We start from the raw sequence: 112,562 nt of genomic DNA, 5'->3' as shown, positions 1-112,562 counted from the left end.
CTACCTCGATGAAGGCGGCGAGTTTCCCGAGAGCCTGAAGGCGGAAGTCGCCGAGGCGATCGGGCACATCGAGCGCGCCGTCGGCAAGTCGTTCGGCAATGCCGCCGATCCTCTGCTGGTCTCGGTCCGCTCCGGCGCGCGGGTGTCGATGCCAGGCATGATGGACACCGTCCTCAACCTCGGCCTCAACGACGCGACGGTCGAGGGGCTGGCGCAGGCCAGCGGCGATGCCCGCTTCGCGTGGGACAGCTACCGCCGCTTCATCCAGATGTACTCCGACGTCGTGCTCGGCCTCGACCATGGGCTGTTCGAGGAAGCGCTCGAGATCGCCAAGGAAGACAAGGGTTACTTCGCCGACACCGAGATGGAGGCGGCCGACTGGCAGGCGCTCGTCGCGGACTATCGGCGCATCGCCGAGGGCGAGCTCGGCCGGCCGTTCCCGCAGGACGTCCACGAGCAGCTGTGGGGCGCGATCCGCGCGGTATTCGATTCGTGGGATTCGGACCGGGCCAAGGTCTATCGCCGCCTCAACGACATCCCCGCCGGTTGGGGCACCGCGGTTAACGTGCAGGCGATGGTGTTCGGCAACATGGGCGATACCAGCGCCACCGGCGTTGCCTTCACCCGCGATCCCGCGACCGGCGAGCGTGCCTACTATGGCGAATGGCTGGTCAATGCCCAGGGCGAGGACGTCGTCGCCGGCATCCGGACGCCGCAGTACCTGACCCTCGCCGCGCGGGAACGGGCGGGGGCGAAGCCGCTGTCGATGGAAGAGGCGATGCCCGAGGCCTACGGCGAACTGGCGCGCGTGTTCGACCTCCTCGAAGCGCATTACCGCGACATGCAGGACATCGAGTTCACGGTGGAACGCGGCAAGCTGTGGATGCTCCAGACCCGCAGCGGCAAGCGGACGGCGAAGGCCGCGCTCAAGATGGCGGTCGACATGGCAAACGAAGGCCTGATCGACGAGAAGACCGCGATCCTGCGGGTCGATCCGATGGCGCTCGACCAGCTGCTCCATCCGACGCTCGATCCCAAGGCGCACCGCGACGTGCTGACCACCGGCTTGCCAGCTTCCCCCGGCGCGGCATCGGGCAGGATCGTGCTCGACGCCGACACCGCCGAAACCTGGGCGGAGCGGGGCGAAAAAGTGATCCTCGTCCGCGTCGAGACCAGCCCCGAGGACATCCATGGGATGCACGCGGCGCAGGGCATCCTGACCGCGCGTGGGGGCATGACCAGTCACGCCGCCGTGGTCGCGCGCGGAATGGGGCGCTGCTGCGTCTCGGGCGCGAGTGCGGTGTCGATCGACGCCAAGGGGCGCACGCTCCGCATCGGCAGCCGTGAGCTGGCCGAGGGCGACGTGCTGACGCTCGACGGATCGACCGGGCAGGTCATGGCGGGCGAGGTCGCGACGATCGAGCCCGAACTCGTCGGCGATTTCGGCGTTCTCATGGAATGGGCCGATCGTCACCGGCGGATGAAGGTGCGCACCAACGCGGAAACGCCCGCCGACTGCCGCATGGCGGTCAGCTTCGGCGCGGAAGGCATCGGCCTGTGCCGCACCGAGCACATGTTCTTCGACGCAAACCGCATCAGCGCGGTGCGCCAGATGATCCTGGCCGAGGACGAGCGCGGGCGGCGCAAGGCGCTCGCCCTGCTGCTGCCCGAGCAGCGCGCCGACTTCGCCGAGATCTTCCGCGTGATGGCTGGGCGGCCGTGCACGATCCGTCTGCTCGACCCGCCGCTCCACGAGTTCCTGCCCCACGGCGACGCCGAGTTCGAGGAACTGGCGGATGCCACCGGATACGGCGTCGATCACCTCAAGCGCAGGGCGGGCGAGTTGCACGAATTCAACCCGATGCTCGGCCACCGCGGGTGCCGCCTCGGCATCACCTATCCCGAGATCTACGAGATGCAGGCCCGCGCGATCTTCGAGGCGGCTTGCGACGTCGCCTCCGAAGGTGAAGCGCCGGTGCCCGAGGTGATGATTCCGCTCGTGGCAACGAAACGCGAACTCGAGATTCTCCGCGCGCTGGTCGATCGCACCGCGCAGGAGGTGTTCGCCGAAAAAGGTCGCAGTGTCGATTACCTCGTCGGCACGATGATCGAACTGCCGCGCGCCGCGTTGATGGCGGGAGAGATCGCCGAGGAAGCGCGGTTCTTCTCGTTCGGAACCAACGACTTGACGCAGACTACTCTCGGCGTTTCGAGGGACGATGCGGGTCGATTCCTGGCGGCCTATGTCGAGAAGGGCGTGTTCGCGCGCGACCCTTTCGTCAGCCTCGACATCGACGGCGTCGGCCAACTCGTCAGCCTTGCGGCGGAGCGCGGGCGGGGCACGCGCCCGGACATCAAGCTCGGTATCTGCGGCGAACACGGCGGCGACCCGGCAAGCATTGCGTTCTGCGAGCGGGTAGGTCTCGATTACGTCTCGGCCAGTCCCTACCGGGTGCCGATCGCCCGTCTCGCCGCCGCGCAGGCCGCGCTGCGCGACTAGTCGTGCCAGCCGGTCAAGGTGAGCATTTCCAGCGTCTCGACCACGCGCCCGTGGCGATCGGCTTCGGCAAGGAACGCCTCGCGAGCGCGGTCCAGACCACTTCGGGTGAGAGGCGGGGCGGTGTCGCTAAGCGCACTCGTCAACCCTTGCGCGCGCAAGTCCGCGATCAAGGAGTCGAGGCTGCCGTAGCGCAGCCGCAGTGGCCAGCCATCCGCCACCTGGCGCGCAAACCCCGCGCGTTGGAGCAGTCCGGCGCCCGAGCGCGGATCGACCGCGGGATGCAGCCGCGCGGCGGGCCGCTCGCCGTCGGCGGCGAGAAGGGCGGCGCGCAGGCGCGGCAGGCTGCCCGCGCCGACCATGCTGGCGATCATCACCCCGCCTGCGCCAAGGGCGTTGCGCTGGTGGATCAGCGCACCCGGCAGGTCGTTGACCGTGTCCAGGACACCGAGGCTGACGATCAGTCCGAACCCACCCACGGCGTAGGGCGCCTCGAGATCGATCGATGCGGGTTCCGCTACAGTGATGCGGATGCCCTTGCGCTCGAGCACGCGGCCGAGTTCGACAGCGCCGGCGCCCAGCACCAGTGCGCGATCGGGCTGAAGGCGCATGAACTCGATCCGGTCGAGCGCGTCCTCGACCAGCGACTCGGCGAGCCACGCGGCGGCTCCTGCGTGTCGCTGCAACCTGCTTGCCCGTTCGAGGTGCGCGGTGCGGCGGCGTTTGCTGAATATCTGCGGGGGTGTGGCCGGGGACATCGCGGTTCCCCTGCGCCGCTCGCGCGACGGTGGCAAGCATGAGCATCGCGACCGCTTTGCGAGAGGGCCTCGCGCCATTGGTCGACCTCATCTACCCACCGCGCTGTCCGCTGTGCGGGACCGGAATAGGAGCGCAAACCGGGCTGTGCTCCGAATGCTGGAGCGAGTTGGTCATCCCCGGAGAGCCGTCGTGTGCGCTGTGCCAGCGCCCGTTCGGTTCTGCCGCCGTGGATCACGAAGCGGTCTGCGCGCCGTGCCTTGCCGATCCGCCGCGTCATGACGGGATCGCGGCGGGCACGCTCTATGGAGAGGGCTCGCGCAAGCTCGTGCTCGCGTTCAAGCACGGGCGCCGAATTGCCCTCGCGCCGATGCTGGCGCGGCTTATCGGTGCGCGGCTTCCGGCGCTCGAAGGTGAATGGCTGGTCGTGCCTGTGCCGCTCCACCGCTGGCGCCTGTGGTCGCGCGGCTTCAACCAGGCGGCGCTGCTCGCGGGCGAGGTCGCGCGCGCGACCGGCAAGACGCTGGCGGTCGACGCTTTGGCGAGGTCGAAGCGCACTCCCGCTCTCGGTGGATTGGGGCGAAAGGCGCGGGCGCGGGCGCTGTCGGGCGCAATCGCGGTCGATCCGCGTCGCGCGGCGTCGATAAAGGGCGCGCAGGTGATCCTCGTCGACGACGTGTTGACCAGCGGCGCTACGAGCAATGCCTGTGTGTGTGCGCTGAAGCGCGCTGGTGCCAGCAAGGTGATCGTGGCCTGCTTCGCGCGGGTGCTCGACGATGTGCCGGGCACGGGGCCTACAAACGAAACGCCCGGGGCGTTAACCCCGGGCGCACCGTGACGAAATACTTTGGACCTTCGACAGCCAACCCCCTAGAGGCCGTCGGGATCCGATCCCTCATCGTCTGCTTCCGGAGTCGCGACCGATCCTCGTTAGAGGGGCGCGGTACTTCCTTCGGCGGTCCCTGAACCTGGCGCTCTGTCGGCACCGGCGTTCCGGTTCGCTGCCCGTGGGCTGCGGGGGGGTGTGTCTCATTGAACCCGGATTCGACAAAGCCGCATCTTGCGCGAAGCCCGATTTTCAAGGAGAGCTGTTGTTATAGTGCAACAAACTTTCAACAGCCCATCAGAGCAGCCAGACCGGCCGTTCGAACCGAGGTTCGCCGCGGACGGTTTGCTGACCGCAGTCGTGACCGACGCCGACTCTCGCGAAGTCCTGATGGTCGCCCACATGGACGCTGAAGCCCTGCAAATGACGCGCGAAACAGGCTTCGCGCACTTCCATTCACGCTCGCGGCAGCGGCTGTGGAAGAAGGGCGAGAGTTCGGGCCACGTCCTCGCGGTGGAGCGTATCCTCGTCGATTGCGACCAGGACGCCCTCGTGCTGGAATGCCGCCCCGCAGGCCCCGTTTGCCACACCGGCGCGACAAGTTGCTTCTACCGAGAACTGGAAGATGACTCCCTTCGCGAGACAACTTGACGCTAACGTAAGCTAGGCGCTATTTCCGCAATCCATGGCCGCCACCGCACCCCGATCCGACACGCCGCACCAGGGCGCCCACATCGACCGCCCCGACGTGCACTCGCGCGAACAGTTCTCGATCTCCGATCTGACCGAGGAGTTCGGCTGTACTGCGCGCGCGCTGCGTTTTTACGAGGACGAAGGGCTGATCGCCCCGCAACGGGTGGGTCTGGCGCGCCTCTATTCCAAGCGCGACCGTGCCCGCCTTGCGTGGATCATGCGCGCGAAGAACGTCGGCTTCAGCCTTGGCGAGATCCGCGAGATGATCGATCTCTACGACCTCGGGGACGGTCGTGTCGAACAGCGCCGCGTGACGATCGAGAAGTGCCGCGCCCACGTCGCCAAGCTGAAACAGCAGCGCGACGACATCGATTCGGCGATCGCCGAGCTGTCGCATTTCGTCGAGCTGGTCGAACGCGCCGCCGACGAGCAGTAAGAGAGGACCGACAATGCCGATCTACACGGCCCCCGTGCGGGACACGAAGTTCGTCGTCAACGAAGTGCTGGACCTTGCTTCGCATGGCAACCGCCCCGGCTTCGAGAGCGCAACGCTTGATCTGATCGACACGGTCATCGAAGAGTGCGGCAAGTTCTGCGCCGAGGTGCTCGCACCGCTCAATCAGATTGGCGACCGCGAAGGCTGCACGCGGCATCCCGACGGCTCGGTCACTACGCCGACCGGCTTCAAGGCTGCGTTCGACCAGTACGTCGAGGCGGGCTGGTCGACCCTGTCGCAGCCCGAGGCGTTCGGCGGTCAGGACATGCCGCACGTCCTCGGCTTCGTGCTGGAGGAATTCGCCTCGACCGCCAACCATTCGTTCGGGATGTACCCCGGGCTCACCAACGGCGCGGTCAGCGCCCTGCTGGCGTTCGGCAGCGACGAGCTCAAGGCAATGTACGTGCCCAACATGATCGCCAACAAGTGGCTCGGCACGATGAACCTTACCGAACCGCAGTGCGGCACCGATCTCGGCCTCATCCGCACCAAGGCCGAGCCGCAGGCCGACGGCAGCTACACCATCACCGGCACCAAGATCTTCATCTCGGCAGGCGAGCACGACCTGACCGAGAACATCATCCATCTCGTCCTCGCCAAGACCCCCGGCGCCCCCGAGAGCAGCAAGGGTATCAGCCTGTTCGTGGTGCCGAAGTTCCTCGTGAACGACGATGGCTCTCTGGGCGAGCGGAACGCGGTCATGTGCGGTTCGATCGAGCACAAGATGGGTATCCACGGCAATTCGACCTGCGTGATGAACTACGACGGGGCGACGGGGTGGCTCGTGGGCGAGGAGATGAAGGGTCTCGCCGCGATGTTCGTGATGATGAACGCCGCGCGCCTCGGCGTCGGCATCCAGGGCCTCGCGCAGGCCGAGGTCGCGTACCAGAACGCCGTCGCCTACGCCCGCGATCGCCGTCAGGGCCGCGCGCTGACCGGTCCGGCCGAACCCGACCAGAAGGCCGACAGCATCATGGTTCACCCCGACGTGCGCAGGATGCTGATGGACGCCAAGGCATTCACCGAGGGAATGCGCGCACTGTATCTCTACGGGGCGCTACAGGTCGACCTCGCGCACAAGGCCGAAACCGAGGAGGAGCGAACGAGGGCGGATGACCTGCTCGGCCTGCTGACTCCGGTCATCAAGGGCTACGGTACCGACAAGGGCTATGCCGTGGCGACGGATATGCAGCAGGTCTTCGGCGGGCATGGCTATATCGCCGAATGGGGCATGGAGCAGTTCGTTCGCGATGCGCGGATCGCGATGATATATGAAGGCACCAACGGCGTTCAGGCGATGGACCTGTGCGGCCGCAAGCTCGCCACCAAGGGCGGGGCGGCGATCCAGGCCTTCTTCAAGCTCGTCGACGACGAGGCTGCGGCGGCCGAGGGCGATCTCGCGCCGCTCGGCCAGGCGCTTGCTAAGGCGGTGGGTGAGCAGAAGGCCGCGACCATGTGGTTCATGCAGAACGCCATGGCCAATCCGAACAACCTTGGCGCTGGCGCGCACCACTACATGACGATCATGGGGATCGTGTCGCTGGGCTGGATGTGGCTCAAGATGGCAAGAGTCGCCGCGGTGCGGATTGCGGCCGGCGAAGACACTCCGTTCTACCGGGCCAAACTGACCACCGCGCGGTACTTCTTCGAGCGCTACGGCCCCGATTGCGGAGCGCTGCGGCGCAAACTCGAAGCGGGGTCGGACGCGATGATGGCGCTCGACGAGGACGCCTTCCTCACCGCCGCCTGACATGGCTCGGCCGGCGATCCGCCCCGTCGCATCTGCCGACGCGGTGGGGATCGCCGAAATCTACGCCCACCACGTCCTGCACGGTACCGCGAGCTTCGACACCGATCCGCCGACGGTGGATTTCTGGCGCGACAAGATTATCGCCATAATCGCGAAAGGCTGGCCCTTTGTCGTCGCCGAAGTCGACGGAGCGGTCGCCGGCTATGCCTATGCCAGCCAGTTCCGCGACCGACCCGCCTACGCCAGGACCTGCGAGGACAGCATCTACGTCGCGCCGAGCCACATTGGGCAGGGCGTGGGAACCACCCTGCTGGCATCGCTCGTGCGCGAGGCGAGGGCGTTCGGGTTCGAGCAGATGATCGCAGTGATCGGCGGCGCTGAACCAGCGAGCGTCGCAGTTCATACCAAGGCAGGCTTTGTCGAGGCCGGGCGAATGCGCAACGTCGGCCGCAAGTTCGGGCGAGTGCTCGATACCCTTTACATGCAACTCGACCTGACGGCGGGGTGATTCCCTGTCCGCGCACCATCAAGCGGAAACGACTCGCCGCAGGCAAACCTCCAGATAACCATCAAACACCGCCGTTAAGCGCATGCGTTCATCTGAACGACAGGTTCTGCCCAACATCCGCCACATTCCGGGCATGGTGAGCGGGTTCTCCGCTCATACCTCCGAACACATTTTCCGGGGGCTTTCCGGCCGATCCGCTTCCCATTGGGGACGATCGGGGAGATCGTGGTTTCGCGGTCGGCCGAAGAATATCGAAGGAGATTCTTATGCGTGCGATTTCCACCAAGCGGGCACTGCCGCTGGTTCTTGCCGGCCTCGCGCTGCCTGCGGCAACCCTCATGGCGCAAGATGCCCAGGCGCCCGCCAACGACCAGTATGCGGTCACCGTTTATGGCGAGGTCCCTGCCGATCTCCAAGGCCTGCCCGATGGACCAGATGTCGAGGGCTTCATTTCGGCTCGCAAGGGCGACCGGATGCAGGTGACCGGGGATGACGGCACCCGCACCCCGGTCGGCATCAGTTCGTCGACCGAAGTCCGCTCGAGCAAGGGCCTCCTGGGCCTTGGCCGCGGCAAGTTGACCTCCGATGCGCTGCTCAACGGGTTGCCGGTGACGGTGAAGACGGCCCAGTGGAACGGCGGCCTCGTTGCCCGTTCGGTCAAGTTCAAGAACGGCGACTTCAAGACCGCCGCGATGATCAACCGTGGCACTGCGCAGGGCTTCGCCGAACAGACCGCCGCGACCGAAGCGCTGCGCAGCCGCGTCGCCGATATCGACCAGTACAACGTCAAGGGCACCACGAACGTGTTCTTCGACACCGGCAAGTACAACCTGTCCGGTCAGGCGCAGGGCGACCTGTGCTCCGCCGCCCAGCAGGCCGAAGGCATGGACAACGCGCTGCTGCTGATCGTCGGCTACACCGATTCCACGGGCGACTACGAGTTCAACCAGGAACTCAGCGAGAAGCGGGCGGCGCGGGTGAAGAACTACCTGCAGCAGCAGTGTGGCTGGAAGCCGTACCGCATGCTGACGCCGACCGGCATGGCCGAAGCTGATCCGCTGGCGGACAACACCACCGCGGAAGGCAAGGCGCAGAACCGCCGCGTCGCGGTCAACATCCTCGTCAGCAAGGGCCTCGACGGGATGTAATCGATACGGGGCGGGCTTCGGTCCGCCCCGCATTCGTTTCAAAGCAGGCGCATCTGGCCCCCGGTTTCGGGCGGTCGGAACTTCGTGCAATCGAGCTCGAACCGCTCCTTGCCGATTCCCGCGCGCTTGCAGGCCAGCGTGAAGCGGGCACGGAACAGATCCGCCCACACGCCGCTCGGTTTCATCCGGGTGAAGAAGTCGGGATCGTTGTCCCGCCCGCCCCGGATCGAGCGGACGATCGACATGACCTTGTCCCCACGCTCGGGGAAATGGACCGACAGCCATTCGCGAAACAAGGGCGCCACCTCATGCGGAAGGCGCATGGGTATCCAACCGGCGGACTTGACGCCCAAGGCGGCGGCGCGAGCGACGATCTCCTCCATGAAGCCATCGGTGATTGCCGGGATAATCGGTGCGACCGAGCAGTGGACAGGGACACCCGCTTCGACAAGTTTTCCCAATGCCGCGAGCCGCTTGGCGGGCGCGGCTGCGCGCGGCTCGAGCTTGCCGGACAACTTCGGATCGAGCGTTGTCACCGACACGCAAACCGCTGCGAGCCGTCGCTTCGCGAGTTCCGCCAGCAGGTCGATGTCGTCGCACACCCGGTCGGACTTTGTCGTGATGGTCACCGGATGGCGTGCGTCGAGGCAAACTTCGAGCACCTGCCGGGTGATGCGATAGGTCCGCTCGATCGGTTGGTAGGGATCGGTGTTGGTCCCCATCGCGATGGGACGCGGCTTGTAGCGCGGTTTTGCGAGGGTCTCGCGGAGGAGTCTCGCCGCGTCGGGCTTGGCAAACAGCTTCGTCTCGAAGTCGAGGCCCGGCGACAGGTCGTGATAGGCGTGGGTTGGGCGCGCGAAACAATAGACGCAGCCGTGCTCGCACCCGCGATAGGCGTTTACCGAACGGTCGAATGGGATGTCGGGTGAAGTATTGAAGCTGAGGATCGTTTTGGGATGCTCCTCGGTCACCGTGGTCCGCAGCTTCACCGGGGGTCCGTCCAGCGCCTCCATGTGATCGCGCCAGTCGCCGTCTATCTCGCGCTCGGCGAGGCCGAAGCGCGTAGGCACCTTCGCGCCTTGCGCGCCGCGACCGGTGATTTCTGGTTCGAGGCGGCGTTCCATGCGCGAGAACATACACGGAACAGAGGCGAGTCGGAAGGGCCTACTTTTCGCGCAGTCGCGGCATGAGTTCGACGAAGTTGCAGGGGCGGTTGCGGCTGTCGAGTTGCTCGGCAAGGATGCCGTCCCACCCGTCTTTCACCGCGCCGTTCGAACCGGGCAAAGCGAAGACGTAGGTTCCACGCGAGACGATCGCCAATGCGCGGCTCTGCACAGTGCTGGTCCCGATCGAATTGTAGCTGAGCATTCGGAACAGCTCGCCGAAGCCGGGGATGTCCTTTTCCTTCACCCGGTCGAGCGCTTCGGGCGTGACGTCGCGGCCCGTCAGGCCGGTGCCGCCAGTCGATACGATCGCATCGATCTGCGGATCGTCGATCCAGATGGTGAGCCGGTCCGTAAGGACGCTCGCATCGTCCTTCTCGATCGCTCGCGCCACCAGATGGTGTCCGGCCGATGCGATCCGTTCGGCGAGGATATCGCCGCTGGTGTCGTCAGCCGCCGTGCGGGTGTCGGAAACGGTGAGGAGGGCGATGTTGATCGGCTTGAACAGCCGGTCGGGATCGATGGCCATTACTTGGCCGACATACGGACCGCGCCGCCGCCAGCGAGTTCGGGGAAGGTCGGCCACATGCCTTGCGCCAGTGCCTTGCGGCTGTCGCTGGCGCCGCCCGCCTGCCGCTCGTACATCCAGTAGTTGCGCATCACGATCCCGACATAGCCGCGCGTTTCCCAGTACGGGATGCTCTCCATGTAGAGCAGCGGGTCGCCCTGATCCTTCACCTCGTAGTTCCAGCGCGACAGCGGGGTGAGGCCCGCGTTGTAGGCCGCCATGATCTTGGGCAGCAGTCCTCCGGTCGCCGAGCTGTCGCGCAGCATGGCGAGGTGGCGCTGGCCGAATGCGAGGTTCACTTCAGGCCGGTTCAGATCGCTTGGGCTGCCGCTGTAGCCGAGGCTGCCCGAATGGTCCTTCGCCGCCGCCGGCATGATCTGCATCAGGCCGCGAGCGCCCGCCGGGCTGACAGCGCCCGCCTGGAAGCGCGATTCCTGCAAAGTGTGCGCGAAGGCGAGCGCGGGATCGACCTTCCAGCCATTGGTCGGCTGCCAGCGCGGCGCAGGATAGCGCAGCGACGGCTCTGCGCGCGCTCCGCGCGGCGCGTTGGCCGACATCCACAGTTGGGTTGAGGGCAGGCCAAGTTCGCGCGCGAGGCGGCTAAGCGCATCGTATTCGCTGGCCGGGCCGATCTTCGCCTCGTGACGAAGCACCTCGTCCGCCAGCGTGTCGCGGTCGATCTCGGCGAGCGCCACCGCAGCGCGCACATTGGGTGCATCGCGCAGTCGCTGCCAGTCGGCAAGATTGAAGTCGGCGCTCTGCTTGCCGCCCGGCAGGTCCTGTCCCAAGGCTTCGCGCGCGAGCATTCCGTAAAGCGTCTCGTCCATCCGCGCCGCACCGCGCAGGAATTCGGCCGAGCGTTCGGGCTGGCGGCACCGGATCGAGGCCCGGCTTGCCCAGTAATAGGCTGCGGCGTTGAGTTCGGGGTTCTGCGCCGATCCGGCGGCGCGCTGGAATGCGTCCGCCGCGGCGGCGCAATCGTTCAGGCGCCAAGCGGCAAGTCCTGCCGCCCAATCGCCTTCGCCGACCCACGCACCACTGCCGCCGTCGCGCACGGTGTTCGCCATCGCGAGCGCCGCGGCGTCCTGGTTTTCGATATAATAGCTCCACGCGACACGCTGGCGCCATTCGGCCCGGGTGGCGGATGACAGCGAGGCATCGACCCCGTCGAGCAGGATGCGGGCGCCCTCAGGGTCATCGTTCTTGATTCGCTCCAAGATAGCAGCCTTGACCGTGGCGGGCATCGTGCCGTCCTCGACTGCCGAGGGCATGGTGCGGCGCGACTGATAGCCTTGCGGAACGAGGCGCTGTTCGGTCGGCAGGCCCGGTATCGTGGTGAGGCCGCGTTTCAGGCCCAGATTGGCGACCCGTGTCGCCTGCGGCAGGCTTGTGCCCTGCGACAGCCACGCCTCGATCGCCGGGAGTTCGACTTTGGGGCTGGCGGAATCGAGAAAGTATTCAGCCCGGGCGACCTGGTGCAGGGGACCGTCGGGTCGCTCCACGAACATTGCATCGACGCGAGTCCAGTCCTTTACGTCGATCGCCGCAAACAGCGCGCGGTACCAGTCGCGATCCGCCTTGTTCAGCAGTTCAGGGACATTGGTGGAATTTGCGCGGTTGCGGAAGTATTCGGCGGCGCTGGAATTGGCGAGGGCAGGCGTACTGACGGCGCAGGCCATCAGGCCCGCAATTGCAACAGCTATCCGTCCTTTTCGCGCCATGCGTCGCTTTCCGTCCAATCCAGCCAGCTGCCCCAGAATTTGGCCCGGAGCTGCCCCTTGTCGCGCAGCCGCTCGAGCCCGAGCGTGAACAGCGCGGGTACCCTGCCGCCTTCATGGTTAAACGAACGTAAGTTTTGAGTGACTTGCGCTGGATCGTGCCCACAGAGCGGCAGGATGTTCCTGCCGAACACGATTAGCCGCCGCGGGCGGACCAGCAATACATGGTGGGCGAGCACCGCGCCCATTCCCTTGGCCTCCAGCTCGGGCCAGTCGGCAACCGGCGTATGGCGCGGGAGGACGGCGGCGCGATAGACTCGCTCGCTTGCCACGCCGGCTGCCGTCAGAAAACCGTCGAGTAGCTTGCCTTGCGGGCCGGACAGCAATGTCTCGGCGTCGCTTTCCTCGGGCATCGAGACCAGCACCATCAGGTCGGCACCCGTTTCGCCCGATGGCGCGATGCGGGGCGCAAGGCCGCCTTCGTCGAGTGTCGGCTCTGCCAGCCACCACTGCCTGAACGCGCCGAGTTCTTGTGGCCAGCCCTCGCGAGTGCCGCCAATCTTGGGCTCTGGCCGTGTCGGTGCGGCTACTGCGACAGGGCGGCGAACCTGCTCGACCGGCACTTCCGCGACCTTGGTCGCATCGAGCCAGGCGTGCGGTTCGTCCGCATAGTCCGCATCGACCCCGGCTTCTCGCCACCAGTCGAGCGCGGCTGCGATATCGGCTTCGAGCGAAGAGGATGCTGGGCGGGACATAGGCGACAGGGTCTTGACCTGCCCCGCCGCTGCAATCAAGCGGTTCAACATTGCTGGAACGGGGAGCCGGAATGTTATGATCGAACGCGAATCGATGCCGTGCGACGTGGTGATCGTCGGTGGGGGCCCCGCTGGCCTCGCCGCGGCGATCCGTTTGAAGCAGGTCAATTCCGAGCTTGAGGTCGTCGTTCTGGAAAAGGGCAGCGAGATCGGCGCGCACATCCTGTCAGGCGCGGTGGTCGATCCCAAGGCGCTCGACGAGTTGCTGCCTGAGTGGCGCGACAGTTGCCCGATGGCGCAGGTCCCGGTCACGGACAACTGGCACTGGGTCCTGTCGAAGAAGGGCAAGACCAGCCTGCCGCACATCATGATGCCGCCGTTCATGTCGAACGACGGGTGTTACACCGGTTCGCTCGGCAACATGTGCCGCTGGCTCGCCGAGCAGGCCGAGGGGCTGGGGGTCATGGTGTTCCCCGGCTTTCCTGCTGCCGAAGTGATCGTAGATGGCGAAGGCAAGGTCGGCGGCGTCATCACTCAGGACATGGGCGTGGCGGCGGACGGAAGCCACAAGGGCGATTTCCAGCCCGGAATGGAGATCCACGCCAAGTATACGCTCTTCGCCGAAGGGGCGCGCGGCAACCTCACCAAGCAGATGAAGGCGCGCTTCGATCTCGAGGCGGAGTGCCAGCCGCAGGTTTACGGCCTCGGCATCAAGGAAATCTGGGACATCGATCCCGAAAAACATGTGCCCGGCCGGGTGATCCACACCCAGGGCTGGCCGCTGTCGGAGAGCGAGAGCTGGGGCGGCGGGTTCCTCTATCACCAGGCGAACGGGCAGGTCGCGATCGGCTTCGTCACCGCGCTCGACTACCGCAATCCGTGGGTCAGCCCGTTCCAGGAATTCCAGCGCTGGAAGCAGCACCCGGCAATCCGCGAATACCTCGAAGGCGGCAAGCGGGTGGCCTATGGCGCGCGAGCGATCAACGAGGGCGGCTGGCAGTCTGTGCCGAAGCTCGCGTTCCCCGGCGGCGCGTTGATCGGCTGCGCCGCGGGCTTTGTGAACGTGCCGCGGATCAAGGGCAGCCACACCGCGATGAAGAGCGGAATGCTCGCCGCCGAGGCCATCGCCGCGGCGATCGGCCGAGGCGAGGAAAAGACCGCGCTGATGGACTACGACGCGGCCGTCCGCTCGAGCTGGATCGCGAAGGAGCTGAAGCTCGTCCAGAACGCGCAGCCGGCGGTCGCCAAGTTCGGCGGCGACATCGGCACCGTGGTCGCCGGGCTCGACATGTGGCTGCGCTATCTCAAGATGCCGATCCTCCCCGCGTTCAAGCATGAACCGGACTACGAACTGACCGGCCGCGCCGACCTGTTCCCGAAAATCGCTTATCCCAAGCCCGACGGGGTGATCAGTTTCGACCGCCTGACCAGCGTCAGCTACAGCTACACCAACCATGCCGAGGACCAGCCGGTCCACCTCAAGGTCAAGGACATGGAGCTGCAGAAGCGCAGCGAGCTCGGCGTCTATGGCGGCCCCTCGCAGTTCTACTGCCCGGCGGGCGTCTACGAATGGCTGGTAGACGAGGCCACCGGCGCGCCGAAGTACCAGATCAACTCGCAGAACTGCGTCCACTGCAAGACCTGCGATATCAAGGACCCCAACCAGAACATCACTTGGGTCACGCCCGAGGGTGGCGGCGGGCCGAACTATCCGAATATGTGATCGGATTTTGGATAGTGCGAGATCGCAAATCTTATATCGGGGGTTCTTGTCGAAGGATCGGGAGTCGCACGAATGTTATCGCTAGTTTTTTTTACTGCAGCGACGAGCGCGAGCATAGTCAATCCCGTCGATGTGATGGCCAACATCCGGGCTGAGCATCAGCTTTGCTCGAATCCAGATGTTGAGAACAAGACTTGTTCGGCGCTGGCGACCTATACTCTGCGGGAGGATGGGGCAGTGGTGGAACGAGTTGAGATGTTACTCGCCCCTACTGCGCCGATCAGCATGGAGTTGACGGGACCCTTGTTTGTGAGGGGTCAGAAAACGTGCGGGGCACTTAGCGCCGACGCATTGAGCGCGGTAACCTATCGAGTAAATGGAGAGCCAGCGTCAGCGGAGCAACTCGCTGCCATCAAACCTCGCGTAGAAGCTGCAATGGAGCCGATGATCGGTCGAAGAGCTTGCGATGAGTTCTTGTTGATCGAGGGTGTCTTGAACAAGCAGGGTTCGGTTGAAGGGATAGATGTGGTTGTTCCCGCCAAACCGATCGCTTGGGTGAAGCCAAGCGAGGGCTATTCGGTCGCTCCGAAAGGTTGATGCGGTCGCTCGGTGCACGAAACCGCCTACGCCAAGATCAACCTCGCGCTGCATGTCCGGCGGCGGCGGCGGGATGGGTATCACGAGCTCGAGACGCTGTTCGCGTTCGTCGATGCGGGGGATGGGCTGACCGCGCGCGCGGCCGAGCGGGACGAGCTGACAGTCTCCGGCGAGTTTGCCCCGCAACTAACTGATCCGTTTTGTAATATCGTGGCCAAGGCGCTCGGCAAGCTGCCGCGCTCCGGTGGGCTGGCAATCGCGCTCGAGAAGAACCTGCCGGTCGCCGCTGGGCTCGGCGGCGGGTCGGCGGATGCGGGGGCGGTGTTCCGGATTGTCGAGGCGATGCACGGTCTGCCTGACGACTGGCGTGAGCGGGCCGCGTCCCTTGGTGCCGACGTGCTCGCGTGCGTCGAAAGCAAGATGTGCATCGGCCATGGCACTGGAACAGAATTGTCGAGCGTGGTCAATGATCTGGAGAGCACTCCTGTGCTCCTCGTAAACCCTAGAGTGTCGCTGGCAACCGGGCCGGTGTTCGCCGGGTGGGGCGGCGAGGACCGCGGGTCGCTGCCCGACGGGCCAGCCTCCATGATCGCCGCCGAAGGCCGCAACGACCTCGAGGCGCCCGCGATCGCGCTGGTGCCGCAAATCGCAGACGTCCTCGACGCCTTGCGCGACCGGGCGACACTCGCCCGGATGTCCGGCTCGGGCGCCACATGCTTCGCGCTCTACGCCAGCGAGGCCGATCGCGATGCGGCCGCCGCAGCCCTTCCGCCGGACTGGTGGCAGATGAGTGGAAAGCTGCGCGCATGACCAGCGACTGGATGCCCTGGCGCCGCATCGGGCCTTCCCCGCGCAAGGGCGGGATCCTCCTCGCCGCCGATCACGCGTCCAACTTCGTGCCGCCCGACATCGATCTCGGCATCGAACCGGCGCTGATGCACGATCACATCGCGATCGACATAGGTGTTGCGTGCGTAGCCGAGCGCAGCGGGCTGCCATCGCACCTCGCCACGGTCAGCCGCCTTGTATGCGATCTCAATCGCGACGAAAGCGATCCCCGCGTCGTTCCGATCAGTAGCGACGGTTACACAATACCCGGCAACGTGGGAGCGGACCTCGAGGCGCGGCTGGGCCGCTTCCACCGCCCCTACCACGATGCGCTTGCGAACTGGATCGACGAGGTCGAACCAGTTCTGCTCGTATCGCTCCACAGCTTCACCCCGGCGATGAAAAGCGCGTCCGACAGCCGGCCGTGGGAGGTCGGAATCCTCTACAACACCGACGATCGCGCTGCCCGCCTCGGTATAGGATTGTTCGAAGAAGCCGGCCTAAACGTTGGAGATAATGAACCTTATTCGGGCAAATTGCTCAACGCGACGATGAACCGCCACGCCGAGGCGTGGGGCCTTCCCTACCTCGGCATCGAGGTGCGACAGGACCAGATCGACACCGAAGCCGGCCAGGCCCGCTGGGCGGCGCTGATCGCGGACGTAGCAGGGCGGGTGGCACTCGCGCTTGAGGCGGCGTAAGGAAAAGCCGTTGGGGTTGGCGTGGCGCTTGGCCTAGGCCCGCTTCGACAACCAAGGACTTATCCGATGCCCGATCTCCGTTCCAAGACTTCCACCCACGGCCGCAACATGGCCGGTGCCCGCGGCCTCTGGCGCGCGACGGGGATGAAGGATGGCGATTTCGGCAAGCCGATCGTGGCAGTGGTCAACAGCTTCACCCAGTTCGTGCCGGGACACGTGCACCTCAAGGATCTCGGCCAACTGGTTGCGCGCCAGATCGAGGCTGCGGGCGGGGTTGCCAAAGAATTCAACACGATAGCCGTCGATGATGGCATCGCGATGGGGCACGACGGGATGCTCTATTCGCTCCCGAGCCGCGAGCTGATCGCCGACAGCGTCGAATACATGGTCAACGCCCATTGTGCGGATGCGATGGTCTGCATCTCCAACTGCGACAAGATCACGCCGGGGATGCTGATGGCCGCGATGCGGATCAACATCCCGGTCGTGTTCGTCAGCGGCGGACCGATGGAAGCGGGCAAGGTCGTGGTGAAGGGCAAGACGGTCGCGCTCGACCTCGTCGATGCGATGGTCGCCGCCGCCGACGGCAAATACACCGACGAGGAAGTGGCCGAGATCGAGAAGGCCGCGTGCCCCACCTGCGGATCATGCTCTGGGATGTTCACCGCCAACTCGATGAACTGCCTGACCGAGGCGCTGGGCCTATCGCTGCCCGGCAATGGCTCCGTACTCGCCACCCACGCCGACCGTCAGGGTCTGTTCGAGCGCGCGGGTCGTCTCGTGGTCGCGCTGTGCAACCGGTATTACGGCGAGGGGGACGAAAGCGTTCTGCCGCGCAACGTCGCCACTTTCGAGGCGTTCGAAAACGCCATGAGCCTCGACATTGCGATGGGCGGGTCGACCAACACCGTGCTCCACCTGCTCGCCGCCGCGCACGAGGCGGGGGTCGACTTCACGATGCAGGACATCGATCGCCTCAGCCGCGAAGTGCCGTGTCTGTGCAAGGTCGCCCCGGCCAAGAGCGACGTCCACATGGAAGACGTCCACCGGGCAGGCGGGATCATGGCCATCCTCGGTGAGCTCGACCGGGCGGGGCTGCTGCACACCGCGCTCCCGACCGTGCACTCGCCGACCATGGGGGATGCGCTCGCCGACTGGGACGTGCGGCTGACCAACAATCCGACTGTGCAGGACTTCTACCGCGCCGCCCCGGGCGGTGTGCCGACGCAGACCGCGTTCAGCCAGGCCAAGCGCTGGGACGAACTCGATACCGATCGCGCCAATGGGGTGATCCGCGCGAAGGAGCATGCCTTCAGCCAGGACGGCGGTCTCGCAGTGCTGTTCGGCAACCTCGCCAAGGACGGATGCATCGTGAAAACCGCGGGCGTGGACGAGAGCATTCTCAGCTTCGGCGGGCCGGCCAAGGTCTATGAGAGCCAGGAGGCCGCGGTGGCGGCGATCCTGACCGACCATGTGGTTTCGGGCGATGTGGTCGTGATCCGCTATGAAGGGCCGCGCGGCGGGCCGGGAATGCAGGAAATGCTCTATCCGACGAGCTACCTCAAATCGAAAGGCCTCGGGGCGGCCTGCGCGCTCGTCACCGACGGGCGCTTTTCTGGCGGCACTAGCGGGCTTTCGATCGGTCACGCGAGTCCCGAGGCGGCCGAGGGTGGTACGATCGGGCTCGTGCAGGACGGCGACTGGATCGAGATCGACATTCCGAACCGCACGATCCAGCTTGTGGTGCCCGACGACGAACTTGCCCGCCGCCGCGCCGCGCAGGACGAGAAGGGCTGGTTCCCGGCGAAGCCGCGCCCCCGCGCGGTGTCCTCGGCGCTGCAGGCCTATGCCGCGATGACGACGAGCGCCGCGCGCGGAGCGGTGCGCGACGTGAGCCGGCTGCGCCGTTGAGGGTTGCCGCGCTCGTCCTGCCGGTGCTCGCTCTTTCCGCTTGCGGACGGGGGGAGGAACAGCCGCAGGCATCGGCCGGAGCGACCCGTATCGACTGTGCGCTCGGCGAAGGATCGGATTTCGGCCCCGATTGCCTCGTTGAGAAGGTCGCTGGCGAGCAGGGCAGCGAATATGTCGTGCGGCACCCCGACGGAGGTTTTCGCCGCCTGCGCATTGCCGAAGACCGGGCCGGCATGATGGCCGTCGACGGGGCAGAGGACGCGGTCAACGAACTGGTGGGTTCGCCGCAGGTGCTGCAGGTGACAGTTGGCGGCGATCGCTATCGCTTCCCGGCTGATCTCGATGCCGCAAAGTGACCAGGTCCTGACCGCCGCGCAGATGCGCGCGGCGGAAGCTGCGCTCATCGCCCAGGGCGTTTCGGTCAACGAACTGATGCAGCGCGCGGGACGGAGTGCCGCCGAGTGGGTGTGGCGAATGGCCGCTGGGCGTTCGGTCACCGTCCTGTGTGGACCGGGCAACAACGGCGGTGACGGCTATGTCATTGCTGAAGTGCTGCGGGAGCGAGGGCTGGCGGTGACCGTCGTCGCTCCGAGCGAACCGGCGACCGATGCGGCCAGAAGCGCGCGCGGGGCGTGGCGCAGGCACACGAAAGCAGAACCGACCGACGTGCATGGCGGCATTCTGGTCGATTGCCTGTTCGGCTCGGGCCTGAGCAGGACACTCTCGCCCGAACACGAGGCGCTACTTGCCGCACTGGCTTTCAGCCATACGCATGCAATCGCGATCGACCTGCCGAGCGGTGTCGCGACCGACGACGGAGCCTTGCTCAGCGCGGTGCCGCAATTCGACCTGACCCTCGCGCTCAGTGCGTGGAAGCCGGCGCATTTCCTGATGCCGGCGATGAACCGGACGGGCACCGTGAAGCTGGTCGACATCGGCATCCCGCCGGTGGACGGGGCCGCCTCGATCTTCCCGCGGCCTCGCTTCGCGCCTCCGTCGCGAACCGACCACAAGTACACGCGCGGTCTCGTCGGCGTGGTCGCCGGGGCCATGCCGGGCGCCAGCGTGCTCGCGGCGAAGGCGGCGATGCGTGGCGGCGCTGGCTATGTGAAACTGTTGTCGGACGATACACGACCTCGAAACGTACCCGGAGCGCTCGTGGTTGATGGCAGGTCGCTCCCCGAGGCGCTCACTGACGAGCGGTGGTCGGCCATGCTGGTCGGGCCGGGGCTAGGCCGCGATGAATCAGCGCGCGTACGACTGGGTGAGGTATTCGAGGCGGGCCTGCCGACCGTGCTGGACGCCGATGCGCTTCACCTGATCGACGACGATCTGGTCGAGGGCGTGGACGCGTCACGGGTATTGCTCACGCCCCATGAGGGTGAGTTGTCGCGGCTATGTTCGTCGTTCGGCGTCACCGCAACTGGGAAACTCGACCGGGTGAAGGGACTCGCGGACCTCACCGGCTTCACAGTGCTCGCCAAGGGCGCGGATACGGTCCTCGCCGCAGCCGATGGTCGAACGGCCTTCTTCCCACCTGCGCCGACCTGGCTTGCCAGTGCCGGGACGGGGGATGTCCTCGCCGGCTTGGTGGCGAGCCGCCTCGGGACCGGTGCTGATCCGTTCCAAGCGGCAGGCGAGGCGGTCTGGCTCCATCGCGAGGCCGCGCTGATAGCCGGATCGATACTGATCGCGGATGACCTTGTCGACGTGCTTTCAGTGGCTTACGCGCGCTTCCTGTGATGGAACCGGAAGAAATCGTTCGTGTCGCGGCCAAGGGCGATGGCGTCACGGCGAGCGGGAGGCATGTCGCCTTAGCCGCCCCGGGTGACGTCGTGCTGCCGAACGGTACCGTGGAGCGGGGACCGCACCGTGCCGACCCGCCGTGCCGCCACTTCGGTCAATGCGGTGGGTGCCAGCTCCAGCACCTCGACGACGAAGCGCTCGCCGAATTCGTGCGCGACCGGGTGCTTTTCGCCGCGCGCGGTCAAGGCATCGAGCCCGAAGTACTCGGCGACACGCATCTGTCGCCGCCGCGCAGCCGACGCCGCGCGACCCTCCACGCTCAGGAAGCAGGCGGAAAGACCATCATCGGCTTTCGCGAGGCCGGATCGCACCGGATCGTCGACCTTGCGGAATGTCACGTCATTCGTCCCGAACTGTTCGATCTCGTCGCACCACTGCGCGGGCTATTGGGTATCCAGCGCGGGAAGTGGTCGGTCGATGTCGAACTTACACTGGCCGACCAGGGCATCGATTGCAGCCTGAAGGGCTATGCGATGGAAGGACTCGAAGCGACCGAGGCCGCGCTGACCTTCGCGCAGGCACACAGGCTTGCGCGGCTTTCGGTCGACCTCGGCTATGGCTCGGAAGCGATCTGGGAACCCGAGCCCGTGACGATCACGCTGGGAACGGTTCCGGTCGGAATGCCCGCCGGCGCGTTCCTCCAGGCGACGGTCGACGGCGAAGCTGAACTCGTCGCAGCAGCCAAACGGTGGCTGAGCGGACGCGAACATGTCGCCGACTTGTTCGCCGGATTGGGGACGTTCGCGTTCGCACTCGGAGGCAGGGTCTCGGCCTACGAGGCAGCCCGCGACGCGCACCTCGCGTGCCGTGCTGCAGCCACCCGGTTTGGGGTTGACCTGACCACGCATCACCGCGACCTCTTTCGCGATCCGCTGCGCCCGAACGAGCTCGATACGTTCGAAGGTGTACTCATCGATCCGCCGCGAGCGGGCGCGCGCGAACAGGTCGCACAGATCGCCGCCAGCGGCGTGAAGCGGGTCGTTTACGTCAGCTGCAACCCGGCCAGCTGGGCCAAGGATGCCCGGACCCTGGTCGATGCGGGCTTCCGGCTCGCGGAATTGCGCCCCGTCGGTCAATTCCGCTGGTCGACCCACGTCGAACTGGCGAGCCTGTTCGTCCGATGATCAGGCGCGCAGGAGCGCCAGCAGGTGACCATCCAGGAATTCGCGCGCGTGCGGCTCGATCCACGAATGGGTTGCCCCTTCGCAGCGCGAAACGCGCACGTCGGCGGGATCCCACACGGCATCGAAGGCCTGGGCGGTGCGATCGGAGGCGGCCAGCACGATCCGCACATCGCCTCCGAACAGCGCAAGGCTGCTCGTCATCTCCGATGCCAGCGTCGTTGGCTTCGCGCGCGGCCGCGCTGCCTGCGCGATGCCTTTGGCCAGCTTGCCGAGATTGACGCCCCCACTCAGCAGCCGCAGGATTTCCTTCGGGTCCTTGAGCTTGGCACCGTAGCGGGCCCGGATCGCGGCCGGGGGCGGGACGTCCGCATCGCCCTCGATGGTCCAGGGATTGGCGAGCACCAAGGCGTCGCACTCCGCGCCGCCTGCCAGCATCAGGGCACTGGCGGCGTCGCAGTTACCGAATCCCACCACGCGGTCGATGGCGGGAGCGATTGCGCGAAAGGCGGCGAGAGCGGCTTCGATGTCGCGGGCGCTCTTGCGGAAACCCTTGTTCTGGCCGCCACTGTCACCGACCCCGCGGCGGTCGAACCGAAAGACGGGAAAGCCCTTGCGGGCTATGCGCGCGGCAAGCTGGGTCTGGCCGGAGAAAGCTCCGCTGCGGACCTCGTTGCCACCGGTGACGATCAGCAGGCCGCTGGTGCCAGGGGCCGTGTCGAGCGTCCCCGCCAGCGTGGCGTCTCCGCAGCCGAAGGGAAGGTGCAACCGGCTCACGCCTCGGTCATCCCGATGGCAAGGATCGCGGCCAGCGCATCGGCCTGCTCCGGGCTTTCGTCAGGCTCGGCGCGAAGCCACAGGCCGGGGCCACTTAGCGCGTCCTGATCGATCAGCGTGAGCGCCTCGGAAGGCTCGGCGGATTCGAGAGCGGCGAACATCTCGGGGCCGATGTGCCACCCGGCAAGCTCGATCCCTTCGGTACGACCCTGTTCCTGCAAGTCCTCGGTTCGTTCGGGCTTGCCCGCTTCCTTCGCGGCGATGATCCGGGCCCGCATCATTCCTCGCAGGGTCTGGCGGCCGCCGGTCGGGGCATAGCGCCAGCCGGAGACACCAGGTGGTGCGAGCAGGGCACCTGCGCGAACGGTCAGAACATGCGTCGCCCGGAAATGATGCGCGGCCTCCGAAGCTGCATCCTGCCAGCCATCCAGCGTCTGGTGAACGAGCTTTGCGCCACTCTCGTTGCAACCCGGAAGGTCAGGAAGGAAGCTGTCGATCCCCGACAGGTCCAATCGGCGCATCACCTCGACGGTCTGGCGGCGCAGCTTGTTCGCCTCGTCGAACCACGCGGGCAGGACGAGCAGCCGCATCGCCCGGCCACGGTCGAACACGAGCGCAAGCTCGTCGCGCGTGCCGCCGCCGGGGCCGGGGCACGGCCAGTCGGTCAGGTCGAAAGGAGTCACGCCGAAGCGGCTTTGCCCTCGGCAAAGGCCAGCAGGCCGCCGTAGGTTTCCAGCATCTCGCCGTCGACATCGTCATCGTCGATCACGATGTCGAGGCGGTCTTCCATCTCGGTGAGGAGGCCCGCGACCGCCATCGAATCGAGTTCGGGAAGATGGCCGAACAGGCCGGTCTCGCCGTCGAACCCGGCAACCCGGTCGGCGTCGAGGCCAAGCACGTCGGCCAGAATCGAACGCAGTTTGGCGTCGATAGCCGCGCGGCTGGGCGCCAGGTGATGGCCGTCAGTCATTCGGGTAAGGTCCCCTAACGAAACGCGTGCGCCCCTAAACGTCGCTTGAGGCGCGCGCAAGCGTGCGCTTGGCGATGGCAGGCCAGGCACGGAGCTGGCGCGGATCGAGGCAGTCGATGCGATAGCGTGGGCGGTCGAGCTCCATCCAGTCGCGTTTGTAGGCGTCGTCGCCGGTTCCGAAGTCGACGAGGGCAACTTTGTCGCCGTCGATCACCCGCTCGAAAAGCGCCGCGCTCAGCGTCGTTCCCGCCGATAGCGGCTTGGCGCTCTCGCGGTGGGCGAGCTTGTGGATGTAGGCGACCCCGTTCTCCACGGTCCAGAATTGCGCTGCGACCGCCTCACCGGCTGCGCGTGCGATGCCGAGGCGAGTGCGGCCCGCCGCGCCTTCCGCCTCGGCGAACCGGCGCAGGAGGGCGGGGTCGCCCTCTTCGGGTTTCCAGCTTTCGGCATAGATTGCCTCGTACTCGGCCCACGCGCCCGCGTCGAAGCGATCGTAGATCTCCACGTCGACCTTCCGAGCCTTGCGCTTGAGCGTCGTGCGCATCGAGCCGGGCCGACTGTCCCAGAATTCCGCGAAGGACCGTCCACGAATTGGGAGGACGTGGTTGTGGTCGCAGCGCTCGCTTCGCACCTGCCACCCGGCCTCGCGAAAGGCCTGGGCCAAGGTGGTGGCGCTGCCGTCTTCGTCGGGAACGGGCCAGACTGTCACGCGGTGGGTGCGTCCCTTGAGGTGGCCCGCCATCCCGGCCAGTGCCGTATGCGTGCCCAGCGGCCGCCAGGTGAATGAGTACCAGTTGCGCAGCGGCTCGATCCGCCCGTTCGCTTCGGTCAGCACCAGTGCTGCCGTCCCGGCACCGTTCGCGCCAAGTGCCACCAGCGGCTTCTGCCCACTTTCGGCGAGCAGTTCGAACCACTCGGCGCGGTCGAACGGCCCTTGCGGAGCGGCATCGACGGCTTGCAAGACGTTAACCGTGTCGTGATAGCTGACCGCGACCAAAACGAGTGTGCCCTTTCGGAGTAACCATGTCCTCTGCGCCCGATCCAATGCCCCGGCCGCTCGATCACCTCGCCGAAATGGGCGAGGCGAGCGCACCGGCGCTGGTCTTGCGCGGACGCACGCTTAACCACGAGGGCTTAAGAACCCGTGTCGGGCAACTGGCAGCCTGGCTTCAATCGCGTGTCGCCAAGGGAGACCGCGTCGCGAGTTGGGCCGCCAAGGGCGAGGCGACATGCCTGCTGCCGCTGGCCTGCGCGCGGGCGGGCGTAGTGCATGTGCCCATAAATCCGCTGCTGAAGCGGATGCAGATTGCGCACATCCTCGCAGACAGCGGTGCCGTGCTCCTGATCGCGACGGCCGCGCGGCTTGCCAGCGTCGAGAACGGCGACGTGCCCGCAGAGTGTGTTTCTGTCAGCGAGGATGCGCTGTGGCCGGACGTCGAGATGTGCGCAGGTATCGGCCCCTCGGACCACGATCCGGCCGATGTTGCGGCGATCCTTTATACCAGCGGGTCGACGGGTAAGCCCAAGGGTGTGGTCCTGAGTCATGCCAACATGTGGCTCGGCGCGGTCAGCGTAGCGCACTATCTCGGGTTGGCTCCGGACGACGTAACGCTCGCGGTTCTCCCCCTCAGCTTCGACTATGGCCAGAACCAGCTCCTGAGCACCTGGTACGCCGGCGGATGCGTGGTGCCGCTCGATTATCTCGTGGCGCGCGACGTCGTGAAAGCCTGTGCCCGGCATGGCGTCACCACGCTCGCTGCGGTCCCTCCGCTGTGGGTCCAACTGACCGAGAGCGACTGGCCCGAAGAAGCGACCGCATCCATGCGGCGGCTGACCAACAGCGGCGGGGCGTTGACCGAACCGCTCGTACGCTCCCTGCGCAACCTCTTTCCGGCGGCCCGACTATTCCCGATGTACGGGCTGACCGAGGCGTTCCGCTCGACCTATCTCGATCCCTCCCGCGTCGACAGCCACCCGACTTCGATGGGCTCCGCGATTCCGTTCGCAGAAATCCTGGTGATCGACGACATGGGCATTATCGCCGGGGACGGGGAGGAGGGCGAGCTGGTCCATGCCGGGCCGCTCGTTGCGCAAGGCTACTGGCAGGATGCGGAGCGGACCGCCGAGCGCTTCAAACCCGCACCGACGGCGTCCGCATACGGCGGGATGGCGGTGTGGTCCGGTGACCGGGTCCGCCGAGCGGCCGATGGCCTGCTCTACTTCGTCGGACGCCGGGACGCGATGATCAAGAGCGCTGGGAACCGCATCAGTCCGCAGGAGGTCGAGGACGCCGCGGTCGCGACTGGGCTTGCGCTTGAAGCGGTGGCGATCGGTGTGCCTGACACAAGGCTGGGGCAGGCCGTCTGCCTCGCCGTGCGCCCCGTTGGCGCATTCGACGAAGTGTCCCTGCGCAAGGCCCTCGCCGCGATCCTGCCCAACTTCATGCTGCCGCGAACGATCCGCGCGTATGCCGAGATGCCGCGCAACCCGAACGGCAAGCTCGATCGCAATGCCCTCGCTCAGGAACTGGCCGCATGAAGCCGCTTGGACCTACTCCACAAGGCTACGCCGCCCGCGACGGCCAGCTTGTCATCGGCGGCCGGACCGCGCGCGAACTGGTAGATGAGGCCGGCGGCACACCGCTCTTCGTCTATTCGCGCGATCATCTCGAAGCCCGGATGGCGCAACTACGCGCGGCAATGCCCGCCAGGCTGGCGATCCACTATGCGGTGAAGGCAAATTCGTGGGGTCCGGTGCTCAAGCACATGGGCGGACTGGCAGACGGGTTCGACATCGCGTCGGGCGGCGAATTGGAAATGGTCCTGGGGGCGGGTATCGACCCGGCGCTGGTCAGCTTTGCCGGGCCGGGCAAGCGCGACCGCGAGCTCGAGGCGGCGATCGCGGCGGGCGTGACACTCAATTGCGAAAGCGAGAACGAAGCGCGCCGGGCGCTCGCCATTGCAGATCGTCTTGGGAAAACACCCCGACTCGCAATCCGCGTCAATCCGGACTTCGAACTGCGCGGATCGGGCATGAAGATGGGCGGGGGCGCCAAGCCCTTCGGGATCGATGCGGAGCGCGTGCCCCCATTGGCGCGCGAAATCATCGATGCAGGGGCCGATTGGCGCGGGCTTCACATCTTCACCGGCAGCCAGGCGCTGGACGCCGAGGCGATTGTCGAAGCGCAAGGCAACGTCCTCGACGTCGCCGACCGGCTGACGCGCGAGATCGACCGGGGTCCGCTCCCCAAGCTCAACATGGGCGGCGGACTCGGCATACCTTATTTCGCGGGTGACACGCCGGTCGACCTGACACTGGTCGGTGCACTTCTCGGCACGCGCTTCGCCGCCTTGCCCGAAACGCTTGCAGACACGCATCTGTGCATCGAACTCGGTCGCTATCTCGTCGGGGAGGCCGGGGTCTATCTGTGCGAAATTGTCGATCGCAAGGTCAGCCACGGCGAGACCTACCTCGTCACCGACGGCGGCCTGCATCACCAGCTCGCCGCTTCGGGCAATTTCGGCACGGTGGTGCGGCGTAACTACCCGGTCGCGATTGCCACCCGGTTCGGCGCCGAGGCTGACGAGGAAGCTAACGTGGTCGGTTGCCTCTGCACTCCGCTCGACAGGTTGGCGGACAAGGCCCTGCTGCCCCGTGCCGACGTCGGCGATCTCGTCTCGGTTTTCTGCGCTGGAGCTTATGGAGCGAGCGCTTCCCCGGCGATGTTCCTGGGGCAGGGACCGGCGCGCGAAATCCTGGTTTAACCTTTTCCAAGCCGATGTCCCGCAGCGGGACTGGGCAGGTTATGGCCATTCAAACCTAACAGTATGTTCACCAATTTCGGCGAGACAGCCCTCCGGTACCCGCGCCTGTGCGGTGCGCCGGGTCGCTCCCGGGTCACGCATCGCATCGACGCACGACACGCAAGGATGCATCGATGCCCGACCGCCGCCACTTCCGTCCCTTCGCGATCCTCGCGCTTGCAGCGCTGGCTCTCGGCGGCTGCGCGACCAGCGGCGGCGAGCAGCTTGCGCCCGCCTCATTCGTCGCGATGCAGGAAGGGCCGGGCGAAGACTACGTCATCGGCCCGCTCGACGAACTGACCATCAGCGTCTGGCGCAATCCCGAACTTTCGGCCGAAAAGATCCAGGTCCGTCCCGACGGCCGCATCACCACGCCGCTTGTCAGCGACATGCCTGCGGTCGGCAAGACGCCCGCCATGCTGTCTGAAGACATCCGGCTTCAGCTTTCGCAATATATCGAGGAGCCGCTGGTCAGCGTGATCGTGACCAACTTCGCGGGCACCTTCAGCCAGCAGGTGCGGATCATCGGCGCGACCGAGAAGCCCGCCAGCATTCCCTATCGCGCGAACATGACCGTGCTGGATGCGATGATCGCAGTTGGCGGACTCAGCGAATTCGCGGCCGGCAACAAGGCAAAGCTTATCCGCTTCGAGAAGCAGGCCGGGCGCCAACGCGAATACGGCCTGCGGCTCGGCGACCTGCTCAAGCGTGGCGAGAGCGAAGCCAACGTCATGCTCCAGCCGGGCGACGTGATCATCATTCCTGAAAGCATGTTCTGAGGACCATCCGGCGATGAACGAGGTCTTCGACGAATTGCGCTCAGCCGCCTATTCGGCATGGGCCCGACGCTGGCTTGTGCTCGGAGTCGCGTGGGGCATCTGTCTTGTCGGTTGGATCGCCGTGGCGATGATCCCCAACGCCTACGAATCGAAGGCGCGCATCTACGTCGAACTCGACGACGTTCTGTCGGACCAGCTCAAGATCGCCAACGGCGGCGAGGACGAGATCCAGCGGGTCAAGAAGACGCTGGCGGGTGCGGTAAACCTCGAAAAGGTCGTGCGCAGCACCGACCTCGGCAAGGGCATCGCGAGCCAGCGCGAGATGGAAAAGGCCGTCGCGACCCTGATGGAGGACGTCAAGGTCGAGAGCCTCGAGGACAACATCTTCACGATCACCGCGAAGATCGGCAACCGCAGGCTGGCGGATTCTGAAAACGCCAGGCTGTCGCAGGACGTCGTCCAGAAACTGATCGACATCTTCCGCGAAGAGAACATCGCCGGGAATCGCGGCGAGGTTGCGGAAACGGTGGTGTTCCTCGACCAGCAGCTCGACCAGCGTAAGGCCGAGCTGGAGGCGGCGGAAGGCAAGCTCTCGCAGTTCGAGGCCGAGCATCCCGAACTGGTTGGCGGCTCCCTTGCCATCGCCGGGCGACTGTCCGGTACGCGGCAGGAACTACGCGGGGTCGAAGCTGATCTCGCGGCAGCGCAGAGCGCGCTCGCGGCGATAAGCGGCCAGCTTGCCGGTACGCCGCGAAGCATTGCAGGCAGTGGCGACGGAAGTGCGCTGGGACAGGCGCAGGCGCAGCTCGCAGGGATGCAATCTCGGGGACTGACCGACAGTCACCCAGATGTCGCTGCGATCAAGCGCCAGATCGCACTGCTACAGCGCAGTGGCGGCGGCGCGGTGGCGGGCACGCCCAACCCGGCCTACAGTTCGCTCGTATCGATCAAGGCCGAGCGCGAAGCCAACGTGTCGGCGCTGATGGCGCGCAAGGCGGCGCTTCAGTCCGAGATCAGCGGTGCGATGGCGGACCAGGCCAGCGAGCCTACGGTGTCGGCCGAGGCGAACCGGATCAGCCGCGACTACGAAGTGCTGAAGAAGAAATACGACGAGCTCCTGCAGAACCGCGAAGAGATGCGCCTTCGCGGGCAGGTCGAAAGCGAGCGGTCGAGCTTCAAGTTCGATGTGGTCGATCCGCCGACCACGCCGCGCCAGCCCGCGTCGCCCAACCGGCCGCTGCTTCTGTTCGGCGTCCTGGTCGCAGGCATCGCGGCGGGAGTGGGCGCGGCATTCGGTGTCACCCAGCTGCGTTCGACCTTTGCGACCGCTTCTGGCCTCGAAAAGGCACTCGAGCTGCCGGTTTTGGGCACGATTTCGGAAACGCTGAGCGAAAGCGCCAAGGCCGTTCGCGCCAAGCGCATGCAGCTGTTCTACGCCGGCGGCGCATCGCTCGCCGGGCTGTTCGTCGTGCTGCTAGGGATCGAGTTCGTCCAGCGCGGAATGGTTGCGTGAAGGGGCTGGAGCGATGACCGAGCACACCAAGATCCCGCTGCCCGACGAAGGTGAGAACGAACCGACCGAACGGTCGTTGCTCGAACGCGCCAGCGGCACCTTCGCGCTCGATCCGTTTCGTCCCGCCCGGATGCCCGCGCGCCTAGATGATCCGCCGATGAAGCGCGCCAAACCCGCGCCGCGCCCCGAAGCTTCATCCGAATCGGCGCCGGTTCCATCGTCGCAGCCGAGCGAAGCGGCGGTTCCTACCGTACAGTCACCTCGCGTTGTCGTGCGCGCGGAGACCATCGACGCGCCCGTCCGGTTCAACGGGGTGCGCCGCTCGATCGATCGCGAGCACCTGCAGGCGCGCGGCATGATCGTCCCTGAGGCGGGCGCGACCGCGCTGCTCGAGGAATTCCGTATCGTGAAGCGCCAGGTCATTGCGGCGGCACAAGATGCTGGCGTCGCGGCCGCGCGGCGCGTGCTGGTCTGCTCGCCGCATCCGGGCGAGGGCAAAACGTTCTGCGCCACCAACCTGGCCATCGCGATGGCAGGGGAACGGGACGGCGAAGTGCTGCTCGTCGACGCGGACATCGCCAAACCATCGGTCCTCTCGACGCTGGGCCTCCCCAAGTCGGCCGGCCTGATGGACGCGCTGGCCGACCCGTCGATCAAGGTCGAGGACCTCGTGGTCGCGACCGACATTCCCGGCCTGTTCGTGCTTCCCGCCGGCAGCCAGAGCGCTTCGGACAGTGAATTCCTGTCGAGCGCGCGCACTGCCGAACTGTTCGAAAGGCTGACACGGGGTGCGCCGTCGCGGATGATCGTGTTCGACAGCCCGCCCGTGTTGGCCGCCTCTCCCGCCGCGGAACTCGCCAAGCACGTGGGCCAGGCGCTTCTCGTTGCGCGGGCCGACAAGACCGGTCGCAGCGCGCTGGAGGATGCCGTGCACCTGCTGGGTGCCTGCCCGGACATCAAGCTGCTGCTCAACGCAGCCAACTTCAGTCCGAGCGGTCGCCGCTTCGGCTCGTACTACGGATACGAAAGCTGATCGCATGACTCGCCATTCGATCCTCTTGCTGTGTTCGATCGCGGCAATCGCCGTTCCGGTGCAGGCGCGGGACGAGGATCGCGCCGACTCGCGCAAGGTCGTGCGCGTGGCCCCGTACATTGAGGCCAGCCAGGTCTTGGCTGCCGAGATTGCACCGGGCGACGACACGGTCACCTACAGCCAGGTCGCCGCCGGCGTGGACGTCGGCGTGCAGGGCCGCAACAACGGCGCCTCGGCATCGATCCGCTACGAGCGAACCATCGGCTACGACGACACGGTTATCGACATCTCGACCGTCAGCGGCATTGCGCGCGGCTATGCGACGGTCGTCCCGCAGGCCCTGACCGTCGAGGCAGGGGCGCTGGCAACCCGCAGTCGGGTGGAAAGCAACGGCGGCGCGAGCGGGACCGCTCCCCGTCCGACCGACAACGAAAGCCGTATCTATTCCGCCTACGCGGGGCCCAGTGTGCATACGAGCGTTGGGGACGCAGAGGTCAACGCAAACTATCGCATCGGCTACACCCGGTTCGACGCTCCCGATGCCGTAGTGGCAGCGCCGGGGGGAAGCCCGGTCGACCTGTTCGACGAAAGCGTGGTCCAGCGCGCAGGCGCACATGTTGGTCTGCGCCCCGGCGCACCTTTGCCGATCGGCGTGGGAGCGGGCGGCGGCTTCTACCAGGAAGACACGACCAACCTCGATTCGCGGGTCCGCGACATGCACGTTCGCGCCGATGTGACGGTGCCGCTCGGACCGAGCCTTGCCGCCGTCGCCGGAGTGGGCTGGGAAGACGTCGAGGTCTCGAACCGCGACGCCGTGCGCGATGCGGCGGGCAATCCCGCGATCGGGAGCGATGGCCGCTTCGCCACCGACACCTCCTCGCCGCGCCAGATCTCCTACGACGCCTCGGGCCTGATCTGGGATGTCGGCGTGGTCTGGCGCCCGTCGACCCGCACGGCCGCTGAGGCGCATGTCGGCAAGCGATACGATTCGACGACCTATTACGGCAGCTTCGCCTGGGCACCCGACAGCCGCAGTTCGGTAAACCTGTCAGTCTATGACGGGATCAGCGGGTTCGGCGGTCAATTGACCAACGCGCTCATCGCGCTGCCGACCGATTTTGCCGCGATCCGAAATCCGGTGACAGGCGATCTCGACGGCTGCGTCTCGAGCGAGCAGGGTGGCAACTGCCTGACCGGCGTGCTCGGCTCGGTGCGATCGGCGGTGTTCCGCGGCCGGGGCGTGTCGCTCAGCTATTCCAAGACGCTTGGCCGCCTCTCCGGCGGCGTTGGCGTGGGGTACGACCGGCGCAAGTTCATCGGGGGCCCCGGAACCGTGCTCACGGCGGCGAACGGGGTGATCGACGAGAACTACTGGCTTGCCAGCTACGTGTCCGGGCAGCTCAGCGCGCGCGATTCCTTCACGGTGAACTCTAGGGTGCAGTGGCTGACGAGCGGATTTCCCGGGGCCGGCGATGCGACCGTCCTCGGCGCAGCGGCTGCCTATCGCCGCTACCTCATCGAAGGGTTGTCCGCAAATGCAGCGGTCAGCCTCGACAAACTCGACGGCGAAGCGGGCCAGGATGTCGCCTCCGCCGCGGCGCTGCTCGGCTTGCGCTACGACTTCTGACGAACGGAACGAGAGACCCACGATGTTCGACGATTTCTACGGTCTGACCGGACGCCCCTTCCAGCTGACGCCGGACCCCAGCTTCTATTTCGAGAGCGCGACGCACCGCAAGGCGTTGAGCTATCTCGGCTATGGCCTGGCGCAGGGCGAGGGCTTCATCGTCATCACCGGAGAGGTGGGGGCGGGTAAATCGACCCTCGTGGCGCACCTGATGCGCAAGATCGACCCGAGCCAGCTCACGGTCGGCCAGATCGTGACCAGCAGCCTCGACGGCGAGGAGATGGTCCACGTCGCGGCGCAATGCTTCGGCATCGAAGTCGACGGCCACGACAAGGCGGCCGCGCTGGGCGCGATCGAGGCGTTCCTGCAGGACGAGGCCCGCGCCGGTCGCCGCTGCCTGCTGGTGGTCGACGAATCGCAGAACCTCAGCGTCGCGGCGCTCGAGGAACTGCGGATGCTCTCGAACTTCCAACTCGGCGCGCACCCGCTGCTCCAGACGCTGCTGCTCGGCCAGCCCGAGTTCAAGCAGGTGCTCGCCGAACACGACCAGCTCGAACAACTCCGCCAGCGCGTGATCGCGGCGCACCACCTCGAGGCGATGGAGCGCGATGAAGTGGAGCCATACGTGACTCACCGCCTGCGCTGCGTGGGCTGGCAGGGAAATCCCGGCTTCGACCAACGCGTCTTCGCCGAACTGTACGAGGCGACCGGCGGCATCCCCCGCCGTGTCAACCAGATGATGAGCCGCCTGCTCCTTCTAGGCGCGGTCGAACAGCGCACCCGGCTCGATGCCGAGATGCTCTCGTCCATCCGCAAGGAGATGGCGAGCGAGAACACTTTCCCGATCGCCGCGCCGAAGCCGCTTCCGCGTATCGATGTCGCTCCTGCACCGGGTCCGATCAAGCACGCCTTCGTCGCTCCTCATGGGCCTCGCGCCGAAATCGAGGACCTGCTTGCCGAACGCGACGCCCAGATCGCAGATCTGCGCAGTGCAATTGCCGACCTGACGGCAGCCGCTCCGCCGTCGATGGAAATGGCCCGCGACTGGCAGGACCGCGTCGCATTGCTCGAAGCGCGGGTCAGCGAACAGGACGAGGCGGTGCGCACCGTGCTGACATTGCTAATCGACTGGTTCGAAGCCGACGAACCACGCGCGGCGGCCTGAGGGAAAGAATGCCGCGATGGCAGTGCATCCTGCCTCTTCCTGCAAGAGGGTCGTCAACGGCCTCTCGGTCGACGTCGAAGACTGGTTTCAGGTCGGCGCGTTCGAAAAGGTGATCGCGCGCGACGCGTGGGACGGCTTGCCGCTGCGGGTAGCGGACAACGTCCTGCGCATCCTCGACCTGTTCGCCGAAGCCGACGTCAAAGCAACGTTCTTCACGCTTGGCTGGGTTGCCCAACGCAACGGCACGCTGATCCGACGGATCGCGGACGCAGGTCATGAGATCGCCAGCCACGGGTGGGACCATGCGCGCGTCCACACGCTCGATCGGGCGAGCTTCGGCGCGGACATCGCGCGGGCGCAGCGCGTACTGGAGGATGTGTCGGGCGTGCAAGTGACCGGTTACCGCGCGCCGAGCTTCTCCATCGACCAGCGCACGCCGTGGGCTTACTTGGAACTCGCCGAGCAAGGCTATTCCTACAGCTCGTCGGTCGCGCCGGTCGCGCACGATCATTACGGATGGCGCGAAGCACCGCGGTTCGCGTTCAATCCGCTGCCAGACCACCCTCTCGTCGAGGTCCCCGTGACCACCGCCATCCTCGGCGGGCGACGCGTGGCGGCGGGCGGAGGCGGGTTCTTCCGGGTGCTGCCCTATGCCTTCAGCCGCTGGGCTATCCGCCAGGTCAACCGGCAGGACCTTCGACCCGCGGTGTTCTATTTCCACCCTTGGGAAATCGACCCCGAGCAGCCGCGGGTCGCCGACGCTCCGGTCCGCTCCAAGCTGCGCCATTACACCAATCTCGACCGCATGGCCGACAAGCTGCGCGCGCTGGTCCGCGAATTCGCGTGGGACCGGATGGACGTGATTGTGCAGCGTGAGGCGGCCCTGGCGACGGACTTGGCGGCGTGAATGCTCCGTTCCGTCTTTCTGCCGAAACAATCGCGCTTGCCGATCTGCGTGATCCCAACGAGTTCGCGCGGATCGGGGCGTTCGTAGATGAACAGTGCGGGACGCCGTTTCATCGCCCCGCATGGTTACTGGCGGTGCAGGCGGGAACCGGGCAAGTCGCGACAGGACTGATCGCAGAGCGCGCCGGGTCGATTACAGGTTGGCTGCCGCTGACCGAAGTGCATTCACCCCTGTTCCCCCGCACGCTGGTATCGAGCGGATTCGCGGTGGGCGGAGGGGTGCTTGCCGAGCGAGAAAACACTGCGGAACGGCTTTGCGATGCAGCGGCTGAACTCGCCGCCCGCCGATCGTGCGCCTCGGTCGAATTGCGCGGCGGCGCTCATCCGACCGGATGGCCCGTACGCACCGACAGCCACGCCAACTTTTCGGCCCCTTTGTGCGGTGACGATGAAGCCCAATTGCTTGCCATCCCGCGCAAGCAACGGGCGGAGGTGCGCAAGGGCCTCGAGCGGGACTTCACCGTCGAGGTTGGCAACTCGGTGGTAGACCGCGCTGCGCATTACACGGTCTATTCCGAGAGCGTCCGCAACCTGGGCACGCCGGTCTTCCCGCGAGCGCTGTTCGACGCGGTGCTCGACACTTTCGATGCAGACATTCTCACATTGCGGCTCGGCGGCGAGCCGATCGCGTCGGTGCTGAGCCTGTATCACGCAGGCGCGGCCATGCCGTATTGGGGTGGCGGCACCTTCGCGGCGCGGTCCACGCGCGCGAACGAGCGGATGTATTTCGAACTCATGCGCCATGCGCGGGAGCGTGGCTGTACCACTTTCGATTTCGGACGTTCGAAAGTCGGCAGCGGCGCATTCAGCTACAAGAAGAACTGGGGTTTCGAGCCGACCGCGCTGGCGTACGCAACATGGACTGCGCCCGGAGCGAAAGGCCGCAACGTCGATCCTACGAGCGACGAACACTCAGCCCGGATCGATGCCTGGAAGCGTCTACCGCTAACCATCGCCAATCGGCTCGGTCCGGTTATCGCGCGCGGTCTCGCCTGATGGGCGAGACGCTGTTCATCGCGCACCGGATCCCATTTCCGCCTGACCGCGGCGACAAGATCCGCTCGCACAATCTCCTGAGGGCGCTTGCTGCGCTCGGTCCGGTCCACGTTGCGACGCTCGCAGAGACCGATGCGGACCGCGCAGCAGAGTCCGCGTTGGGAGCAATGTGCCAGAGCCATTGCCTGGCTACGCGACCGCTAGGTCTTGCGCGCCCGGGTATTCGAGCCCTTTCAAGCGGGAAGCCGGTCAGCCTCACGGCTTTCAGCGTGGGCGAACTGCACGAATGGATCGCGCGCCTGATCGCCGAACGTCCGATCGATACGATCTTCGTGTTCTCGGGCCAGATGGGCCAATATGTGCCTGCCTCCTTCGAGGGGCGGGTTGTGATCGACCTGTGCGACGTCGATTCGGCGAAGTTCGAATCCTATGCGCAGGAATCACTGGGCCCTCGAAGCTGTCTCTACGCCCGTGAGGCCCGCCTCCTTGCCAGCGAAGAGGCAAGACTGGTCGCACGCGCCAATACGACTTTACTCGTCAGCGAGACCGAGGCCGATCTGCTGCGCTCGCGCCAATTCTCTAATGGCGAAGACATTCGCGCTCTCGGCAATGGCATCGACACGCGAACGTTCGATCCGCAGGCCATCGATCCGCATCCGGCGCTTCTTGCCGAGCCGGGGCCGCACATCGTGTTCACCGGCCAGATGGACTATCCTCCCAACGTCGCGGCGGTGAAGCGGGCGGCCACCGCGATCATGCCGGGCTTGCGCGAACGCTTTCCCACAGCACGATTCCATGTCGTGGGGCGCGCGCCGACGGCGGAGGTACTGGCGCTCGAAGACCGCAACGGTACGCGGGTGTGGGGGGAAGTGCCCGATGTGCGGCCGTTCCTTGCCGTGGCCGACCTCGTCCTTGCTCCGTTGGCCATCGCGCGCGGGGTCCAGAACAAGGTGCTCGAAGCCATGGCGATGGCACGCCCGGTGGTCCTTTCGCCCGAAGCGGCAACGGGTATCGAGGGCATCGATGGTGTCCATTTTGCGATCGGGGCCGACGATGCCTCCCTAACCACCGCAGCGCTTGAACTCCTGTCGGATGGCGCCCGGGCGATGAACATGGGCGCTGCGGCGCGGCGCTTCGTGATAGCGCATAAGGGTTGGGATGCTGCACTCGCTCCGCTCGCCGCCATCATGGGACGGGGCGAGAAGACGCGCGATGCTGCCTGACGCGCTGTCGCCCGCAGTTCGCCAAGCGGGTTCGGCCTGGTCCACGGCGATTATCCGCCTCGTCGCAGCGGGGCTTGCTCTGGCTGCGCTGACTTTCGCCGAATGGCGCGAGATGGCCCATCAGTGGTGGGATATCGATACCTACAATCACGTGCTTCTCGTTCCCGTCATCGTCGCCTGGCTGGTCTGGTTGCGCCAGGGCGAGCTTGCGAAGACGACGCCCAGGGCGTGGATTCCCGGGCATCTTTTCGTGCTGTTTGGCCTCTCCCTTTGGCTCGTCGGACGTGGCACCGAGATCAACCTGTTCGCGCAGGCGGGGGTAATCCTCGCGTTCCAAGGCGCGTTCCTGGCCGTTCTCGGCATCCGCATCGCGCTCATTGTCGCGTTTCCGCTGGCCTATCTCTGTTTCCTTGTCCCCTTCGGCGACGAGCTCATCCCGGCCCTGCAACAGGTGACGGCGAGCCTGACGATCGCTCTCACACACGCGAGCGGAGTGCCGGCAGTGATCGACGGCCTCTTCATCGACACCCCGGCGGGCCGGTTCGTCGTGGCCGAGGAGTGCTCGGGCGTGAAATTCTTGATCGCCATGGTGGCGTTCACCGTCCTACTCGGATGGACCGGCTTCACACGCTGGCGGCCGCGCATCGCGCTGGTAGCAGCGGCTGCCATCCTTTCGATCCTGGCCAACGGTGTGCGCGCGTGGGGAACAATCTATGTGGCGCAGTTAATCGGCATCGAGCGCGCGGGCGGCTTCGACCACATCGTATATGGCTGGGTCTTCTTCGCGATCGTGATCGCGGTGGTGATCGCGGCATCGTGGCGTTGGCTCGATCGCGAACCGGCGGAGGCGGGCCTTACGGCGGAGGAAGCGTCGGTCCATCCGATAACCGCCCTCGAGCGGTATTCGACCACGCCCGATCGAGCGCTACTCGCGATCGCGGGGTTGGTAATCGCCTTTGCCGCGCTCGCCGCGCTCGTCTAGGCACGCTGCAGATGTGCGGGATCGCCGGAATATTCCATTGTGGCACGCCCAAACCGGTCGATCCCGCGCGGATCGCCGCGATGGGCGACGCCATGGTGCATCGGGGACCCGACGGTAGCGGTGTCTGGACCGCGCCGGGCGTGGGCCTTGGCCATCGCCGCCTGTCGATCATCGACCTCGCCGGGTCGCCGCAGCCGATGGCGGCGGCCGACGGGCGGGCGATGCTCGTGTTCAACGGCGAGATCTACAACTTCCGCGAATTGCGCCGCGAGCTCGAAGGTCAAGGCGTTACCTTCCTCACCGACGGCGACAGCGAGACCATTCTCGCCGCATGGCAGAAATGGGGGCCGGACTGCCTTTCGCGACTGCACGGCATGTTTGCCTTCGCACTATACGACCTCAATCAGCGCACCCTGTTCCTCGCCCGCGACCGTCTCGGCGTGAAGCCTTTGTTCACTGCCATGCTGAGTGACGGAAGCCTGGCCTTCGCGTCCGAATTGAAAGGCCTGCTCGCGCATCCGCTGCTGCGCCGCGAGGTCGATCCGCTGGCGATCGAGGATTACCTTGCCTGGGGCTATGTGCCCGATCACCGGTCGATCCTGCGCGGGGTCGAGAAGCTTCCCGCGGGACACTATCGGCTGCTCAGGCACGATGCCTCTCCCGCCGCGCCGATCCGATGGTGGGACGTCAGCTTTGCAGAGCGCCGCCAGGAAAAACCTGCCGACCTTGAGGCCGAGCTTCTGTTCCGCCTGCGGGAAGCGGTGACGAGCCGAATGGTCGCGGACGTGCCGCTCGGCGCCTTTCTCTCGGGCGGCGTCGACAGTTCCAGCGTGGTGGCGATGATGGCCGAAGCGAGCCGCGAACCCGTGCGAACCTGCTCGATCGGGTTCGACGAGGCAGCCCTCGACGAAACGAGCTACGCCCGCGATGTCGCTGAGCGGTTCGCCACCGACCATCGCGAACGGATCGTCGCCAGCGACGATTTTGCGCACATCGACAATTTGGCCGCGATGTTCGACGAGCCATTCGCCGATGCCTCCGCCTTGCCCACGTGGCGGGTTTGCCAGCTCGCTCGCGAGACGGTCACCGTGGCGCTCTCGGGCGATGGGGCGGACGAGGCGTTCGCCGGGTATCGGAGGCACAAATTCCATTCGGCCGAGGAGCGGGCGAGAGGGATCCTCCCCTCAGGATTGCGAAAGCCAGCCTTCGGCGCTCTCGGCTGGCTTTGGCCCAAGGCCGACTGGGCCCCGCAGGCGTTCCGCGCCAAGACGACGTTCCAGTCGCTCGCGGCCAGCGGCGAGGAGGGCTATACCCGCGCGCTGTCGGTGACAGCACCCGAGCTCCGCGCGGCGCTCTATTCGCCCGCCCTGACGCGCGAGCTGGGCGAATACCGGGCCGAGCAGCCTTTGATAGACCTCATGCGTGCCGCCCCGGCCCGGTCTGGTCTCGATCGTGCGCAGTATGCCGACCTCAAGTTCTGGCTACCGGGCGACATTCTGACGAAGGTCGACCGCACGAGCATGGCCGTGAGCCTGGAAGCGCGCGAGCCGCTGCTCGACCATCGCCTGATCGAGTTCGCCGCGAGCCTGCCGGAGCGGTTGCGGATCAAGGGCGGGCAGGGCAAGTGGCTGCTCAAACACGCGATGGAGCGCCATCTGCCCAAAGACGTGCTCTATCGGCCAAAGCAGGGTTTCGTCACGCCCATCGCGCAGTGGTTGCGCGGGCCACTGGCGGTCGAGGCACGCGCGATCGCCCGCGGTGCGACGCTGGCGCGGACCGGGTGGTTCGATGCGAACAAGGTCGCCGCGATGGCCGAAGCGCACATTTCAGGGCGCTCCGACCATTCACGGTTCTTGTGGCAATTGCTGATGCTCGACCGCTCGCTAACGGCCTTGCGGATCGCCTAGCGGCTATCGACCAGCACGAGTTCGGCGTCGTCGATCGCCTCCACATCGATGCTGGTCTCGCCGGTGATGGCGACCCCGTCTCGCGCCGATGCGTCCTGCCCGTTCACCCGGTAGCGACCGTCGACCGCCACGAGGTACTGGTGGCGTGACGGATCGACGGGATAGCTGACCCGGTCGCCCGCCTTGAGGGTCGCGGCGAGGACTTTCGCATCGGCCCGGATCGACAGCGCTGCATCGCCTTCCGGGTCGCCGCTCGCGAGTACGACCCAGTCCCCGGCGCGGCTGTCGCGTGGGAATTCCCGCGTGCCCCAGCTCGGTTGCTCGCCGGTGCGGTCGGGAATGATCCACAGCTGGAACAGCGTCGTCGCCTCGTCCTCGAGATTGTATTCGGCGTGAGTGATGCCGGTCCCGGCGCTCATCACCTGGACGTCGCCCGCCACGGTGCGGCCCCGATTGCCGAGCGAATCCTGATGGCTGATCGCACCCGAATGCACGAAGGTGACGATCTCCATGTCGCGGTGGGGGTGCGGCGGAAAGCCGCTCTTGGCGTCGATATGGTCGTCGTTCCACACGCGCAACGCGCCCCAGCCCATACGGTCGGGGTCGTGATAGTCGGCAAAGCTGAAATGGAAGCGGGTGTCGAGCCAGCCGTGATTGCGGTGCGCAAGGCTGCCCTGCGGTCGGATATCGATCATCGGGGTAGTCCACCTCGGCGGGGAGTTGCCGCCGGAATGATCGCTATGTGGTGAGAGCCCGGCGGGCGTTCAACCCTCCACTCCGTGCCCGTGGGCCATGTAGTCGGCGCTGCGCATTTCCTCCAGCCGGCTGACGGTACGGGCGAATTCGAAGCTGCCCTCGCCGCTCGGATAGAGCGCGTCGGGTTCGGCCGCGGCGGTCACGAACAGCTTGACGCTATGTTCGTAGAGCGCGTCGATCAGCTTGGTGAAGCGGAGTGCCTCGTTGCGGTTTTCCGGCCCCATGATGGGCACGCCGACGACGATTACCGTGTGATAGGTCTGCGCGATGGCGAGGTAATCGGCCGCGCCGCGATTTTCGCCGCAAAGCCGCTTGAAACTGAATACGGCGACGCCTTTGAGGCTTTTCGGGACATGGAGGGTGCGTCCACCGCCAAGGTCGAGTTCGGCACTTGGGACGTGCGCCGCATCTTCGGGCTTGTAATCGGTGAGGCGGAAGAACGCCTCGCGGACTTGCGCCGTGGCAGCGTCGCCAAGCGGGCTGTGCCAGGTTGCGATCCCGGCCAGTCGGTCGAGCCGGTAATCGACCGGGCCATCGAGCGTGAGGACATCGAGCCGCGTCTCGATCAGGTCGAGGAAGGGCAGAAACAGCGAGCGGTTGAGGCCGTCCTTGTAAAGGTCGCGGGGCGGGCGGTTGCTGGTGGTGACGACTGTCACGCCCTCATCAACGATGAGCGCGGTAAAGAGCCGGGCCATGATGGCCGCATCGGCGGTGTTCGTGACCACCATCTCGTCGAAGGCGAGGCAGCGCGCACCCTCGGCGATCCGTGCGGCGACCGGTTTGATCGGATCCCCCGCCTCCTTGGCCCGCTCTTCGCGGATCATCCCATCGACGCTGAGCATGAATGCATGAAAATGCGTGCGAGTCTTCTCGGGGATGGCGAGGGTGTCGACGAACAGGTCCATGAGCATCGACTTGCCGCGACCGACGCCGCCCCACAGATAGATGCCGCGGGGTGTCTCGCGCTTGCGATTGAAAATGCGGCCGAGCAGCCCATTATCGGGTTCCTGCTGGAGTATTTGCTGCAATCGGGCGAGCGCTTCCGCAGCGCTTCGCTGGTCCGGGTCGGGCCTGAGTTCGCCCGCCTCCACCAGCGCGTCGTAACGCGCGAGCAAGCCGCTCATCGGCGATTGGCTTTGCGGATCAGTCCGGAGAATGCTGCCACCAGATGGTCCTGCTGAACGATCTCGCCGCGCATGAAGATCATGCGGCCTGTTTCCCGCAGGACCTCGACCACGGCGTCGAGCGGCTCCTCGGGTTTTCCCGCGCCGATGAACTGTGTCGACAATTCGAGCGTGACAGCAGGTCCCGCATCGCCGCCCGTCAGGGTGCGCATGGCAGCGAACATCGATACGTCGATCAAGGACAGGGTGATCGCTCCGTGGATCATGTCCTGCAGGTTGGTGTGCTTGCGCTCGGGAAACATGCGCAGGCGACATTTGTCGCCTTCGACGCGAACCATCATCTCGCCCAGCACGACCGCGTTGAAGCGCGTCTTGTCACGCAGCTGCCACGTGCTCCAACCGGGATGGTCGGGCAGTTCGCGGTATTCGAAGGCCGGGCTTTCGCCGTCCACGATCAGCCGTGCTTTTCGACCTGCAGTTTCTTGATCTCGGCAATCGCGCGCGCCGGGCTCAGTCCCTTGGGGCACACGTTCGAGCAGTTCATGATCGTGTGGCAACGATAGAGCCGGAACGGGTCCTCGAGCGCGTCTAGCCGCTCACCGGTCATCTCGTCGCGACTGTCGGCGAGCCAGCGATAGGCTTGCAGAAGGATTGCCGGGCCGAGGAACTTGTCGCTGTTCCACCAATAGCTCGGGCAGGCGGTCGAGCAGCATGCGCACAGGATGCACTCGTACAATCCGTCGAGTTTCTCGCGCTGCTCTGGGCTCTGCAGCCGCTCCTTGCCACTCGGTGTCGGGCTGACCGTCTGCAACCACGGGCGAATGCTGGCGTATTGCGCGTAGAAATGCGTGAAGTCGGGCACGAGGTCCTTGATGACCTGCATCGCGGGGAGGGGGGTGATGCGCACCTCGCCCTTCAGGTCCTCGATCGCGGTCGTGCAGGCAAGGCCGTTCTTGCCGTCCATGTTCATGGCGCAACTGCCGCAGATGCCTTCGCGGCACGAGCGGCGGAAGGTCAATGTGGGATCGATCTCGTTCTTGATCTTGATCAGCGCGTCGAGAACCATCGGCCCGCAGTCGTCGAGATCTATCTCGAACGTGTCGTAACGCGGGTTCTCTCCGCTGTCGGGATCGAAGCGATAGATCTTGAACGCCTTCTTGCGCGCAGCCCCGCTCGCCGGATGGCTACGGCCCTTTCCGCTGATTTTCGAATTCTTCGGCAGGGTGAAGGTGGCCATCTGTGCGCTATCCTCAGGCAAGCGAATGGCGCTTCTCTAGCGCCTGGCCGCCCGAGGGCAAGGGCGCGACCATGAAAGATTTGCAACGCCTGTTACCAATACTTTCATTCGTGCTCGTTTCGCTTTACGGCGCGCGAGCCAATGAGCGCCGCCACCGATCCCCCCGACATCATCGACAATCGCCGGGTCGCCAAAGACCTCGGCACGTCGACGCTTGCGCGCTTCGCCGGGGTGATCGAAGTGGTCGCGCAGCCGCTGTACGTCTGGATGTACGGGCTGGCATCATTCGGCCTCTATGCGGTGCTGTGGAGCATCGTGAACATGGTCGAGAACTTCGCCGACCTCGGCATGACGAGCGCGATGCAGCGAACCGTGCCGCAGGCCGCAAGCCGGCGCGAGCAGGCCCACGCGTTTCGCGCGGCGCTTATCCTCGGTGTCCTGCCATGCCTGGCAATCGCAATCGTCGCTGTGATCTTCTCTCACCAGGTCGCGCACCTTTTCAACGCCGCCCCCGAAGACGAAGAGCGACTGTCGACCGCGATCCAGATTTTCGCCTGGGCGCTGCCGCTGTGGGCCTTCGTCGAGATCGCCACCTCGGCATTGCGAGCGCAACGGCTGTTCGGCCCGGAAATTCGTCTGCGGGTGTTCTGGGAGCAGCTTATCCGCCTGTTGTTCGCCTGCATTTTCTGGTTGCTCGGATGGGGTTTCATTGGGCTGCTGGCAGCCCACCTGCTTTCGCTGACAATGACGGCGATCCTTGCGGGGCGCCTCGTCGTTCGCTTCTTCAGCATGGAAGACCTGCTCAAGGGCAAGGCCGAAGGACCGATCTTCTGGGAGACCGCACGGGCCGGCCTCGCGATCATGCCGGCGAACCTGTCGCAGCGTTTCTACAGCGACGGCGGGGTGATCGCACTGAACTGGATCCTCCCGGGCACTTCGGGAGCAGTCGCCGCGGGCCTGTTCACGATCGCCCGCAAGGTGTCGAGCCTCATCCAGGCGATCCGGCTCGCATTTGCCTACGTTCTTTCGCCGCTGACCTCGGCACTCGCGCGCGGGGAGCGAAGCGAAGTGCAATCGATCTATGGCTTCGCGACCGGCGTTCTGTTCGCACTGGCGCTGCCATCCGGCCTGGTCCTTGTTGCGGCATCTCCCGCGGTCATGTCGCTGTTCGGGAAGGAGGCCAACCCGGCCATCCCGGCGGTCATGATCCTCGTCGGCTCACGCATCGTCGAGGCGCTGGCCGGAGCTGCGCAGCCGATCCAGCAAGTGATCTCGAGCTACCGCGCACAATTGGTGGCAGCAATCCTCGGCATGGTCGTCGCGGTGATCGTCGGCCGCCTGCTGCTGCCCGAATGGGGCCTAACCGGGATGGCCATCGCAGTTACCTCGGGCCTGTGTACGGGCGCGGTCCTGCCGGTCTTCCAGATGTGGTTCGATGAGGGACTGACCCCGCTCAACGATCATTTCGGCAGGACGTTCGTCGTGACGGTGACTGTGTCTACGGTGTTCGCGGCGATCGCTTTCGCCAGCAACCTCTTGCCCGACCTCGTTTCGGTCCCGCTGACCCTCGTGCTGATGCTGGCGGCGACGTGGACTGCGTGCCGATTTGCGTTGCCGCTCCACGACCGCGAGGCCCTCGGGAAAACCGGACGCGCGCTCAAGCTGGTTTAACGAGACTTTCCTAACCGGCGAAATAGTCTAGTGGGCGACCGCACACGGGGCGCCAGCGCCTGCCACTCATACGGAACCTTCAATGTATCAGCACGAACTGGCGCGCAGCGGAAAGTCCCTCTTCGTCATCCGTGGCATCTACATCTATGCGACGATCGCCGGTGCGATCGCCATCATGTGGTTCAATCGCGACTTCGGCCCATTCGCTTCGGACGTGGCAGATCGCACCTGGTTCGCGGCCGGCTTCGCGGTCGCTTGCCTCGGTGCCGCCATCCGTATCTTCACGAGTGGCTGGGCCGCCCTCGGCACTTCGGGCCGCGTGAAGGCTGCGGCCGAAGCGGCCGAGCTCAACACCACGGGTCCATATTCGCTGGTGCGCAACCCGCTCTATGTCGGCCGGATCGTAAACTACACAGGCATGGCGATGCTCAGCGGAAGCTGGGCATTCGCGGCGGTCGTGTTCCTGCTTTCGGTGCTGATCTACGAACGCGTTTCGATCTACGAGGAAGAGTTTCTGCGCGGCAAGTTTGGGGAGGCGCACGCCGACTGGGCGAAGGACGTCCCCGCGCTGTTCCCGCGCTTTCGCGGATGGGTCGCACCGAAGTACAACTTCTGGTGGAAGCGCATGATCTGGCGCGAGCGGCAGAAGGTGTTCCTGCTAACGACATCGCTCGCGGGGACGCTGTTCGCTTATTACGGGTTCGACCTCGGCTCGATCCCGGCGAGCAGGATGTGGGTGTTCTATGGCTGGGCAGTGATTGCCGTCCTGTTCGCACTGACCGAGATCGGTTCGTGGGTGGGATACTACAAGGATATGCGGTGACCTCCCTCGCGCCGTTGATCGCGATCATCGGTGCGGACGGTTCGGGCAAGTCGACTTTGGCGGCGGACCTCGCCGCGGAGTTTGCAACGGAGCATCCGACCGAGCACGTGTACCTCGGGCTGGGCTCGGGTGTGATCGGCCACCGGATCGCGCGCCTGCCTCTTATCGGAAAGCTTGTCGCCGCGCGGATCGAGAAGAAGGCAGGCCGTACTCGCGATCCCAGGGACAAGATCCCCGGTCCGGTCACCGCACTCGTGGTCTTCTGGTTTTCTACCCGCCGCAAGAAGCGCTTCGATGCGATGATGGCGCTGCGCCGGCGCGGCGTGATGGTCATCACCGATCGCTATCCCCAGACCGAGCTGGCGGGCTTCTACGACGGTCCAGGTTTGTCGATGGCTCGTGCGGAGAGCGGCTTCGTCCGTTGGCTCGCGGCGCGCGAGGCGCGTCTCTATTCGGAGATGGTCGCGCATCGCCCCACGCTGATCCTGCGGCTCAACATCGATGCAGACACCGCGCTCGCGCGCAAGCCTGAGCATGGTCGTGAGCTGGTCGAGGCCAAGATCGCGATAACGCCGCAACTCACGTTCGAAGGAGCGCCGATTGCCGAAATCGATGCGACGATGCCCTATCCGGAAGAAAAAACGCTCGCTCGGCAGCTGATCGATCAGGCGATCGACGAGCTCGCCTGACGCGCGGCGAGGATCGCCTCGATCACCGGGATGTCCGACGGCTTGTCGGCATCGATGCAGGCCTCGGCCGCTTCCATCGGCACGACCTTCGCGGTGAGACCGAAACGATCGGCAACGCGTGCAGCGAAAGTGTGAATGTCGATCAGGCGTAGCGCCGCTCCGAGCAGCAAACCGGGCCCGAACGCTCCGATCAGCTTCATGCCCTTCTTGCGGTCCTGTTCGAGGGCTCGCCAGAATTCGACCAGGGGCAGCACTTGCGGCCCGCCGAGCCGAAACAGGTTCGCACCCGACCATTGCCCTCCGCGAAACTTGAGCCAGGTCCGCTCCGTCGAATGGCCCGCTGAAGCCACCGCGCTGCGCTCGACGAGGCCCACAGCGACGTCGGCCGTGCCCGCATCGGCGAGAAACTGGTCGACCATCGCCGCGGTCAGCAGCACGTTGTCGGCAGTGGTGACGAACACCGGCCCTTCGGCCTCCCCCAGCGTGCGCTGGATGGCATCGGCGATAGACCCCGGCGAATCTCGCCACTCGATATTGCGGCCCGCCTCGCTAATTGCGGGATCGGTTTGCAATGGCGCAGTGTCCTGCGCGATGACGATCGTCTTCCCAGTGTCGGAGGCGCCACCGAGTGCGGCGAGAACATGCGCAAGCATGGGCTTTCCGCCCACCGGCAAGAGTGCCTTGCTAGGGAGTTCGGTCCCAGCCAGCAAAGGATCGGAACCGGGCCGTGAGCCCGCGAGGACGACCGTCGTGATCGGCATCAGCGCCATGATCAGACCCCGTGTACGCTGCCGATCGGAATCGTGCAGAGAGGATTGCGATAGCCGCCGCCGGGGCGGTGACGCGCCGGTGAACCGGCGACGGCTTCGCGTTTCGTCACTCGCCGAAGGTGCGCTGCCACCACCCGCCGCGCTTGGACTTTGACTCCGCGGATTCGTCGGTCCCGTTCGCGTCGTTGTCCGCCACCGAGTCGGTTGCGGGCGCGGGGTCGGCAGTCACGACTTCGGCATCGACCTTCTTCTTGCGTGTCCGCTTCGGCTTCTCTGCAGGAGCGGCTTCCTCGGCGACCGGCTCGGGGGCGACTTCGACAACCGGCTCGGCTTCGACCTTTTTCTTGCGCGTCCGCTTGGGCCTCTCCGCGACCGGCTCGGCAGTCGTTTCGGGCTCGGGAGTGGCTACCGCCTCGACTTCAACGGGCTGCTCCGCGACTTCGGCCTTCTTGCGTCGGGTGCGTTTCTTGGGCGCTTCCTCGGAGGGAACCTCTGCCGCTTCGACCGGCTCGGCCACGACTGCGATGCTCTCGGCGATCTGCTCGCCGACAGCCTCTTCGACCACTTCGCCTTCCTCGCCCATTACCGCTTCGTCGCCTTCGTCGCGACCGCGACCTCGCCTGCGACGCCCGCCACGGCGGCGACGCTTTTTCGGACGATCCTCATCGTTTCCATCGACAGGCGCACCTTCGCGCTCCTCACCGACGGCGTCTTCGTCGCCGCCATCGTTTGCATCTTCGCCAGGCGCAGCTTCGCCTTCTTCACGATCGCGACGATTACGACCGCCGCGTCGACGGCGCCGCTTGCGGCCGCCGCGGTCGTCTTCGCCGTCGCGGCGTTCGCGCGGCGCGCGCTCGTCGGCTTCCTCTTCCTCGAAGTCGTCGTATTCGTCCTCGATCGGCTCGTCGTCGATCTCTTCGACAATCGGGGCGAACTTGGGCGTCGTGGTGGGGCGGGGGCCACTGCTCGCGACGCGCATCTTGGCGCCCTCTTCCTCGCCTTCCGGCAGGACTTCGACGTTCACGCCATAGCGATCCTCGATCTCGGCAAGGTCCCCGCGCTTGGCGTTGAGTAGGTAGATAGCCGCCTCGGTCGAGGCATAGAGGTTGATCTGCGTTCCCCTGCCCTTGGCCGCTTCGTCCTCGATCAGGCGCAGTGCCGAGAGGCCTGCCGATGAGGCGGTGCGGACGAGGCCGGTGCCGTCGCAGTGCGGACATTCGCGAGTAGTCGCCTCGAGCACACCGGTGCGCAGGCGCTGGCGGCTCATTTCCATCAGGCCGAAGCCCGAAATGCGGCCGACCTGGATGCGGGCGCGATCGTTCTTCAGCGCCTCCTTCATCGCCTTCTCGACCTTCCGGATATTCGACGAATATTCCATGTCGATGAAATCGATGACGACGAGGCCGGCCATATCGCGCAGGCGCAACTGGCGGGCGATCTCGCGCGCCGCTTCGAGGTTCGTGCTGACTGCGGTCGCCTCGATCCCATGTTCCTTGGTGGAGCGGCCCGAGTTGATGTCGATCGAGACGAGCGCCTCGGTCGGGTTGATCACGAGGTAGCCGCCGCTCTTCAGCTGAACGACCGGGTCGTACATCGCACGCAGCTGGTCTTCAGCGCCGTAGCGCTGAAACAGCGGCACCGGATCGCTGTAGGCTTTCACGCGGCGAGCGTGGCTGGGCATCAGGAGCTTCATGAACTCCTTTGCCGATTTGTAGCCGACTTCGCCCTCGACGATGACCTCTTCGATGTCCTTGTTGTAGATGTCGCGGATGGCGCGCTTGATGAGGTCGCTATCCGAATGGATCAGGGCGGGGGCGACCGATTTCAGCGTATTCTCGCGAATCTCGTCCCACAGGCGGGCGAGGTAGTCGAAGTCGCGCTTGATCTCCGGCTTGGTACGCTGGAGGCCAGCGGTCCGGACGATCATGCCCATCGAGCGCGGCAGCGACAGATCGCTGACGATTTCCTTGAGGCGCTTGCGATCCGACGCCGAGCTGATCTTGCGGCTGATGCCGCCGCCATGGCTCGAGTTCGGCATGAGCACGCAGTAACGGCCCGCAAGGCTGAGATAGGTGGTCAGCGCGGCACCTTTGTTGCCGCGCTCTTCCTTCACGACCTGGACGAGCAGGACCTGTCGACGCTGGATGACGTCCTGAATCTTGTAACGACGGCGGAGCGCGAGGCGCTTGGCGCGGACCTCGTCGACTTCCTTGGCGCGGCTGCCGCGACCACCCTTGCCGCCTTTGCCCTGGCGACGCCCACGACCGCGACCGCGGGCGCGGGAATCGTCGCCGTCTTCGCCATGCTCGCCATCTTCGTCGGCGTGATCTTCGTCGTCCTCGCCGTTGTCGACCTGGCCGCCCTCGATCGTGGCGACTTCATCCTTTTCTGATGTGTCGATTTCCTCGACGCCGTCTTCGGCGATTTCCTCGACGAAGGATTCGCCAGTTTCGTCCTCGGCGTCGTATTCGTCGCCGGGGGCGTGGCCGTCTTCTTCCTCTTCGGCGCGGAGCTTGGCCTCCTCCTCGGCGGCCTCGGCCTCCTCGGCGAGCAGGCGCTCACGGTCTTCCTTGGGAATCTGGTAGTAGTCTGGGTGGATCTCGCTGAAGGCGAGGAAACCGTGCCGGTTGCCGCCGAAATCGACGAACGCCGCCTGCAGGGACGGTTCGACCCGCGTCACTTTCGCCAGATAGATATTGCCCTTGATCTGCTTGTGTTCGGCAGATTCGAAGTCGAATTCCTCGATCCGGTTACCCTGTAGTACCGCAACCCGGGTTTCTTCCGGGTGGCGCGCGTCGATGAGCATGCGCGTTGCCATTGGTAATTCTCCGTGCGCGCGCCGATGCGATCCGGTCTCGACCGGACGAAGCGCTGGGCGCGCGAGCTGTAGGTGAAGCGCTGTCGGATGAATGATGCCCGACAGCGGATGCGGACCGGCCCACGCGCTGGTTTGCGCAGGGCCGGGGTGATGTGTCTGCAAGAGTGAGCGTGCGCAACGGGTGCGCGATCCGGCCAGCAAGCTCCGCCGGGCCGCGCAATGGCGTCCACGGGAACTGCAGGGAGGGGGAGCTCATCGCTTGCGTCAACCTGGTCGTAGCCGGGAAAAGCCCGGAAAAACAAATCCGGACCGGCCCTGACGAATAGGCACGCGATCGGTGCGGTCTTCGAAAAAAGGGCCACTGGCCCGGCTGCCGGGTTAGCTAGCACCGGGGGTTTCATGTCGCAACCATATTGCGCTCGCGCGACATGTCCCTAACCAGCGGTAACGATGTCGCTACGCGTATCCCTCTGGTCGATCTTCCTAGCACCGGTCGCACTGCTCGGGGGGCTTTACCTGTTCGGTCGGACGCTCCCGGTTCCGGTGCTGGGACGCGACTACGTCGTTCGCTTCGAACTTCCACCGGCTGGAGAGCCGGTGGGTCTGCCGCCAGTCGAGGGTCCGCAGGATGTGTCACGGCCGCTGATCGTCATCGATGCAGGGCACGGCGGGCACGACCCCGGCGCGAGCGCGGGTGGGCGGAAGGAAAAAGACCTCGTCCTCGCGCTGGCCAAGTCGTTGCGCGACGAGATCGTGCGCGAAGGTGGCATCCGGGTCGCGCTGACTCGCAGCGACGATCGGTTCCTGGTCTTGGGAGAGCGTTTCGCGATCGCCCGCGCGCTCGGGGCGGACCTGTTCCTGTCGATCCACGCCGATTCGTCGGGCGATGTCGGGGGAGTCACCGGCGCGAGCATCTACACTTTGTCCGACGACGCATCGAGCCAGGCGGCCGAGCGGTTCGCTGCCCGCGAGAACCAGGCGGACCGGATCAACGGCGTCCGGATCGACGACAAGAGCGATTCCGTCGGCGCGATCCTGGTCGACCTTTCCCAGCGGCGATCACAATCCGCCGGTTCCCAGTTTGCGAACCTCATCGTGCGGGAAGGGCAGGGCACCCTGCGTTTCCACCCGCAGACGCGCCGGTCGGCCGCACTTGCCGTTTTGCGCGCGCCCGATGTGCCGAGCGTGCTCTACGAAGCGGGCTTCATCACTGATCCCGAGGAAGCCGAGCGCATGTCGTCGGCCGAAGGGCGCCGCCAGTTCGCCGAGGTGCTTGCGCGGGCCGTACGCATCTACTTCGCACGGACCGCGACAACCGGCTAACGCAAGCCACTGGCGCCGCGCGGAATCGCCGTGCTAAGGCGCGGCCGGATCATGGCTGACACTACGACGCTCGAGCATTTCCGCTACCGCATTCGCCGCGATGCCCACGGTGTAGCCGCGTGGTTTCGCGAGAACTGGCGCGAAAAACGCTGGTTCCGTTGGGTTTCGGGCCTTGGCGGAGTCGGACTTCTCGCGTTCATCCTGATGTGGACCATCCTGTCCGCTGGACTGCCCGACGCTGAAACTCTCGTCGATTACGAACCGCCGCTGCCCACCATCGTGCGCGGGCGTGACGGAGAGATCGTCCACTCATACGCCCGCGAACGCCGGGTCCAGCTGCAGTATGCCGATTTCCCGCGCGAGCTGATCGAATCGTACCTCGCCGCCGAGGACAAGACCTTCTTCACCCACGGCGGGGTCGATATCTTCGGCACACTTGGTGCCGTAATCGACTATGCGACCAAGTTCGGCTCGGGCGAACGCGCGGTCGGCGGCTCGACCATCACGCAGCAGGTCGCCAAGAACATCCTTCTCGGCGACGAATACTCGGTCACCCGCAAGCTCAAGGAAATGATTCTCGCGCGGCGGATCGAAGGGGTGCTCACGAAGCAGCAGATCCTCGAGCTCTATCTCAACGAGATTCCGCTGGGTCGGCGCAGCTTCGGCGTGCAAGCCGCGAGCCGGGCCTACTTCAACAAGGACGTGAAGGACCTGGAGCTCAACGAGATGGCTTTCCTTGCCATCCTGCCCAAGGCGCCCGAGCGCTACGGACGCAAGAAGAACGAGGAACTGGCGATCGCTCGCCGGAACTTCGTTCTGGACCAGATGGCGGCGAACGATTTCATCACCCCCGCCGAAAGCGCGGCGGCCAAGGCCAAGCCGCTCGGTCTCAAGCCGTCTCGGTCCGCAGTCCCCTCAGTCGATGCCGGCTACTTCCTCGAGGAGACCCGGCGCGAGTTGATGGCCAAGTTCGGCGAGACCGCGGAGGACGGCAAGAACAGCGTCTATTCGGGCGGCCTGTGGGTGCGGACTTCGCTCGACCCCGAATTGCAGGATGCGGCGCGCGACGCGCTTCGTGGCGGCATATTGCGCTACAGCGCCGGAAAGGCATGGCCGGGAGCGCTGGCGACGATCGACGTCTCGAACGACACCTGGCAGTCGCAACTGGCCGCCTCTCCGCTGGGGATCAATTACAAGGACTGGCGCGTCGGCGTGGTGACCGCGCGCAGCGGTTCGAGCGCGACGATCGGGTTTTCCGACGGCGACACCGCTCCGCTCACCGGGTTGCCCGACAGCCTGCGCGCCGGTGATGTGATCGCCGCTGCGCCGAACGGGAACTCCTACGCGGTGCGCACGGTACCGGAAGTATCCGGCGGTTTCCTCGTGCAGGAGCCGGCGTCGGGCCGGGTCGTCGCAATGCAGGGCGGGTTCGACAGCCGCTTGTCGGACTTCAACCGAGCAACGCAGGCGCTCCGCCAGCCCGGCTCGACGATCAAGCCGTTCGTTTATGCCACCGGGCTCGACCAGGGCATGACTCCGGCGAGCGAAGTGCCCGACCAGGCGTACTGCTTCTACCAGGGCGCGGCGCTCGGCGAGAAATGCTTCCGCAACTTCGGCGGCGGCGGCGGCGGCGTGCACACGATGCGTTGGGGGCTCGAGCAGAGCCGCAACCTGATGACCGTCCACATCGCGATGGAAGCCGGGATGCCGAACGTTACCCGCACGTTCGAGCGGATGGGCATCGGCAAGTACGAGAACTATCCCTCTTTCGCGCTAGGTGCAGGCGACACGACCGTCCTCAAGATGGTCAACGCCTACTCCGCGCTGGCGAACTTCGGGCGCATGCACGCGCCGACGCTGATCGACTACGTGCAGGATCGCCGGGGCAAGGTGATCTGGCGCTCCGACCGCCGCGAATGCAAGGGCTGCCGGATGGCCGAATGGGACGGCAAGGCGATGCCGCGCCTGCCCGCAACCGGGCGGCAGGTGATGGACGCGCGCACCGCATATCAGGTGGTCCACATGCTCGAAGGCGTGGTCCAACGGGGCACCGCGGTGCGTATGCGCGCGCTCGGCCTCCCGTTGTTCGGCAAGACGGGAACGACGTCCGGCCCGACCAATGCCTGGTTCGTGGGCGGCAGCCCGGACCTTATCGCGGGAATGTACATCGGATTCGACAAGCCGCGTAACCTTGGGGGTTGGGTCCAGGGTGGCAATACGGCGGGACCGATGATGATCGATTTCGTCAAAGCCACGCGCGAACGCTGGTCCGACGATCCCTTCGTCGCGCCGGCGGGCGTTCGGATGGTCCGCATCGACAGAAAGAGCGGCAAGCGCGTGTTCGATGCGTGGCCCACGTCCGATCCCATGGCGTCGGTCATCTGGGAGGCTTTCAAGCCCGACACCGAACCTCCGCGGGCGACCCGGCAGGACGAGATTGCGGCGAAGCGCAATGAAATCCTCGAAATGATCAGGCGGGGCCGGCAGGCGTCAGTCCAAGCGACAAGCGCTCGGGCAAGCGAAGACCGACCGGGGGATTTCGTCGAGGAGCAGGGCGGCATCTACTGAGCCGCAGGGAGAGGACGAACGATATGATCCGAATGCTGTCCATTGCGGCTGCCTTGAGCCTTCTCGCGGTGCCGGCCTATGCCAGCCTGCCGACGGGCGCAAAGGCGCCGATGTTCGTGGCGAAGGCGGCGAAGGGCGGAAAGGAGTTCGACTTCAACCTGCGCCGCTCGCTCGCGAAGGGGCCCGTGGTGCTCTATTTCTACCCGAAGGCATTCACGCAGGGATGTACGCTCGAAGCCCACGCATTCGCCGAGGCTTCGGACGATTTCGCTCGCTACGGTGCGACCATCGTAGGGATGTCGAATGATTCGATCGCGACGCTGAAAAAGTTCTCGACCGAGGCTTGCCGCGACAAATTTGCCGTCGGGTCGGCCACGCCAAAGATCGTCGCCGCGTACGACGCCGACCTGGTGCGCGAAGGCAAGAAGACAGGCGTCACCGAGCGGACGAGCTACGTGATCGATCGGAGTGGGCGGATCGTTTTCGTCCACTCGGATCTCGACTACAAGGATCACGTTCGGCTGACGCTTGATGCCGTCCGGAAGCTCAAGGGCAAGCGCAAGGGCTGATCCTCCCACTTCCGTATGTCTGCACCGTCCGCTAAGCGGCGGGCCCATCCTGCTGGAGAATTGAAATCATGCGTGCCGAAGGGCAGGCCCATATCGACCGCATCGAGGCTGCACTGGCGCTGGTTCGCCAGTCGCTCGACTGGGACCGCGCACTCCGCCGCCTCGACGAGCTCAATGCGCGCGTCGAAGATCCGAACTTGTGGAACGATCCCAAGGAGGCAGAAGCGGTGATGCGCGAGCGGCGCCGTCTCGATGCCGCCATCGGCACGGTCAAGGAAATCGGTTCGGAAATGGCCGACGCGGTCGAGTTCGTCGAAATGGGAGAGGCAGAAGGCGACACCGAAGTGGAGGCCGAGGGCCTTGCGACGCTCGCCGGGCTTGCCGAGCGGGCCGACGCGGACAAGGTCCAGGCGCTGCTTTCGGGCGAGGCCGACAGCAACGACACCTATCTTGAAATCCACGCCGGTGCGGGCGGGACGGAAAGCCAGGATTGGGCCGAGATGCTGCAGCGGATGTACACGCGCTGGGCCGAACGGCGCGGATACAAGGTCGACCTGGTCGATTATCACGCGGGCGAAGCGGCCGGGATCAAGAGCGCCACGCTGATGATCAAGGGCGAGAACGCCTATGGCTACGCCAAGACCGAAAGCGGCGTGCACCGCCTCGTGCGGATCAGCCCCTACGACAGCTCTGCGCGGCGGCATACGAGCTTCAGCTCGGTGTGGGTCTATCCGGTGATCGACGACAGTTTCGAGATCGACATCAATCCGGCGGACCTCAGGATCGACACTTATCGCGCGTCGGGCGCGGGTGGCCAGCACGTCAACACAACCGACTCGGCGGTGCGCATCACCCACGTACCCAGCGGGATCATCGTCGCCAGTCAACAGGACCGCAGCCAGCACAAGAACCGCGACATCGCGATGAACATGCTCAAGGCTCGCCTGTACGAGGCCGAGATGCGGGCGCGCGAGGAGGCCGCTTCGGCCGAGCACGCCAGCAAGACCGAAATCGGGTGGGGCCACCAGATCCGCAGTTACGTCCTTCAGCCGTACCAGATGGTGAAGGACCTGCGGACGGGCCACACTTCTCCAACGCCCGACGACGTGCTCGACGGCGCGCTCGATCCGTTCATTTCCGCAGCGCTCGCGCAGCGCGTGACCGGCGAGGCGGTCGAGGTGGAAGACGCCGATTGATGCGAGGCGCAGGGGCCCTTTTCGCTTTTGGCCTGCTGTCGGCCTGCAACCTCGCGGTGCCCGATGACAGCGATCGCCCGGAAAGTGTCCGCGATTTCCCCCGGGCCGAACGCGAAGTTTCGGCCGCGAGCGGGCAGTTCTCGAACGAAACGCAGCGTGACAGTGTCGGTGAGGCGCAGAACGTCATGGATCTTGCCGATATCCGCCCCGGCATGACGGTCGCCGACATCGGAGCGGGCGAGGGGTATTACACGGTTCGTCTGGCCGAGAAGGTGGGGCGCAGGGGCCGTGTTCTGGCAGAGGATATCGACGGCGATGCGCTCAGCCGCCTCGCCCAGCGGGTGGAGCGCGAACGGCTCGAAAACGTCTCGCTGCGTCTCGGCACTCCGGATGACGCCAAGCTGCCGGAAAACAGTTTCGACCGCGTCTTCATGGTTCACATGTATCACGAGGTGGCCGAGCCCTATGCCTTTCTCTGGCGGCTATGGCCGAGTCTTCGGAAGGACGGCAGGGTGATCGTCGTCGACGTCGACCGTCCCACCGATCAGCACGGGATCGATCCGCTGCTGCTCAGTTGCGAATTCGAACGGGTCGGTTTCCAGCTCGAAGCATTCAAGGATGCCCCCGAACTGGCGGGGTACTATGCACAGTTCAAGCGAGCCGCTACGAGGCCCGAGCCGGCGGCGATCAAGCCGTGCCGACGCGATACTCCCGCCGCTCCCGGCGCCAGCCACTGATTACCGCTAAGAAAGCGACTGAAAGTAAATGACATTCAAGGGTTTGCAGCCGATTGTTTACGGCGGACGAGAAGTCTGGCCACTGGTCGAGGGTGGCAAGGGAGTCTCGGCCACCAACCACGCGAGTTCGGGTGCCTGGGCGGCAGCAGGAGGCATCGGCACCGTGAGCGCGGTCAATGCCGACAGCTACGACGACGATGGCAATCCGATTCCGCAGGTTTACCCGCAGGCGACCCGCCGCGAACGGTTCGACCAGCTCGTCCGCTACGCCATCGATGGTGCAACCGAGCAGGTTCGCCGCGCGCACGAGATCGCGGGTGGCCAAGGCGCGATCAATATCAACGTCCTGTGGGAAATGGGCGGCGCGCAGCAGGTCCTCGAAGGCGTCCTCGAGAATTGCCCCGGCCTGGTGACCGGCGTCACATGCGGCGCGGGGATGCCCTACAAGCTCGCCGAAATCGCGGCGCGCCATAACGTTTATTACCTGCCGATCATCAGCTCTGCCCGTGCCTTTCGCGCGCTATGGAAGCGCAGCTATTCCAAGGTGCCCGAACTGATGGCCGCGGTGGTCTACGAAGACCCGTGGCTCGCGGGAGGGCACAACGGACTCTCGAATGCCGAAGACCCGCGCAAGCCCGAGGACCCCTATCCGCGCGTCGCGGCGCTGCGCGCGACGATGCGCGAATTGGGCGTGTCCGAAGAGACCGGAATCGTGATGGCCGGCGGCGTATGGTTCCTGCGCGAATGGAACGACTGGATCGACAATCCCGAACTCGGCAAGGTCATATTCCAGTTCGGCACCCGGCCGCTCCTGACAGAGGAAAGCCCGATCCCGCAGGTATGGAAGGACATGCTCCGCACTGTCGAGCCGGGCGACGTTCTCCTTCACCAGTTCAGCCCGACCGGCTTCTATTCGAGCGCGGTGAAGACGCCCTTTCTCTACGACCTGATGCACCGGTCCGATCGGCAGATCCCGATCTTCAAGCGCGACCAGGAAGAGGGCACGATCCCGCTGTCCGACCATGGCAAGGCCAAGTATTTCTGGGTCCATCCGGGCGACCAGCGCAAGGCGCTCGCCTGGATGCACGAGGGCTTCACCGAGGCGCTCAAGACGCCCGATGACACGGTGGTGTTCGTCACCCCCGACAGCGCCGACCAGATCCGCGCGGACCAGCAGGGCTGCATGGGCTGCCTGAGCCACTGCCAGTTCTCGAGCTGGAAGGATCATGACGATTACACGACCGGTCGCCTCGCCGATCCGCGCAGCTTCTGCATCCAGAAGACGCTGCAGGATATCGCCCACGGCGGCGATCCGGATGACAATCTCGCGTTTGCCGGTCACGCCGCTTACCGTTTCAAGCAGGACCCGTTCTATTCGAACAATTTCACCCCAACGGTGAAGCAACTGGTCGAGCGCATCCTTACCGGCGACTGACGCCCCGGCTCAGCGCCAGAGCTGCATCGAGCGTATCGCGCCGTGCAGTTCGGCGCCTTCCGCGATCCCGGCAAACACGCGCTCGACCGAGAGCCAGCGGCGGCGCACCGCCGTCTTTTGCCACAGCGAAGTGACGAACGCCTTGCCGAGTACCGGCTCGCGGTCGATCGTGAGGTCTAGTTCGACCGGCGCGGTAAACATGGCGGTCTTGCCGTGGCGCCGGACGTAGACCGGACCGAAGCGGTACGACGTGCAGCGCATCCGGCTTTCGGTCGCGTCGAGCCAGCTCGCACGGTCGAGAATGACGGGCTTTTCGGTACCGAACAGCACCACGAGATCGCGCGAGGCAAGTGCCTTCATCTCGGACCGCTCGCGCGCGATCCATCCGCGCATCCAGCGATGCTCGAGCGCTTCGATGGTAGAGGAGAATTCGTTCATTTGGCGGTGCCTACATCAACGCCTGTCGCTTTCAAGCGGCTCAGACCAGCCCTTCCAGGACTTGGTCGGGCGGGCGATGGCCATCGGCCCAGAAGCGGATGTTGGCGATGACCTTCTCGCCAGCTTGCTCGCGCCCTTCAATGGTGGCGCTGCCGATATGGGGCTGGGCGATGACGTTGGGCAGGGTGACGATCCGCTCGTCTACGCGCGGTTCGTCGGGGAATACGTCGAGCCCCGCGCCGCCGAGGTGCCCGCTTTCGAGGGCCGCGATCATGGCATCGTAATCCACGAGGTCGGCGCGGGCGGTATTGATGAGGATCGAACCGGGCTTCATCGCGGCAATCCGCGCGGCGTCGATCAGCTGGTGGTTCTGGCTCGACGATGGGCAGTGCAGCGACAGGATATCCGCCTGAGCCAGCAGATCGTCCACGCTGTCGACCCAGGTCGCGCCGAACATCGCCTCGACCGCCTCGGGCAAGCGGCGGCGGTTGTGGTACCGGATATCGAGCCCGAAGGCGCGGGCGCGGAAGGCCACCGCCTGTCCGATCCGGCCCATGCCGACGATGCCGAGCACCTTGCCCGATAGCTTGCGGCCCAGCATCGCGCCCGGGGCCCAACCGGTCCATTCGCCGCGCCGGATCAGCGCCGTACCCTCGCGCAGGCGGCGCGGCACACCGATGATCAGCGCCAGCGTGAGGTCGGCGGTGTCGTCGGTGAATACACTGGGGGTGTTGGTCACGATGATTTTGCGCGCGCGTGCAGCGGCCAGATCTATGTGGTCGACACCCGCCCCGAAGCTGGCGATCAGGCCGAGGTTCGGCCCGGCGGCCGCGATCAGTTCCGCATCGATCCGGTCGGTCACCGTCGGGACGAGGACATCCGCCTCGCGCATTGCGGCGACGAGGTCATCGCGACCCATCGGCGTGTCGTCGAGGTTGAGCGTCGTGTCGAACAACTCGCTCAGCCGCGCTTCGACCGATGGAAGGAGGTGGCGGGTGACGACCACCTTAGGCTTTGCGGTACGGCGGGGGGCAGGGCGCTCGCTCATCGATTTGCGGGCTATCGGGAACTGGGCGGCAAGGTCAAGCGATCGCTGGCTTGATGGAGCGACGCATTACGGGCTAACGCGAGGTTCGATATGCGAATTCCTGTTACCCTCCTTGCACTGATCATCGCCGTTGCCGCCGCCGCGCAGGACCGCGAGGTGCCGTACTGGGCGACGATCAAGGCCGAGACACTCAATATGCGCGCAGGGCCGGGCCGCGATTTCCCGGTCCGCTGGGTCTATCGGCGCGAGGGGCTGCCGCTCAAGGTCGTGCGTGTGCACGAAGGATGGCGCCTCGTCCGCGATCCTGCGGGTGACGAGGGATGGGTGACGGCGAACCTCCTTAGTGCCGATCGCGGTGCGCTCGTTACTGGTGAGGATTTGGCGGCGATCCGCGACAAGCCGATCAGTAGTTCGCGGCTCAAGTGGAACGTCGAACCCGGCGTGGTAGTGGCGCTCGGCAAGTGCGAGGCCGGATGGTGCGCGATCGACGCGCAGGGGCATCGCGGGTTCATGCAGGCTGCGCGCCTGTGGGGTGCGGGCGAGCCCTGATGCGCTAGGGGCGACCGTTACCGGCCGCCCCTCGCAGTTCGGTTCAGGTCGCGGCGGGTGCAGGCGTGGCGGCAGCAGCGGCTGCGCGCGACACCGTGACGGTTGTCTTGCCGTCGACCGTCGTAGCCGTGAAGCTGCCGTCGGCGCCCGGAGGCGAAACCGTCCAGCACACCGCTTCACCGCTTTCGGGGGCAAAGCAATCCTGTCCGTTTGCCCGCGTGAAGGTGCCCTTCGTTTCCTTGCCGTCGGGTCCGACATCGATGTACGTGCCGTCGGCATTGATGGTAGTTTTGCCCATCGAGCCGTCCGCCATCTTCACGTCGTATTCGCCGGTCACGTCCTCGGCCGCCGCGGGGGTGGCCGTCTCCGTCTCGGAAGGAGCCGGGGCTTCTTCGGCGGGCTGCGAGCAGGCGGACAGAGCGGCGACTGCCGCGACGAGCATGAGCTTCTTCATGGTTTTCCTCTCCCCTCTGAGTGGGAAGGGAAAGATACGCCCGTCGCTTTCCAGCCGCAATCGAGTCGGTGGATAACTTAGACCAGTTCGACCGCGATCGCCGTCGCTTCGCCGCCGCCGATGCAGAGCGAAGCGACTCCCCGCTTGAGGCCCTTCTGCTTCAGGGCATTGAGCAGCGTGACGACGATGCGCGTGCCGCTCGCGCCGATCGGGTGACCCAGCGCGGTCGCGCCGCCGTTCACATTGACCTTCTCGTGCGGGATGCCGAGGTCCTTCATCGCAAACATCGCGACGCAGGCGAACGCCTCGTTCACTTCGAACAGGTCGACGTCGCCGACCGACCAGCCCGCCTTGTCGAGCACCTTGGTGATCGCGCCGACCGGAGCGATGGTGAAATCCTTCGGCTCCTGCGCGTGTGCGGCCATCGCGACGATCCGGGCCACCGGCGTCGCGCCCTTGGCCGAGGCCACGCTTTCACGCGCGAGGACGACTGCGGCCGCACCGTCGCTGATCGAGCTGGACGAGGCTGCGGTGATCGTGCCGTCCTTGGCGAAGGCGGCGCGAAGCTGGCGCAGCTTTTCGGGATTGCCCTTGGGCGGTTGCTCGTCGGTATCGACCGAAACCTCGCCCTTGCGGCTGACGACCGTCACCGGAACGATCTCGTCGGTGAAGGCGCCGGTCTGGATCGCCTCGTTCGCGCGGCGGAGCGATTCGACCGAATAGTCATCCATGTTCTCGCGGGTGAGCTGGTACTCGTTTGCCGTGTCCTGCGCGAAGGTGCCCATCGCACGGCCCGCTTCGTAAGCGTCTTCCAATCCGTCGAGGAACATGTGGTCGTAGGCGGTGTCGTGTCCGATGCGGGCGCCGGAGCGGTGCTTCTTGAGGATGTAAGGCGCGTTGGTCATGCTCTCCATGCCGCCCGCGATGGCGACATCGAGCGAGCCTGCTGCGAGCGCTTCGGAGGCCATGATGATCGTCTGCATGCCGCTGCCGCAGACCTTGTTGACCGTGGTCGCCTGGACCGACTTGGGTAGGCCGGCCTTGAGCGCCGCTTGGCGGGCCGGGGCCTGGCCGAGGCCAGCGGGCAGCACGCAGCCCATGTAGATCCGCTCGATATCCTCGCCCGGGACGCCCGCGCGCTCGACCGCGGCCTTCACCGCGGTGGCGCCAAGGTCGGTCGCCGAAACGTCGGCCAGAACGCCCTGCATCCCGCCCATCGGCGTGCGCGCGTAGCTGAGGATGACGACCGGATCGGCGGCGGAGAAAGCGGACATGGCTGGCCTTTCAGGATTGAAGCTAGGCGCGATCTAATGGTGCACTGCGGCAATGGCAAACAAGGGAGACTTTTGGCCTAGAAAGCGGTCTGTCCGCAGCGAAAGGTGACACGAAGTATACACCAGCAGAGCACTTGCAGAATACCGCCGGGTAAACTGGTCGAGCTCACTCGGTTGAACGGTTGCACATATCGCATATCCACCACTGTGTAGGACAGTGAATTCCGCTCCGCGCACTTGCCAATTGGACGGCGATCCCCGAAGCCGGTGGCAAGATAAAACCCATTGGAGAGCGACATGGCCCAGCCCGATCTCGATGAATTGCTGAAGACGCAACGCGATGCGTTCACGATGAGCCGTCCAGAACCGTTGGAGGCCCGGCGCGACCGTATCGAGCGGGCGATTGCTCTGCTCAGAGACAACGCCGACGAGCTTTGCCGCGCGATGAGCGCCGATTTCGGCAACCGCAGCATCCAGCAATCGATGATCACCGACATTGCGGGCACGATCGGCTTCGGCAAGTACTGCCTCAAGCGCCTGAAGGGCTGGGCGAAGCCCGAAAAACGCAAGGCGCAGTTCCCGCTTGGACTGCTCGGCGCGAAGGCCGAATTGCGGTTCGAGCCCAAGGGCGTGATCGGCATACTCAGTCCGTGGAATTTCCCGGTGAACCTGAGCTTCGGCCCGCTGATGCAGGTGTTCGCCGCCGGGAACCGCGCGATGATCAAGCCGAGCGAGTTCACCGAACGCACCAGCGCATTGATGGCCGAACTGGTTGCGGCACGCTTCGCCGAGGACGAATGCGCTGTGGTGACCGGCGGCCCGGAGGTCGCCCATGCCTTCAGCGAATTGCCGTTCGATCACCTCGTCTTTACCGGATCGACCGCGACCGGTCGCAAGGTGATGGAGGCTGCGGCAAAGAACCTTGTTCCCGTCACGCTGGAACTCGGCGGAAAGTCCCCGGTGTTCCTTGGCAAGGATGCCGACCTCAAAAAGGCCGGAGAACGCATCGCGATGGGCAAGATGCTGAACGCGGGGCAGATATGCCTTGCCCCTGATTACCTCTACGTGCCCGAGGAAGCGGAGGAGGGCGCGGTCGCCGCCGTACGGGAAGCCGCAGCCGCGATGTATCCCACGCTGCTCGCCAACGACGACTACGCCAGCGTCGTGTCCGACCGACACTTCGACCGGCTCAAGGGCCTCGTCACGGATGCGCGCGACAAGGGCGCCGAGGTGGTCGAGGTCAACCCGGCGGGGGAGGACTTCGCCAGCGCCAACACGCGCAAGATGCCCCTGACGATCCTGCGCAACGTCACCGACGACATGACCGCGATGCAGGAAGAAATCTTCGGCCCGGTCCTGCCGGTGAAGACCTACAAGGCGGTCGACGAGGCGATCGACTACGTCAATGCGCACGACCGGCCGCTGGGCCTCTATTACTTCGGCGACGACGGCGGAGAGCGCGAGCGGGTGCTGACCCGCACCATCAGCGGCGGCGTGACGGTCAACGACGTGGTGTTCCACGTTTCGATGGAGGACCTGCCATTCGGCGGGGTTGGCCCGTCGGGGATGGGCAGCTATCATGGGCCCGAAGGCTTCCGCGAGTTCAGCCACGCGCGCAGCGTCTACTCCCAGTCCAGGCTCGACGTGGCGAAGCTCGGCGGGATCAAGCCGCCCTATGGCGCGGCAACCCTCCGCGCGATCAAGGGCATGATGAAATAGGACGGTAGAATCCGCCGGTTTTTGGCGAGTCCCGGCCTTGCGCCGCATTGCAGCGCGGCCTAGAGGCGCGGCTCGAACCCGAATGCAATCGAGTACGGACGCTTGGTCGACCTGTCGCAATACCTGCCGATCCTGATCTTCCTCGGGATAGCCCTGGGGCTGTCGGCGCTGTTCGTGTTCCTGCCGATGGGCGTCGCGCGCCTGACGGGGGCGCACAATCCGAACGCCGAGAAGCTCAGCGAGTACGAATGCGGCTTTCCCGCGTTCGAGGACCCGCGCGAACCGTTCGACGTGCGGTTCTACCTCGTCGCGATCCTGTTCATCATCTTCGACCTCGAGGCCGCGTTCCTGTTTCCGTGGGCCGTCAGCCTCGACATGACGGGCTGGCCGGGCTGGATCACCATGATGGTGTTCCTCGGTGAACTCGCGATCGGCCTGATTTACGCCTGGAAGAAAGGGGCGCTGGAATGGGAGTGATCCAACCGGCTCCTGCGGGCGGTATCGTGCCGCCCGATGCCGATTTCCACCGTTCGCTGACCAGCGAGATCGACGACAAGGGTTTCCTCGTCACGTCGACCGAGGAGCTGTTCCAGTGGGCCCGTACCGGCTCGCTGTGGTGGATGACATTCGGCCTCGCCTGCTGCGCGGTCGAGATGATCCACGTCAACATGCCGCGCTACGACATGGAGCGTTTCGGCGTCGCCCCGCGCGCATCGCCGCGCCAGTCGGACGTGATGATCGTCGCCGGAACGCTCTGCAACAAGATGGCCCCGGCGCTGCGCAAGGTCTACGACCAGATGTCGGACCCCAAGTACGTCATCAGCATGGGATCGTGCGCCAACGGCGGCGGGTACTATCACTACAGCTACAGCGTGGTGCGCGGGTGCGACCGGATCGTGCCGGTGGATATCTATGTGCCCGGCTGCCCGCCTACCGCCGAGGCGCTGCTCTATGGCGTGATGCAGCTCCAGCGGAAGATTCGCCGCAGCGGGACAATCGAGCGCTGAAATGGCCGCCGTCCTTCACTCTGCACCGAAGATTGCCTCGAACGAGGGCGTGCGCGAGACGCTGTCGGGCGCGCTCGGCGCGATGCTGCTCGACGGGCGCGAGGAGCACGGCGAGATCGTGCTCACTGTCGCACGCGCGGAGATCGAGACTGCGCTCCGCACTCTGCGCGACGAGCACGATTACCAGCAGTTGATGGAAATCGCCGGGGTCGACTATCCGAGCCGCACCGAGCGGTTCGAAGTCGTCTACATGCTCCTAAGCCTGACGAAGAACCACCGCATCCTCGTCAAGTGCACCGCCAGCGAAGGCACGCCGGTTCCCACGGTCACGACACTGTGGCCGAACGCCGGATGGCTCGAGCGCGAGGTGTTCGACATGTACGGCGTGCTGTTCGCCGGCAACACCGACCTGCGCCGCATCCTCACCGACTACGGGTTCGAGGGGCACCCGCAGCGCAAGGATTTCCCGCTCACCGGCTATACCGAGCTGCGGTATTCCGAGGACGAGAAGCGCGTCGTGTACGAGCCGGTCGACCTGCCGCAGGACCTGCGCCAGTTCGATTTCATGAGCCCTTGGGAAGGCGCGGACTACGTGCTGCCGGGTGACGAGAAAGCGGCCGAAAAGCCCGCCACTCCGCCCGTCGCCGAGCCGAAGACGACCGAGACGCCAGCGCAGACCGGCGCGGACGCCAAGACCGACGCCAAGGCTGCCGAGAAGAAGACCGACGGATCGCCGACGCAGAAGAAGACCCGCGCCAAGGCGCCGGACGCTCCTGAACCGACCGAAGCGCGTCCCGCGAAGAAGCCGCGCGCAGCCAAGTCGCCCGAGACCAAGGGTGCGACGGAACCCCAAAAGACGAAGCCGCAGCGTGCTCCGCGCAAGAAGAAAGACGCGGGCGAATGAAGCGCTTCATTGCCCTGTCTGCGATAGTGTTGCTCGCCGCCTGTTCGCAGTCGGATGAGCCTGCGGGCGAAAGCGCCGAGGATTTCGCGTCGCGCACCGGCGTTGGCGCGTCCACCGGCGGGGCCGTGCCCAATGTGGCCGAGATCAACGCGCAGCCCGTCGTCGCTCCGACCGGGGCGGCGCAGCTTACGCCGCTCACGGCAGAGGCACCGCGCGCTCTGGGCAAGATCCGGGGCGGTTGCTCGTTCATCTACCAGGGCCGCTCGCTGCTCGTGGTCGGCGCGCCCGACGACATGGGCGCCAAGGGGCAGGGCGTGCTGGTGATCGACGGCCAGCAGGTCGTCCTTCCCGGCGGCATGGCGGGCGGACCGCAGGTGGTCGAGAGCGGACCGACGCTGTCGGGCGCGGGCTACACCGTCAGCGTCATGCGCGCCGACGGGCCGCCGCGGGTCAACGCCGGACGCAACGAATGGACCGCGGGCCTCAAGGTCGCCGGTCCCCAGGGCGAGACGGTGTTCACGCCCGGTACGTGGAATTGCACCCCATGAGCATGCAGCTGGAAACCTCGCCCACCACCGGCGACGAGGTCATCACCAACTACACGATCAACTTCGGGCCCCAGCACCCCGCGGCGCACGGCGTGTTGCGCATGGTGATGGAGCTCGACGGCGAGATCATCGAGCGGATCGATCCGCACATCGGCCTGCTTCACCGCGGCACCGAGAAGCTGATCGAGCACAAGACCTACCTCCAGGCGCTGCCGTACTTCGACCGGCTCGACTACTGCAGCCCGCTGGGGATGGAGCACAGCTACGTCCTCGCGATCGAGAAGCTGCTCAACCTCGAGGTGCCGATCCGCGCGCAGTACCTGCGGGTGCTGTTCGCCGAGCTGACGCGCATCTGCAATCACATGCTCAACCTCGGCAGCCACGTGATGGACGTCGGCGCGATGACGCCGAACCTGTGGCTGTTCGAGATTCGCGAGGACTGCCTCAACTTCTTCGAACGGGCATCGGGCGCGCGGATGCACATGGCGTGGTTCCGCCCCGGCGGGGTCCACCAGGACGTGCCGCTGAAGCTGCTGACCGACATCGCCGATTGGCTCGACACCCGCCTGCCGCGCCTGTTCGAGGATGCGATGAGCCTGGTGGTCGACAATCGCATCTTCAAGCAGCGCAACGTCGACATCGCGGTAGTGAGCAAGGACGACGCGGTCGCCTGGGGCTTTTCCGGCCCGATGATCCGCGCCGCGGGCATCCCGTGGGACCTGCGCAAGAGCCAGCCCTACGACGTCTACGACCGGATGGATTTTGAGATACCCGTCGGCACCAACTCCGACTGCTACGACCGGTTCATGGTCCGGGTCGAGGAAGTGCGCCAGTCCGCGCGCATCATGAAGCAGTGCCTTGCCGAAATGCCCGACGGCCCGATCGCCAGCGACGACCGCAAGGTGGTGCCGCCCAAGCGGGCGGAGATGAAGCAGTCGATGGAAGCGCTGATCCACCACTTCAAGCTCTACACCGAGGGCTTCCACGTCCCCGCGGGCGAAGTCTACGTCGCCACCGAAAGCCCCAAGGGCGAATTCGGCGTCTATCTGGTGTCGGACGGCAGCAACAAACCCTACCGCTGCAAGATCCGCCCGACCGCGTTCAGCCACCTGCAGGCGATGGACTTCATGTCCAAGGGCCACATGCTGCCCGACGCGACCGCCATCCTCGGCGCGATCGACGTGGTGTTCGGGGAGTGCGACCGGTGAGGCTCTCTTTGATACTCGCTCTCTGCGTTGCGCCGGCTACAGCCGCAGCCGCTTCCGACCTCGGTCCTAGCTCTCTGGCTGGCCGCTTCGCGATTGCCGTTGCAAACGGGGCGGCGCTCGAGGAAATTCTTGCCGAAGGTGCGGTAACACCTGCCGAGGCGACGGAGCTTGCAGCATTGAAGGGCTGCGCTCCCGTTCAACCCGAATTGATCTCCAAGAATGAGTTCGGGCTGCAGTGGAAATGTCCGGCGAAGCCTCGACACGTAGGGCGCACTGCCGCGGTTGTTCGTGTGAAAGACGGCATGGTTGTTAAGGTGCTGATGTCGAAGGTCGAACGGCAGGAGGGCATCTTTTAATGGCTGACCGCGCCCCCCATCCCGATACCCCCGAACTGCGCGCGCAGTGGGGTTCGTTCGCTTGGACCGCCGAGAACGCGGACAAGGCGAAGGAGATCGTCTCGCGCTATCCCGAGGGACGCCAGCGTTCGGCGGTGATGCCGCTGCTCGACCTCGCCCAGCGGCAGGTCGGCGTGGAGACGAATACGCAGGGCTGGCTGCCGCTGCCGGTGATGGAATTCGTCGCTGCCCAACTCGCCATGCCGGTGATCCGCGTGCTCGAGGTCGCGACGTTCTACACGATGTACAACATCGCGCCGGTCGGCCGCTTCCACGTGCAGGTCTGCGGCACCACGCCGTGCATGCTGCGCGGATCGGACGACATCATCGCCTCGTGCAAGAAGCGCGGGATGGCCAAGGGCCACACCACCGCCGACGGGCTGTGGACGCTGACCGAAGTCGAATGCATGGGCAATTGCGCCAGCGCCCCAATGGTCCAGATCAACGACGCCAACTACGAGGACCTGACCCCCGAACGCCTCGATGCGGTGCTCGACGCGCTCGAACGCGGCGAGACCCCCAAGGAAGGCACGCAGGACCCCGAGCGGCACACCGTCGAGCCGGTCGGCGCGCTCAGCAGCCTGACCGCGATGGTGGGCGAGAACCACGATTACCGGGGGGAATGGTGATGGACGATCGCTCTGCAAAGACTACCAGTGCGCTGCTGGTACTCATTCCCGTTCTCGGCATTATCCTGTTCGCCTTGGGAATTTACTTTGTCGCCACAGACAAGGCGGCGCTTGGCGCGTCCATGTTTGCGATAGGGGCGTCGCAGTTCGCCATCTTCGCAGCGCTCAAGGCGGCTGCCGCCAAGAAAGCGCAGCAACCCGAAGACCGGCCATGAGCATCGTCACCATCATCGTCGCGCTCGTGCTCGCCTTCATCGCCTGGAAGGTAGTGAAGGGCGTGATCAAGTTCGGCCTGATCGCGCTGATCGCGGTCGCCGCGATCTGGTTCATCTCGCAGGGAGGAATGGGCTGATGGGACTTCGCAAGGAACACGCGTTCTTCGCCGTTGCCATCGCCTTCATGGCATTGGGCGTCGTCTTCGCGACCGACGACAACAAAGGCGGTGCGGCAGTGTGGATTGCGCTCGGCGCAGCGTTCATGGCGATCGGCGCGGCCAAGCGCGCGAGCGACAAGGCAGGCAAGAAATGAGCCTGCTCGATAAAGATCGCATCTTCACCAACCTCTACGGCTATCAGGACTGGGGCCTGAAGGCGGCGCAGGCACGCGGCGACTGGGACAACACCAGGGCACTGATGGCCAGGGGCCAGGACGCGATCATCGACGAGATCAAGGCCTCGGGCCTGCGCGGTCGCGGCGGGGCAGGCTTCCCAACCGGCATGAAGTGGTCTTTCATGCCCAAGGAATCGAAGGACGGCCGGCCGAGCTTCCTCGTCATCAACGCTGACGAATCCGAGCCCGGCTCGTGCAAGGACCGCGAGATCATCCGCCACGATCCGCACAAGCTGCTCGAAGGCGCGCTGGTTGCGGGCTTCGCGATGCGCGCGCGGGCGGCCTACATCTACATCCGCGGCGAGTTCATCCGCGAGGCCGAGACGCTGTTCAAGGCCCGCGACGAGGCCTACGCCGCCGGGTTGCTGGGCAAGAACGCCGCCGGCTCGGGCTACGACTTCGACGTGTTCGTCCACCGCGGTGCGGGCGCCTACATCTGCGGTGAAGAGACCGCGATGATCGAAAGCCTCGAGGGGAAGAAGGGTCAGCCGCGCCTCAAGCCGCCGTTCCCCGCGGGCGCGGGTCTCTATGGTTGCCCGACCACGGTCAACAACGTCGAGAGCATCGCGGTCGCCCCGACGATCATGCGGCGCGGCGCGAGCTGGTTCAGCTCTTTTGGGCGCGAGAACAACAAGGGCACCAAGCTGTTCCAGATCAGCGGCCATGTGAACAAGCCGTGCGTCGTGGAAGAAGCGATGAGCATCCCCTTCGGCGAGCTGATCGAAAAGCACTGCGGCGGCATCATCGGCGGGCGTGACAACCTGCTGGCGGTGATTCCCGGCGGTTCCTCGGTCCCGCTGGTCCCGGCGGACCAGATCTGGGACTGCCCGATGGACTTCGACGGTCTGAAGGAAGTCGGCAGCGGCCTCGGCACCGCGGCGGCAATCGTGATGGACAAGTCGACCGACATCGTCCGCGCGATTAGTCGCATCAGCTATTTCTACAAGCACGAGAGCTGCGGCCAGTGCACCCCGTGCCGCGAAGGCGTGGGCTGGATGTGGCGCGTGATGGAGCGCCTGCGCACCGGCGACGCGCACGTCGAGGAAATCGACATGCTCCAGCAGGTGACCAAACAGGTCGAAGGCCACACCATCTGCGCGCTCGGCGACGCGGCGGCATGGCCGATCCAGGGCCTGATCAAGCACTTCCGCCCCGAGATCGAGCGGCGGATCGCCGAGGCAGGCAACATGGCGGAGGCGGCGGAGTGAGAGTCCTTTCGCTCATCCTCGCTGCCGCGCTGGCAGGCATGGGCTCAGCGGCAGTCGCACAGACGGCAGGCGAGTCCCCGATCGACAACCTTCCGGCGCGTGACGACGCATCGACCGAGAAGATGCTGGAGAACGCCGAGCGCGACCGGATAGCGGCGCGGGCGAACGACGATGAATCGCGCACTGTGTTGGCCGACTGGGCCGGGTGCCTGGCTCGCGCCAACCCGGGCGAGGCGGGACGGGTCCTGTCGATGGATTTCACTTCGTCGGGCTACCAGCGCGCTTTCGTGATGCTGACCGACGAGGACAAGCAGTGCCGCAAGTTCCGCGGCAGTCTGCGCACCTCGCGCCTGTTGCTGGCGGGTGAACTGGCCGAAGCTCTGATCGAGCGCGGCGGCACGCCGATCGGCAATGCGCTGGCCAAAGCGGCGGCGATGCCGGCCACTCCCGCGTTCAGCTTTACCGACCGTGTGGCGATCTGCGTGGTCCGCTCCGCCCCCGGCGACGTGGCGACGCTGTTTTCCACGGCACGCAACTCCGCCGAAGAGAATACGGCGGTCCAAGCGCTGGCGGTTCCGATGGGGCTCTGCGCCAAGGCGGCCGAGGCCCGCAAGCCGCTCTCGATCAATCCAGCCGGCCTGCGCGCGATGCTCGCCACGGCCGCATACCGGTCTGTCAAGGACGTCTGATGCCCAAGGTTACCGTAGACGGCGAAGCGATCGAGGTGCCCGAAGGCGCGACGGTGCTGCAGGCGTGCGAGCTTGCGGGGAAGGAAATCCCGCGCTTCTGCTATCACGAGCGGCTCAGCATCGCGGGCAACTGCCGGATGTGCCTCGTCGAGGTGAAGCCCGGGCCGCCCAAGCCGCAGGCGAGCTGCGCTCTCCCGGCGACCGAGGGGCAGGAAATCCGCACCGACACGCCGATGGTGAAGTCGGCGCGCGAGGGGGTGATGGAGTTCCTTCTCATCAACCACCCGCTCGACTGCCCGATCTGCGACCAGGGCGGCGAGTGCGACCTGCAGGACCAGTCGGTCGCCTATGGCCGGGGCGGATCGCGCTATCACGAGAACAAGCGCGCGGTGACCGAGAAGTACATGGGTCCGCTCATCAAGACGGTGATGACGCGCTGCATCCACTGCACCCGCTGCGTGCGCTTCTCCGAGGAGATCGCCGGCGTGGACGAGATCGGCGCGCTCTATCGCGGCGAGCAGATGCAGATCACCACCTACCTCGAGCAGGCGGCGAAGCACGAGCTGTCGGCCAACGTGATCGACTTGTGCCCGGTCGGCGCGCTGACCTCGCGCCCTTATGCGTTCGAGGCGCGGCCGTGGGAGCTCAAGAAGACGCTCTCGATCGACGTTTCCGACGCGGTCGGTGCGAACATCCGCCTCGACAGCCGTGGGCGCGAGGTGCTCCGCGCGCTTCCGCGGATCAATGACGACGTTAACGAGGAATGGCTCAGCGACAAGGGCCGTTATATGGTCGACGGGCTGACCCGCCGCCGGCTCGACAAGGTGTGGATCCGCAAGGCCGGAAAGCTCCAGGCGGCCAACTGGAACGAGGCGTTCAAGACGATCGCCAAGGCCAAGCCAGGCGCTTCCATTGCCGCGATCGCGGGCGACCTCGTCGATTGCGAGACGATGTTCGCGGCCAAGAAGCTAGTCGGCGCGCTGGGCTCGACGATGCTCGAAGGGCGCCAGACCGGGATGAGCTATCCCACCGGCAACCTCGCAGCGGTGAACTTCAACTCGACCCTTGCCGGGATCGAAACCGCCGATGCGATCCTGATCGTCGGCAGCCACGTCCGCTGGGAAGCGCCGATCGTCAACGTGCGCCTGCGCAAGGCGGCGAAGCGCGGGGCGAAGGTGTTCGTGATCGGGCCGAAGTGGGATACGACCTTCCCGGCCGAGTTCCTGGGCGACGATGCGGCGATGCTGCACGACCTGCCGGGCCACGTGACCGAAGCGCTCGCGAGCGCACAGCGGCCGGCGGTGATCGTCGGCGGGGCGGGGCTGGCCAAGGGCGCGCTCGACGCGGCACTGGCGCTGCCGGTGCAGCGTGACGGGTGGAACGGGTTCAACGTGCTCCACATGGCGGCTTCGCGCATGGGCGGGTTGATGCTCGGCTATGCGCAAGTTGGCGGCATCGCCGACATTGCCAAGGCCGCGCCCAAGGTTGTCCTGGCGCTGGGCGCGGACGAGGTCGACTGGTCGGCGTTCGCGGGTAGCCTCAAGGTCTATATCGGTCACCACGGCGACAAGGGCGCGCACGCCGCCGACGTGATTCTCCCCGCCGCCGCCTACAGCGAGAAGGACGGCACCTACGTCAACACCGAGGGGCGAGTGCAGTTCGCCGAGAAGGCCGTCTTCGCTCCCGGCGACGCGCGCGAGGACTGGACGATCCTGCGTGCGCTCGCCGATGCGCTGGGCGTGAATGTCGGGTTCGACAGCTTTGCGCAGCTCCAGGCCGCGATGATCGCCGAAGTCCCCGCGCTGGGTGTCGAAGGGCTGGCCGTTTACGGCGCGCTGCCGAAGCCCGGCAAGGGTAAGGCCAAGGGCGCGATTGCCTATCCGATCAAGGACTTCTACCTCACCAACCCCATCGCCCGCGCGAGCGTGGTGATGCAGGAATGCTCGGCCGAACTGCTGCACGGCGATAACGTGCGGGAGGCCGCGGAATGACCGAGACCTTCATCAACTGGGGCATGACCTACGAGTGGGCGTGGTTCGTCGCGACCATCGCGGGCATCCTGCTGATCGCGCTGCCGCTGATGCTCGGGGTGGCGATGATCATCTATGCCGATCGCAAGATCTGGGCGGCGATGGCGCTGCGGCGCGGGCCGAACGTGGTCGGGCCCTTCGGCCTGCTACAGAGCTTTGCCGACGGGCTGAAGGTGTTCCTGCAGGAAACGATCGTCCCTTCTGCCGCGAACAAGGGCCTGTTCCTGATCGCGCCGATCATCACGTTCACCGTCGCGCTGATGGCGTGGGCGGTGATCCCGTTTAATTCGGGCGCGGTGCTGGCCGACATCAACGTCGGCCTGCTCTACGTGCTCGCGATCAGCAGTCTCGGCGTCTATGGCGTGGTGATCGCCGGTTGGGCGTCGAACTCGAAGTACCCGTTCTTCTCGGCGATGCGCGCCGCGGCGCAGATGATTTCCTACGAGGTGTCGATCGGGTTCATCCTGATCTGCGTGGTGCTCTACGCCAACTCTTTCAACATGAACGCGATCGTCGAGGCGCAGCGCGGGCACGGGCTCGGGCTGGTCAACGGGTACTGGTTCAATCTGCTGATGTTCCCGATCTGGGTGATGTTCCTCATCAGCGGCATGGCCGAAACCGCGCGCGCGCCGTTCGACCTGACCGAGGCGGAAAGCGAGCTCGTCGCCGGGTACCAGACCGAATACAGCTCGATGAGCTTCGCGCTCTACTGGCTCGGCGAATACGCCAACGTGCTGCTGATGTGCGCGCTCAACGCGGTGCTATTCTGGGGTGGCTGGTTACCGTTCCTGAACATTGATTTCCCGTGGTTCGATGTGCCGGGCTGGATTTGGCTCTTCATCAAGATACTGATGTTCTTCTTCATCTTCAGCTGGGTGAAGGCGACCGTGCCGCGGTACCGCTACGACCAGCTGATGCGGCTCGGCTGGAAGGTGTTTCTCCCGCTGTCGCTGCTGTTCGTCGTGCTCGTGTCGGGCTGGCTCATGTTCACGAGGTACGGCTGATGCTCGCCCATCTCATCAAGTCGTTCACCCTGTGGGAGTTCGTGAAGGCGCACGCCCTCACGCTGAAGTACTTCTTCAAGCCCAAGGCGACGATCAACTATCCGTTCGAGAAGAACCCGCTCAGCCCACGCTTCCGCGGCGAGCATGCGCTGCGGCGCTATCCCAACGGCGAGGAGCGTTGCATCGCGTGCAAGCTGTGCGAGGCGGTCTGCCCGGCGCAGGCGATCACGATCGAGGCCGAGCCGCGCGAGGACGGCAGCCGCCGCACCACCCGATACGACATCGACATGACCAAGTGCATCTACTGCGGCTTCTGCCAGGAAGCCTGCCCGGTCGATGCGATCGTCGAAGGGCCGAACTTCGAATACGCGACCGAAACGCGCGAGGAACTGCTCTACGACAAGGCGAAACTGCTGGCCAACGGGGACAAGTGGGAGCGGGCGCTGGCCGCGAACCTTGAAGCCGATGCGCCCTACCGATAGGGGCCGCGCCGACACATGATCCAGGTTCTCGCCTTCTACCTTTTCGCCTTCCTCACCATTGCGTCCGCAGTGCTGGTGATCACCGCGCGCAACCCGGTCCATGCGGTGCTGTGGCTGATTGTGGCGTTCTTCAACGCCGCCGGCCTGATGGTGCTCGCGGGGGCAGAGTTCATCGCGATGCTGCTGGTGATCGTCTACGTCGGTGCGGTCGCGGTGCTGTTCCTGTTCGTGGTGATGATGCTCGACATCGACTTCGCATCGCTGCGCGCCGGGTTCGTGAAGAATTTCCCGCTCGGGCTGCTGATCGCGCTGGTGCTGCTGGCCGAGCTGGTGTTCGGCATCGGCGCCTACCAGGCGGGCCGGATCGAGCTTGCCACCGGCACCGCCGACCAGGTCGTGCCGATGGCCGACAGCAATATCGCCGCCATCGGAGCGGTGCTGTACGGCCAGTACCTGTTCCTGTTCGAAAGCGCGGGCATCATCCTCCTCGTCGCGATGATCGGCGCCATCGTGCTGACCCACCGCGACCGCAAGGACACCAAGCCCCAGAACATCGGCAAGCAAGTCCGCCGCCGGCCCGGTGACGCGACCCGCAACGTCAAACCCGAAGTGGGCCAGGGGGTGCAGCTGTGATCGGCCTCGAACACTATATCGTCGTCGGCACGATCCTGTTCGTGATCGGCGTGCTGGGCATCTTCGTGAACCGCAAGAACGTCATCGTCATCCTTATGTCGATCGAGCTGATCCTGCTCGCGGTGAACATCAACCTCGTCGCGTTCAGCACCGCGCTGGGCGACCTGACGGGGCAGATCTTCGCGATGTTCGTGCTGACCGTCGCCGCCGGTGAAGCGGCGATCGGGCTTGCCATTCTCGTCATTTACTTCCGCGGCCGCGGGACCATCGCGGTCGACAGCGTCGACCGGCTCAAGGGATAGGCGCGCCCGTGAACTCGATCCTCATCATCGTTTTCGCACCGCTGGTGGCCGCCATCATCGGCGGACTCGGCAACCGCGCGCTGGGCAACACGATCGTCAAGTCGATCACCACCGGCGGACTGTTCCTGTCGTGTGCGCTGAGCTGGCCGATCTTTCTGGCGTTCGTGGGCGGCACGGGCGAGCCTGGCGTGGTTCCGGTGCTCCAGTGGGTGCAGTCGGGCACGCTGACGTTCGACTGGGCGCTGCGGGTCGACACGCTGACCGCAGTCATGCTGGTGGTCATCACCAGCGTCTCGGCGCTCGTCCACCTCTACAGCTGGGGCTACATGGCCGAGGACCCGGACCAGCCTCGGTTCTTCGCTTACCTGAGCCTCTTCACCTTCGCGATGCTGATGCTGGTGACGGCGGACAACCTTGTCCAGATGTTCTTCGGTTGGGAAGGGGTGGGCCTTGCCAGCTACCTCCTCATCGGGTTCTGGTTCCGCAAGCCGAGTGCCAACGCCGCCGCGATGAAGGCCTTCGTGGTCAATCGCGTGGGCGACCTCGGTTTCATGCTCGGCATCTTCGGCACGTTCCTGGTGTTCGGCACGGTATCGATCCCTGAAATCCTTGCTGCTGCTCCTGGCATGGCGGGCAGCACGATCGGCTTCCTTGGCCACCGGGTCGATACGATGGATGTGCTGTGCATCCTCCTGTTCATCGGCGCGATGGGCAAGTCCGCGCAGCTCGGCCTGCACACCTGGCTTCCCGACGCAATGGAGGGCCCGACGCCGGTCTCCGCGCTGATCCACGCCGCCACGATGGTGACGGCGGGCGTGTTCATGGTCTGCCGCCTGTCGCCGATGTTCGAAACCGCGCCGATTGCGCTCGCCTTCGTGACCTTCATCGGGGCCGCGACCTGCATTTTCGCGGCGACGGTCGGCACGACCCAGTGGGACATCAAGCGGGTCATCGCCTATTCGACCTGCTCGCAGCTCGGCTACATGTTCTTCGCCGCGGGCGTCGGCGCCTATGGCGCGGCGATGTTCCACCTGTTCACGCATGCCTTCTTCAAGGCGCTGCTCTTCCTCGGTGCGGGCTCGGTCATCCATGCGATGCACCACGAGCAGGACATGCGCTATTACGGCGCGCTGCGCAGGCACATCCCGCTCACGTTCTGGGCGATGATGGCGGGCACGCTCGCGATTACTGGCGTCGGCATCTACTGGCTGCACGCGGGCTTCGCCGGGTTCCACTCGAAGGATGCGATCCTCGAGGCGGCGTGGGGGCGTGGTACCGAGATCGCGCACTTCGCCTTCTGGCTTGGCGCGTTCGCGGCGCTGCTGACCAGCTTCTACTCGTGGCGCCTGATCTTCCTCACGTTCTTCGGGAAGCCGCGCTGGGCCGACAGTGAGCACATTCAGCACGCGGTTCATGGCGATCATCACGATCACCCCTCGGAAGAGGACGCCGGTCACGACCACGCGCCCGCCCATCACACCGCGCACGGCGACGGCACTGCGGGCTACCATCCGCACGAGAGCCCGATCTCGATGCTCGTCCCGCTCGGCGTGCTGACGCTCGGCGCGGTGTTCGCGGGCTTCGTGTTCAACCACGCCTTCCTCGACGACGCGGGCTTCTGGCAGGGTTCGATCTTCTACAACGAGAACCTGATCCACGCGATGCATGGGGTTCCGCTGTGGGTGAAGCTGACCGCAACCGTGGTCATGCTGATCGGCCTTGCAATCGCCTGGCTCGGCTACATCCGCGATACCGACATGCCGCGCCGCGCGGCCGAACAACTCGGCCCGGTATACCGGTTCTTCTACAACAAGTGGTACTTCGACGAGCTCTACCGCTTCTTGTTCGTGCGCCCTTCGATGTGGCTTGGTCGCAAGTTCTGGATCTGGATCGACAAGGGTGTAATCGACCGCTTCGGGCCTGACGGCGCGGCGTGGATCGTGGCGCAGGGCACGGTCGGTGCGAAGCGTATCCAGTCGGGCTTCCTCAACACCTACGCGCTGTGGATGCTGATCGGCCTCGTCGCCGCGATTACCTGGGTTCTGGTGTGATGGGGGGCTTTCCGATCCTTTCGCTGATGCTCCTCGTGCCGCTGGTCGGCGCGCTGGCCTGTTTCTTCCTTGAGGCGAAGGCTGCGCGCATGGTCGCGCTGGTCGCGACGCTGATCGACCTCGCGCTCGGCATCGCGCTGTGGGCGAACTACGACGTCGGCGGCGCGCAGTGGCAGTTCGTCGAGCGGGCCGAGCTGTTCGCGGGCTTCGGCTACGCGCTCGGCATCGACGGGATCGCGCTGCTGCTGATCGTGCTCAGCGTGTTCCTGATGCCGATCTGCATTCTCGCCAGCTGGGAATCGATCGACAAGCGCGTCGGCGAATTCATGGCCGCGTTCCTGTTCATGGAACTGCTGATGATCGGCGTGTTCGCCGCGCAGGACCTGCTGCTTTTCTACATCTTCTTCGAAGCCGGTCTGATCCCGATGTACCTGATCATCGGCATCTGGGGCGGGAAGGACCGTATCTACGCCAGCTACAAGTTCTTCCTCTACACGCTGCTCGGCTCGGTCGTGATGCTGGTCGCGATGCTGTGGATGATCAACGAGGCGGGCACGACCGACATCCCGACGCTGATGCAGTACGACTTCCCGGTCGGCGCGCAGACCTGGCTGTTCCTCGCCTTCTTCGCGAGCTTCGCGGTCAAGATGCCGATGTGGCCGGTGCACACCTGGCTGCCCGACGCGCACGTGCAGGCGCCGACCGCTGGTTCGGTGATCCTGGCCGGCGTTCTGCTCAAGATGGGCGGTTACGGCTTCATTCGCTTCAGCCTGCCGATGTTCCCAGAGGCGAGCGCGAGCCTCGCCTGGTTGATCTTCGCGCTGAGCATGATCGCGGTGGTCGTCACCTCGCTGATCGCGCTGGTCCAGCACGACATGAAGAAGCTGATCGCCTATTCGTCGGTCGCGCACATGGCGATCGTGACGATCGGCCTGTTCGCGTTCAACGTGCAGGGACTCGAAGGCGCGATGATCGTGATGCTGAGCCACGGCCTCGTCTCGGGCGCGCTGTTCCTGTGCGTCGGCGTGATCTACGACCGTCTGCACACGCGCGAGATCGATCGCTACGGCGGCCTGAGCATCAACATGCCGAAGTACGCGCTGTTCTTCATGCTGTTCACGATGGCGAGCATCGGCCTTCCCGGCACGAGCGGCTTCGTGGGCGAGTTCCTCAGCCTTGCAGGCATCTACCAGGTTTCGACCTGGGTCACGCTGATCTGCACCAGCGGCATCATCCTGGGCGCGGCCTACATGCTCTACCTCTACTGGCGCGTTGCGTTTGGCGTGCAGAAGAACGCCGATGCCGCCGCGATGAAGGACCTCAACGTCCGCGAATGGATCATGCTCACTCCCATTGCGGCCGCGGTGCTGTGGATGGGCGTCTATCCCGAAAGCTTCCTCGCCCCGATGCGCAAGGACATCGCTGCGCTCGACGCGCGCGTCAGCCGTGCCAAGCCGGCGGGTGACAGCAAGCTCGACGAAGGCACCCGCCGCACCCGCATGGCGAACGAGTTGGAACACCACGCCGCCGAAGGCGCTGCCGAAGGGGAGGGCCACTGATGGACCTCCAGAACTCCCTCTCGCTCGTTCTGCCCGAAGCGATCCTGTCGGTCGGCGGCCTCGTGCTGCTGCTTGCCGCCGCGTGGATGGGCGACAAGGGCAGCCGGGCGATTTCGGTCGCGGCCGTGTTCCTGCTCGCCGCCGCTGCAGCGTTCACCGCGCCGGTGCTCTGCGGCGGCGCGATGGGCGCGGGCACAGAGGCTTTCTTCGGCCAGGTTCGCGCCGATGCCTTTGCCGCCTTCTCCAAGCTGCTGATTTACGCCGCCGCCGCGGCCAGCCTGATGATCGCCCCGCGGTTCTTCGAACGCTGGAACGCGATGCGCGCCGAGTACCCGGTGCTGATCGTGTTCGCGGTCCTCGGCATGGGCATCATGGTTTCCGCCGGCGACCTGATGACGCTCTACATCGGTCTCGAGATGAACAGCCTCGCGGCCTATGTGCTCGCGGCGTTCCTGCGGGTCGACGGGCGCTCGGCCGAGGCGGGCCTCAAGTACTTCGTGCTGGGCGCGCTTGCGAGCGGCATCCTCCTTTACGGCATGAGCCTGACCTATGGCTTCACCGGCACGACCAGCTTCACGGGCATCCGCGCGGCGCTCGAAGGCAATCTATCGACCGGGGCGCTGTTCGGGGTGATCTTCGTGCTAGCGGGCCTCGCGTTCAAGATCGCTGCGGTGCCGTTCCACATGTGGACGCCCGACGTCTACGAGGGCGCGCCGACGCCGGTGACGACGTTCTTCGCCACCGCGCCCAAAGTCGCAGCCGTGTCGCTGCTGATGCGCGTCGCGCTCGACGCGTTCGGCGGTCAGGTCGATGCATGGCGCCAGGTCGTGACCTTCGCGGCGCTCGCTTCGATCGTTGTGGGTGCGCTCGGTGCGATCGGGCAGGGCAATCTCAAGCGACTGCTTGCCTATTCGTCGATCAACAATGTCGGCTTCATCCTCGTGGGCCTCGCGGCAGCGACCGCCGAGGGGGCGAGCGCGATGCTTGTGTACCTCGCGATCTACGTCGCGATGTCGGTCGGCAGCTTCGTCGCTGTGCTGATGTTGCGCGACAGCGAGGGCGACCAGGTCGAATCGATTGCGGATATCGCGGGCCTCAGCCGGACCAATCCGGCGATCGCATGGAGCCTCCTGCTACTCATGCTCAGCCTTGCCGGCATTCCGCCGCTGTTCGGGTTCTGGGGCAAGCTCGTCGTGTTCCAGGCTGCCGTGAACGCGGATATGATCGCGCTCGCCACCATCGCCATCGCCGCAAGCGTGATTGGCGCGTTCTACTACCTCAAGGTCGGCAAGGTGATGTTCTTCGACGAACCGGCGAACAAGGTGCAGGGCAGCAACGACTGGGCGCATTGGGCGCTGCTGATCGTCAGCACGGTGTTCATCTCGCCACTCGGTTACCTGCTGACCGGTTGGCTGGGCCGCCTGGCCGACACCGCCGCAGCGGCTCTGTTCCTGGCCGCTTGATCACTTTCGTCGCCGAAACCGGTTCGACCAACGCCGACTTGATCGCGGCCCTGCGCGCAGGCGAGCGCGTGGCCGAGGGCGACTGGCTAGTCGCCGAGCGCCAGACCGCGGGACGGGGCAGGCAGGGGCGGGCATGGTTCGACGGCGCGGGCAACTTCATGGGCTCGATTGTGGTGCGCCGTGCGCCGCAGGATCATCCGGCACCCACGCTCGCATTGCTGGCCGGGGTAGCCCTGCACGAAGCGGTCGCGCCCCTGCTGGCCGACCCTTCCCGCCTAACGCTCAAATGGCCCAACGATCTGCTGTTGGGCCGCGCCAAGCTCGCCGGCATCTTGCTGGAGGGCGAGGGCGATGCGGTCGTCATCGGCATCGGTGTCAATCTCGCCGCAGCACCGACAGTCGAGGGACGGGAGACGGTCGCGCTCAGTGAAATCGGGCCGGCCCCCGACCGCGACATTTTTGCCGGAACGCTTGCCGATGCGTTCGACCGCGAACTCGAACGCTGGCGGACCGTCGGCATCGCGCCGCTGCTACGCCGTTGGCAGGCCGCCGCGCATCCGGTCGGCAGCGCTCTCACCGTTCATGAACCGGGCGGCGCGACCATCGCTGGCCAGTTCGCAGGGCTGGCCGATGACGGAACTCTCCTGCTGCGCTTGGAAGACGGGGCAACCCGGCCTATCCACGCGGGCGACGTGATGTTGGCCTGAAGGAAACCGCGATGCTGCTCGCCGCCGATGTCGGCAATACCAACGTGGTCTTCGCGCTGTTCGAGGGCCGCGAGATCAAGGCGCGCTGGCGTATCGCGACTGACCCCCGCCGCACGGGAGACGAATACGCCGTCTGGCTGTTGCAGTTGCTCGCGATCGAGGGTTTCGACCGTGATGCGGTGCACCAGATCATCGTCGGGTCGGTCGTCCCGCGCTCGATCCACAACCTGACCGTGCTTGCAGAGAAATACTTCAACATCACTCCGTTGATCGCAGGGGAGGACAGGGCCGCGTGGGGCTTCACCGTTGACGTCGATGAACCTCGCTCGCTCGGCGCCGACCGCGCGCTCAACACGATCGCGGCCCACGCGAAGTACGACGGCGACCTGATCGTGGTCGATTTCGGTACCGCCACCACGTTCGACGCGGTCGACTTCACCGGCGCATACAAGGGCGGGATCATCTGCCCCGGCCTGAACCTGTCGCTTGACGCGCTCGTCGGCAATACGGCCAAGCTGCCGCGCATCGCCATCGAGGCGCCGCGATCGGACAGCGTTATCGGCACCAATACCGAGGACCAGATGCTGATCGGGGTGTTCTGGGGCTATGTCGCGATGATGGAGGGCCTCATCGCCCGGATGCGCGCCGAGATCGGTCGCCCCGCAAAAGTCATCGCCACCGGCGGTCTCGCGATCCTGTTCGACGAACATACGGACATATTCGACGCGGTCGATGCAGACCTCACGCTCGACGGGCTCGCAATCCTCGCCGAACGGGCGCACACATGAAGAAGGACTTCGCACCCGAGGACGAGCTGCTGTTCCTCGCGCTCGGTGGCTCGGGCGAGATCGGCATGAACGTCAATCTTTACGGCTGCCGCGGGCGCTGGCTGATGGTCGATCTCGGCATGACCTTCAGCGGCAACGAGTACCCCGGTGTCGATCTGGTGTTCGCGGATCTCGAATTCATCGAGGATCGCGTGGCCGCGCTTGACGGGATCGTGCTGACCCACGCGCACGAAGACCATATCGGTGCAGTGCCCTATTTCGCGGCGGAACTGGGTGTTCCGCTTTATGCGACGCCATTCACGGCCGACCTCGTACTCCGCAAGCTCCAGGAGGCCGGGATCGCCGACCGGGTCGAACTGATTGTGGTCGAGGATCTCGAGCGGTTTCAGGTGGGGCCGTTCGGTATCTCCTACGTCCCGCTCGCGCACTCGATCGCCGAGGGCCACGCGCTGCTGATCGAGACGCCTTACGGCCGGGTATTCCACACCGGCGACTGGAAGCTCGACGAGGAGCCGATCGTCGGCGAACCGACCACGGAGGAAGAGCTCTGCGAACTGGGTGACGAGGGCATCCTCGCGCTGGTCTGCGACTCGACCAACGTGTTCAACCCGAACGAAAGCGGCTCCGAGGGGGCGGTCTACCGAGCGCTGCACGAGGAAGTCGGCAAGTGGACCGGGCGCCGCGTGCTGGTGACGACGTTCGCCAGCAACGTCGCGCGCTTGCACACACTGGGCGCAGTGGCCGACGCGACCGGGCGCAAGCTGTGCGTCGCGGGCCGTTCGCTCGATCGCATCATCGAGGTCGCGCAGGACAATGGCTACCTCACCGACCTTCCCGAGACGGTCGATTTCGACACGGCGATGGGGCTGCCCCGGGGCGAGGTCCTGATCGTCGCGACCGGCGGGCAAGGTGAGCCGCGCGCCGCGCTTGCCCGAATTGCCGAGGAAAACCATCCGATCGAACTTTCGACCGGCGACGTCGTACTGTTCTCCAGCAGGCAAATCCCCGGCAACGAACTCGCCATCGGACGGGTCCAGAATCAGCTTGCGCAACGCGGCATCGTGATGGTGACCGACCGGCAGAGCCTGATCCATGTCTCCGGGCACCCCGGGCGTCCGGAACTTGAGACGCTCTACGGATGGCTGCGACCGCAGGTGCTGGTGCCCGTCCACGGCGAGATGCGCCACATGGCCGAGCAGGCGCGACTCGGCCTTGCGAATGGCATTCCGCAGGCGGTCGTGCAGAAGAACGGCGACATCGTCCGTCTCGCCCCCGGCAAGCCGGGCAAGGTCGCCGAAGTGCGCAGCGGTCGGCTCGTGCTCGACGGGGAGATCATCGCGCCGGCCGACGGCGATGCGATTGTAATGCGGCGGCGGCTCGCCCGTGAAGGTGCGGTGGTCGTGGTGATCGGTCCGCGCGGAGGCGTCTATGTCGAAGGCATCGGACTGCCGCTCGACGAGGACTACGAAGCATTCGTCAAGGAAACCGAGAGCGACGTGGCGCAGGCTTTGGGCAAGCTGCGCGGTCCTGCGGCGCGCGATCGTGACACCTTGATGGAGACTGCCCGGCTTGCCGCAAGGCGCGCGGCAACGCGCTGGTCGGGCAAGCGCCCGCAGGTGCGGGTCATCATTCCCGGAGAGGCGGCGTGAATATCACCTCGATCGTCGCGATTTTCTTCCTGTTCTGGGTCGGCAGCGCATTTGTGCTGCTACCATTCGGGGTGCGTACGCACGAGGAACTGGGCATCGAGAAGGTGCCGGGTCAGGCCGACAGTGCTCCGGGCAACTTCCAGCCCCGCAAATTGCTGATTCGCGCGACCATGATTGCGATTGTCCTCACCGCCCTGTGGGTCGCGAACTACAGCTTCGGTTGGATTACCCTCGATACCCTCGGAATCGCCGGTTGACCTATCAGTCGCGCAGGCGCTCGATGCCCTGCGCTAGCGCCACGTAGAGCTTGCCCATGTCGCTGCTGAGCAAGGTCACGCCGATCGCGTGCCCGTCGCGGGTGGACAGCATCGTGCGGAGCATCCCTTCGAAGTCGTGGATGTAGCGGTTCACGTGTTCGCGGAAGTCGCCGTTGGCATCGTAGAGCTCGGCCACTTCGCGCGCTTCGGTCGGTTCGAGCAGGCGCACGGCACGGCGGGTGAAGATGCCGCGATCGCCGCGCAGATAGCTTGCCCACGCCGTATCGGTCACTTCGCTCGATAGCGCGCGCGCGATGTCGATCGCGTTGGAATTGAGGCTTTCGGTGATCATCGCGACCCGGCGCGAGAAGTCCCCGTCCACCTGCTCCTCGGCCTGCTGGCGCGCCGTTGCCACGCGGGTTTCCAGGTTGCCGGCGAGTTCGCTGACCTTGGCGAGCTGGTCGCGTAGCTGCACCGCCGCCTCGCGTCCCGCACCAGCGGCCCGGGCCGCGTTCCCTTCGAGTTCGCCCAGCGCCGCACCCACGCGCTCGCGCATCGCCCGGTCGAGTGCGTCGTTGGTGTCGCCAGCGATCCGTTCGGCGAGCGAAGCGATGCGGGTATCGGCCTCGGCCTCGAGTGCGGTGATGGCCGCGCGTGCCGATCCCTCAAGCTGGGTGATCGCATCCCGCAGGCTTCCTTGCGCCTGCCCGGCCAGTGCTTCGCTTTCCTGCGCGAGCTGGGCGAGTTCGCTCCGCAGCGCGGCCACCCGCGAGACTTCCGCTTCGTGCGCAGCAGAAACGCGAAGCTGCAGTTCGCCGATCTCATCCATCGCCGCATGGCTGTTGCGCTGGGCCGCAAGAACATAGTCCGAAACTTCGCGGCTGCGATCGCCCGCTCCGGTCAGCATCAGGCCGAGCGCCTGGCCCTGTTCGCCGAGCGCGGCCAGTCGCGCTTCGGTCTCGGTAAGCGCAGCGGGAAGGTCCACCCGGCTATGCTCCGCACTCGCCCGAATCAGCTCGAGCAGGCGGACGCTGGCGTCGGTGAGTTCGACCACAGCGCGGTCGGTGTCTCCGAGCGCGGTCCGGCTCGCCCCCAAACGCTCGCCGAGCGCATCGATCGCCGAGGCGAGGGCGGCCTCCGCGGCGAGTCCCTGGTCGGCGGCGGCGGTCATCTGCGCGGCAAGCGCATCGAGCTGCGCGCTCAGTCGAGCGCCGCTTTCGGCGAGTTCGCGGCTGCGCGCGTCCTGCGCGTCGCGACGCTCGTTGAGGGCCCCGTCGAGCTCGGCGAGGTGCGCCGACACCGCCGCAGCCAATTCGCGTGCCTGTGCGTCCTGCGCGGCGCGTCGATCGGCGATGTCGGCATCCAGTGCTGCCAACTGGCTGGTCACCGCGCCAGCCAGTTCCTGCACGCGCGTGCCGTGTGCCCGGTCCCGCTCGGCGACGGCGTCGTCGATCCGGGCCAGATGCACTTCGGCTGCGGCGATCATTTCGCGCGTCCGCTCGTCCTGAATTGCCTGCCGTTCGCTTATGGCGGCGTCCAACTCGGCGAGGCGAGTTTCGATCGTCGCTGCGTGCTCGGTCGCGAGCAGGGTCGCTTCGGCCCGGCGCTTCTCGATCTCGGTCACGAAGATCGCGTGTGATTCGGTCAGCTTGGCATCGACGAGAGTGGCCTCGTCGCGGATGATGCCGAGCCGCTGCTGGGCACCCACCTTGGCAGCGTTGTCGATTGCCTCGACATGCCTGATCGCCGCTTCGAGGTCTGCCTTGAGCGCTTCGATCCGCTCGCGCCACTTGTCGAGCGCCGCGGACTCGGCCGCACCGAGGCTCGCGGAAATCGTGTCCGCACCGTCGCGAATGGCGGTCGTGCGCGCCTGCAGCGACCGGAGCAGTTCGCCTTCATGGTTTTCGAGTTCCTGCGCGGCGCTGCCGATTTCCTCGCGCAGGCGGTCGGCACGGTGGCGCATCGCGGCGAGGGCCTCGACTTCGCGCCCGTCGAGTTCGGCGCGGAAGACGTCACTCTTCTCGCGCAGGGCGGCGAAGCGCGTTCCGGTGATCTGGTCGAGCTGGGCCGCTTGCGCCTCGAATCCCGCGATCGCCGCGTCGACTTTGCTGCGCAGCGCGGCGACTTGTCGTTCGCTCGCCTGCCCGAATTCGTTGAGACGGTTGAACCCGGCGACGAGCTCGCCGAGGTGGCTGTGGGCGGTGTTGCCTGCGGCGCCGATGCCATTCGACACGTCGCGCGCGGCGTTGGCGATGACCGGCAGGTCGTCACGCAAGCGCTCCATGTTGTCGAGTGCGGTACGGCTGACCGAAGCGAGGGCATCGACCTGCGCGCCGTTGGTGTGGACGAGCGACTGCAAACGATCCGCGTGTTCGGAAATGCGCTGCGTCGCGACGCGGCCGAGCGATTCGACCTCGCGGCTTTGGGCGCCGAGGAACTCGCGTGCGAGGCTCAGCTCGCGATTGACGACCGAGAGCCGCGCTTCGAGTGCTTCGGATTCCTGGCGCAGAGTCAGTGCGGCATCGGTGAACCGCCCCGCCTCGCGCGTGCTCAGACGCAGGGCGAGCAGGACCAGTGCGACGATCAACAGGACTGGCACGGCCCACGACACGACGAGCGCCGATCCGGCTTGCGGAGTGATTCCGGCAGCGAGTTCGGCGCGCTGCGCCCAACCGAAAAACCCGGTCCATGCCACAGCCGCGAATATCGCGAGCGCAGGCACGATCCATGCCCGCGAGCCGTGCGGGGTAGGCACCTCCCAGTACTCCTCGACCGGGGCGGATTCCTCCCAGCTCTCGTCGAGCGTCAGCGGTTCATCCGCGACGCTGGTGGTGCCGTCCTGCGCCGCAGCGCTGCTGCCCGGACCGATGGCCCGAATGTGAGATCCCCCGCTCATGCCGCAGAATCTACACGATTCCAGTCATGTTCAACAGAGTGTTAATCCTCACGATGCTAGGAATGCGGCCAATGGCGTATGAAATCGGCTCATTCGATGCGACACTGGCGGCTGCTGCCGGACAGGATGCTGCGCTTGCCGCCGAACTGCGCGCGGCGTTCTCCGAAAGCCTTGATCGCCACCTCGACCTGCTAAAGCGCGCGCGCTGCGACGGCAACTGGACGGTCGCGGCGCAGCGGTTAAAGGGGCTGGCCAGCAGCTTTCACGCGTCCGAACTGATCGCTCTCGCCGACGAGGCGATCGAGGGCGCACCCGGGGAACCGGGTGTCGTTCGGCGGATCGAGCACTTTCGCGAACGCTTCATCGCCCGCTGAGCGGGTCCCCCTAGTCAAGCCTTGCCAGCGCCCGTAGGACTTGCCGCCTCGTACGAGCGGCAGGAGGAATGACATTTGCGGGTCGCGCTGATGGCGATGACGGACGATGCGGGAGAGCCCGTGCGCCTCGGCGGTCGACCTGTGGCCTGGCATCAGTTGCAGGCCGCGCTCGGCCTCGGTTGCGAGCGGATCGTGTGCCTTGCCGATGCACCGGGACCGGCGCTTGCCGCGCTCCAGCGCGAGACAGAGGCGCGCGAAGCGAAGTTCAGCGCCATTTCGCACGCCCGTGCACTCTCGGGGCTGGTCAGCGCGGCCGACACCTTATTCGTGTTCGCGCCGGGCGTCTTGCCCGACCGCGAGTGGCTGGCGCAAGCCCTCGGGGCGCGTGCCGGGATCGCCGCACTCCCCGCGAATGGCTCGGTTGAGCGCGGTTTCGAGCGCATCGATCGCGACCGGGCATGGGGCGGGGTCCTGTCGACCCGCGGCGACGCGGTGGAGGCCTTGGCGCTGCTCCCGATCGACGCCGACCCGATCGCCGGCTTGTTGCGGGTCGCGCTCCAGCGCGGCGGGCGGTGCGTGGATGTGCCCGAGAGCTGGCTTGACGACGGGCGCTGGGCCCTGCTCGGCGACGACGCGGCCGCGCGCCGGCTCGAGGAAGGCTGGCAGTCGCGCAACGTGCCCGCGCCCGCGCTCGATCGACCCGGCGAGGCGCTGGCGCACCGCGTCGCACGCTGGATCCTGCCCCGTGCTGCCGAGCGTCCCGTGCTGTCGCCAGCCCTGACGATCGCGGGACTGGGATTGTCGGTCGGCGGCGGCGTTGCGGGCTACCTTGGCATCACCGTAGGCGGACTCGCCGCGATCGCGCTCTCGGCGTTGATCGGAGACGTCGGCGAGCGCCTCGGACGGTTCGAGCGCGCAGGGGCGGGTGATCCGCCCCGGTCGCGCAGAATGATCGAGATACGCGACGCGCTGATCGATGCCGCAGTGGTGGCGACCGCTGCCAGCCCGCAGGAGTTCGCCGGGTGGCCCGCTCCGTTCACCGCTCTCGTCCTGATCGCGGCGATCCGGCTGGCGCGCGAGGGTGATGCCCAGCGCCCGCTTGCCCCGCTCGGCGATCGCATCCTTGTCATTTCGGTCGTGACGGCAACGGCGGTGGCAGGCGGATTCATTCCGGGAATGGCTGCCATCGCTCTTATCGCGCTCGCGGTGAGATTATTCTGGCCTCGCAAAAGCGGCTAACGCAGGTTTAACCACACGCAGTTATGGCCGATGCCATGAACGAAACGGTGACGATGCAATCGAGCGAGGCGCCCGTCGAAGCATTCCTGCGCGCCGAACTGGCGCACGGCGATGTCGTGCTCGGCACGATCGGGCCGGTGCTCGGCCATCTGCTGGCCAATCACGATCACTCGCTGTTCAGCGACGAGATCGTCAGCCGGGTGCGCGGAATGGTGGGGGACGTCGCCCGCCAGTTGCTCATCGCTCGGGCCGAAGCGGCAAATGCGCTCGATCCGCGGGCAGACGCCGATGCCAAGCGCGACGACCTGACCATGCGCCTGCTGTCGGATTCCCGCCTCGTGGGCCATTGCCATGCGCTCGCTCTCGAGGGCCACCTGACAGGGCGTCTGGAGAACCGCTCGGCCATAGACCCCGTACTTTCGCCGCTGCTCCAGGCGCTGATCGCCTCGGACGACGCGGGCACCGCCAGCGTGGCAATGGCGGCGCTCGCCGCACAGGCCCGCTTCGTGCAGGCGCAGCGGCGGATGGAGCTCCCGCTCGGTGAACTGCCCGCCGACACCTTCCACGCCGTTATCGCAACCTGGATCGGCGACGAGGGGGGCGACATCGACGAGCCGGTCGCTCTCACCGTCGACCGCCTTCGCAAATCCTTCGACGAGAGCGCGGGCCGCATCGGGCTGCTCGCGCGCCTCGTGGCGGGCATGGGCGCAGGTTCTCGCGCCGCTCTGTCCGTTTCCCACGCGGGAACGGCAATATTCCTGTCCGCACTCGCCGACACGGCACGATGGGATCGCGACCTTGCCACGGTGGTGACGAACGACCGGCAACTTGCTCGCCTTGCCCTTTCGCTACGTGCTGCCGGGCTGAAGCCGCGCGAGGTCGAGGAACAGTTCCTCCATATCCATCCCGACACTGCCCTGCCGGACGGCTTCGAAATGCTGCGTGCCGATCGCGCCGCGTCCATGCTCGAAGCGTCGGGCCGGAGCACGATCGGCTGACATGGGCGCCGAGACCTCCATACTCGCGCAGGCGCGCACCGACGGCGATGATCGGCTGATCGAGGCGGACGAGCCGCTGGCCGGCCTGCACTTGCGCTGCGGCGGAGAGCTACCGGGAACCGTCGCGATACCCGAACTGCTCGAAGTGGTGCGGAAGGCGCGCCAGCTCGGGCTGCGCCTGTCGCGGACCATCGAGGCGCTCGACGGCGACGAGACCGTCCGCGCGTGGGTCGAAATCGCCCCGCGCGAGGATCGCGACGGCGGCGGCTGCGCGATCACGATCGGCGCTTGGGCGACGAGCCCTCGTCCACTACCGAGTGAGGATGCGACCGCCGCGCGCCGGATTGCGATCGACCGGGCAACGGCCGAGCTTACGGCCCGGCTCGACCCTGGGCAGGGCGTACTGACGGTCGAGACGACCGCGCCCGACCTGCTGCCGCTCGCGCGTGCCATGCGCGAAAAGCGGGGTGCGCCGTGGACCGCGTCGGTCGATCTGCCCGATCTTGCGCACCGTCAGCCGCTCCACTGGCGCCTGCTCGACGGAGCGCGGTGTAGCGTTGCGGGTTCTTCGCGTGCTTTCACCGCCACGCTCGTACCTCTCGGCAAGCCCGAGCCGGGAAGCGCGGGCTTCGAACTGCTCCTCGTTGCCGATGCGCCGCTGCCGACGATCCAGGCCGCGCCCGTCGAACATCCGCGCGCGACGACGTCATTCGGCCGCGAGCTCACGCCGGTACTGCGGCAACCGATCGCGCGGATCATCGCCAATGCCGAGACCATCCGCGCCCGTCTCGCAGGGCCACTGGCCGACGAGTACAGCAACTATGCCGCCGACATCGCCGCGGCAGGCCAGCACCTGCTGTCATTGATAGAGGATCTGTCGGACTTGGAAATCGTCGAAGCCGATGATTTCAGCACCGCGCCCGACCGTATCGATCTTGGCGACGTAGCCCGGCGCGCCGTCGGCATCCTCTCCGTGAGAGCGCGGGAAAAGCAGATCGACTTGCGGGCACCCGAGGGCGCAGTGCTTCCGGCGACCGGCGAATTCCGGCGCGTGCTGCAGATCCTGCTCAACCTTGTTGGCAATGCGATCGCATACTCGCCCGCCGGCACCACGGTGACGCTGTCGATCGAGCGCGAAGGAGAGCGGGCGCGGATCGTCGTCAGCGACGAAGGACCCGGCATTGCGCCCGACAAACTCGGCGCGCTGTTCAACAAGTTCGAACGCCTCGGGCGCTCGGGCGACGGCGGCTCGGGCCTTGGCCTCTATATCTCGCGGAAACTGGCCAGGGCGATGGGCGGCGAACTTTCGGTCGACAGCACGCCGGGCGAGGGCGCGCGGTTCACGCTGGAATTGCCCGCCGCGAACTAGGCGCGGCGGCGGCTGCCCCACCAGAACAGCATGACACCGATCGCGACGGTTATCGCGCCGTAGAGCGCCCATTTGCGCTCGGCGAGCATGAAGCTTTCGGCGGGCCACATCACGATGCCGAGGCCCTGCAACGCCCAAAGCCCGCCCGACAGGACGAGCGCGACGCCGAGAACCTGTGCGATCAGGCGAAGGGCGCGCATCGGCCCCGTCTCAGCGCTTGTCGACGGGGATGTAATCCCGCTGCGTCGGCCCGGTGTAGAGCTGGCGCGGACGCCCGATCTTCTGACCGGGGTCGGAGATCATCTCGTTCCACTGCGCGACCCATCCGACCGTACGAGCGAGGGCGAAGAGGGCGGTGAACATCGTCGTCGGGAAGCCGATCGCCGACAGGATTACGCCAGAGTAGAAGTCGACGTTCGGGAACAGCTTCTTCTCGATGAAGTAGTCGTCACTCAGCGCCAGTTCCTCGAGCCGCAGGGCCGTCTCGAACAGCGGGTCGTTGACCTTGAGCGCGTCGAACACTTCGCGCACTGTCTTCTGCATCACCGTCGCGCGCGGATCGTAATTCTTGTACACGCGGTGGCCGAAGCCCATCAGGCGGAAGGGATCGTTCTTGTCCTTCGCCCGCTCGATGTAGTGCGGAATCTTGTCGGGCGTGCCGATCTCGCGGAGCATGTTGAGCGCCGCTTCATTCGCGCCGCCGTGCGCCGGGCCCCACAGACAGGCGATGCCCGCCGCGATGCAGGCGAAGGGGTTGGCGCCCGACGAACCGGCGAGGCGGACGGTCGAGGTCGAAGCGTTCTGCTCGTGGTCGGCGTGGAGGATGAAGATACGGTCCATCGCCTTCTCGACCGCCGGGACCACCTCATAAGGCTCTGCCGGAACGCCGAACGTCATGCGCAGGAAATTGCCGGTGTAGCTGAGCGAGTTGTCGGGATAGAGGAAGGGCTGCCCGACGGAATACTTGTATGCCATCGCCGCGATCGTCGGCATCTTGGCAATCAGGCGGTGGCTCGCGATCTTGCGCTGCTCGGGATCCGAGATGTCGGTGCTGTCGTGATAGAACGCCGAAAGCGCTCCGACCACGCCGCACATGATCGCCATCGGGTGCGCATCGCGGCGGAACCCTCGATAAAACGTCGACAGTTGCTCGTTCAGCATCGTGTGGCGGCTGATCGTCCACGTGAAGTCGTTGAGCTCGGCCTTCGACGGCAGCTCGCCGTTGAGCAGCAGGTAGCTGACTTCCATGAAGCTGGAATCCTCGGCCAACTGGCCGATCGGATAACCGCGATGGAGCAGCACGCCTTCGTCACCGTCGATGTAGGTCAGCGCGCTTTCGCAGCTCGCGGTCGAGGTGAAGCCCGGGTCGTACGTGAAGGCACCCGTCTGGCCGTACATCTTGCGGATGTCGAGCACGTCGGGCCCGACGCTCCCTTCGAGCACGGGCAGGTCGATCGTCTCTTCGCCGTACGTCAGCGTTGCCGTCTTGTCTGCCATCAGTGCTCTCCTTCTACGCAGTATGATCCGTTTCGGCCGGAGTGGCATGCGCGTCGATCCGCGCAAGTGCCTCTTCCCGGCCGAGCAGGGCCAGAACATCGAAAATCCCGGGTGACGTGGTTGTCCCCGTCAGCGCTGCCCGCATCGGCTGCGCCAGCTTGCCGAGACCCAGCCCCTGTTCCTCGGCGAAGGTCTTGAGACTGGCTTCCAGCGCCGCAACCGTCCAGTGGGTTTCACTGTGCAACCGCGCAGAAATCCTTGCGAGCAGGGCGCAGGCGTCCTCGGTGAGCAGCGCCGCCGCCTTGTCGTCGAGCAGCAGGGGGCGTTGCTTGAAGAGAAATGCCGCCCCATCAGCAAGTTCGTGGAGGTCTTTCGCACGAAGTTTGAGCTGCGGCATGGCTTCCGTCAGCAGCGCAACATCGGCCCGGGGGCCAATCTTGGGTGCGATCAGTGCGGCCAGGCGCGCGTCGTCGGCCTCGCGGATGTAGTGCCCGTTGAGGTTAAGCAGCTTCTTGATGTCGAAGCGGCTCGGGCTCTTCCCGACGCCGGCGAGATCGAAGAGCTCGACAGCCTCGTCGCGCGAGATTTCCTCGCGGTCCCCGTGGCCCCAGCCAAGGCGAAGGAGGTAGTTGAATACCGCCTCGGGAAGCATTCCCATTTCGTCGCGGTAGGCATCGACACCCACCGCGCCATGGCGCTTCGACAGCTTGGCCCCGTCGGCGCCGAGGATCATCGGCACATGCGCATAGACCGGCACCGGCCAGCCCATCGCGTTCAGGATGACGATCTGGCGGAAGGCGTTGTTGAGGTGGTCGTCCCCGCGGATGACATGGGTCACGCCTATGTCGTGATCGTCGACCACGACGGCGAGCATGTAAGTCGGCGTACCGTCGGAGCGGAGCAGGACGAAGTCGTCGAGTTCGGCGTTGGCCACCGTAACCGAGCCCTGGACCTCGTCGGTGATCGTGGTTTCACCAACGCGCGGGGCCTTGATGCGCACGACGTAAGGCGCTTCGGCGGGCCAGGTCGCCGGGTCGGCATCGCGCCATTCGCTGTCGATCCGGAACGTGCGGCGCTCGGCCTGCGCGGCGGCGCGGCGTTCGGCAAGCTCCTCGGGCGTCAGGTAACAGCGATAGGCTGCGCCCTTCGCCAGCAGGTCGTGGGCGACCTCAGCGTGTCGATCGGAGCGGGCGAACTGGAAGGTCGGCGGCTCGTCGCCCTCTAGGCCGAGCCACCCGAGGCCGTCAAAGATTGCCTTGATCGCGGGTTCGGTCGACCGTGCGCGGTCGGTATCCTCGATCCGCAGGAGGTACTTGCCGCCGTGGTGCCGGGCGTAGAGCCAGTTGAACAGCGCAGTCCGCGCGCCGCCGATGTGCAGGAATCCGGTAGGCGAAGGGGCGAAGCGTGTGACCACACCTGCGCTATCGCTTGCCATCCGAATTATCGTCCTTATCCAATGGTTTCATGGCGACCCGTACAGTGCCGCTGGTGCCCCTGTCCGACACGGATGCCGAGGGCGACCGAGAGGTCGATGCTGCACTGCAGCGCCCTTGGCGCACGGGACGCTTCTTGTCCAGAGGCGCAGACCAGCTCGAACGATTTCTGGATCAGGCCGCTTTCGACCGCGCGCCGTGGCTGACAGTCGCCTTCATGGCGGGGATCGCTCCGTGGTTCCTGCTGCCCGGACCGGTGTCATGGATCCTTTGGATAGGAGCCTCGCTGTTGGCCGCTATCGGTGCGGTGGCCCGATGGCGCGGCAATGAGGATCGAGTGGGCTTGCTCCGCGCCGTGGTGGCGATCGGCTTTCTCGCTGCGTTGGGCACCGGCCTCGTATGGGCGCGATCGACTGCGGTCGGCGCCCTGCCTCTCGATCGACCGCAAGTGACCTACATCGATGGCCGAGTACTGGCGCGAGAGGATCGTCCCGCAGAGGACAGGGTGCGCCTCACGCTCGCCTATCGCGACGCCGAGACGGCGACTGCGCGCAAGGTTCGAGTCAACATCCCGACCGCTCAAGTGACCGCCAGCGTAACCGAGGGCGCGCGGGTGCGGGTGCGAGCACGGTTGATGCCTCCGGGCGCGCCGCTGGTGCCGGGCGCGTACGATTTCGCTCGCACGGCGTGGTTCGCGGGCCTCTCTGCGACCGGGAGTGCGCTTGGCCCGGTGACCATCGTCGAGCCGTCGAGCGGAGGAGGACTGATCGCAGGCGCACAGCGGAGCCTTTCCGCGCACGTCCACTCTCGCCTCGAGGGTTCGGCGGGGAGCATCGCCGCGGCCTTCGCCAGCGGTGACCGGGGCGGGATCGCACCGGCCGATGAGGAGGCGATGCGCGATTCGGGGCTGACGCACCTGCTGTCGATCAGCGGGGTCCACGTGAGCGCGACGATCGCGGCGACCTATTTCCTCGCGATCCGCCTGCTGGCGCTGTTTCCGTGGCTGGTCCTGCGCGTGCGGCTGCCGCTGGTCGCCGCCATGATCGCCGCTGGTGCAGGGATTGCCTATACCCTGCTGACGGGGGCCGAAGTGCCGACGTTGCGCAGTTGCATCGGCGCACTTCTGGTCCTGATTGCGTTGGCGATCGGACGCGAGCCGCTATCCCTGCGCATGGTCGCGACGGCAGCTTTCGCCGTCCTGCTGATCTGGCCGGAAGCATTGGTCGGTCCCAGCTTCCAGATGAGCTTCGCCGCGGTCATCGCCATTGTCGCCTTGTACGAAGCAGCGCCGGTTCGCGCTTTCCTGGCTCCGAGAGAGGAGCGCATGAGCGCCCGGCTGGGGCGACAGTTTGCCATGCTCGTGTTGACCGGAATCGTCATCGAAATCGCACTGATGCCGATCGTGCTGTTCCACTTCCACCGCGCCGGATTCTACGGCGCGCTCGCCAATGTCGTCGCGATACCGCTGGTGACGTTCGTCTCCATGCCGCTGATCGCTCTTGCACTCTTGTTCGACCTCGTCGGGGCAGGACAGCCGGTCTGGTGGCTCGCCGGGCAGTCACTCGACCTATTGTTGGCAATCGCGCATTTCACCGCCGGACAGCCAGGTGCGGTTCGCCTGATGCCGCAAATGAGCGCCTCGACCTATGCCTTGTTCGTGATCGGGGCCCTTTGGCTCGCGCTCTGGCGCGGACGGGTTAGATTGTTCGGCTTCATCCCGGTTCTGGCTGCCGCCAGCCTGCTTGCGATGACCCCGGTGCCGGATGTTCTCGTCACGAACGACGGCCGCCATGTGGGGATCGCGGGCGAGGGCGACCAATTGCTGGTCCTGCGAGACGGGCGCAGCACATTCGCGCAGGATAACCTGCTTGAGATGGCGGGCCTGTCCGGCGATCCCGTTCCGCTCGATCGCTGGGACGGTGCGCGGTGCGGCCGTGATTTCTGCATCCTCACGATCGAGCGCGGCGGGCGGAACTGGATAATGCTGCTTGCCCGCTCGCGCTCGCGGATCGAGGAGCGTGCGCTGGCCGCGTCCTGCACCCGGGTGGACATTGTCATTGCCGACCGCTTCCTGCCCGCAAGCTGCCGACCGCGATGGCTCAAGGCCGACCGCCGTTTCCTTGCCGAAAGCGGCGGACTGTCGATCTACCTCGAGCAGGAACGGGTTGCCACGGTTGCCGAAAGTCAGGGGCAGCACCCTTGGTGGACAGCCCGAGGCGGACAATTGCAGGAGCGCAAAGCCGGGACTTAGTGGTAGCGGCGAAGCAATCCCGCGAGCTTGCCCTGCACCTCTACTTCGTTCGGGCGGTAGATCTGTGGCTCGTAGGCGCCATTCGCCGGATCGAGCCGCACCATCCCGTTCTCGCGGCGCAGGTACTTGAGCGTGGCTTCTTCACCCCGAACGAGCGCGACGATGATCTCTCCGTCGCGCGCGACATCGGTGCGCTTGACCAGCGCAAAATCGCCGTCGAAAATCCCGGCCTCGATCATCGAGTCGCCCGAAACCTCGAGCGCGTAATGCTCACCCGGACCGAGCAGCGCGGCGGGTACGGGAAGGGTGCTCTGACCCTCCAGCGCTTCGATCGGCATACCGGCAGCGATGCGGCCGTGGAGCGGCAGTTCGACGACGTCGTTCGCCGGTTCGGGACGCGCTGGAGCGCGCAGGGGCACGACATTGTCGGCAAGTTGTGCGGTAGCGCTGCGCGGAGCGGCCACCGAATCCTCTGGCTGGCGGATCACCTCGAGCGCACGGGCCCGGTTGGCAAGGCGGCGAATGAACCCGCGTTCCTCAAGCGCCGAGATCAGCCGGTGAACGCCCGACTTGCTCTTGAGGTCGAGCGCCTCCTTCATCTCCTCAAACGAAGGCGAAATCCCGCTTTCCTCGAGCCGGACGGTGATGAACTGCAGCAGTTCGCGTTGCTTGGCGGTGAGCATGTTTGCCTCTTTACGCAACCGTTCCAATTCGGGAACGAACGCGGAACAAGTAGGCAACTTGCGAGACGCCGTCAAGCCTGCCGTTAAGGCGGCAGAGGGATGACCCGAACCACATCGCCGGGCACTCCGGCGCTACAATGCGCAGGGCGGTCGATCAACGCACCTGCGGCTGCCAATGTGCGCAGCGCGCTGCTGTCGCGCTCCGGCAGCGGCTCTACGCCGTGCTCGGTCCATCGTGCCCGCAAAAACTCTCGACGGGATCCGCCTTTCGGGACGGGTGCGGCAAGCAGGGCGGGGACTGTGGTTGGCAGGCAGGCCGCCGGAGAAGCGCCTGCAAGCCGCCGCAGTATCGGCAGGACGAACAGCACCGTGGTCACGAAGGCGGAGGCTGGATTGCCGGGAAGGCCGATAACGACCTGGGTGCCCTTGCGCGCGACCAGCAGCGGCTTGCCCGGACGGATCGCGACCCGCCAGAAATCGACCGTCGCCCCGTACGCCTGGAGTGCGGGCCGGACGAGATCGTGATCGCCAACCGATGCGCCGCCACTCGTCACGATCAGGTCGGCCTCTGCGGCTTGCGCCAGCCCAGCCCCAAGTGCGCCGAGATCGTCCCGCACCGGACCGATGCGCGTCACCGCCCCTGCATGGCTCGCAACCAGCGCAGCGAGCATGGGGCCGTTCGTCGCCGGGATGAAGCCTCCATGGGCAACAGCAGGATCGACAACGAGCTCGTCACCACTGTCGATGATGGCGACCGTTGGCAGGCGACCGACCGAAACCTGCCCGACGCCGCCCATCATCGCGAGCGCAAGCTGGGCAGGGCCGAGCTGGGTTCGTGAGGACAACAGGGTGTCGCGCTCAGCGAAATCGAACCCGCGGCGGCGGATGTGTCGGGCATCGGGCTCGTTACCCGGGGCCGATACGGTTTCGCCGTGATCGACTGCGTCCTCGCGCAGAAGGATTCGCGCGTCACCACCCGGAACATGGGCTCCGGTCGAGATCCGCACCGCCTGTCCGCGCTCGAGAGCTGAAAGATACGGATGACCCGCCGCGCTTTCGCCGACGATTGTCCACGGTCCGTCGCCGGCGGTGGCGAACCCGTCCATCGCGGAAAGATCCGCGGAGGGCGACGTGCGTCGCGCGGTGACCGGTTCGGCCAGCCAGCGTCCCCCGGCATTTGCCGTCGAGAGCGTTTCCGTGCCGAGCGGATTAACCCCGGCCAGCAGGCGCGCCTGTGCCTCCTCGAGCGAAAGAGGCGGAATCATTCTTCCGCGCGCCAGTGGCCCGACTTGCCCCCCGTCTTCTCGACCAGGCGCACCGCTTCGATCACCATACCCTTGTCGACCGCTTTAGCCATGTCGTAAATCGTGAGGAGTGAAACACAAGCCGCTGTCATCGCTTCCATTTCCACGCCAGTTCGGCCGGTGAGCGAAGCGGTTGCCGATACCCGCACGGCGTCATCCCCGAAAGCAAACTCCACCCGCACCGCATTAAGCGAAAGGGGGTGGCATAGCGGAATGAGATCGGCGGTTTTTTTCGCCGCCATGATCCCGGCGATGCGGGCGGCGGCGAGGACATCGCCTTTGGGTCCGCTGCCTTCACGGATCGCGGCAAGCGCCGCTGCGCTCATCCGGATGCGTCCTTCGGCAGTGGCGGAGCGGTCGGTTTCGGATTTGCCGCCGACATCGACCATGCGCGCCGCGCCCGATTCGTCGAGGTGGGTGAGGCTCATCGTTCGGCCGCTTTCATCGAGGCAAGCCTACGCGGAGCCAAGGAGCCCGCGGGTCGCCGCCGCGACGTCGTTCTGGCGCATGAGGCTTTCGCCGACGAGGAAGGTCCGCACGCCGGACAATGCGAGGCGCTCACAGTCGGCATGGCTGTTGATCCCGCTTTCGCCGACCAGGAACGACTCCTCCGGCGCGAGTGGCGCGAGGCGCTCCGTTATGGCAAGATCGGTACGGAAAGTCTTGAGATCGCGATTGTTTATCCCGATCAGGCGCGAGCGCAGCCGTGCCGCGCGGGCCATTTCCGCCTCGTCGTGCACCTCGACCAGCACGTCCATGCCGCGCTCGGTCGCGGCGGCCTCGATTTCGGCCATCAGGCCATCGTCGAGTGCGGCGACGATGATCAGGATCGCATCGGCTCCGATCGCGCGCGCTTCGGCCACCTGCCATGGATCGACCATGAAGTCCTTTCGAAGGACCGGGAGCGAGCATGCCCGTCGGGCGTCAGCCAAGTAGTCCTCGTGCCCTTGGAAATAGGGCGCGTCCGTGAGCACGGAGAGACACGCAGCGCCGCCCTGTTCATAGGCAACCGCATGTTCTGCAGGACGAAAATCAGCCCGAATCAATCCTTTGGAGGGCGACGCTTTCTTGATTTCGGCGATCAATGCGTAGCCATCCTGCGCCTTGAGGACCAAGGCGGCATGAAAACCGCGCGGGGCTGTCTGATCGCGAGCGGCCGCGTCAAGATCGCCGATCGTCGCCAGCGCCTTGCGCTCCGCCACCTCGTTGCGCTTGGTCGCGCAGATTTCGTCGAGCTTGTTCACTTCGCCAGATCGATCCACCGCGCCAGCAGCGCTTCCGCGCGGCCCGAATCGAGCGCCTCCGCCGCGAGCTTTGCGCCCTCGGCATAATCGACAGCCTTGCCCGCGATCATCAGCGCGGCGCCGGCGTTGAACAGCACCGCGTCGCGATAAGGGCCGGGCGCTCCCATGAGCAGGGCTTTCAAGGCCTTGGCATTGTGCGCGGCGTCCTCTCCGCGGATCGCCTCGATCGGAGCGCTCGGCAGGCCGGCGTCGAACGCGCACGCGCGGCGCAGTTCCCACTCGTTGCCGCGGACATCGGCGACCTCGTTGCCGCCCGCGAGGCTCAACTCGTCGAGCCCCTCGTCGCCAGAGACTATCAGCGTGCGGCGCGTGCCGAGCCGGGCCTTCGCCTGTGCGTAGATCGGCACGTAGGCGGGCCGGGCGATCCCGATAAGCTGGCTCTGCACCCCGGCCGGGTTGGAGAGCGGGCCCATGAGGTTGAAGATCGTCCGGCGACCCAGTCGCTGGCGGATGGGCTGGATCCGCGCCATCGCCGGATGGTGATTCTTCGCGAACAGGAACGCGATGCCGATCTCGGCGAGCGTTTTCTCGGCGGTGCGCCCTGCGGCATCCATGTCGAGACCCAGCGCCTCCAGCGTATCGGCGGCACCCGCCTTGCTGCTGGCGGCGCGGTTGCCGTGCTTGGCGACCGGAACGCCCGCCGCCGCGACCACGAGGCTCACTGCAGTCGAGACATTGAGTGTGTGATGGCCGTCGCCGCCCGTACCGCAGACATCGATCGCATCGTCGGGGGCAACGATCGGCAGCAGGCGGGCGCGCAGGGCGCGGGCGGCACCGGCGATCTCGTCCGCCGTCTCGCCGCGATCGGACAGGGCGGAAAGGAACCGCTCGATCTCCTCCTCGCTCGTCTCTCCATCGAGCAGCGCGCCGAACACGCGTTCGGCCTCGTCCTCGCTCAGGTGCGGTTCGGGATCGGGGAGAGCAGTCACGCCGGAATGCCCGCTTCGATGCCGCAGAGCGCCAAGAAGTTCGCCAGCAGCGCGTGGCCGTGCTCGGTCGCGATGCTTTCGGGATGAAATTGGACGCCGTGGATCGGAAGCTCGGCGTGGCGGAAGCCCATCACGTGCGCATCGTCGGCGGTCGCGTTTACGACAAGCGCTTGCGGCACGTTCTCTACCACCAAGCTGTGGTAGCGGGTCGCGGTGAAGGGCGAGGGCAGTCCTGCGAACACCCCGCTGCCATCATGTGTGACAGGCGAGGTCTTGCCGTGCATCAGTCCGCCGCGCACCACGTTGCCGCCGAAGTGCTGCCCGATCGACTGGTGGCCGAGGCATACGCCTAGCAGCGGTTTGCCCGCATCGGCACAGGCGGCGACGAGGTCGAGGCTGATGCCTGCCTCTCTGGGCGTGCACGGGCCGGGGCTGATCAGGAAGCCCGCCGCGTTGGTGCGGATCGCCTCGGCAGCGGTTAGCGCGTCGTTCCGCTCCACGCGCACGGGCGCGCCCAGTTCCATCAGGTAATGGACCAGGTTGAAGGTGAAGCTGTCGTAGTTATCGACGACGAGGATCATGGGGCGCGCGTTGAACTGTCGCGGCGCGCCGATCAAGCAAGGTTTGCTTTAGGCGAACCGGTCGGTTGCGCGCACCAGCCCGTCGGTGATCCCGGGTTCGGTGAACAGGTGACCTCCGTCGGGCACGATTTGCAGGTCTACCTCGGGCCAGGCCTGCTTGAGTTTCCACGCGGCCGCGGGCGGCGTGCAGCAATCGTGGCGCCCTTGGACGATCACGCCCGGGATGGCGCGCAGCTTAGCCGCACCAGCCAGGAGCTGGCCCGATTCCAGCCAGCACTTGTGGCGAAAGTAGTGGGTTTCGATGCGCGCCGTGGCGACCGCGTTGTCGCCGTCCGCCATGTAGTCGATCGTGTCTTCCTCTGGCAGGAGCGTGACCGTGACGCCTTCCCAGCGGTTCCAAGCGCTCGCCGCAGCCTTGCGCACGGCCGGATCGGGATCGTCGAGCAGGCGGATGTAGGTTTCGAGCAGGTCGCCGTCGCCATGCGCGCGGGCGTGGGCGACGAAGCGGTCCCACTCCTCGGGGTAGAGCTCGCTGGCACCATAGGCGTAGAGCCAGTCGAGTTCGGTCTGCTCGCACAGGAAGATGCCGCGCAGGATGACCTCGGTCACGCGCTCCGGATGGGCCTGCGCATAGGCGAGCGACAGGGTCGAACCCCAGCTGCCGCCGAACACCTGCCATTTTGCGTGTCCGCACATCTCGCGCAGCCGCTCGATATCGGCGACGAGGTCCCAGGTGGTGTTCGCCTCCAGGCTGGCGAACGGGGTCGAGCGGCCGCAACCGCGTTGGTCGAACAGCAGCACGTCATAGCGCGCAGGGTCCCACTGGCGGCGGTGGTTGGCGTTACAACCTGCGCCGGGTCCACCGTGCAGCATGACCGCAGGCTTCGCGCCGGGCGTGCCGACCCGCTCCCAGTAGATCGAGTGCCCATCTCCCACTTCGAGCATCCCGAATTGGGAGGGTTCGATCTCGGGGTAGAGGGTGCGGCGTGTCGTCATGGTGCTTTCTCCTCGACCAGCAGCATCGGGCCGATCGGCGCGCGCGAGTCCATTCGTCCGCTCGCCGGATTCCATAAAGCGGAGACCGAACCGTCGAGATAGAGTGCGTTCGGTGTCTTGAGCACGTCGCGGAAATAGCGGGCGAGCTTGCCGAAACTCACCGGCCCTTCGCTGATGGCGAAGTGTGCGCGCCCCGCGCCATCGACGCCCACACCGTTGCGGATCGTCCGGCTCGGCCCGTCGTCGGTGACTTCGGGATGGAGTTTGCCGCCGACGACCAGCATCGGCCCGCTCTGGGTGCCGAACTGCGGACGATCGCCGACCTGCGCGAAGAAATCGTCGGCGGTCATCACGCGCCACTTGCCACCGCTGCCGAAGAACACGCCGTTGGGCTTCATGTGGAAATTGCCGGAGCCGTCGTTGCGGTTGAGCTCTCTCAGCCGCTCGCCGTCCTTGACGTAGTAACCTATCGGCTTGCCGTCGTCGCCGAACATGCCGGCGTTGACCGCGAAGACGACCCGTTTGGCCTCGTCCGGTTTGGCATCGGCGAACGCCTTGAAGCCGCGATAAGGCGGATTGCCGAGCATAGTAGTGATGCGATGCTTCGCCGGATCGGCGGTGCAGTGGGTTAGCTGGGCGTCCTCGAACGCGACGGTCTCGCACGCCGAGGCAACGGCGGCGGTTGCGGTGGGCGTCGGCGCCGCCGCGATGTCCTTGCCGGGGTTGTCGAGGTCGATGCGGGTTACCGGCTCGCCTTCTGCCTGCTGGCCGCAGGCCGCGAGTACCGCCAGCATGGCGAGCGGCAGCGCCCTCACTGCCCGAACCCGGGCTCGATCGCCTGGCGTGCAGCCTCGCGCGCGGCAGCGATGAGGGCGCCGGCCTTCGCCTCGCACTCGCGCTGTTCGTAGGCCGGGTCGCTATCGGCAACGATGCCCGCGCCCGCCTGCACGTGCATGGTGCCGTCCTTCACGACGGCGGTCCGCAAGACGATGCACGAGTCGAGCGTGCCGTCGGGCGCGAAATAACCGACCCCACCAGCATAGGGCCCGCGCGCATCGCCTTCGAGCTCGGCGATGATCTCGCAAGCGCGAATCTTCGGTGCTCCGCTGACCGTGCCCGCTGGAAAGCCCGCAAACAGCGCCTCGAGTGCGTCCTTGGCCGGATCAAGCGCGCCGACCACGTTACTGACGATGTGCATCACATGGCTGTAGCGTTCGATCGTGAAGCTGTCGGTGACCCGCACGGTGCCCTTGGCAGCGACGCGGCCGACGTCGTTGCGGCCGAGGTCGAGCAGCATGAGGTGTTCGGCCCGCTCCTTGGCATCGGCGAGCAGGCTTTCCTCGGCGGCAAGATCGGCTTCGAGCGTGGTGCCGCGCGGCCGGGTGCCGGCGATCGGCCGGATGGTCACTTCGCCGTTGCGCACGCGGACGAGGATTTCCGGGCTCGATCCAACCACGGCAAAGCCGGGCAGGTCGAGGAAATAGAGAAACGGGCTGGGGTTAACCCGCCGCAGCGCGCGGTAGAGAGCCAGCGGGGGGAGTGGGAAGGGACAGGTGAAGCGCTGCGACAGCACCACCTGGAACACGTCGCCCGCCTCGATATAGTCCTTCGCCCTCGAAACCATCGCGGCGAACCGCTCGGCGGGCATGGTCGGGGCAAGCGCCATCTCGGGCAGGGTGCTGGCCCGACCGGCCAACGGCACCGCGCTCGACAGGCGGCGCAGGACCTCGTCGATCCGCTCGCCACCAGTATCGACCGCGCCTGCCGGGTCGCCGCCCGGCCAGACGGGAGCGACGCAGACCAGTTCGTCGGTCAGGCGATCGAACACGAGCAGCACGGTTGGGCGGGCGAAGAACATGTCGGGCAGACCAAGCCCGGGTCCGACGGCACGCGGCAGTTTCTCGACTAGGCCGATCGTCTCGTAGCCGAAGTACCCGACCAGGAACGACAGCGCAGGCGGCAGGCCCTCGGGCACCGCGATTCGGCAGCGCTCGACCAGCGCGCGCAGTTCGGCAAGGGCATCGCTTTCGCAAGGCGCGAAACCGTCGCGGTCGTGCTGCCACGTGGCGTTGATTTCGGCGCTCGCCCCGGCTGCGCGGAACACGAGGTCGGGGTCGAGGCCGAGCATGCTGTAGCGCCCACGCACCTCGCCGCCCTCGACCGATTCGAGGAGGAAATCTCCTCGCCCGGGCTCGATCAGCTTGAGCGCGGCACCGACCGGCGTCTCGGTATCGGCGACCACGCGCCGCCACACCAGCGCCGGCTGTCCCTGCGCCAGCGCTGCGCGTGCCGCAGCGGCGTTCTCGGGTGCGCCTCCCGCCAGCGGACCGGACCTATTCGCCCGTGCCGACGAGTTGCTTGCGCACCGCAGCGATGGCGTCGGCGTTGCGCTCGACCTCGGCATCCTTGCGGATCGCGGCGCGCATCGCGTCGCCATATTCGCGACCTAGCAACTGGCCGAGGCTCGCCGTGGCCTGCACCAGCAACGGGTCGTTGGGTGCAATCTGGCCCGGGGTAATCGTGTCGACCGTCACGACGTACCAACCCGTGTCGCGCGGCGCCTCGAGCCGCTTGACGCTGTTCTTCGCCATCGAGAACAGCAGGGCGAGCGACGGCGGGATCCGCTGACCTTGCTGCACGAGTTCGCCGCGGGTCATGTTGACTGCTTCCACGCCGGGCAGGACGACCTTTTCGGCGGCGAGCGCAGCGGATAGCGATTGGCCCTTGGCGACCCGCGCGACGATGCGGTCGGCGGCAGCCTTGGCAGCCTTCTGGCCGACGTCGAGGCGCCAACCGGCGATGGCATCGTTGCGAATCTCGGCGAGCGGCGCGGCGGCCGACGGCGTGATCCGGGTCGTTTCGAAAACGAGGTAATCGCCGCTCCCGGGCATCGTCGCGATCTGGGGCTGGCCCTCTTCCATCTCGAAGGCGGCGGACAGCGCCGAGGCGAGCACCGGCGGCACGGTCTGACCGGCGACACCATAGACCCGGCCGTCCGCAACGATCGGCGGAGTGGTCTGCAGCTCGACCTTCAGCGTCCTTGCGATGTCGGTCAGCGAATTGCCTTCGTCGACCTGCTGCTCGACTTCCGCCGCCAGTTCCGAAAGCCCGCGCACGCGCTTTTCTTCGCGCAACGCGGTGACGATTTCTCCGCGCGCCTGCTCGAGCGAGCGGGCGGGGTTGGCATTGATCGCGTCGACGCGAACCACGTACCAGCCCAGACCGCCGCGGGCAGGTGTGGCGATCGCACCGCGAGCGGCGGAGAACGCCGCGTTGGCGACTGCCGCCGATGCACTGCCGGTGTATTGCGCGCGATCTGTGCTCGCCACCTTGCTCGCCTCGAGGCCCGCTTCGCGAGCGGCCGCCTCCAGCGCGCTTCCGCCTCGCCCCGCGATCGCCTGGGCGGCGGCGCGGGTGGGCACGATAAGCTGGGTGAACGAGCGCGTTTCGCGCGCCGCATACTTTTCTGCCCGGTCGCGGTTATAGCGCGCGGTAACCTCGGCGGCGGTCGGTTCCACGCTGCCGAGTGCAGCGGCGCCGAACACGGCGTAGCGCAGGACCCGGCGTTCGGGTCGGATGTATTGGCCCTTGTTGGCGGCGTAGAACGCGTTGAGCTGTGCGTCGGTCGGATTGCCGGTCGGCGCGAAAGCGGTACTCGGGATGAGTGCGACTGCGCCCTCGCGGCGCTCCTTGGTCAGCGCTACATAACGGGTGGCGATCTTGGTCGGCATCTTGGCGCCGAACGAGGCCGGCACGAGCACCTGTTGCGCGAGGAGGCCGTCGGCGAGATCGCGGCGCACTTCCGCATCGGTCAGGCGGCGCTGTGCGAGGAGCTGCTGATACGCGCTCTCGCTGAACTTGCCGTCCGCTCCCGCGAAAGCGGGAATGCGTCGGATCTCGCTATTCACGAGGTTGCTGCCTGCCTTCATCCCGTGCTCGTCAGCCCACCAGCTGATTGCGCGCCGATCGAGCAGCTGGTCGAGCACGTCTTCGAGTCCGCCTTGCTGCACGAATGCCTGCATCGAAAGCGTGGGGTTCTGCTGGCGCAACTGATCGATTGCCACGCTCGCCGCCTGGCTGAACTCGGCCGCGCCGACCTTCTCGTCGCCGACGACGGCAACGTTGTCGCCGCCAGAAATTCCGCCAAGCGAGCCGGTACTCGCGACATCGCCCACCGCGAATGCCACGCCGATCAGCGCAATGAAGCCGATCGTGATGCCGAGGCCGATCTTGGACTTGAACATGTTGCGGAAGAACTGGAGCATGGGATTCCAAAGCTATCGTAAGGGCAGATGCGGGCACGCTGGCGCACACGAAGGCCCGCCGGTCGCGGGCGCTTTAGAAGCCATGCGACCTTGCCGCAACATGTCCGGCACCGTTTTGGTGCATGAACGAACTTGGCCCTTTGCGAGAGCGGCGGTTGCCCGCTATGGGCGCGCACCCCTCTCATCGCATCATCGGGAATTGGTTCATGGCCCTGCGGCCTTACATCGTCGGCAACTGGAAAATGAACGGCACGCGCGCCATGCTGGCAGAGGCACGGGCGATCGACCGTTCGGCGCAGCGCCTGATGAAGGTCGAAGTCGCGCTGGCGCCGCCGTTCACGCTGATCCACGCCGTCCACAAGGAAGCCGAGCAGATCGGCATCGGTGCGCAGGATTGCAGCGCCGAGGCCGATGGCGCGTTCACCGGCGATATCTCTGCCGCCATGGTGGCCGATGCCGGCGCCAAGTTCGTCATCCTGGGGCACAGTGAGCGACGCCAGGGCCATGGTGAGAGCGATGCGCTGATCCTAGCCAAGGCCGAAGCGGCGACCGCCGCCGGTCTCAAGTTGATCGTCTGCTGCGGGGAAACCGAAGCGACGCGCGATGCCGGACGTGCCATCGACTTCGTTACGGGCCAGCTCACCGCATCGCTCCCTGAAACTCTCGAAGGCGCTGGTGAGCGCCTTTCGGTCGCCTACGAGCCCATCTGGGCGATCGGGACCGGTCGCACGCCGACCGTGGCCGACGTCGCCGCGATGCACCGCGCGATCCGCTCGCTGCTGGTCGCGCGATATGGCGAGGAAGAGGGCGCGATTGTCCGCATCCTCTACGGCGGTTCGGTGAAGCCCGAGAACGCTCGCGAACTGTTGGGCGCGGACGAAGTCGGCGGCGCGCTCGTCGGCGGGGCGAGCCTCACGGCCGAATCTTTCCTCGGCATCGTCATGGCCGCGGTCGACACGCAGGACGCCTGATCCGGGCACCGCCCCTTGCGGGCGGCCGTCCCTGCCCTTAAGTGCGCCCCAACACGCCAACCCGAGTAAACCCGTTCATGTCGCTTTTCCTGTTCCTGCTCGTCGTCCAAGCGGTCGTTGCCGCAACGCTCGTCGGGGTGATCTTGATGCAGCGCTCGGAAGGCGGCGGCCTCGGCATCGGCGGTAGCCCGAGCGGAATGATGAGCGCGCGTGGCGCAGCGGATTTCCTGACCCGTTCGACCCGCTGGCTGGCAATCATCTTCGTGGGCCTATCGATCGTGCTCGCCGCGCTCGCCGCCGGCACTTCGAACAGCGGCGTTTCGGTCGAATCGACCCTCGACCGTTCGGCGCCCGCCCCGGCGGGTCCGGTCCAGCAGGCCCCGGCCGCGCCCGCACAGGCGCCCGCCGACGACCCGCTCGCCGACGTCACCCAGTAAGCCCCGGCGGCGAAACGGTTGTGGATTGCGGCGCGCTGCCGCGCCAAGCCGCTTGCGCCACCCCCTCGCACACGCTTAAGGCCCAACTCCCATGGCGCGGTATATATTTATCACCGGCGGCGTGGTCTCCTCGCTCGGCAAAGGTCTCATGGCGGCGAGCCTCGCGGCTCTGCTGCAAGCGCGCGGATTCCGCGTGCGCATTCGCAAGTTCGATCCCTACCTGAACGTCGATCCGGGCACGATGAGCCCGTACCAGCACGGCGAGGTCTACGTCACTGACGACGGGGCGGAGACCGACCTCGATCTCGGGCACTACGAGCGTTTCACGGGCGTCTCGGCGCACCAGGGCGACAACATCACCTCGGGTCGGATCTACCGCGACATCATCGCGAAGGAGCGCCGCGGCGATTATCTCGGAGCGACGGTGCAGGTGATCCCGCACGTCACCGACGCGATCAAGGAATTTGCCCAAGCCGATACCGACGACCTCGATTTCGTGCTGTGCGAGATCGGTGGCACCGTCGGCGATATCGAGAGCCTGCCGTTCATCGAGGCACTACGCCAGCTCCGCAACGAACTGGGCCGTGACGACACCTGCTTCGTCCATGTCACACTGGTGCCCTACATCGCCGCCGCCGGCGAGTTGAAGACCAAGCCGACGCAGCACTCGGTGCGCGAGATGACCGGGCTCGGCGTCCAGCCCGACATCCTGCTGTGCCGCTGCGAAAAGCCGCTGCCCGATGGCGAACGGGCAAAGATCGCTCTGTTCTGCAATGTCCGCAAGGAAGCGGTCATTCCCGCGCTCGACGCGTCCAGCATCTACGCGGTCCCCCTGCAATACCACCGCGAAGGCCTCGACAACGAGGTGCTGCGTCATTTCCGGATGGAGGCCCCGTCGCCTGATATGGCGCGGTGGGGCGACGTTCTCGATCGGTACGAGCATCCCGAGGGCGAGGTGACCATCGGCGTGGTCGGCAAGTACGTCGGGCTGCCGGACGCGTACAAGTCATTGAACGAAGCTCTGGTACACGGCGGGATGGCCAACCGCGTGAAGGTCAACATCCGCTGGATCGATGCCGAGCTTTTCGAGAAGGGCGACGACGAGATCACCGCCCGGCTCGAGCCGCTGCACGGTATCCTCGTCCCGGGCGGGTTCGGCGAGCGCGGCAGTGAAGGCAAAATCGCCTCGGTCCGCTTCGCCAAGGAGCGCAAGGTGCCGTTCCTCGGTATCTGCCTCGGGATGCAGATGGCCTGCATCGAAGGCGCCCGCGCGGCGGGCCACGCAGCGGCAAGCTCGACAGAGTTCGGCCCCACCGACGAACCTGTGGTCGGCATCATCACCGAGTGGATGAGCAAGGAAGGCCTCCAGCAGCGCAGCGCCGACACCGATCTCGGCGGCACGATGCGCCTCGGCGCCTACGAAGCCGCGCTGTCGGGCAACAGCCACGTCAGTACGATTTATGGCGGCGCGACGGCGATCAGCGAACGGCACCGCCACCGATACGAGGTGAACTCGGCCTACAAGGACGCTCTCGAGAAGGATGGGCTGGTGTTTTCGGGAATGTCGCCCGACGGCCTGCTGCCCGAGATCGTCGAGCGGCCCGACCATCCTTGGTTCATCGGCGTGCAGTTCCACCCGGAACTCAAGAGCAAGCCATTTGACCCGCACCCGCTGTTCGCCGGTTTCGTGGGCGCCGCGCTCCAGCAAGCGCGACTTGTATAAATTTACCGCCCTCAGGGGCATCCGGTCATTTTTTACAAGTCTGTCAGCAGCAAAACGAATATATCTTGCCTTTGACGCCGGGTCGCTTAGGGGCAGCCGCACGTCAGGCTTATCATTTGCTAAGGTGGGTAAGCTAAACCGGCCCTTACGGGTTGGGTATTTTGAGCTTGGCGCGGATTTGATCGTCTTCTGCGACCCGGACGGTCAGATTCGCCTGAGACGGCGTTCAGTCGTCGTGGGGGCGGGTCCTAGACCCGCCCCCGAATCGTTTCACTTCTATGGAAGTCGGATCAGGCAGCGCTTGCCGCATCGCCCACGTCGTCGTCCTTCACGACTTCGAGCGTGGGCTGGCCACCGACGTGGATCTTCTTGGGCTTCATCGCCTCAGGCACTTCGCGCACAAGGTCGATCGTGAGCAGACCGTCGGCGAGGTCGGCGTTGTCGACCCGCACGAAATCGGCGAGTTCGAACCGGCGTTCGAAACCGCGGTTGGCGATGCCGACATGGAGCATTTCGCCCTGCACGCCTTCGGGCCGCTTGCGACCCTGGACGACCAGCAGGTTCTGCTGCGCGGTAATGTCGAGATCGGCGGCCTTGAAGCCCGCTACGGCGATAGTGATGCGATAGTCGTCGTCACCCTTCCGCTCGATATTGAACGGCGGATAGTTGTCGCCGGCCGTGTTGCGGACCTGACTTTCGAGCAGGTCGAACAGCTTGTCGAAGCCGACGGTGGTGCGACGATAAGGGGAAAAATCGAGACGCGACATTGTACAAATCCTCCAAAGAGCAATCTGGTTCATTGGCGGCCCCGCAGTCGCGGCAACCGCCCATTTGCATTCCGGCCCGCGATGCGGCACTGGAACGGTTCAGAGATAGGTGTGGACGGCACGGTTTCAAGACTGGCCAAACCATTGCAAAACAAGGGTTTCCAATGAGCAGTCCCGAAGTCGTGATCTACACCAAGTTCGGCTGCGGGTACTGCTTCCGGGCCAAGCGCCTGCTCGACAGCAAGGGCGTGGTCTACACCGAGCACGATGTCACGATGGGCGGCCCGAAGCGCGACGAGATGATGGCCCGCGCGCCCATGGCGCGCACGGTCCCGCAGATATTCATCGGCGAAACATACGTCGGCGGGTCGGACGACCTCCATGCGCTAGATGAATCGGGCAAGCTGGACGCTTTGCTGGCCGGCTGATGACCCGCGTCGCGCTGCTCCAGATGACGACAGGGATCGACCCGGTCGAAAACGCGCAAACGATCGCTTCCGGTATCGCCGAGGCGTCTCAAGGTGGGGCAGCCATGCTGTTCACCCCCGAGATGAGCGGATTGCTGGACCGCGATCGGGTCCGCGGTGCGGCGCATGTAGTTCCGGAGGACGAGAATCCGGTCCTTGCCGGCGCGCGCGAGGCAGCCGCGCGTGCGGGCATCTGGGTCGCTCTCGGTTCGCTCGCAGTCGCGGGCGAGGGCGGCAAGTGGGCCAACCGATCGCTCGTGATCGACCCGTCGGGCGCAGTCGCTGCGCGATATGACAAGATGCACATGTTCGACGTTGATCTCGCCAGCGGGGAGTGCTGGCGCGAATCGAATGCCTACGAACCAGGTCGCGACGTCGTAACGATGGACGATACGCCGATCGGTCGGCTTGGCCTCACGGTTTGCTACGACATCCGCTTTCCCGCACTGTTCGAGGCACTTGGCAAGCGCAGTTGCGATGCCATCGCGATACCCGCCGCATTCACTGTGCCGACCGGCAAGGCGCACTGGCACCTGTTGCAGCGTGCTCGTGCGGTGGAAGCCAGCGCGTGGGTGATCTCGGCTGCGCAGGTCGGCAGGCATGCCGACGGGCGTGAGACCTACGGCCACAGCCTGGTTGTCGACCCATGGGGCGACGTGGTGCTCGACATGGGCGGCGAAAAGGCGGGACTGGGCTTTGCCGAAATCGAAGCATCCCGGACTGCCGATGTGCGGCGGCAGTTGCCCAGTCTTGTCAACAAGCGCACCATCCCCAACTAGGCTCTCGCGATGATCGTGTTCGACCTGTCCTGTGCCGAAGGGCACCGCTTCGAAGGCTGGTTCGCCTCGTCCGACGCGTTTGTCTCGCAGCAGTCGCGGGGGCTCGTCCGATGCCCGGACTGCGGATCGTCCTCCGTCGAAAAGGCGCCGATGGCCCCTGCCGTGCCGGTGAAGGGCAACGCGCGGCCCGAACGGCCGGCAAGCGCGGTCGCCAACCGCATCCCGCCCGAGGTTGCCAAGGCGATGGAAGCGTTGGCAAAGGCACAGTCGGAAGCGCTGAAGAACAGCACCTGGGTCGGCACCGACTTCGCCGAACAGTCGCGGGCCATGCATTATGGCGAGCGCGATCACGCGACGATCCACGGTCAGGCCACCCGCGACGAGGCCAAGGCTCTCGCGGAAGAAGGCGTGCCGATCGCGCCGCTGCCGTTTCCGGTCGCACCGCCCGACAAACTCAACTGATTGCCAGCGCACAGACGCGCGATTAAAGCCGCCCGCGGCGCGCCCGTAGCTCAGCAGGATAGAGCATCAGATTCCTAATCTGGGGGCCACAGGTTCGAATCCTGTCGGGCGCACCAAACTTCGAGGGTGGGGCGATTTGAACGAGCGGGAAGACCTACAAGAAATCCGCCGCGCGGTGCGCGCGCTGTGCGAGGAATTCCCCGGCGAGTACTGGCGCGAAAAGGATCGCGAGCGCGCATATCCCGCCGAATTCGTCGATGCGCTGACCAGGGCAGGTTTCCTCGCCGCGCTGATCCCCGAGCAGTTCGGCGGAAGCGGGCTCAAGCTCGATGCAGCGGCGGTGATCATGGAGGAAATCCAGGCTGCCGGGTGCAATGGCGCAAGCGCCCATGCGCAGATGTACATCATGAATACCCTGTTGCGGTACGGCAGCGACGAGCAGAAGGCGCGATACCTGCCGGGCATCGCGAGCGGCGAATTGCGCCTGCAGGCGTTCGGCGTCTCCGAACCGACCAGCGGGACCGACACGCTGTCGCTCAAGACGCGCGCGGCGCGAAACGGCGATCACTACGTGGTGAACGGCCAGAAGATCTGGACGAGTCGGGCCGAGCATTCGGACCTCATGCTTCTTCTCGCCCGCACGACCCCACGCGAGGAGGCGGCCAAGCGGACCGAAGGCCTCAGCATCTTCCTCGTCGACATGCGCGAGGCGTTGGGCAACGGACTGACGATCAAGCCGATCCGTACGCTGATGAACCACTCTACCACCGAGGTGTTCTTCGACGACCTCCGCATACCCGCCTCCGCGCTGATCGGAGAGGAGGGGCAGGGCTTTCGCTACATCCTGTCGGGCATGAACGCAGAGCGCATCCTCATCGCCGCCGAGTGCGTGGGCGATGCCAAGTGGTTCATCGAGAAGGCGGTGGGATATGCCAGGGACCGTCAGGTGTTTGGTCGATCAATCGGCCAAAACCAAGGCGTGCAGTTTCCGATAGCGCGATGCTACGCCCAGATGCGCGCGGCCGAACTCATGGTCCATCACGCCGCGCAGGCCTACGACGCGGGCGGGAATCCGGGAGCGGAAGCCAACATGGCCAAGCTTCTCGCCAGCGAGGCGAGCTGGGCTGCGGCCGACATGTGCGTGCAGACTTTCGGCGGCTTCGGGTTCGCCGAGGAATACGACGTCGAGCGCAAGTTCCGCGAGGCCCGGCTCTACACCGTCGCGCCGATCAGCACGAACCTGATCCTGAGCTATCTTGCCGAGCACGTGCTCGGGCTACCGCGCAGCTACTGAGCCTGCCACCCGCGCGCCTTGGCGGCGCGTTCCTGTTCGGCGTTGAGCGCCGGTCCGGCTGCCATGTCCTGAGCCGCGGTCATGATCGCGTTGTCGACCGAACTTGCCTGGCGATAGTCGCTTGCCGACACGTCCACTCCGTCGCGCTGGACGCGCAGGTGCCATCCGCCTTCCTCGCGGCAGGCGATCCCCGACAGGTCGGCGCGGGCGAATCCGCGGCAGAGTGTGCCGGCATCGTCGGCGAAGCTCAGCAGCACCCGCGTCTCGCCCCCGAGTGGTCGGTCCGAGGCCAGTTGGCTGTCGAGCGCCTGCGCGAGGTCGTTCGAGGCGAAGGTCAATCCGTCGCGGGTCTCGGTTTGGCGGCCGCCCATGCCGGGAATGACGAGCGCGAGGACCAGTGCCGCTGCCATCGCGGGTGCCGCCCAGCGGAGCGTCCGCGCATTGAAACCCAAGCGTCGCTTTCGCACCTCGTCGAGCGAGACGACCTTGCGCGCCGCATCGAACGGGGCAGTCAGGTGCTCGGGCACCGGCTCGGCGAGGATCGGCGCGAAGTGCGCGCCAAGTGCTTCACGAAGAGAGCGCTCGGCCGCGATTGCCGCGGCAAGCTCCTTGTCAGCTTCGGCTTCACGCGAGAGCCGAGCGGCAGTGACGTCGTCGAGTTCGCCGTCGACGTAGGCACGCACGATTTCGAGATCCCAGGTCATGCTGCCTCTCCCAGCATTGCCATCAGCGACTCGCGTCCCCTGCCGAGCCGGGACGTCAGCGTGCCCACCGGACACCCGACGATCTCGGCGGCCTCGGCATATTTGTAGCCCTCGACAAGAACGAGCATCACCGCCTCGCGCTGGTCCTCGGGCAGGCGGTCCATCGCGCGGCCCACGACGCCGAGCTCGGCAGCAGCTTCCTGCCCGCCGTCG

110 protein-coding genes and 1 tRNA gene (2 of these 111 only partly in view) are annotated in these 112,562 nt (G+C 66.0%); 75 read left to right on the top strand and 36 right to left on the bottom strand.

Annotation, left to right across the window (positions count from 1 at the left end):
- On the top strand, positions 1–2,500 hold the 3' portion of the coding sequence (gene ppdK / locus ACWPMX_RS06400) for a pyruvate, phosphate dikinase (protein ID WP_455699204.1). The gene continues 164 nt to the left of window position 1, outside the view; the window shows 2,500 of its 2,664 coding nt (coding positions 165–2,664); its start codon lies off the left edge, out of view; its stop codon occupies positions 2,498–2,500.
- Here the strand turns inward: ppdK and ACWPMX_RS06395 are convergent.
- Entirely contained in the window at positions 2,497–3,255 is a 759-nt protein-coding gene (locus ACWPMX_RS06395; protein WP_455699203.1) for a methyltransferase domain-containing protein, read from the bottom strand. The genes ppdK and ACWPMX_RS06395 overlap by 4 nt on opposite strands.
- Positions 3,256–3,293: 38 nt before the next feature.
- Here ACWPMX_RS06395 and ACWPMX_RS06390 point away from each other — a divergent pair, with 38 nt between their 5' ends.
- The 6 genes from ACWPMX_RS06390 to ACWPMX_RS06365 all read left to right on the top strand — a co-directional run bounded on the left by ACWPMX_RS06390 (position 3,294) and on the right by ACWPMX_RS06365 (position 8,674).
- A complete protein-coding gene (locus ACWPMX_RS06390) occupies positions 3,294–4,091 on the top strand; it encodes a double zinc ribbon domain-containing protein (RefSeq protein ID WP_455699202.1) in 798 nt (265 codons plus the stop codon).
- Between the two features lie 261 nt (positions 4,092–4,352).
- Positions 4,353–4,730, top strand: coding sequence for a phosphoribosyl-AMP cyclohydrolase (hisI, locus tag ACWPMX_RS06385; RefSeq protein WP_455700741.1), 378 nt, complete (start codon positions 4,353–4,355; stop codon positions 4,728–4,730).
- A gap of 34 nt (positions 4,731–4,764) precedes the next feature.
- A complete protein-coding gene (locus tag ACWPMX_RS06380; protein WP_455699201.1) occupies positions 4,765–5,208 on the top strand; it encodes a MerR family transcriptional regulator in 444 nt (147 codons plus the stop codon).
- Between the two features lie 13 nt (positions 5,209–5,221).
- The gene (locus ACWPMX_RS06375) at positions 5,222–7,018 is read left to right on the top strand and encodes an acyl-CoA dehydrogenase C-terminal domain-containing protein (protein WP_455699200.1); all 1,797 of its coding nucleotides are present in this window, start codon (positions 5,222–5,224) and stop codon (positions 7,016–7,018) included.
- A gap of 1 nt (position 7,019) precedes the next feature.
- On the top strand, positions 7,020–7,526 hold the full coding sequence (locus tag ACWPMX_RS06370; RefSeq protein ID WP_455699199.1) for an N-acetyltransferase family protein: 507 nt from the start codon (positions 7,020–7,022) through the stop codon (positions 7,524–7,526).
- A gap of 266 nt (positions 7,527–7,792) precedes the next feature.
- The gene (locus ACWPMX_RS06365) at positions 7,793–8,674 is read left to right on the top strand and encodes an OmpA family protein (protein WP_455699198.1); all 882 of its coding nucleotides are present in this window, start codon (positions 7,793–7,795) and stop codon (positions 8,672–8,674) included.
- 38 nt (positions 8,675–8,712) lie between these two features.
- Here ACWPMX_RS06365 and ACWPMX_RS06360 read toward each other — a convergent pair whose 3' ends face one another.
- The 4 genes from ACWPMX_RS06360 to ACWPMX_RS06345 are packed head-to-tail and all read right to left on the bottom strand — an operon-like array spanning position 8,713 to position 12,878.
- A complete protein-coding gene (locus ACWPMX_RS06360; RefSeq protein ID WP_455699197.1) occupies positions 8,713–9,798 on the bottom strand; it encodes a PA0069 family radical SAM protein in 1,086 nt (361 codons plus the stop codon).
- Between the two features lie 40 nt (positions 9,799–9,838).
- Positions 9,839–10,366: a molybdenum cofactor biosynthesis protein B gene (moaB, locus tag ACWPMX_RS06355; RefSeq protein WP_455699196.1), complete on the bottom strand. Its 528-nt coding sequence runs from the start codon at positions 10,364–10,366 to the stop codon at positions 9,839–9,841.
- Positions 10,366–12,084, bottom strand: coding sequence for a lytic transglycosylase domain-containing protein (locus ACWPMX_RS06350; protein WP_455699195.1), 1,719 nt, complete (start codon positions 12,082–12,084; stop codon positions 10,366–10,368). Before ACWPMX_RS06350 ends, moaB begins: the two co-directional genes overlap by 1 nt.
- A gap of 20 nt (positions 12,085–12,104) precedes the next feature.
- The gene (locus ACWPMX_RS06345) at positions 12,105–12,878 is read right to left on the bottom strand and encodes a hypothetical protein (RefSeq protein WP_455699194.1); all 774 of its coding nucleotides are present in this window, start codon (positions 12,876–12,878) and stop codon (positions 12,105–12,107) included.
- A gap of 76 nt (positions 12,879–12,954) precedes the next feature.
- Here ACWPMX_RS06345 and ACWPMX_RS06340 point away from each other — a divergent pair, with 76 nt between their 5' ends.
- From ACWPMX_RS06340 to ACWPMX_RS06305, 8 genes are all read left to right on the top strand, one after another.
- Positions 12,955–14,601, top strand: coding sequence for an electron transfer flavoprotein-ubiquinone oxidoreductase (locus tag ACWPMX_RS06340; RefSeq protein WP_455699193.1), 1,647 nt, complete (start codon positions 12,955–12,957; stop codon positions 14,599–14,601).
- 72 nt (positions 14,602–14,673) lie between these two features.
- Positions 14,674–15,198: a hypothetical protein gene (locus ACWPMX_RS06335; protein ID WP_455699192.1), complete on the top strand. Its 525-nt coding sequence runs from the start codon at positions 14,674–14,676 to the stop codon at positions 15,196–15,198.
- Positions 15,199–15,210: 12 nt separating this feature from the next.
- Positions 15,211–16,008: a 4-(cytidine 5'-diphospho)-2-C-methyl-D-erythritol kinase gene (locus ACWPMX_RS06330; RefSeq protein WP_455699191.1), complete on the top strand. Its 798-nt coding sequence runs from the start codon at positions 15,211–15,213 to the stop codon at positions 16,006–16,008.
- Entirely contained in the window at positions 16,005–16,727 is a 723-nt protein-coding gene (locus ACWPMX_RS06325; RefSeq protein WP_455699190.1) for an N-formylglutamate amidohydrolase, read from the top strand. The genes ACWPMX_RS06330 and ACWPMX_RS06325 overlap by 4 nt, the downstream gene beginning before the upstream one ends.
- A 66-nt stretch (positions 16,728–16,793) precedes the next feature.
- The gene (ilvD, locus tag ACWPMX_RS06320; RefSeq protein ID WP_455699189.1) at positions 16,794–18,638 is read left to right on the top strand and encodes a dihydroxy-acid dehydratase; all 1,845 of its coding nucleotides are present in this window, start codon (positions 16,794–16,796) and stop codon (positions 18,636–18,638) included.
- A complete protein-coding gene (locus ACWPMX_RS06315) occupies positions 18,635–18,994 on the top strand; it encodes a hypothetical protein (RefSeq protein ID WP_455699188.1) in 360 nt (119 codons plus the stop codon). The genes ilvD and ACWPMX_RS06315 overlap by 4 nt, the downstream gene beginning before the upstream one ends.
- Positions 18,945–20,381 carry an NAD(P)H-hydrate epimerase gene (locus ACWPMX_RS06310; RefSeq protein ID WP_455699187.1) on the top strand — a complete coding sequence of 479 codons (1,437 nt, stop codon included), beginning with the start codon at positions 18,945–18,947 and terminating at the stop codon, positions 20,379–20,381. Before ACWPMX_RS06315 ends, ACWPMX_RS06310 begins: the two co-directional genes overlap by 50 nt.
- Positions 20,381–21,568 carry a class I SAM-dependent RNA methyltransferase gene (locus ACWPMX_RS06305; protein WP_455699186.1) on the top strand — a complete coding sequence of 396 codons (1,188 nt, stop codon included), beginning with the start codon at positions 20,381–20,383 and terminating at the stop codon, positions 21,566–21,568. Before ACWPMX_RS06310 ends, ACWPMX_RS06305 begins: the two co-directional genes overlap by 1 nt.
- Here ACWPMX_RS06305 and ACWPMX_RS06300 read toward each other — a convergent pair whose 3' ends face one another.
- The 4 genes from ACWPMX_RS06300 to ACWPMX_RS06285 are packed head-to-tail and all read right to left on the bottom strand — an operon-like array spanning position 21,569 to position 24,309.
- Positions 21,569–22,342 (bottom strand): hydrolase 1, exosortase A system-associated, encoded by a 774-nt coding sequence (locus tag ACWPMX_RS06300; protein ID WP_455699185.1) that lies wholly within the window; start codon positions 22,340–22,342, stop codon positions 21,569–21,571.
- Positions 22,339–23,025: a hypothetical protein gene (locus tag ACWPMX_RS06295; protein ID WP_455699184.1), complete on the bottom strand. Its 687-nt coding sequence runs from the start codon at positions 23,023–23,025 to the stop codon at positions 22,339–22,341. The genes ACWPMX_RS06300 and ACWPMX_RS06295 overlap by 4 nt, the downstream gene beginning before the upstream one ends.
- Positions 23,022–23,312: an acyl carrier protein gene (locus ACWPMX_RS06290; RefSeq protein ID WP_455699183.1), complete on the bottom strand. Its 291-nt coding sequence runs from the start codon at positions 23,310–23,312 to the stop codon at positions 23,022–23,024. Before ACWPMX_RS06290 ends, ACWPMX_RS06295 begins: the two co-directional genes overlap by 4 nt.
- Positions 23,313–23,346: 34 nt before the next feature.
- Positions 23,347–24,309 (bottom strand): GNAT family N-acetyltransferase, encoded by a 963-nt coding sequence (locus ACWPMX_RS06285; RefSeq protein WP_455699182.1) that lies wholly within the window; start codon positions 24,307–24,309, stop codon positions 23,347–23,349.
- 26 nt (positions 24,310–24,335) lie between these two features.
- Between ACWPMX_RS06285 and ACWPMX_RS06280 the strand changes: the two genes are divergently transcribed.
- From ACWPMX_RS06280 to ACWPMX_RS06225, 12 genes are all read left to right on the top strand, one after another.
- Positions 24,336–25,850: an acyl-CoA ligase (AMP-forming), exosortase A system-associated gene (locus ACWPMX_RS06280; RefSeq protein WP_455699181.1), complete on the top strand. Its 1,515-nt coding sequence runs from the start codon at positions 24,336–24,338 to the stop codon at positions 25,848–25,850.
- Positions 25,847–27,076, top strand: a complete 1,230-nt coding sequence (locus ACWPMX_RS06275) for a pyridoxal-dependent decarboxylase, exosortase A system-associated (protein ID WP_455699180.1) — start codon at positions 25,847–25,849, stop codon at positions 27,074–27,076. The genes ACWPMX_RS06280 and ACWPMX_RS06275 overlap by 4 nt, the downstream gene beginning before the upstream one ends.
- A 173-nt stretch (positions 27,077–27,249) precedes the next feature.
- The gene (locus tag ACWPMX_RS06270; RefSeq protein WP_455699179.1) at positions 27,250–27,894 is read left to right on the top strand and encodes an XrtA/PEP-CTERM system exopolysaccharide export protein; all 645 of its coding nucleotides are present in this window, start codon (positions 27,250–27,252) and stop codon (positions 27,892–27,894) included.
- Positions 27,895–27,907: 13 nt separating this feature from the next.
- Entirely contained in the window at positions 27,908–29,407 is a 1,500-nt protein-coding gene (locus tag ACWPMX_RS06265) for an XrtA system polysaccharide chain length determinant (RefSeq protein WP_455699178.1), read from the top strand.
- A 13-nt stretch (positions 29,408–29,420) separates the two neighbouring features.
- Complete coding sequence (locus tag ACWPMX_RS06260) at positions 29,421–30,440, top strand: capsular biosynthesis protein (RefSeq protein ID WP_455699177.1); 1,020 nt, start codon at positions 29,421–29,423, stop codon at positions 30,438–30,440.
- 4 nt (positions 30,441–30,444) lie between these two features.
- The gene (locus ACWPMX_RS06255) at positions 30,445–32,067 is read left to right on the top strand and encodes a preprotein translocase subunit YajC (protein WP_455699176.1); all 1,623 of its coding nucleotides are present in this window, start codon (positions 30,445–30,447) and stop codon (positions 32,065–32,067) included.
- A 22-nt stretch (positions 32,068–32,089) separates the two neighbouring features.
- The gene (locus tag ACWPMX_RS06250; RefSeq protein ID WP_455699175.1) at positions 32,090–33,232 is read left to right on the top strand and encodes an XrtA/PEP-CTERM system-associated ATPase; all 1,143 of its coding nucleotides are present in this window, start codon (positions 32,090–32,092) and stop codon (positions 33,230–33,232) included.
- A 16-nt stretch (positions 33,233–33,248) separates the two neighbouring features.
- Positions 33,249–34,139 carry an XrtA system polysaccharide deacetylase gene (locus ACWPMX_RS06245; RefSeq protein ID WP_455699174.1) on the top strand — a complete coding sequence of 297 codons (891 nt, stop codon included), beginning with the start codon at positions 33,249–33,251 and terminating at the stop codon, positions 34,137–34,139.
- A complete protein-coding gene (locus tag ACWPMX_RS06240) occupies positions 34,136–35,194 on the top strand; it encodes a FemAB family XrtA/PEP-CTERM system-associated protein (protein ID WP_455699173.1) in 1,059 nt (352 codons plus the stop codon). The genes ACWPMX_RS06245 and ACWPMX_RS06240 overlap by 4 nt, the downstream gene beginning before the upstream one ends.
- Positions 35,194–36,417, top strand: coding sequence for a TIGR03087 family PEP-CTERM/XrtA system glycosyltransferase (locus ACWPMX_RS06235; RefSeq protein WP_455699172.1), 1,224 nt, complete (start codon positions 35,194–35,196; stop codon positions 36,415–36,417). Before ACWPMX_RS06240 ends, ACWPMX_RS06235 begins: the two co-directional genes overlap by 1 nt.
- Positions 36,407–37,399 carry an exosortase A gene (gene xrtA, locus ACWPMX_RS06230; protein ID WP_455699171.1) on the top strand — a complete coding sequence of 331 codons (993 nt, stop codon included), beginning with the start codon at positions 36,407–36,409 and terminating at the stop codon, positions 37,397–37,399. Before ACWPMX_RS06235 ends, xrtA begins: the two co-directional genes overlap by 11 nt.
- An 11-nt stretch (positions 37,400–37,410) precedes the next feature.
- Positions 37,411–39,306: an XrtA/PEP-CTERM system amidotransferase gene (locus tag ACWPMX_RS06225; RefSeq protein ID WP_455699170.1), complete on the top strand. Its 1,896-nt coding sequence runs from the start codon at positions 37,411–37,413 to the stop codon at positions 39,304–39,306.
- On the opposite strand, the gene ACWPMX_RS06220 is transcribed toward ACWPMX_RS06225, so the two are convergent.
- From ACWPMX_RS06220 to ACWPMX_RS06205, 4 genes are all read right to left on the bottom strand, one after another.
- Positions 39,303–40,001, bottom strand: coding sequence for a pirin family protein (locus tag ACWPMX_RS06220; RefSeq protein ID WP_455699169.1), 699 nt, complete (start codon positions 39,999–40,001; stop codon positions 39,303–39,305). The genes ACWPMX_RS06225 and ACWPMX_RS06220 overlap by 4 nt on opposite strands.
- 69 nt (positions 40,002–40,070) lie before the next feature.
- Positions 40,071–41,186: a cell division protein ZapE gene (gene zapE / locus ACWPMX_RS06215; protein WP_455699168.1), complete on the bottom strand. Its 1,116-nt coding sequence runs from the start codon at positions 41,184–41,186 to the stop codon at positions 40,071–40,073.
- On the bottom strand, positions 41,183–41,638 hold the full coding sequence (locus tag ACWPMX_RS06210; RefSeq protein ID WP_455699167.1) for a PaaI family thioesterase: 456 nt from the start codon (positions 41,636–41,638) through the stop codon (positions 41,183–41,185). The genes zapE and ACWPMX_RS06210 overlap by 4 nt, the downstream gene beginning before the upstream one ends.
- Before the next feature lie 2 nt (positions 41,639–41,640).
- Positions 41,641–42,423 carry a succinate dehydrogenase iron-sulfur subunit gene (locus ACWPMX_RS06205; protein ID WP_455699166.1) on the bottom strand — a complete coding sequence of 261 codons (783 nt, stop codon included), beginning with the start codon at positions 42,421–42,423 and terminating at the stop codon, positions 41,641–41,643.
- A 141-nt stretch (positions 42,424–42,564) separates the two neighbouring features.
- Here ACWPMX_RS06205 and ACWPMX_RS06200 point away from each other — a divergent pair, with 141 nt between their 5' ends.
- The 3 genes from ACWPMX_RS06200 (at position 42,565) to ACWPMX_RS06190 (ending at position 45,606) form a co-directional block, all read left to right on the top strand.
- Positions 42,565–44,094, top strand: a complete 1,530-nt coding sequence (locus tag ACWPMX_RS06200) for a lipopolysaccharide biosynthesis protein (protein ID WP_455699165.1) — start codon at positions 42,565–42,567, stop codon at positions 44,092–44,094.
- Positions 44,095–44,176: 82 nt separating this feature from the next.
- On the top strand, positions 44,177–44,917 hold the full coding sequence (locus ACWPMX_RS06195; protein WP_455699164.1) for a methyltransferase family protein: 741 nt from the start codon (positions 44,177–44,179) through the stop codon (positions 44,915–44,917).
- Positions 44,914–45,606 (top strand): hypothetical protein, encoded by a 693-nt coding sequence (locus ACWPMX_RS06190; RefSeq protein WP_455699163.1) that lies wholly within the window; start codon positions 44,914–44,916, stop codon positions 45,604–45,606. The genes ACWPMX_RS06195 and ACWPMX_RS06190 overlap by 4 nt, the downstream gene beginning before the upstream one ends.
- Here the strand turns inward: ACWPMX_RS06190 and ACWPMX_RS06185 are convergent.
- A complete protein-coding gene (locus tag ACWPMX_RS06185; RefSeq protein WP_455699162.1) occupies positions 45,582–46,376 on the bottom strand; it encodes an NTP transferase domain-containing protein in 795 nt (264 codons plus the stop codon). The genes ACWPMX_RS06190 and ACWPMX_RS06185 overlap by 25 nt on opposite strands.
- 106 nt (positions 46,377–46,482) lie before the next feature.
- Positions 46,483–49,194, bottom strand: coding sequence for an Rne/Rng family ribonuclease (locus ACWPMX_RS06180; protein WP_455699161.1), 2,712 nt, complete (start codon positions 49,192–49,194; stop codon positions 46,483–46,485).
- A 450-nt stretch (positions 49,195–49,644) separates the two neighbouring features.
- Between ACWPMX_RS06180 and ACWPMX_RS06175 the strand changes: the two genes are divergently transcribed.
- From ACWPMX_RS06175 to ACWPMX_RS06150, 6 genes are all read left to right on the top strand, one after another.
- Positions 49,645–50,517, top strand: coding sequence for an N-acetylmuramoyl-L-alanine amidase family protein (locus ACWPMX_RS06175; RefSeq protein WP_455699160.1), 873 nt, complete (start codon positions 49,645–49,647; stop codon positions 50,515–50,517).
- 51 nt (positions 50,518–50,568) lie between these two features.
- On the top strand, positions 50,569–53,085 hold the full coding sequence (locus ACWPMX_RS06170; RefSeq protein ID WP_455699159.1) for a penicillin-binding protein 1A: 2,517 nt from the start codon (positions 50,569–50,571) through the stop codon (positions 53,083–53,085).
- A 23-nt stretch (positions 53,086–53,108) separates the two neighbouring features.
- Positions 53,109–53,654: a peroxiredoxin gene (locus ACWPMX_RS06165; RefSeq protein ID WP_455699158.1), complete on the top strand. Its 546-nt coding sequence runs from the start codon at positions 53,109–53,111 to the stop codon at positions 53,652–53,654.
- Between the two features lie 68 nt (positions 53,655–53,722).
- Entirely contained in the window at positions 53,723–54,850 is a 1,128-nt protein-coding gene (prfB, locus tag ACWPMX_RS06160) for a peptide chain release factor 2 (protein ID WP_455699157.1), read from the top strand.
- The gene (locus ACWPMX_RS06155) at positions 54,850–55,587 is read left to right on the top strand and encodes a class I SAM-dependent methyltransferase (RefSeq protein WP_455699156.1); all 738 of its coding nucleotides are present in this window, start codon (positions 54,850–54,852) and stop codon (positions 55,585–55,587) included. The genes prfB and ACWPMX_RS06155 overlap by 1 nt, the downstream gene beginning before the upstream one ends.
- A 28-nt stretch (positions 55,588–55,615) precedes the next feature.
- On the top strand, positions 55,616–57,022 hold the full coding sequence (locus ACWPMX_RS06150; RefSeq protein ID WP_455699155.1) for an NAD(P)H-dependent flavin oxidoreductase: 1,407 nt from the start codon (positions 55,616–55,618) through the stop codon (positions 57,020–57,022).
- Between the two features lie 9 nt (positions 57,023–57,031).
- On the opposite strand, the gene ACWPMX_RS06145 is transcribed toward ACWPMX_RS06150, so the two are convergent.
- Both ACWPMX_RS06145 and ACWPMX_RS06140 read right to left on the bottom strand, forming a co-directional pair.
- Positions 57,032–57,460 (bottom strand): nuclear transport factor 2 family protein, encoded by a 429-nt coding sequence (locus ACWPMX_RS06145; RefSeq protein ID WP_455699154.1) that lies wholly within the window; start codon positions 57,458–57,460, stop codon positions 57,032–57,034.
- Between the two features lie 40 nt (positions 57,461–57,500).
- Complete coding sequence (locus ACWPMX_RS06140) at positions 57,501–58,508, bottom strand: 2-hydroxyacid dehydrogenase (protein WP_455699153.1); 1,008 nt, start codon at positions 58,506–58,508, stop codon at positions 57,501–57,503.
- A gap of 90 nt (positions 58,509–58,598) precedes the next feature.
- Here ACWPMX_RS06140 and ACWPMX_RS06135 point away from each other — a divergent pair, with 90 nt between their 5' ends.
- Entirely contained in the window at positions 58,599–59,057 is a 459-nt protein-coding gene (locus tag ACWPMX_RS06135) for an SH3 domain-containing protein (protein ID WP_455699152.1), read from the top strand.
- 43 nt (positions 59,058–59,100) lie between these two features.
- On the opposite strand, the gene ACWPMX_RS06130 is transcribed toward ACWPMX_RS06135, so the two are convergent.
- A complete protein-coding gene (locus tag ACWPMX_RS06130) occupies positions 59,101–59,511 on the bottom strand; it encodes a hypothetical protein (protein WP_455699151.1) in 411 nt (136 codons plus the stop codon).
- A gap of 77 nt (positions 59,512–59,588) precedes the next feature.
- Complete coding sequence (locus ACWPMX_RS06125) at positions 59,589–60,785, bottom strand: acetyl-CoA C-acyltransferase (protein ID WP_455699150.1); 1,197 nt, start codon at positions 60,783–60,785, stop codon at positions 59,589–59,591.
- 297 nt (positions 60,786–61,082) lie between these two features.
- On the opposite strand from ACWPMX_RS06125, the gene ACWPMX_RS06120 reads away from it, so the two are divergent.
- The 25 genes from ACWPMX_RS06120 to ACWPMX_RS06000 all read left to right on the top strand — a co-directional run bounded on the left by ACWPMX_RS06120 (position 61,083) and on the right by ACWPMX_RS06000 (position 82,626).
- The gene (locus ACWPMX_RS06120; RefSeq protein WP_455699149.1) at positions 61,083–62,504 is read left to right on the top strand and encodes a coniferyl aldehyde dehydrogenase; all 1,422 of its coding nucleotides are present in this window, start codon (positions 61,083–61,085) and stop codon (positions 62,502–62,504) included.
- 102 nt (positions 62,505–62,606) lie between these two features.
- Positions 62,607–62,981 (top strand): NADH-quinone oxidoreductase subunit A, encoded by a 375-nt coding sequence (locus tag ACWPMX_RS06115; RefSeq protein ID WP_455699148.1) that lies wholly within the window; start codon positions 62,607–62,609, stop codon positions 62,979–62,981.
- Positions 62,972–63,511, top strand: a complete 540-nt coding sequence (locus tag ACWPMX_RS06110; RefSeq protein WP_455699147.1) for a NuoB/complex I 20 kDa subunit family protein — start codon at positions 62,972–62,974, stop codon at positions 63,509–63,511. The genes ACWPMX_RS06115 and ACWPMX_RS06110 overlap by 10 nt, the downstream gene beginning before the upstream one ends.
- A gap of 1 nt (position 63,512) precedes the next feature.
- Positions 63,513–64,415: an NADH-quinone oxidoreductase subunit C gene (locus ACWPMX_RS06105; RefSeq protein ID WP_455699146.1), complete on the top strand. Its 903-nt coding sequence runs from the start codon at positions 63,513–63,515 to the stop codon at positions 64,413–64,415.
- Positions 64,412–64,963, top strand: coding sequence for a hypothetical protein (locus ACWPMX_RS06100; RefSeq protein ID WP_455699145.1), 552 nt, complete (start codon positions 64,412–64,414; stop codon positions 64,961–64,963). The genes ACWPMX_RS06105 and ACWPMX_RS06100 overlap by 4 nt, the downstream gene beginning before the upstream one ends.
- The gene (locus tag ACWPMX_RS06095) at positions 64,960–66,171 is read left to right on the top strand and encodes an NADH-quinone oxidoreductase subunit D (RefSeq protein WP_455699144.1); all 1,212 of its coding nucleotides are present in this window, start codon (positions 64,960–64,962) and stop codon (positions 66,169–66,171) included. Before ACWPMX_RS06100 ends, ACWPMX_RS06095 begins: the two co-directional genes overlap by 4 nt.
- On the top strand, positions 66,168–66,527 hold the full coding sequence (locus ACWPMX_RS06090) for a hypothetical protein (RefSeq protein ID WP_455699143.1): 360 nt from the start codon (positions 66,168–66,170) through the stop codon (positions 66,525–66,527). Before ACWPMX_RS06095 ends, ACWPMX_RS06090 begins: the two co-directional genes overlap by 4 nt.
- Complete coding sequence (locus tag ACWPMX_RS06085) at positions 66,527–67,195, top strand: complex I 24 kDa subunit family protein (protein WP_455699142.1); 669 nt, start codon at positions 66,527–66,529, stop codon at positions 67,193–67,195. Before ACWPMX_RS06090 ends, ACWPMX_RS06085 begins: the two co-directional genes overlap by 1 nt.
- Positions 67,195–67,410, top strand: a complete 216-nt coding sequence (locus ACWPMX_RS06080; RefSeq protein ID WP_455699141.1) for a hypothetical protein — start codon at positions 67,195–67,197, stop codon at positions 67,408–67,410. Before ACWPMX_RS06085 ends, ACWPMX_RS06080 begins: the two co-directional genes overlap by 1 nt.
- Positions 67,407–67,547, top strand: a complete 141-nt coding sequence (locus ACWPMX_RS06075; protein WP_455699140.1) for a hypothetical protein — start codon at positions 67,407–67,409, stop codon at positions 67,545–67,547. Before ACWPMX_RS06080 ends, ACWPMX_RS06075 begins: the two co-directional genes overlap by 4 nt.
- Positions 67,547–67,723 carry a hypothetical protein gene (locus tag ACWPMX_RS06070; protein WP_455699139.1) on the top strand — a complete coding sequence of 59 codons (177 nt, stop codon included), beginning with the start codon at positions 67,547–67,549 and terminating at the stop codon, positions 67,721–67,723. Before ACWPMX_RS06075 ends, ACWPMX_RS06070 begins: the two co-directional genes overlap by 1 nt.
- The gene (gene nuoF / locus ACWPMX_RS06065; protein ID WP_455699138.1) at positions 67,720–69,012 is read left to right on the top strand and encodes an NADH-quinone oxidoreductase subunit NuoF; all 1,293 of its coding nucleotides are present in this window, start codon (positions 67,720–67,722) and stop codon (positions 69,010–69,012) included. The genes ACWPMX_RS06070 and nuoF overlap by 4 nt, the downstream gene beginning before the upstream one ends.
- Positions 69,009–69,701, top strand: a complete 693-nt coding sequence (locus ACWPMX_RS06060; RefSeq protein WP_455699137.1) for a hypothetical protein — start codon at positions 69,009–69,011, stop codon at positions 69,699–69,701. Before nuoF ends, ACWPMX_RS06060 begins: the two co-directional genes overlap by 4 nt.
- Positions 69,701–71,692 (top strand): NADH-quinone oxidoreductase subunit NuoG, encoded by a 1,992-nt coding sequence (gene nuoG, locus ACWPMX_RS06055; RefSeq protein ID WP_455699136.1) that lies wholly within the window; start codon positions 69,701–69,703, stop codon positions 71,690–71,692. The genes ACWPMX_RS06060 and nuoG overlap by 1 nt, the downstream gene beginning before the upstream one ends.
- Positions 71,689–72,735 carry an NADH-quinone oxidoreductase subunit NuoH gene (nuoH, locus tag ACWPMX_RS06050; RefSeq protein WP_455699135.1) on the top strand — a complete coding sequence of 349 codons (1,047 nt, stop codon included), beginning with the start codon at positions 71,689–71,691 and terminating at the stop codon, positions 72,733–72,735. Before nuoG ends, nuoH begins: the two co-directional genes overlap by 4 nt.
- Positions 72,735–73,217, top strand: a complete 483-nt coding sequence (gene nuoI / locus ACWPMX_RS06045; protein ID WP_455699134.1) for an NADH-quinone oxidoreductase subunit NuoI — start codon at positions 72,735–72,737, stop codon at positions 73,215–73,217. The genes nuoH and nuoI overlap by 1 nt, the downstream gene beginning before the upstream one ends.
- Before the next feature lie 15 nt (positions 73,218–73,232).
- Positions 73,233–73,850 (top strand): NADH-quinone oxidoreductase subunit J, encoded by a 618-nt coding sequence (locus ACWPMX_RS06040; RefSeq protein WP_455699133.1) that lies wholly within the window; start codon positions 73,233–73,235, stop codon positions 73,848–73,850.
- Positions 73,847–74,152, top strand: a complete 306-nt coding sequence (gene nuoK, locus ACWPMX_RS06035; protein WP_455699132.1) for an NADH-quinone oxidoreductase subunit NuoK — start codon at positions 73,847–73,849, stop codon at positions 74,150–74,152. The genes ACWPMX_RS06040 and nuoK overlap by 4 nt, the downstream gene beginning before the upstream one ends.
- An 8-nt stretch (positions 74,153–74,160) precedes the next feature.
- Complete coding sequence (gene nuoL, locus ACWPMX_RS06030) at positions 74,161–76,203, top strand: NADH-quinone oxidoreductase subunit L (RefSeq protein ID WP_455699131.1); 2,043 nt, start codon at positions 74,161–74,163, stop codon at positions 76,201–76,203.
- Positions 76,203–77,762, top strand: coding sequence for an NADH-quinone oxidoreductase subunit M (locus tag ACWPMX_RS06025; protein WP_455699130.1), 1,560 nt, complete (start codon positions 76,203–76,205; stop codon positions 77,760–77,762). Before nuoL ends, ACWPMX_RS06025 begins: the two co-directional genes overlap by 1 nt.
- Positions 77,762–79,225 carry an NADH-quinone oxidoreductase subunit NuoN gene (gene nuoN / locus ACWPMX_RS06020; RefSeq protein ID WP_455699129.1) on the top strand — a complete coding sequence of 488 codons (1,464 nt, stop codon included), beginning with the start codon at positions 77,762–77,764 and terminating at the stop codon, positions 79,223–79,225. Before ACWPMX_RS06025 ends, nuoN begins: the two co-directional genes overlap by 1 nt.
- On the top strand, positions 79,222–79,932 hold the full coding sequence (locus ACWPMX_RS06015) for a biotin--[acetyl-CoA-carboxylase] ligase (protein WP_455699128.1): 711 nt from the start codon (positions 79,222–79,224) through the stop codon (positions 79,930–79,932). The genes nuoN and ACWPMX_RS06015 overlap by 4 nt, the downstream gene beginning before the upstream one ends.
- A gap of 11 nt (positions 79,933–79,943) precedes the next feature.
- Positions 79,944–80,720, top strand: a complete 777-nt coding sequence (locus ACWPMX_RS06010) for a type III pantothenate kinase (protein WP_455699127.1) — start codon at positions 79,944–79,946, stop codon at positions 80,718–80,720.
- Positions 80,717–82,369, top strand: a complete 1,653-nt coding sequence (locus tag ACWPMX_RS06005; protein ID WP_455699126.1) for a ribonuclease J — start codon at positions 80,717–80,719, stop codon at positions 82,367–82,369. The genes ACWPMX_RS06010 and ACWPMX_RS06005 overlap by 4 nt, the downstream gene beginning before the upstream one ends.
- The gene (locus ACWPMX_RS06000; RefSeq protein ID WP_455699125.1) at positions 82,366–82,626 is read left to right on the top strand and encodes a DUF1467 family protein; all 261 of its coding nucleotides are present in this window, start codon (positions 82,366–82,368) and stop codon (positions 82,624–82,626) included. The genes ACWPMX_RS06005 and ACWPMX_RS06000 overlap by 4 nt, the downstream gene beginning before the upstream one ends.
- Positions 82,627–82,630: 4 nt before the next feature.
- On the opposite strand, the gene ACWPMX_RS05995 is transcribed toward ACWPMX_RS06000, so the two are convergent.
- Entirely contained in the window at positions 82,631–85,522 is a 2,892-nt protein-coding gene (locus ACWPMX_RS05995; RefSeq protein WP_455699124.1) for an ATPase, read from the bottom strand.
- A gap of 71 nt (positions 85,523–85,593) precedes the next feature.
- On the opposite strand from ACWPMX_RS05995, the gene ACWPMX_RS05990 reads away from it, so the two are divergent.
- From ACWPMX_RS05990 to ACWPMX_RS05975, 4 genes are all read left to right on the top strand, one after another.
- Positions 85,594–85,896, top strand: a complete 303-nt coding sequence (locus ACWPMX_RS05990; protein ID WP_455699123.1) for an Hpt domain-containing protein — start codon at positions 85,594–85,596, stop codon at positions 85,894–85,896.
- Positions 85,897–85,971: 75 nt separating this feature from the next.
- Positions 85,972–87,135 carry a hypothetical protein gene (locus ACWPMX_RS05985; RefSeq protein WP_455699122.1) on the top strand — a complete coding sequence of 388 codons (1,164 nt, stop codon included), beginning with the start codon at positions 85,972–85,974 and terminating at the stop codon, positions 87,133–87,135.
- A 35-nt stretch (positions 87,136–87,170) separates the two neighbouring features.
- Positions 87,171–88,133 (top strand): hypothetical protein, encoded by a 963-nt coding sequence (locus ACWPMX_RS05980; protein ID WP_455699121.1) that lies wholly within the window; start codon positions 87,171–87,173, stop codon positions 88,131–88,133.
- 1 nt (position 88,134) lies between these two features.
- Positions 88,135–89,502, top strand: coding sequence for a sensor histidine kinase (locus ACWPMX_RS05975; protein ID WP_455699120.1), 1,368 nt, complete (start codon positions 88,135–88,137; stop codon positions 89,500–89,502).
- Here the strand turns inward: ACWPMX_RS05975 and ACWPMX_RS05970 are convergent.
- Genes ACWPMX_RS05970 through gltX form a run of 3 tightly spaced genes read right to left on the bottom strand, consistent with a single transcriptional unit; the run spans position 89,499 to position 92,434 of the window.
- Positions 89,499–89,702 carry a hypothetical protein gene (locus ACWPMX_RS05970; protein ID WP_455699119.1) on the bottom strand — a complete coding sequence of 68 codons (204 nt, stop codon included), beginning with the start codon at positions 89,700–89,702 and terminating at the stop codon, positions 89,499–89,501. The two genes, ACWPMX_RS05975 and ACWPMX_RS05970, sit on opposite strands and share 4 nt — an antisense overlap.
- Positions 89,703–89,712: 10 nt before the next feature.
- On the bottom strand, positions 89,713–90,999 hold the full coding sequence (locus ACWPMX_RS05965; protein WP_455699118.1) for a citrate synthase: 1,287 nt from the start codon (positions 90,997–90,999) through the stop codon (positions 89,713–89,715).
- Between the two features lie 13 nt (positions 91,000–91,012).
- Positions 91,013–92,434 (bottom strand): glutamate--tRNA ligase, encoded by a 1,422-nt coding sequence (gene gltX, locus ACWPMX_RS05960; protein ID WP_455699117.1) that lies wholly within the window; start codon positions 92,432–92,434, stop codon positions 91,013–91,015.
- A gap of 29 nt (positions 92,435–92,463) precedes the next feature.
- On the opposite strand from gltX, the gene ACWPMX_RS05955 reads away from it, so the two are divergent.
- Positions 92,464–94,683, top strand: coding sequence for a ComEC/Rec2 family competence protein (locus tag ACWPMX_RS05955; RefSeq protein WP_455699116.1), 2,220 nt, complete (start codon positions 92,464–92,466; stop codon positions 94,681–94,683).
- Here the strand turns inward: ACWPMX_RS05955 and lexA are convergent.
- From lexA to ACWPMX_RS05905, 10 genes are all read right to left on the bottom strand, one after another.
- Positions 94,680–95,366: a transcriptional repressor LexA gene (gene lexA, locus ACWPMX_RS05950; protein ID WP_455699115.1), complete on the bottom strand. Its 687-nt coding sequence runs from the start codon at positions 95,364–95,366 to the stop codon at positions 94,680–94,682. The genes ACWPMX_RS05955 and lexA overlap by 4 nt on opposite strands.
- Before the next feature lie 83 nt (positions 95,367–95,449).
- Positions 95,450–96,631 (bottom strand): molybdopterin molybdotransferase MoeA, encoded by a 1,182-nt coding sequence (locus tag ACWPMX_RS05945; RefSeq protein WP_455699114.1) that lies wholly within the window; start codon positions 96,629–96,631, stop codon positions 95,450–95,452.
- Positions 96,628–97,098, bottom strand: a complete 471-nt coding sequence (gene moaC, locus ACWPMX_RS05940) for a cyclic pyranopterin monophosphate synthase MoaC (RefSeq protein ID WP_455699113.1) — start codon at positions 97,096–97,098, stop codon at positions 96,628–96,630. The genes ACWPMX_RS05945 and moaC overlap by 4 nt, the downstream gene beginning before the upstream one ends.
- Positions 97,099–97,125: 27 nt before the next feature.
- The gene (gene trpC / locus ACWPMX_RS05935) at positions 97,126–97,914 is read right to left on the bottom strand and encodes an indole-3-glycerol phosphate synthase TrpC (RefSeq protein WP_455699112.1); all 789 of its coding nucleotides are present in this window, start codon (positions 97,912–97,914) and stop codon (positions 97,126–97,128) included.
- The gene (gene trpD, locus ACWPMX_RS05930) at positions 97,911–98,903 is read right to left on the bottom strand and encodes an anthranilate phosphoribosyltransferase (protein WP_455699111.1); all 993 of its coding nucleotides are present in this window, start codon (positions 98,901–98,903) and stop codon (positions 97,911–97,913) included. The genes trpC and trpD overlap by 4 nt, the downstream gene beginning before the upstream one ends.
- Positions 98,900–99,484 (bottom strand): anthranilate synthase component II, encoded by a 585-nt coding sequence (locus ACWPMX_RS05925; RefSeq protein ID WP_455699110.1) that lies wholly within the window; start codon positions 99,482–99,484, stop codon positions 98,900–98,902. The genes trpD and ACWPMX_RS05925 overlap by 4 nt, the downstream gene beginning before the upstream one ends.
- 48 nt (positions 99,485–99,532) lie before the next feature.
- Entirely contained in the window at positions 99,533–100,480 is a 948-nt protein-coding gene (pip, locus tag ACWPMX_RS05920) for a prolyl aminopeptidase (RefSeq protein WP_455699109.1), read from the bottom strand.
- Positions 100,477–101,274 (bottom strand): phosphodiester glycosidase family protein, encoded by a 798-nt coding sequence (locus ACWPMX_RS05915; RefSeq protein ID WP_455700740.1) that lies wholly within the window; start codon positions 101,272–101,274, stop codon positions 100,477–100,479. Before ACWPMX_RS05915 ends, pip begins: the two co-directional genes overlap by 4 nt.
- Positions 101,275–101,291: 17 nt before the next feature.
- Positions 101,292–102,734 carry an anthranilate synthase component I family protein gene (locus ACWPMX_RS05910; protein WP_455699108.1) on the bottom strand — a complete coding sequence of 481 codons (1,443 nt, stop codon included), beginning with the start codon at positions 102,732–102,734 and terminating at the stop codon, positions 101,292–101,294.
- 79 nt (positions 102,735–102,813) lie between these two features.
- Positions 102,814–104,745, bottom strand: coding sequence for a SurA N-terminal domain-containing protein (locus ACWPMX_RS05905; RefSeq protein ID WP_455699107.1), 1,932 nt, complete (start codon positions 104,743–104,745; stop codon positions 102,814–102,816).
- Between the two features lie 206 nt (positions 104,746–104,951).
- Between ACWPMX_RS05905 and tpiA the strand changes: the two genes are divergently transcribed.
- From tpiA to ACWPMX_RS05890, 3 genes are all read left to right on the top strand, one after another.
- Complete coding sequence (gene tpiA, locus ACWPMX_RS05900) at positions 104,952–105,716, top strand: triose-phosphate isomerase (RefSeq protein ID WP_455699106.1); 765 nt, start codon at positions 104,952–104,954, stop codon at positions 105,714–105,716.
- A 77-nt stretch (positions 105,717–105,793) separates the two neighbouring features.
- Positions 105,794–106,153, top strand: coding sequence for a preprotein translocase subunit SecG (gene secG, locus ACWPMX_RS05895; RefSeq protein ID WP_455699105.1), 360 nt, complete (start codon positions 105,794–105,796; stop codon positions 106,151–106,153).
- A gap of 91 nt (positions 106,154–106,244) precedes the next feature.
- Complete coding sequence (locus ACWPMX_RS05890) at positions 106,245–107,876, top strand: CTP synthase (protein ID WP_455699104.1); 1,632 nt, start codon at positions 106,245–106,247, stop codon at positions 107,874–107,876.
- A gap of 290 nt (positions 107,877–108,166) precedes the next feature.
- On the opposite strand, the gene ACWPMX_RS05885 is transcribed toward ACWPMX_RS05890, so the two are convergent.
- On the bottom strand, positions 108,167–108,643 hold the full coding sequence (locus tag ACWPMX_RS05885) for an Hsp20 family protein (protein ID WP_455699103.1): 477 nt from the start codon (positions 108,641–108,643) through the stop codon (positions 108,167–108,169).
- A 164-nt stretch (positions 108,644–108,807) separates the two neighbouring features.
- Between ACWPMX_RS05885 and grxC the strand changes: the two genes are divergently transcribed.
- The 5 genes from grxC to ACWPMX_RS05860 all read left to right on the top strand — a co-directional run bounded on the left by grxC (position 108,808) and on the right by ACWPMX_RS05860 (position 111,645).
- Positions 108,808–109,071, top strand: coding sequence for a glutaredoxin 3 (gene grxC / locus ACWPMX_RS05880; RefSeq protein WP_455699102.1), 264 nt, complete (start codon positions 108,808–108,810; stop codon positions 109,069–109,071).
- A complete protein-coding gene (locus ACWPMX_RS05875; protein ID WP_455699101.1) occupies positions 109,071–109,889 on the top strand; it encodes a carbon-nitrogen hydrolase family protein in 819 nt (272 codons plus the stop codon). The genes grxC and ACWPMX_RS05875 overlap by 1 nt, the downstream gene beginning before the upstream one ends.
- A 9-nt stretch (positions 109,890–109,898) precedes the next feature.
- Complete coding sequence (locus ACWPMX_RS05870; protein WP_455699100.1) at positions 109,899–110,351, top strand: DUF1178 family protein; 453 nt, start codon at positions 109,899–109,901, stop codon at positions 110,349–110,351.
- Positions 110,352–110,390: 39 nt separating this feature from the next.
- A tRNA-Arg gene (locus tag ACWPMX_RS05865) sits at positions 110,391–110,467 on the top strand.
- 20 nt (positions 110,468–110,487) lie between these two features.
- Positions 110,488–111,645 (top strand): acyl-CoA dehydrogenase family protein, encoded by a 1,158-nt coding sequence (locus ACWPMX_RS05860; protein ID WP_455699099.1) that lies wholly within the window; start codon positions 110,488–110,490, stop codon positions 111,643–111,645.
- On the opposite strand, the gene ACWPMX_RS05855 is transcribed toward ACWPMX_RS05860, so the two are convergent.
- Positions 111,639–112,349, bottom strand: coding sequence for an anti-sigma factor family protein (locus ACWPMX_RS05855; RefSeq protein WP_455699098.1), 711 nt, complete (start codon positions 112,347–112,349; stop codon positions 111,639–111,641). The genes ACWPMX_RS05860 and ACWPMX_RS05855 overlap by 7 nt on opposite strands.
- On the bottom strand, positions 112,346–112,562 hold the 3' end of the coding sequence (locus ACWPMX_RS05850; protein WP_455699097.1) for an RNA polymerase sigma factor. Its footprint extends 248 nt past the window's final position; the window shows 217 of its 465 coding nt (coding positions 249–465); the start codon falls outside the window, past its right edge; it ends in the stop codon at positions 112,346–112,348. The genes ACWPMX_RS05855 and ACWPMX_RS05850 overlap by 4 nt, the downstream gene beginning before the upstream one ends.

The organism is Tsuneonella sp. HG094 (assembly GCF_053819285.1).
This window is presented reverse-complemented; position numbering and strand designations above follow the sequence as displayed.

Bases quoted from the DNA above. Each gene is read 5' to 3' on its own strand.
- ACWPMX_RS06175 (WP_455699160.1), top strand. From the start codon at position 49,645: ATGTCGCTACGCGTATCCCTCTGGTCGATCTTCCTAGCACCGGTCGCA.
- ACWPMX_RS06245 (WP_455699174.1), top strand. From the start codon at position 33,249: ATGGCAGTGCATCCTGCCTCTTCCTGCAAGAGGGTCGTCAACGGCCTC.
- prfB (WP_455699157.1), top strand. From the start codon at position 53,723: ATGCGTGCCGAAGGGCAGGCCCATATCGACCGCATCGAGGCTGCACTG.
- ACWPMX_RS06195 (WP_455699164.1), top strand. From the start codon at position 44,177: ATGTATCAGCACGAACTGGCGCGCAGCGGAAAGTCCCTCTTCGTCATC.
- ACWPMX_RS06290 (WP_455699183.1), bottom strand. From the start codon at position 23,312: ATGACTGACGGCCATCACCTGGCGCCCAGCCGCGCGGCTATCGACGCC.
- nuoH (WP_455699135.1), top strand. From the start codon at position 71,689: ATGACCGAGACCTTCATCAACTGGGGCATGACCTACGAGTGGGCGTGG.
- ACWPMX_RS06185 (WP_455699162.1), bottom strand. From the start codon at position 46,376: ATGGCGCTGATGCCGATCACGACGGTCGTCCTCGCGGGCTCACGGCCC.
- ACWPMX_RS06120 (WP_455699149.1), top strand. From the start codon at position 61,083: ATGGCCCAGCCCGATCTCGATGAATTGCTGAAGACGCAACGCGATGCG.
- ACWPMX_RS05875 (WP_455699101.1), top strand. From the start codon at position 109,071: ATGACCCGCGTCGCGCTGCTCCAGATGACGACAGGGATCGACCCGGTC.
- ACWPMX_RS06350 (WP_455699195.1), bottom strand. From the start codon at position 12,084: ATGGCCTGCGCCGTCAGTACGCCTGCCCTCGCCAATTCCAGCGCCGCC.
- ACWPMX_RS06125 (WP_455699150.1), bottom strand. From the start codon at position 60,785: ATGTCCGCTTTCTCCGCCGCCGATCCGGTCGTCATCCTCAGCTACGCG.
- ACWPMX_RS06280 (WP_455699181.1), top strand. From the start codon at position 24,336: ATGTCCTCTGCGCCCGATCCAATGCCCCGGCCGCTCGATCACCTCGCC.
- ACWPMX_RS05870 (WP_455699100.1), top strand. From the start codon at position 109,899: ATGATCGTGTTCGACCTGTCCTGTGCCGAAGGGCACCGCTTCGAAGGC.
- ACWPMX_RS06110 (WP_455699147.1), top strand. From the start codon at position 62,972: ATGGGAGTGATCCAACCGGCTCCTGCGGGCGGTATCGTGCCGCCCGAT.
- zapE (WP_455699168.1), bottom strand. From the start codon at position 41,186: ATGAGCGGCTTGCTCGCGCGTTACGACGCGCTGGTGGAGGCGGGCGAA.
- ACWPMX_RS06235 (WP_455699172.1), top strand. From the start codon at position 35,194: ATGGGCGAGACGCTGTTCATCGCGCACCGGATCCCATTTCCGCCTGAC.
- ACWPMX_RS05915 (WP_455700740.1), bottom strand. From the start codon at position 101,274: ATGCTGGCGGTACTCGCGGCCTGCGGCCAGCAGGCAGAAGGCGAGCCG.
- ACWPMX_RS06360 (WP_455699197.1), bottom strand. From the start codon at position 9,798: ATGGAACGCCGCCTCGAACCAGAAATCACCGGTCGCGGCGCGCAAGGC.
- ACWPMX_RS06335 (WP_455699192.1), top strand. From the start codon at position 14,674: ATGTTATCGCTAGTTTTTTTTACTGCAGCGACGAGCGCGAGCATAGTC.
- ACWPMX_RS05945 (WP_455699114.1), bottom strand. From the start codon at position 96,631: ATGATTCCGCCTCTTTCGCTCGAGGAGGCACAGGCGCGCCTGCTGGCC.
- ACWPMX_RS05970 (WP_455699119.1), bottom strand. From the start codon at position 89,702: ATGCGCGCCCTTCGCCTGATCGCACAGGTTCTCGGCGTCGCGCTCGTC.
- ACWPMX_RS06380 (WP_455699201.1), top strand. From the start codon at position 4,765: ATGGCCGCCACCGCACCCCGATCCGACACGCCGCACCAGGGCGCCCAC.
- ACWPMX_RS06170 (WP_455699159.1), top strand. From the start codon at position 50,569: ATGGCTGACACTACGACGCTCGAGCATTTCCGCTACCGCATTCGCCGC.
- ACWPMX_RS06265 (WP_455699178.1), top strand. From the start codon at position 27,908: ATGAACGAGGTCTTCGACGAATTGCGCTCAGCCGCCTATTCGGCATGG.
- ACWPMX_RS06305 (WP_455699186.1), top strand. From the start codon at position 20,381: ATGGAACCGGAAGAAATCGTTCGTGTCGCGGCCAAGGGCGATGGCGTC.
- moaB (WP_455699196.1), bottom strand. From the start codon at position 10,366: ATGGCCATCGATCCCGACCGGCTGTTCAAGCCGATCAACATCGCCCTC.
- ACWPMX_RS06365 (WP_455699198.1), top strand. From the start codon at position 7,793: ATGCGTGCGATTTCCACCAAGCGGGCACTGCCGCTGGTTCTTGCCGGC.
- xrtA (WP_455699171.1), top strand. From the start codon at position 36,407: ATGCTGCCTGACGCGCTGTCGCCCGCAGTTCGCCAAGCGGGTTCGGCC.
- nuoG (WP_455699136.1), top strand. From the start codon at position 69,701: ATGCCCAAGGTTACCGTAGACGGCGAAGCGATCGAGGTGCCCGAAGGC.
- nuoN (WP_455699129.1), top strand. From the start codon at position 77,762: ATGGACCTCCAGAACTCCCTCTCGCTCGTTCTGCCCGAAGCGATCCTG.
- ACWPMX_RS05980 (WP_455699121.1), top strand. From the start codon at position 87,171: ATGAACGAAACGGTGACGATGCAATCGAGCGAGGCGCCCGTCGAAGCA.
- gltX (WP_455699117.1), bottom strand. From the start codon at position 92,434: ATGGCAAGCGATAGCGCAGGTGTGGTCACACGCTTCGCCCCTTCGCCT.
- nuoF (WP_455699138.1), top strand. From the start codon at position 67,720: ATGAGCCTGCTCGATAAAGATCGCATCTTCACCAACCTCTACGGCTAT.
- ACWPMX_RS06370 (WP_455699199.1), top strand. From the start codon at position 7,020: ATGGCTCGGCCGGCGATCCGCCCCGTCGCATCTGCCGACGCGGTGGGG.
- ACWPMX_RS05855 (WP_455699098.1), bottom strand. From the start codon at position 112,349: ATGACCTGGGATCTCGAAATCGTGCGTGCCTACGTCGACGGCGAACTC.
- ACWPMX_RS06205 (WP_455699166.1), bottom strand. From the start codon at position 42,423: ATGGCCACCTTCACCCTGCCGAAGAATTCGAAAATCAGCGGAAAGGGC.
- ACWPMX_RS06165 (WP_455699158.1), top strand. From the start codon at position 53,109: ATGATCCGAATGCTGTCCATTGCGGCTGCCTTGAGCCTTCTCGCGGTG.
- ACWPMX_RS06345 (WP_455699194.1), bottom strand. From the start codon at position 12,878: ATGTCCCGCCCAGCATCCTCTTCGCTCGAAGCCGATATCGCAGCCGCG.
- ACWPMX_RS06145 (WP_455699154.1), bottom strand. From the start codon at position 57,460: ATGAACGAATTCTCCTCTACCATCGAAGCGCTCGAGCATCGCTGGATG.
- ACWPMX_RS06150 (WP_455699155.1), top strand. From the start codon at position 55,616: ATGACATTCAAGGGTTTGCAGCCGATTGTTTACGGCGGACGAGAAGTC.
- ACWPMX_RS06260 (WP_455699177.1), top strand. From the start codon at position 29,421: ATGACCGAGCACACCAAGATCCCGCTGCCCGACGAAGGTGAGAACGAA.
- ACWPMX_RS06155 (WP_455699156.1), top strand. From the start codon at position 54,850: ATGCGAGGCGCAGGGGCCCTTTTCGCTTTTGGCCTGCTGTCGGCCTGC.
- ACWPMX_RS06270 (WP_455699179.1), top strand. From the start codon at position 27,250: ATGCCCGACCGCCGCCACTTCCGTCCCTTCGCGATCCTCGCGCTTGCA.
- ACWPMX_RS05995 (WP_455699124.1), bottom strand. From the start codon at position 85,522: ATGAGCGGGGGATCTCACATTCGGGCCATCGGTCCGGGCAGCAGCGCT.
- nuoI (WP_455699134.1), top strand. From the start codon at position 72,735: ATGCTCGCCCATCTCATCAAGTCGTTCACCCTGTGGGAGTTCGTGAAG.
- ACWPMX_RS05885 (WP_455699103.1), bottom strand. From the start codon at position 108,643: ATGTCGCGTCTCGATTTTTCCCCTTATCGTCGCACCACCGTCGGCTTC.
- ACWPMX_RS06105 (WP_455699146.1), top strand. From the start codon at position 63,513: ATGGCCGCCGTCCTTCACTCTGCACCGAAGATTGCCTCGAACGAGGGC.
- ACWPMX_RS06220 (WP_455699169.1), bottom strand. From the start codon at position 40,001: ATGATCGATATCCGACCGCAGGGCAGCCTTGCGCACCGCAATCACGGC.
- ilvD (WP_455699189.1), top strand. From the start codon at position 16,794: ATGCCCGATCTCCGTTCCAAGACTTCCACCCACGGCCGCAACATGGCC.
- lexA (WP_455699115.1), bottom strand. From the start codon at position 95,366: ATGCTCACCGCCAAGCAACGCGAACTGCTGCAGTTCATCACCGTCCGG.
- ACWPMX_RS06005 (WP_455699126.1), top strand. From the start codon at position 80,717: ATGAAGAAGGACTTCGCACCCGAGGACGAGCTGCTGTTCCTCGCGCTC.
- ACWPMX_RS06135 (WP_455699152.1), top strand. From the start codon at position 58,599: ATGCGAATTCCTGTTACCCTCCTTGCACTGATCATCGCCGTTGCCGCC.
- ACWPMX_RS06255 (WP_455699176.1), top strand. From the start codon at position 30,445: ATGACTCGCCATTCGATCCTCTTGCTGTGTTCGATCGCGGCAATCGCC.
- ACWPMX_RS06080 (WP_455699141.1), top strand. From the start codon at position 67,195: ATGGACGATCGCTCTGCAAAGACTACCAGTGCGCTGCTGGTACTCATT.
- ACWPMX_RS06085 (WP_455699142.1), top strand. From the start codon at position 66,527: ATGGCTGACCGCGCCCCCCATCCCGATACCCCCGAACTGCGCGCGCAG.
- ACWPMX_RS06140 (WP_455699153.1), bottom strand. From the start codon at position 58,508: ATGAGCGAGCGCCCTGCCCCCCGCCGTACCGCAAAGCCTAAGGTGGTC.
- ACWPMX_RS06040 (WP_455699133.1), top strand. From the start codon at position 73,233: ATGATCCAGGTTCTCGCCTTCTACCTTTTCGCCTTCCTCACCATTGCG.
- ACWPMX_RS06395 (WP_455699203.1), bottom strand. From the start codon at position 3,255: ATGTCCCCGGCCACACCCCCGCAGATATTCAGCAAACGCCGCCGCACC.
- ACWPMX_RS06095 (WP_455699144.1), top strand. From the start codon at position 64,960: ATGAGCATGCAGCTGGAAACCTCGCCCACCACCGGCGACGAGGTCATC.
- grxC (WP_455699102.1), top strand. From the start codon at position 108,808: ATGAGCAGTCCCGAAGTCGTGATCTACACCAAGTTCGGCTGCGGGTAC.
- ACWPMX_RS06200 (WP_455699165.1), top strand. From the start codon at position 42,565: ATGAGCGCCGCCACCGATCCCCCCGACATCATCGACAATCGCCGGGTC.
- ACWPMX_RS06250 (WP_455699175.1), top strand. From the start codon at position 32,090: ATGTTCGACGATTTCTACGGTCTGACCGGACGCCCCTTCCAGCTGACG.
- ACWPMX_RS06340 (WP_455699193.1), top strand. From the start codon at position 12,955: ATGATCGAACGCGAATCGATGCCGTGCGACGTGGTGATCGTCGGTGGG.
- ACWPMX_RS06180 (WP_455699161.1), bottom strand. From the start codon at position 49,194: ATGGCAACGCGCATGCTCATCGACGCGCGCCACCCGGAAGAAACCCGG.
- ACWPMX_RS05925 (WP_455699110.1), bottom strand. From the start codon at position 99,484: ATGATCCTCGTCGTCGATAACTACGACAGCTTCACCTTCAACCTGGTC.
- ACWPMX_RS05905 (WP_455699107.1), bottom strand. From the start codon at position 104,745: ATGCTCCAGTTCTTCCGCAACATGTTCAAGTCCAAGATCGGCCTCGGC.
- ACWPMX_RS05890 (WP_455699104.1), top strand. From the start codon at position 106,245: ATGGCGCGGTATATATTTATCACCGGCGGCGTGGTCTCCTCGCTCGGC.
- ACWPMX_RS06325 (WP_455699190.1), top strand. From the start codon at position 16,005: ATGACCAGCGACTGGATGCCCTGGCGCCGCATCGGGCCTTCCCCGCGC.
- moaC (WP_455699113.1), bottom strand. From the start codon at position 97,098: ATGAGCCTCACCCACCTCGACGAATCGGGCGCGGCGCGCATGGTCGAT.
- ACWPMX_RS05955 (WP_455699116.1), top strand. From the start codon at position 92,464: ATGGCGACCCGTACAGTGCCGCTGGTGCCCCTGTCCGACACGGATGCC.
- ACWPMX_RS06130 (WP_455699151.1), bottom strand. From the start codon at position 59,511: ATGAAGAAGCTCATGCTCGTCGCGGCAGTCGCCGCTCTGTCCGCCTGC.
- ACWPMX_RS05975 (WP_455699120.1), top strand. From the start codon at position 88,135: ATGGGCGCCGAGACCTCCATACTCGCGCAGGCGCGCACCGACGGCGAT.
- ACWPMX_RS06275 (WP_455699180.1), top strand. From the start codon at position 25,847: ATGAAGCCGCTTGGACCTACTCCACAAGGCTACGCCGCCCGCGACGGC.
- pip (WP_455699109.1), bottom strand. From the start codon at position 100,480: ATGACGACACGCCGCACCCTCTACCCCGAGATCGAACCCTCCCAATTC.
- ACWPMX_RS06390 (WP_455699202.1), top strand. From the start codon at position 3,294: ATGAGCATCGCGACCGCTTTGCGAGAGGGCCTCGCGCCATTGGTCGAC.
- secG (WP_455699105.1), top strand. From the start codon at position 105,794: ATGTCGCTTTTCCTGTTCCTGCTCGTCGTCCAAGCGGTCGTTGCCGCA.
- ACWPMX_RS05990 (WP_455699123.1), top strand. From the start codon at position 85,594: ATGGCGTATGAAATCGGCTCATTCGATGCGACACTGGCGGCTGCTGCC.
- ACWPMX_RS06075 (WP_455699140.1), top strand. From the start codon at position 67,407: ATGAGCATCGTCACCATCATCGTCGCGCTCGTGCTCGCCTTCATCGCC.
- ACWPMX_RS05965 (WP_455699118.1), bottom strand. From the start codon at position 90,999: ATGGCAGACAAGACGGCAACGCTGACGTACGGCGAAGAGACGATCGAC.
- ACWPMX_RS06070 (WP_455699139.1), top strand. From the start codon at position 67,547: ATGGGACTTCGCAAGGAACACGCGTTCTTCGCCGTTGCCATCGCCTTC.
- ACWPMX_RS06010 (WP_455699127.1), top strand. From the start codon at position 79,944: ATGCTGCTCGCCGCCGATGTCGGCAATACCAACGTGGTCTTCGCGCTG.
- tpiA (WP_455699106.1), top strand. From the start codon at position 104,952: ATGGCCCTGCGGCCTTACATCGTCGGCAACTGGAAAATGAACGGCACG.
- ACWPMX_RS06100 (WP_455699145.1), top strand. From the start codon at position 64,412: ATGAAGCGCTTCATTGCCCTGTCTGCGATAGTGTTGCTCGCCGCCTGT.
- ACWPMX_RS06225 (WP_455699170.1), top strand. From the start codon at position 37,411: ATGTGCGGGATCGCCGGAATATTCCATTGTGGCACGCCCAAACCGGTC.
- ACWPMX_RS06025 (WP_455699130.1), top strand. From the start codon at position 76,203: ATGGGGGGCTTTCCGATCCTTTCGCTGATGCTCCTCGTGCCGCTGGTC.
- ACWPMX_RS06375 (WP_455699200.1), top strand. From the start codon at position 5,222: ATGCCGATCTACACGGCCCCCGTGCGGGACACGAAGTTCGTCGTCAAC.